The sequence below is a fragment of the Clostridioides sp. ES-S-0190-01 genome (assembly GCF_020658275.1).
Classification (GTDB): domain Bacteria; phylum Bacillota; class Clostridia; order Peptostreptococcales; family Peptostreptococcaceae; genus Clostridioides.
The window spans coordinates 346,028-461,370 of the sequence record NZ_JACVWA010000027.1 but is presented as its reverse complement, the minus strand read 5'-3'; the positions used below and the strand labels follow the sequence as shown (position 1 = coordinate 461,370).

Annotated in this window: 103 protein-coding genes and 1 riboswitch (2 of these 104 running past the window's edge); of the genes, 24 read left to right on the top strand and 79 right to left on the bottom strand. The window is 28.2% G+C overall.

All coding sequences use genetic code 11. From position 1 onward, the window contains the following. The 3 genes from IC214_RS12075 to IC214_RS12065 form a co-directional block, all read left to right on the top strand. On the top strand, positions 1–952 hold the 3' portion of the coding sequence (locus IC214_RS12075; protein WP_227432662.1) for a carbon starvation protein A. The gene continues 506 nt to the left of window position 1, outside the view; 952 of the gene's 1,458 nt are visible here — the last part of the coding sequence; the start codon falls outside the window, past its left edge; it ends in the stop codon at positions 950–952. A 225-nt stretch (positions 953–1,177) separates the two neighbouring features. Beyond that, positions 1,178–1,606, top strand: a complete 429-nt coding sequence (locus IC214_RS12070; RefSeq protein ID WP_227432661.1) for a hypothetical protein — start codon at positions 1,178–1,180, stop codon at positions 1,604–1,606. Positions 1,607–1,667: 61 nt separating this feature from the next. Further along, positions 1,668–1,976: a DUF1540 domain-containing protein gene (locus tag IC214_RS12065; protein WP_021385244.1), complete on the top strand. Its 309-nt coding sequence runs from the start codon at positions 1,668–1,670 to the stop codon at positions 1,974–1,976. 142 nt (positions 1,977–2,118) lie between these two features. Here the strand turns inward: IC214_RS12065 and IC214_RS12060 are convergent, their stop codons facing one another. The 11 genes from IC214_RS12060 to IC214_RS12010 all read right to left on the bottom strand — a co-directional run bounded on the left by IC214_RS12060 (position 2,119) and on the right by IC214_RS12010 (position 16,180). Then, entirely contained in the window at positions 2,119–3,141 is a 1,023-nt protein-coding gene (locus IC214_RS12060; protein WP_227432660.1) for an AI-2E family transporter, read from the bottom strand. 170 nt (positions 3,142–3,311) lie between these two features. Further along, the gene (locus IC214_RS12055; protein ID WP_227432659.1) at positions 3,312–3,818 is read right to left on the bottom strand and encodes an NUDIX hydrolase; all 507 of its coding nucleotides are present in this window, start codon (positions 3,816–3,818) and stop codon (positions 3,312–3,314) included. 60 nt (positions 3,819–3,878) lie between these two features. Next, positions 3,879–4,580 (bottom strand): YczE/YyaS/YitT family protein, encoded by a 702-nt coding sequence (locus tag IC214_RS12050; RefSeq protein WP_227835358.1) that lies wholly within the window; start codon positions 4,578–4,580, stop codon positions 3,879–3,881. A gap of 216 nt (positions 4,581–4,796) precedes the next feature. Continuing rightward, positions 4,797–5,867 carry a butyrate kinase gene (buk, locus tag IC214_RS12045; RefSeq protein ID WP_227432657.1) on the bottom strand — a complete coding sequence of 357 codons (1,071 nt, stop codon included), beginning with the start codon at positions 5,865–5,867 and terminating at the stop codon, positions 4,797–4,799. 53 nt (positions 5,868–5,920) lie between these two features. Beyond that, positions 5,921–6,496 (bottom strand): indolepyruvate oxidoreductase subunit beta, encoded by a 576-nt coding sequence (locus IC214_RS12040; RefSeq protein ID WP_227432656.1) that lies wholly within the window; start codon positions 6,494–6,496, stop codon positions 5,921–5,923. Between the two features lies 1 nt (position 6,497). Continuing rightward, positions 6,498–8,285, bottom strand: a complete 1,788-nt coding sequence (gene iorA, locus IC214_RS12035; RefSeq protein ID WP_227482819.1) for an indolepyruvate ferredoxin oxidoreductase subunit alpha — start codon at positions 8,283–8,285, stop codon at positions 6,498–6,500. Between the two features lie 60 nt (positions 8,286–8,345). After that, positions 8,346–9,605 (bottom strand): pyridoxal phosphate-dependent aminotransferase, encoded by a 1,260-nt coding sequence (locus tag IC214_RS12030; RefSeq protein ID WP_227482820.1) that lies wholly within the window; start codon positions 9,603–9,605, stop codon positions 8,346–8,348. A 260-nt stretch (positions 9,606–9,865) separates the two neighbouring features. Beyond that, positions 9,866–11,857, bottom strand: a complete 1,992-nt coding sequence (locus IC214_RS12025; RefSeq protein ID WP_255613170.1) for a sigma 54-interacting transcriptional regulator — start codon at positions 11,855–11,857, stop codon at positions 9,866–9,868. Positions 11,858–11,878: 21 nt separating this feature from the next. After that, positions 11,879–13,705 (bottom strand): diguanylate cyclase, encoded by a 1,827-nt coding sequence (locus IC214_RS12020; protein ID WP_413926664.1) that lies wholly within the window; start codon positions 13,703–13,705, stop codon positions 11,879–11,881. A gap of 83 nt (positions 13,706–13,788) precedes the next feature. Then, positions 13,789–15,630: a GGDEF domain-containing protein gene (locus IC214_RS12015; RefSeq protein WP_227860517.1), complete on the bottom strand. Its 1,842-nt coding sequence runs from the start codon at positions 15,628–15,630 to the stop codon at positions 13,789–13,791. A 130-nt stretch (positions 15,631–15,760) separates the two neighbouring features. Beyond that, a complete protein-coding gene (locus tag IC214_RS12010; protein WP_227835353.1) occupies positions 15,761–16,180 on the bottom strand; it encodes a DUF3785 domain-containing protein in 420 nt (139 codons plus the stop codon). A gap of 325 nt (positions 16,181–16,505) precedes the next feature. On the opposite strand from IC214_RS12010, the gene IC214_RS12005 reads away from it, so the two are divergent. Beyond that, positions 16,506–16,688, top strand: a complete 183-nt coding sequence (locus IC214_RS12005; protein WP_021385205.1) for a hypothetical protein — start codon at positions 16,506–16,508, stop codon at positions 16,686–16,688. 332 nt (positions 16,689–17,020) lie between these two features. After that, entirely contained in the window at positions 17,021–18,037 is a 1,017-nt protein-coding gene (locus IC214_RS12000) for an alpha-hydroxy-acid oxidizing protein (RefSeq protein WP_227866689.1), read from the top strand. A 208-nt stretch (positions 18,038–18,245) separates the two neighbouring features. Here the strand turns inward: IC214_RS12000 and IC214_RS11995 are convergent, their stop codons facing one another. The 3 genes from IC214_RS11995 to IC214_RS11985 form a co-directional block, all read right to left on the bottom strand. Then, positions 18,246–18,839, bottom strand: a complete 594-nt coding sequence (locus tag IC214_RS11995; RefSeq protein WP_227860519.1) for a peptidoglycan-binding domain-containing protein — start codon at positions 18,837–18,839, stop codon at positions 18,246–18,248. A gap of 64 nt (positions 18,840–18,903) precedes the next feature. Continuing rightward, positions 18,904–19,923, bottom strand: a complete 1,020-nt coding sequence (locus IC214_RS11990) for a M56 family metallopeptidase (protein WP_227862681.1) — start codon at positions 19,921–19,923, stop codon at positions 18,904–18,906. Beyond that, a complete protein-coding gene (locus tag IC214_RS11985) occupies positions 19,916–20,290 on the bottom strand; it encodes a BlaI/MecI/CopY family transcriptional regulator (RefSeq protein WP_255612849.1) in 375 nt (124 codons plus the stop codon). The genes IC214_RS11990 and IC214_RS11985 overlap by 8 nt, the downstream gene beginning before the upstream one ends. A gap of 716 nt (positions 20,291–21,006) precedes the next feature. Next, positions 21,007–21,103: riboswitch (cyclic di-GMP riboswitch) on the top strand. 48 nt (positions 21,104–21,151) lie between these two features. On the opposite strand from IC214_RS11985, the gene IC214_RS11980 reads away from it, so the two are divergent. The 8 genes from IC214_RS11980 to IC214_RS11945 all read left to right on the top strand — a co-directional run bounded on the left by IC214_RS11980 (position 21,152) and on the right by IC214_RS11945 (position 25,268). Beyond that, positions 21,152–21,328: a hypothetical protein gene (locus IC214_RS11980; protein WP_227824151.1), complete on the top strand. Its 177-nt coding sequence runs from the start codon at positions 21,152–21,154 to the stop codon at positions 21,326–21,328. Between the two features lie 550 nt (positions 21,329–21,878). Further along, a complete protein-coding gene (locus IC214_RS11975) occupies positions 21,879–23,201 on the top strand; it encodes a sensor histidine kinase (RefSeq protein ID WP_227824153.1) in 1,323 nt (440 codons plus the stop codon). Positions 23,202–23,243: 42 nt separating this feature from the next. Next, on the top strand, positions 23,244–23,831 hold the full coding sequence (locus tag IC214_RS11970) for an accessory gene regulator ArgB-like protein (protein WP_227835348.1): 588 nt from the start codon (positions 23,244–23,246) through the stop codon (positions 23,829–23,831). Between the two features lie 12 nt (positions 23,832–23,843). Beyond that, a complete protein-coding gene (locus IC214_RS11965; protein ID WP_227835347.1) occupies positions 23,844–23,978 on the top strand; it encodes a cyclic lactone autoinducer peptide in 135 nt (44 codons plus the stop codon). 100 nt (positions 23,979–24,078) lie between these two features. After that, positions 24,079–24,405, top strand: coding sequence for a helix-turn-helix domain-containing protein (locus IC214_RS11960; protein ID WP_227862680.1), 327 nt, complete (start codon positions 24,079–24,081; stop codon positions 24,403–24,405). Positions 24,406–24,547: 142 nt separating this feature from the next. After that, positions 24,548–24,658, top strand: a complete 111-nt coding sequence (locus IC214_RS21185) for an IS3 family transposase (protein WP_227835493.1) — start codon at positions 24,548–24,550, stop codon at positions 24,656–24,658. 154 nt (positions 24,659–24,812) lie between these two features. After that, the gene (locus tag IC214_RS11950) at positions 24,813–24,998 is read left to right on the top strand and encodes a hypothetical protein (RefSeq protein ID WP_227860521.1); all 186 of its coding nucleotides are present in this window, start codon (positions 24,813–24,815) and stop codon (positions 24,996–24,998) included. A gap of 36 nt (positions 24,999–25,034) precedes the next feature. Further along, complete coding sequence (locus IC214_RS11945; protein WP_255613168.1) at positions 25,035–25,268, top strand: IS3 family transposase; 234 nt, start codon at positions 25,035–25,037, stop codon at positions 25,266–25,268. Positions 25,269–25,380: 112 nt separating this feature from the next. Here IC214_RS11945 and IC214_RS11940 read toward each other — a convergent pair whose 3' ends face one another. Together IC214_RS11940 and IC214_RS11935 are read right to left on the bottom strand one after the other, a co-directional pair. Further along, complete coding sequence (locus tag IC214_RS11940) at positions 25,381–25,776, bottom strand: hypothetical protein (RefSeq protein WP_227851524.1); 396 nt, start codon at positions 25,774–25,776, stop codon at positions 25,381–25,383. 775 nt (positions 25,777–26,551) lie between these two features. Continuing rightward, entirely contained in the window at positions 26,552–27,925 is a 1,374-nt protein-coding gene (locus IC214_RS11935) for a cell wall-binding repeat-containing protein (protein WP_227851523.1), read from the bottom strand. A 222-nt stretch (positions 27,926–28,147) separates the two neighbouring features. Here IC214_RS11935 and IC214_RS11930 point away from each other — a divergent pair, with 222 nt between their 5' ends. Next, positions 28,148–28,924 carry a site-specific integrase gene (locus tag IC214_RS11930; protein ID WP_227862679.1) on the top strand — a complete coding sequence of 259 codons (777 nt, stop codon included), beginning with the start codon at positions 28,148–28,150 and terminating at the stop codon, positions 28,922–28,924. A 104-nt stretch (positions 28,925–29,028) separates the two neighbouring features. On the opposite strand, the gene IC214_RS11925 is transcribed toward IC214_RS11930, so the two are convergent. From IC214_RS11925 to IC214_RS11900, 6 genes are all read right to left on the bottom strand, one after another. Further along, entirely contained in the window at positions 29,029–30,039 is a 1,011-nt protein-coding gene (locus IC214_RS11925; protein ID WP_227862678.1) for a biosynthetic peptidoglycan transglycosylase, read from the bottom strand. A 127-nt stretch (positions 30,040–30,166) separates the two neighbouring features. Continuing rightward, complete coding sequence (locus IC214_RS11920; protein WP_227432643.1) at positions 30,167–30,673, bottom strand: PolC-type DNA polymerase III; 507 nt, start codon at positions 30,671–30,673, stop codon at positions 30,167–30,169. A 158-nt stretch (positions 30,674–30,831) separates the two neighbouring features. Then, positions 30,832–31,503 carry an MORN repeat-containing protein gene (locus tag IC214_RS11915; RefSeq protein ID WP_227835345.1) on the bottom strand — a complete coding sequence of 224 codons (672 nt, stop codon included), beginning with the start codon at positions 31,501–31,503 and terminating at the stop codon, positions 30,832–30,834. A gap of 332 nt (positions 31,504–31,835) precedes the next feature. Beyond that, positions 31,836–32,342: a flavin reductase gene (locus IC214_RS11910; RefSeq protein WP_227824161.1), complete on the bottom strand. Its 507-nt coding sequence runs from the start codon at positions 32,340–32,342 to the stop codon at positions 31,836–31,838. A 357-nt stretch (positions 32,343–32,699) separates the two neighbouring features. Next, positions 32,700–33,737, bottom strand: a complete 1,038-nt coding sequence (locus tag IC214_RS11905; RefSeq protein WP_227851521.1) for a 3'-5' exonuclease — start codon at positions 33,735–33,737, stop codon at positions 32,700–32,702. A 37-nt stretch (positions 33,738–33,774) separates the two neighbouring features. Continuing rightward, a complete protein-coding gene (locus tag IC214_RS11900; protein ID WP_227432639.1) occupies positions 33,775–34,635 on the bottom strand; it encodes a tRNA 2-thiocytidine biosynthesis TtcA family protein in 861 nt (286 codons plus the stop codon). A gap of 267 nt (positions 34,636–34,902) precedes the next feature. On the opposite strand from IC214_RS11900, the gene IC214_RS11895 reads away from it, so the two are divergent. Genes IC214_RS11895 through IC214_RS11885 form a run of 3 tightly spaced genes read left to right on the top strand, consistent with a single transcriptional unit; the run spans position 34,903 to position 35,979 of the window. Continuing rightward, positions 34,903–35,112, top strand: a complete 210-nt coding sequence (locus tag IC214_RS11895) for a spore coat associated protein CotJA (RefSeq protein WP_227432638.1) — start codon at positions 34,903–34,905, stop codon at positions 35,110–35,112. Beyond that, a complete protein-coding gene (locus IC214_RS11890) occupies positions 35,112–35,378 on the top strand; it encodes a spore coat protein CotJB (protein ID WP_021385274.1) in 267 nt (88 codons plus the stop codon). The genes IC214_RS11895 and IC214_RS11890 overlap by 1 nt, the downstream gene beginning before the upstream one ends. 28 nt (positions 35,379–35,406) lie before the next feature. Next, on the top strand, positions 35,407–35,979 hold the full coding sequence (locus tag IC214_RS11885) for a manganese catalase family protein (protein ID WP_227432637.1): 573 nt from the start codon (positions 35,407–35,409) through the stop codon (positions 35,977–35,979). 264 nt (positions 35,980–36,243) lie between these two features. On the opposite strand, the gene IC214_RS11880 is transcribed toward IC214_RS11885, so the two are convergent. After that, the gene (locus IC214_RS11880) at positions 36,244–37,434 is read right to left on the bottom strand and encodes a C40 family peptidase (protein ID WP_227482824.1); all 1,191 of its coding nucleotides are present in this window, start codon (positions 37,432–37,434) and stop codon (positions 36,244–36,246) included. Positions 37,435–37,694: 260 nt separating this feature from the next. Further along, positions 37,695–38,126, bottom strand: coding sequence for a dUTP diphosphatase (dut, locus tag IC214_RS11875; RefSeq protein ID WP_227432635.1), 432 nt, complete (start codon positions 38,124–38,126; stop codon positions 37,695–37,697). Between the two features lie 112 nt (positions 38,127–38,238). Here dut and IC214_RS11870 point away from each other — a divergent pair, with 112 nt between their 5' ends. After that, on the top strand, positions 38,239–40,479 hold the full coding sequence (locus IC214_RS11870; protein WP_227851520.1) for a type IA DNA topoisomerase: 2,241 nt from the start codon (positions 38,239–38,241) through the stop codon (positions 40,477–40,479). Between the two features lie 114 nt (positions 40,480–40,593). Here the strand turns inward: IC214_RS11870 and IC214_RS11865 are convergent, their stop codons facing one another. Beyond that, positions 40,594–41,079 carry a MarR family winged helix-turn-helix transcriptional regulator gene (locus IC214_RS11865; RefSeq protein ID WP_227432633.1) on the bottom strand — a complete coding sequence of 162 codons (486 nt, stop codon included), beginning with the start codon at positions 41,077–41,079 and terminating at the stop codon, positions 40,594–40,596. Between the two features lie 250 nt (positions 41,080–41,329). On the opposite strand from IC214_RS11865, the gene IC214_RS11860 reads away from it, so the two are divergent. Genes IC214_RS11860 through IC214_RS11850 form a run of 3 tightly spaced genes read left to right on the top strand, consistent with a single transcriptional unit; the run spans position 41,330 to position 47,028 of the window. Next, positions 41,330–42,553 carry an efflux RND transporter periplasmic adaptor subunit gene (locus IC214_RS11860; protein ID WP_227432632.1) on the top strand — a complete coding sequence of 408 codons (1,224 nt, stop codon included), beginning with the start codon at positions 41,330–41,332 and terminating at the stop codon, positions 42,551–42,553. 4 nt (positions 42,554–42,557) lie between these two features. Beyond that, entirely contained in the window at positions 42,558–45,689 is a 3,132-nt protein-coding gene (locus IC214_RS11855) for an efflux RND transporter permease subunit (RefSeq protein WP_227432631.1), read from the top strand. A gap of 22 nt (positions 45,690–45,711) precedes the next feature. After that, the gene (locus tag IC214_RS11850) at positions 45,712–47,028 is read left to right on the top strand and encodes a TolC family protein (protein WP_227866688.1); all 1,317 of its coding nucleotides are present in this window, start codon (positions 45,712–45,714) and stop codon (positions 47,026–47,028) included. Positions 47,029–47,193: 165 nt separating this feature from the next. Here IC214_RS11850 and IC214_RS11845 read toward each other — a convergent pair whose 3' ends face one another. From IC214_RS11845 to IC214_RS11720, 27 genes are all read right to left on the bottom strand, one after another. Then, the gene (locus IC214_RS11845) at positions 47,194–47,439 is read right to left on the bottom strand and encodes a hypothetical protein (RefSeq protein WP_227432629.1); all 246 of its coding nucleotides are present in this window, start codon (positions 47,437–47,439) and stop codon (positions 47,194–47,196) included. 228 nt (positions 47,440–47,667) lie between these two features. After that, positions 47,668–50,295, bottom strand: coding sequence for a pyruvate, phosphate dikinase (gene ppdK, locus IC214_RS11840; RefSeq protein WP_227432628.1), 2,628 nt, complete (start codon positions 50,293–50,295; stop codon positions 47,668–47,670). Positions 50,296–50,358: 63 nt separating this feature from the next. Continuing rightward, positions 50,359–51,201: a pyruvate, water dikinase regulatory protein gene (locus IC214_RS11835; RefSeq protein WP_227432627.1), complete on the bottom strand. Its 843-nt coding sequence runs from the start codon at positions 51,199–51,201 to the stop codon at positions 50,359–50,361. A gap of 6 nt (positions 51,202–51,207) precedes the next feature. Further along, positions 51,208–51,846: a helix-turn-helix transcriptional regulator gene (locus IC214_RS11830; protein WP_227432626.1), complete on the bottom strand. Its 639-nt coding sequence runs from the start codon at positions 51,844–51,846 to the stop codon at positions 51,208–51,210. Between the two features lie 456 nt (positions 51,847–52,302). Then, entirely contained in the window at positions 52,303–53,595 is a 1,293-nt protein-coding gene (locus tag IC214_RS11825; protein WP_227432625.1) for an NAD(P)H-dependent oxidoreductase, read from the bottom strand. Positions 53,596–53,632: 37 nt separating this feature from the next. Further along, complete coding sequence (locus IC214_RS11820) at positions 53,633–53,989, bottom strand: PTS glucitol/sorbitol transporter subunit IIA (RefSeq protein WP_227432624.1); 357 nt, start codon at positions 53,987–53,989, stop codon at positions 53,633–53,635. Between the two features lie 28 nt (positions 53,990–54,017). Further along, a complete protein-coding gene (locus IC214_RS11815) occupies positions 54,018–54,377 on the bottom strand; it encodes a transcriptional regulator GutM (RefSeq protein WP_227432623.1) in 360 nt (119 codons plus the stop codon). A gap of 50 nt (positions 54,378–54,427) precedes the next feature. Beyond that, entirely contained in the window at positions 54,428–56,401 is a 1,974-nt protein-coding gene (locus IC214_RS11810; protein WP_227482827.1) for a BglG family transcription antiterminator, read from the bottom strand. Positions 56,402–56,621: 220 nt separating this feature from the next. Continuing rightward, positions 56,622–57,635: a PTS glucitol/sorbitol transporter subunit IIB gene (locus IC214_RS11805; protein ID WP_227482828.1), complete on the bottom strand. Its 1,014-nt coding sequence runs from the start codon at positions 57,633–57,635 to the stop codon at positions 56,622–56,624. Between the two features lie 12 nt (positions 57,636–57,647). Continuing rightward, positions 57,648–58,193 carry a PTS glucitol/sorbitol transporter subunit IIC gene (locus IC214_RS11800; protein ID WP_227432620.1) on the bottom strand — a complete coding sequence of 182 codons (546 nt, stop codon included), beginning with the start codon at positions 58,191–58,193 and terminating at the stop codon, positions 57,648–57,650. A gap of 379 nt (positions 58,194–58,572) precedes the next feature. Continuing rightward, complete coding sequence (locus tag IC214_RS21180; protein ID WP_413926663.1) at positions 58,573–58,803, bottom strand: GyrI-like domain-containing protein; 231 nt, start codon at positions 58,801–58,803, stop codon at positions 58,573–58,575. Between the two features lie 3 nt (positions 58,804–58,806). Next, complete coding sequence (locus IC214_RS11795) at positions 58,807–59,442, bottom strand: helix-turn-helix domain-containing protein (protein ID WP_413926661.1); 636 nt, start codon at positions 59,440–59,442, stop codon at positions 58,807–58,809. Between the two features lie 157 nt (positions 59,443–59,599). After that, entirely contained in the window at positions 59,600–60,718 is a 1,119-nt protein-coding gene (locus tag IC214_RS11790) for a C45 family peptidase (protein WP_227866687.1), read from the bottom strand. Positions 60,719–60,947: 229 nt separating this feature from the next. Continuing rightward, positions 60,948–61,502 carry a flavin reductase family protein gene (locus IC214_RS11785; RefSeq protein WP_227835340.1) on the bottom strand — a complete coding sequence of 185 codons (555 nt, stop codon included), beginning with the start codon at positions 61,500–61,502 and terminating at the stop codon, positions 60,948–60,950. A 65-nt stretch (positions 61,503–61,567) separates the two neighbouring features. Further along, the gene (locus IC214_RS11780) at positions 61,568–61,975 is read right to left on the bottom strand and encodes a MerR family transcriptional regulator (RefSeq protein WP_227835775.1); all 408 of its coding nucleotides are present in this window, start codon (positions 61,973–61,975) and stop codon (positions 61,568–61,570) included. A gap of 247 nt (positions 61,976–62,222) precedes the next feature. Continuing rightward, positions 62,223–63,641: a TIGR00366 family protein gene (locus tag IC214_RS11775; protein WP_227830743.1), complete on the bottom strand. Its 1,419-nt coding sequence runs from the start codon at positions 63,639–63,641 to the stop codon at positions 62,223–62,225. Between the two features lie 23 nt (positions 63,642–63,664). After that, positions 63,665–64,804, bottom strand: a complete 1,140-nt coding sequence (locus IC214_RS11770) for a M20 family metallopeptidase (RefSeq protein WP_227866686.1) — start codon at positions 64,802–64,804, stop codon at positions 63,665–63,667. Between the two features lie 371 nt (positions 64,805–65,175). Then, a complete protein-coding gene (locus tag IC214_RS11765) occupies positions 65,176–66,639 on the bottom strand; it encodes an alanine/glycine:cation symporter family protein (RefSeq protein WP_227432613.1) in 1,464 nt (487 codons plus the stop codon). Between the two features lie 641 nt (positions 66,640–67,280). Next, positions 67,281–68,543, bottom strand: coding sequence for an MFS transporter (locus IC214_RS11760; RefSeq protein WP_227432612.1), 1,263 nt, complete (start codon positions 68,541–68,543; stop codon positions 67,281–67,283). Positions 68,544–68,566: 23 nt separating this feature from the next. Next, positions 68,567–69,775, bottom strand: coding sequence for a PLP-dependent aminotransferase family protein (locus IC214_RS11755; RefSeq protein WP_227866685.1), 1,209 nt, complete (start codon positions 69,773–69,775; stop codon positions 68,567–68,569). A 28-nt stretch (positions 69,776–69,803) separates the two neighbouring features. Beyond that, the gene (locus tag IC214_RS11750; protein ID WP_227845619.1) at positions 69,804–70,697 is read right to left on the bottom strand and encodes a bifunctional enoyl-CoA hydratase/phosphate acetyltransferase; all 894 of its coding nucleotides are present in this window, start codon (positions 70,695–70,697) and stop codon (positions 69,804–69,806) included. Positions 70,698–70,714: 17 nt separating this feature from the next. Further along, entirely contained in the window at positions 70,715–71,773 is a 1,059-nt protein-coding gene (buk, locus tag IC214_RS11745; RefSeq protein WP_227482834.1) for a butyrate kinase, read from the bottom strand. A 159-nt stretch (positions 71,774–71,932) separates the two neighbouring features. Beyond that, positions 71,933–72,472, bottom strand: coding sequence for a 2-oxoacid:acceptor oxidoreductase family protein (locus IC214_RS11740; RefSeq protein ID WP_227432608.1), 540 nt, complete (start codon positions 72,470–72,472; stop codon positions 71,933–71,935). A gap of 12 nt (positions 72,473–72,484) precedes the next feature. Next, positions 72,485–73,204, bottom strand: coding sequence for a thiamine pyrophosphate-dependent enzyme (locus IC214_RS11735; RefSeq protein ID WP_227432607.1), 720 nt, complete (start codon positions 73,202–73,204; stop codon positions 72,485–72,487). Positions 73,205–73,206: 2 nt separating this feature from the next. Further along, complete coding sequence (vorB, locus tag IC214_RS11730) at positions 73,207–74,283, bottom strand: 3-methyl-2-oxobutanoate dehydrogenase subunit VorB (RefSeq protein WP_227432606.1); 1,077 nt, start codon at positions 74,281–74,283, stop codon at positions 73,207–73,209. Between the two features lie 29 nt (positions 74,284–74,312). Continuing rightward, positions 74,313–74,510, bottom strand: coding sequence for a 4Fe-4S dicluster domain-containing protein (locus tag IC214_RS11725; RefSeq protein ID WP_227432605.1), 198 nt, complete (start codon positions 74,508–74,510; stop codon positions 74,313–74,315). Positions 74,511–74,803: 293 nt separating this feature from the next. Next, on the bottom strand, positions 74,804–75,571 hold the full coding sequence (locus tag IC214_RS11720) for an IclR family transcriptional regulator (protein WP_227432604.1): 768 nt from the start codon (positions 75,569–75,571) through the stop codon (positions 74,804–74,806). A gap of 277 nt (positions 75,572–75,848) precedes the next feature. Here IC214_RS11720 and IC214_RS11715 point away from each other — a divergent pair, with 277 nt between their 5' ends. After that, positions 75,849–77,396 carry a nitrite/sulfite reductase gene (locus IC214_RS11715; protein ID WP_227866684.1) on the top strand — a complete coding sequence of 516 codons (1,548 nt, stop codon included), beginning with the start codon at positions 75,849–75,851 and terminating at the stop codon, positions 77,394–77,396. A 74-nt stretch (positions 77,397–77,470) separates the two neighbouring features. On the opposite strand, the gene glyS is transcribed toward IC214_RS11715, so the two are convergent. The 21 genes from glyS to prmA form a co-directional block, all read right to left on the bottom strand. Continuing rightward, positions 77,471–79,537 (bottom strand): glycine--tRNA ligase subunit beta, encoded by a 2,067-nt coding sequence (gene glyS / locus IC214_RS11710; protein WP_227835337.1) that lies wholly within the window; start codon positions 79,535–79,537, stop codon positions 77,471–77,473. Then, complete coding sequence (glyQ, locus tag IC214_RS11705; RefSeq protein WP_227432601.1) at positions 79,537–80,415, bottom strand: glycine--tRNA ligase subunit alpha; 879 nt, start codon at positions 80,413–80,415, stop codon at positions 79,537–79,539. Before glyQ ends, glyS begins: the two co-directional genes overlap by 1 nt. Before the next feature lie 159 nt (positions 80,416–80,574). After that, the gene (locus IC214_RS11700; protein ID WP_227432600.1) at positions 80,575–81,174 is read right to left on the bottom strand and encodes a DUF4342 domain-containing protein; all 600 of its coding nucleotides are present in this window, start codon (positions 81,172–81,174) and stop codon (positions 80,575–80,577) included. Continuing rightward, positions 81,167–81,940, bottom strand: coding sequence for a DNA repair protein RecO (gene recO / locus IC214_RS11695; RefSeq protein ID WP_227432599.1), 774 nt, complete (start codon positions 81,938–81,940; stop codon positions 81,167–81,169). The genes IC214_RS11700 and recO overlap by 8 nt, the downstream gene beginning before the upstream one ends. Next, positions 81,906–82,061 (bottom strand): YqzL family protein, encoded by a 156-nt coding sequence (locus tag IC214_RS11690; protein WP_227432598.1) that lies wholly within the window; start codon positions 82,059–82,061, stop codon positions 81,906–81,908. The genes recO and IC214_RS11690 overlap by 35 nt, the downstream gene beginning before the upstream one ends. A gap of 72 nt (positions 82,062–82,133) precedes the next feature. Next, positions 82,134–83,513 (bottom strand): magnesium transporter, encoded by a 1,380-nt coding sequence (gene mgtE, locus IC214_RS11685; RefSeq protein WP_227432597.1) that lies wholly within the window; start codon positions 83,511–83,513, stop codon positions 82,134–82,136. 11 nt (positions 83,514–83,524) lie between these two features. Further along, positions 83,525–84,418: a GTPase Era gene (era, locus tag IC214_RS11680; protein ID WP_227432596.1), complete on the bottom strand. Its 894-nt coding sequence runs from the start codon at positions 84,416–84,418 to the stop codon at positions 83,525–83,527. A gap of 64 nt (positions 84,419–84,482) precedes the next feature. Then, complete coding sequence (locus tag IC214_RS11675; RefSeq protein WP_227432595.1) at positions 84,483–84,884, bottom strand: cytidine deaminase; 402 nt, start codon at positions 84,882–84,884, stop codon at positions 84,483–84,485. 119 nt (positions 84,885–85,003) lie between these two features. Continuing rightward, positions 85,004–85,723, bottom strand: a complete 720-nt coding sequence (locus tag IC214_RS11670) for a diacylglycerol kinase (RefSeq protein ID WP_227432594.1) — start codon at positions 85,721–85,723, stop codon at positions 85,004–85,006. 5 nt (positions 85,724–85,728) lie between these two features. Further along, positions 85,729–86,190, bottom strand: coding sequence for an rRNA maturation RNase YbeY (ybeY, locus tag IC214_RS11665; protein WP_227432593.1), 462 nt, complete (start codon positions 86,188–86,190; stop codon positions 85,729–85,731). Between the two features lie 56 nt (positions 86,191–86,246). Next, on the bottom strand, positions 86,247–87,263 hold the full coding sequence (locus tag IC214_RS11660; RefSeq protein WP_227482837.1) for a PhoH family protein: 1,017 nt from the start codon (positions 87,261–87,263) through the stop codon (positions 86,247–86,249). A gap of 37 nt (positions 87,264–87,300) precedes the next feature. After that, positions 87,301–88,644, bottom strand: coding sequence for a sporulation protein YqfD (gene yqfD / locus IC214_RS11655; RefSeq protein ID WP_227432591.1), 1,344 nt, complete (start codon positions 88,642–88,644; stop codon positions 87,301–87,303). A 12-nt stretch (positions 88,645–88,656) separates the two neighbouring features. Continuing rightward, a complete protein-coding gene (locus tag IC214_RS11650) occupies positions 88,657–88,893 on the bottom strand; it encodes a YabP/YqfC family sporulation protein (RefSeq protein ID WP_227432590.1) in 237 nt (78 codons plus the stop codon). A 215-nt stretch (positions 88,894–89,108) separates the two neighbouring features. Next, positions 89,109–89,672 carry a ribosome hibernation-promoting factor, HPF/YfiA family gene (gene hpf, locus IC214_RS11645; RefSeq protein WP_227432589.1) on the bottom strand — a complete coding sequence of 188 codons (564 nt, stop codon included), beginning with the start codon at positions 89,670–89,672 and terminating at the stop codon, positions 89,109–89,111. Positions 89,673–89,864: 192 nt separating this feature from the next. Continuing rightward, positions 89,865–90,362: a TspO/MBR family protein gene (locus IC214_RS11640; RefSeq protein WP_227432588.1), complete on the bottom strand. Its 498-nt coding sequence runs from the start codon at positions 90,360–90,362 to the stop codon at positions 89,865–89,867. Positions 90,363–90,472: 110 nt separating this feature from the next. Further along, a complete protein-coding gene (locus IC214_RS11635; RefSeq protein WP_227432587.1) occupies positions 90,473–90,916 on the bottom strand; it encodes a GatB/YqeY domain-containing protein in 444 nt (147 codons plus the stop codon). 29 nt (positions 90,917–90,945) lie between these two features. Beyond that, positions 90,946–91,125: a 30S ribosomal protein S21 gene (gene rpsU, locus IC214_RS11630; protein WP_003416618.1), complete on the bottom strand. Its 180-nt coding sequence runs from the start codon at positions 91,123–91,125 to the stop codon at positions 90,946–90,948. 162 nt (positions 91,126–91,287) lie between these two features. After that, the gene (locus tag IC214_RS11625; protein WP_227432586.1) at positions 91,288–91,638 is read right to left on the bottom strand and encodes a histidine triad nucleotide-binding protein; all 351 of its coding nucleotides are present in this window, start codon (positions 91,636–91,638) and stop codon (positions 91,288–91,290) included. 43 nt (positions 91,639–91,681) lie between these two features. Continuing rightward, on the bottom strand, positions 91,682–92,980 hold the full coding sequence (gene mtaB, locus IC214_RS11620) for a tRNA (N(6)-L-threonylcarbamoyladenosine(37)-C(2))-methylthiotransferase MtaB (protein ID WP_227824174.1): 1,299 nt from the start codon (positions 92,978–92,980) through the stop codon (positions 91,682–91,684). A gap of 4 nt (positions 92,981–92,984) precedes the next feature. Next, on the bottom strand, positions 92,985–93,740 hold the full coding sequence (locus tag IC214_RS11615; protein ID WP_227866683.1) for a 16S rRNA (uracil(1498)-N(3))-methyltransferase: 756 nt from the start codon (positions 93,738–93,740) through the stop codon (positions 92,985–92,987). Positions 93,741–93,758: 18 nt separating this feature from the next. Continuing rightward, positions 93,759–94,706 carry a 50S ribosomal protein L11 methyltransferase gene (gene prmA / locus IC214_RS11610; protein ID WP_227432583.1) on the bottom strand — a complete coding sequence of 316 codons (948 nt, stop codon included), beginning with the start codon at positions 94,704–94,706 and terminating at the stop codon, positions 93,759–93,761. A 338-nt stretch (positions 94,707–95,044) separates the two neighbouring features. On the opposite strand from prmA, the gene IC214_RS11605 reads away from it, so the two are divergent. Together IC214_RS11605 and IC214_RS11600 are read left to right on the top strand one after the other, a co-directional pair. Continuing rightward, the gene (locus IC214_RS11605) at positions 95,045–96,154 is read left to right on the top strand and encodes a sn-glycerol-3-phosphate ABC transporter ATP-binding protein UgpC (protein WP_227866682.1); all 1,110 of its coding nucleotides are present in this window, start codon (positions 95,045–95,047) and stop codon (positions 96,152–96,154) included. A 29-nt stretch (positions 96,155–96,183) separates the two neighbouring features. Continuing rightward, positions 96,184–96,951, top strand: a complete 768-nt coding sequence (locus tag IC214_RS11600) for a helix-turn-helix domain-containing protein (protein ID WP_227866681.1) — start codon at positions 96,184–96,186, stop codon at positions 96,949–96,951. Between the two features lie 182 nt (positions 96,952–97,133). Here IC214_RS11600 and IC214_RS11595 read toward each other — a convergent pair whose 3' ends face one another. From IC214_RS11595 to IC214_RS11570, 6 genes are all read right to left on the bottom strand, one after another. Next, positions 97,134–98,507, bottom strand: a complete 1,374-nt coding sequence (locus IC214_RS11595) for an MFS transporter (protein ID WP_227482842.1) — start codon at positions 98,505–98,507, stop codon at positions 97,134–97,136. A gap of 34 nt (positions 98,508–98,541) precedes the next feature. Beyond that, positions 98,542–99,477: an ROK family protein gene (locus tag IC214_RS11590; RefSeq protein WP_227835334.1), complete on the bottom strand. Its 936-nt coding sequence runs from the start codon at positions 99,475–99,477 to the stop codon at positions 98,542–98,544. 909 nt (positions 99,478–100,386) lie between these two features. Next, on the bottom strand, positions 100,387–102,240 hold the full coding sequence (locus tag IC214_RS11585; protein ID WP_227866680.1) for a hypothetical protein: 1,854 nt from the start codon (positions 102,238–102,240) through the stop codon (positions 100,387–100,389). Between the two features lie 21 nt (positions 102,241–102,261). Beyond that, positions 102,262–103,839 carry a cysteine desulfurase family protein gene (locus IC214_RS11580; RefSeq protein WP_227824180.1) on the bottom strand — a complete coding sequence of 526 codons (1,578 nt, stop codon included), beginning with the start codon at positions 103,837–103,839 and terminating at the stop codon, positions 102,262–102,264. A gap of 69 nt (positions 103,840–103,908) precedes the next feature. Beyond that, complete coding sequence (locus tag IC214_RS11575; RefSeq protein WP_227866679.1) at positions 103,909–112,203, bottom strand: neuraminidase-like domain-containing protein; 8,295 nt, start codon at positions 112,201–112,203, stop codon at positions 103,909–103,911. Between the two features lie 24 nt (positions 112,204–112,227). Then, positions 112,228–115,343, bottom strand: the final stretch of a protein-coding gene (locus IC214_RS11570) for a SpvB/TcaC N-terminal domain-containing protein (protein WP_227866678.1). It continues 4,318 nt past the right edge of the window; 3,116 of the gene's 7,434 nt are visible here — the last part of the coding sequence; its start codon lies off the right edge, out of view; its stop codon occupies positions 112,228–112,230.

The following is a 115,343-nucleotide window of genomic DNA, read 5'->3' as shown; positions in this document are numbered from 1 at the left end:
TGGAATCATCTTTGTATATTATTTATGTGCAACACTATTTCCAATTGATAAAATAATAGGAAAAATATATCCAATATTTGGAGCCATTCTACTTTTATCTGCTGCTGGTGTTGGAATTGGAATATTTACACAGGGTTATGACTTAGCCAATTTAAGCCTAGCAAATTGGAAAGGTATCCATCCTAATGGAATTCCTCTTATCCCTACATTCTTTGTTACAGTTGCTTGTGGTATTGTTTCTGGATTCCACTCAACTCAAGCTACTCTTATAGCAAGATCAGTTTCAAATGAAAAAGAAGGTAGAAGCACTTTTTATAATATGATGATTTTGGAAGGTTTAATTGCCATGATTTGGGCGGCAGCTGCTATGGGTATTTACAATAAAGGAATACCTAGTGAATTAATAGGTTCTCCTGATGTAATAGGTTTAGTTGCTAGAGACTTACTTGGTTCTGTTGGTGGTATTATAGCTATAATAGGTGTTATTGTTTTACCAATAACTTCTGGAGATACAGCTTTAAGATCTTTAAGATTAATGCTTGCAGATTATTTCCATTATGACCAAAAAGAAAAGAAACATCGTGTTATATTATCAATCTGTATATTTATTCCTGTTATAGCCATCCTTATATTTGCAAAACTTAGCACTTCTGGATTTAATATATTATGGAGATATTTCTCTTGGAGTAACCAAACTATTGCTATATTCGCCTTTGCTATGATTACAGTTTATCTTATAATAAAAGAAAAAAATTATATCATAAGCTTAATCCCAGGTATGTTTTATTCTTTTGTAATTTCTAGTTATATATTCAATGCTCAAATTGGATTTAACTTAAGTATAAATATATCATATATTTTAGCTACCATTTTTACTGTTTTGTATGCTGTTTTAACTGTATACTATGGCAGAAAACTAAAAAGCAAAACGGATACAAATCTAGCTAGCTAAATATAAATATTATTAGATTTTTATTAAAACTTTTAATTTTAAATAACTCAATAAAAAGAGGCTGTCTCAAAATAGAGATTAGCCTCTTTCTTATTAAATACATTAATAAATAAACAGCCACCTTTTATTGGAATATTTATCCTATATATTTAATATAAATAAATAAAAGATTTAAAATAATCTACATTGTTTATATACTCAAAATAATTTTTTGGAGGAATACTTATGAATAATAAATTACATGAACTAGAAAAAAATTTACCAGAAACATCTTGTTCTTTTTGTACACACCTTTCATTGAAGGGGCCTAGCCTAGATTACAGATATGATATTAAATGTGTTATTTCAGATACCAAACCTGATTTTAGAGGATGTTGTGAATATTTTGAGCCAGAATATACAGACTTAAATACAGGAGATTTAGACAATCTATACATAAACTTTCTTGAGACATGCCTTAAGGTAAACTATAATGATTATATTAATTCTATGTACTGGAAGTTGTTTAGAGAAAGAACTTTACTAGAGAACAACTTTAAATGTTCTATATGTGGTTCAACTGAAAATATTGATGTGTATCATATTAATAAAAATTTAGGAAGAGAAACTTCTGAAGATATAATTGTTAAATGTAAGAAATGTAATTGTAAATAAGTGTATAAAATTCAAATAACTTCACATAATAAGTTTAAATAAAAAACTTAGGAGGTTATTTATGAAAAATAATAATTTAAATTGTGATGCTACTAACTGTGCTTATAATACTAGTGGATATTGTTATGCTGGTAGCATAAAAGTAGATGGAATGCAAGCAACTACTACAGGAAATACTTACTGTGCTTCTTTTGAAGACAAATATACATCTGGTATAACTAGTCGTTCTAATGACACTAACCAAGTTGATACAGATAATATTCATTGTGAAGCTGTAAAATGTAAATACAACAAGAATGAACTTTGCAAGGCTGAAAAAGTTCATATAAACTCAGGAAATGCAAGCTGTGAAACTTTTGAAATGAAATAATTTCATTGATACTTAACTATTTAGTATTTATAAAAAATAAAATGGAACCTATAAAACAGATACCTTTTAAAAGATATCTATTATAGGTTCTTTTTTACAATTAAAGCATTATGTATTAGGAAGTAAATGTAATTATAAGTTATCATCTTGAACTAAATTTTACACCAAATATATCCATAAGAAACATAAATATTGGAACTCCAATTAATAATCCCCATACACCTAAATAATGCTCTCCTACAAGTAAAATAATGAAAACAAAACAAACTGGAAGTTTTGTTCTATTTGACATCAACTTAGGATTTAATATATATGTTTCCACTGCATGCACTATACAAATCATGGCCAAAACGCCAAATACTTTTGCTATTCCTCCTATATTAAGGGCTATTACTGTTAATGGAATTAGAGACACTATAACTCCAGCTACTGGAATAAGACCCAAAACAAAAATCATAAGCCCTAAAGCCCATATTTGAGGAAAACCCATAAATCCTAAAAAAATCATAGAAACAATAGAATTTATAAATGCAATCATTACTTGTACTTTCATTACATCACCAAAATTTTTCACAAAACTTTTTCCAAAAAATACAAGAGAATTATAGATGAAAGAAATTTTACTTTCTGCAAGTTTATTTCCAAATTTTTTAATATCATTTTTTTCAAGTAAAAGCAGTAAACTAAGTAAAAAAGCTAGTAATATATTTATCCCAAAACTTCCAACTTTAGTTGCTGCTGATGCTATTAACAATCCTGCCTGTGAAATATATTTATTAAAATCCAACTTTGAAACAATAGGATAAATCTTTGGCCCTAAAGATTGAGCAAATTGATTTACATCAAAATTACTTAAAATCCTGCTTAACTCTGTAAGTTGAACTATAATTATTGGCACAACTGCATAACTAATTAGTACTAATAATATAGCAAATAACGAATATAATACTATAATTATTAATGAATCAGGAACATAGAAAGAAAATAATTTCCTAATTCTTTTTCTTATGGAAACTAATAAATTATAAAAAACAAAAGTCATTATAAATGTTAAAAGCACCATATTTAACATATACCAAAATGTAATTAAAATAATCACTACCACAGATATAGAAACAATCTTATATTTTGAACTATCGGGTGTCAATTCTTTATTATTCTCCACAGCGTAATCCTCCCCAGATTTTTACTACTTAACAATCAAACTTATTACTCTAATTCTAAAATCTAATTAGGAGAACATTAAAAATAATGCATTAATTCTTCCTAATACAACATTAAATTTTAGAGAAGATAATTTTAGATAATACATACTTATATCTAATTCTGCCTACATTATATATTTAAATCATTATTATCTATATCAGATAGTAAATCATATATCTCTGGATATTCAAAAAATAAGCCCTTTTTTAATAATTGTCTTATTTCACCTGTACTTACCCATTTTATATCACTTACTTCTTCTTTTTGTAAAATTGCATTTGATACATCATACTCTTTTTTAACTAAATATACATCCCATAAAGTATCTCCATGAATCATACTTCTAAAAATCTTTATCTCATCTTTGGATATATCAATTCCTATTTCTTCCTTAGCCTCACGAATTGCACCATCTAAACTTTCTTCTCCAGAAACAATACATCCAGTTGTCATCCCCCATATATTTGGCAGTGTCTTTTTATTTTCAGACCTTTTCTGAATTAAAACCTGAAAATTACTATTTACAATCCACACTTCAACTGCTAAATGATAATATCCTTCTTCAATAGAATTATCTCGCTCTATAACATTTCCTGTTTTAATTCCATCAGCATTATACAAATCCCATAATTCCACTTTCAAATCTCCTTACTTTCCTTATAAAGTTAACTAAAATATAGATACATTTTAGTATAATTAATTTTGTTCATTTTTTATTACAATGCTTGATTTACATTTATGTTCATCATTTTTCTTTTCTTTCCACTCTTTTATATCATCTATAATGAATCTATGTTTAAGAGATTTTGTATCAAATTTAAACATTCTAAACACTATTTGTAATACATACCCTAAACCTAAAGCACTTACAAGTGTACCAATTCCTACAGAACCACCTAATAACCAACCAGCAACGAGTGCTAATATTTCAAGAACTGTTCTAACAAGACGTACAGACCTATTAGTTTTTTTCTGAAGAGCAATCATAAGACCATCTCTTGGCCCACTTCCAAGGCAAACTCCTAAATACAAAAAACTAGCTATAGCAGCTAAGATGATTCCTATAACAACCATTAATACTCCTATATAAGTATTACTTGCATGAGGTATCACACCTGAAAATATTACTAAATCAATGAAAATTCCTATAAATGTCATATTTAGCAATGTACCCCATCCTATATTTTCACCAAAAACTGCATCCAATATAACGATTATAACACCTACCAATATGGACGCCTGACCTATAGTTATACCTAATTTTATAGATAAACCTTGATGAAGCACATCCCAAGGCATAAGACCAACATGTGCATTAACCATAAGCACAGAAGAAATTGCAAATATAAAAAAACCTGAAAACAACCTTATCATACTTTTTAAATTAATTTTTCCCATTAAAAATCACTCCTCATAATAATAATAACAATAAATACCAATAAAATATATATATAAGTACAAAGTTTTACAAAATTTTTCATCATTTTAATATAGAATTTCAATCATAAAAAAAGTGGCAATCCATATTTTACACGTCTTCACCTATATTCTAAGCTTTAGTGTAAAAATAGATATACCACTTTTCTAATATTTAAACATTTTTAGTTAATTTAATTAATTTTCACTATAAATTCTAGCTTCTTCTTCTCCATTTAGCACTCTAAGAGTTCCAAAAGCAAGTGATTCTAACTCATTTTCTCCTGCCATAATTTCTACTGGCGCTATAAATTCAACTCTCTTTTTAACCATTGAAGTAAACATTTCAGAATATGCAATTCCACCTGTTATAATTATAGCATCAACTTTTCCATCTACTACAGTTGCTAATTCTCCAATTCCTTTTGCCAATTGATATGCCATTGCCTCATAAATAATTTTGGCTTCTTCATTTCCTTCTGCTATCATCTTTTCAACTTCTCTAGCATCTACAGTATTTAAATATGAAACTATACCACCTTTACCTCTTATCTTTTTAGTCATTTCTCTTTCTGAGCATTGACCTGAATAACAAGCAGCTACTAATTTTGTAGCAGGAACTCTTCCTGATCTTTCTGGTGAAAATGGCCCTTCATCATCAGATAACATATCAACCATTCTTCCTTTTTCATGAAGATAAATACTTACTCCTCCACCAATATGAGCTACTATTAAGTTTAAACTCTTGTAATCTTTACCTCTATCTTTAGCATATTTTAAAGCCATTGCTCTAGTATTTAGTGCATGCCCTGCACTTGATCTATCCATTCCACAAAGCCCAGATACTCTTGCTATATCTATAAGTTCGTCTACTGCAACAGAATCATAGATATATGAATTTATTCCAAGTGGTTCTGATATTGCATGTGCAACAACTGCTCCTAAATTTGAAGCATGCTCAAGTACTGGTCTATGTTTAAGTACATCAATCATTTCTTCATTTACTAAATATGCCCCTGATTTTACTGGTGGTAAAACTCCACCTCTTCCAACTATTGCACTAAGAGATTTTAAATCTATATTGTTTTCTTCAAGAATACTTAAAACTGCCTCTTTACGCATTTCAAATTGGTCTTGAATTGTATTATATTTTGCAATCTCCTCTGCTGGATGGTCTATCGTCTTCACAAAAATTTGTTCTTCTCCATCATATACTCCTATTTTTGTAGAAGTAGAACCTGGATTTATGGCTAATATTCTATAAGTCATACTTTTCTTCCTTTCGCATTAATTTCTATAGTTTATCTTATATATATTATAAACTATTTGCCAACCATTTCCATACCTTCATGGAAAGCTTTTATATTTAACTCGACAAATTTTGGTTTAACATTTTCACTTATAATTTTTTCCCAGTCAATAGACTCTAGTTCCATAGATTTAACTAGACATCCTAATAAAATAACATTCATTATCTTTGCATTTCCTAATTCTTCAGCTTTATCTGCTGCATTTATCACTTTTGCATTTAATCTATTTAATTCTGCATCTATATCATTTTCTTGATATTCAGCTCCTCCGATTAAAACAGTCATAGAGTCTATTCTATGATTATTTACTAAAGCTTTTCCTTCTGGCTTTAGATAATTAAACCATCTTAAAGCCTCCATCTTTTCAAAAGATACTAAAATGTCTGCTCCTCCAATTTCTATAACTGGAGAATGAACACAATCTCCATATCTAACTTGTGAAGAAACTGAACCTCCTCTTTGGCTCATACCATGTATCTCACTCATTTTTACATCATATCCAGCTTCCATCAATCCCATAGTTAATAATTTACTAGCAAGTATAGTTCCTTGACCTCCTACACCTACCAAAAGTATACTCTTAGTCATATTATTTTTCCTCCTTAACTATTGCTTGTTTTGGACAAACTTGTGAACATACTCCACATCCTACACACTGATTTCTATCTATATTTGATAATTTATTTTCTTTATCAAATGATAGTGCTGGACATCCAGTTTTTAAGCATAATTTACATCCTATACACTTATCATGGTCAACCTTACACTTAGTTTTAAATGGATTATTAAACTCTTCTATATCTTCTTTAGAGAATTTTTTAAGTACACATGGCCATCTTGTGATTATTACAGATGGTTCATCTTCTATAGCCAAAGCCCAATCTAATGCTTCATTTACTTCTTTTAGATTATTAGGGTCTATAACTCTTACATGTTCTATTCCACAAGCTTTGACTAATCCTTCTATGTCAACATCTTTAGTTTTATCACCTTGTAAAGTATATCCTGAACCTGGATTTTCTTGATGTCCTGTCATTCCAGTTATTCTATTGTCTAATATTACTGATATAGAATTACCTCTATTGTAAACTACATCTAAAAGACCATTTATTCCTGTATGGAAGAAAGTTGAATCTCCAAGTACACCTACTAATCTCTTTTCATTTCCTTCTTTCATGTTAAGAACTTTTTGAGCACCATGTGCAGTTCCAAAGGCAGAACCCATACAAACAACATAATCTATTCCATTATATGGAGGAGCAAATCCAAGAGTATAACATCCTATATCTCCACCAACTATTAAATTTTTTCTCTTTCCAAGTTCATAGAAGAATCCTCTATGTGGACATCCTGCACAGAAACTTGGTGGTCTTGGTGTTACTAATTCAGTTTTATATTCTATAGTGTCATTTGTTTTTCCAAATATAGCTTTTCTTAAAACATCTGGTGTCATTTCTCCATATGGAGGTATTACATCTTTTCCAATACAATCTATTCCATACGCTTTTATTTGTTCTTCTATAAATGGGTCGTTTTCTTCTATTACATATATTTTATCTACTTTGTCTGCAAATTCTTTTATTTTTTCATAAGGTAATGGATTTGTAAATCCTAACTTCATATATGATGCATTTTTTTCAAATACTTCTTTAGCAAAATTACAACACATACCTGAAGCTATAACACCTATTTTTGTATCATTTATTTCATAGTAGTTTAATTCAGTTTCATTTGAGAATTTTTTAAGAGTTTCCATTCTCTCTTCAACAACGCCTCTTCTTATTTGAGCATTTGCTGGAACAGTAACCATTTTTTTAGCATTTTTCACATACTCTTTAATTTCAACTTCTTCTCTATCATAACACTCTACTAAACCTTTTGAGTGACAGAGTCTTGTTGTAACTCTATATAAAACTGGTGTATCATATTTTTCACTTACTTCAAAAGCTTCTTTTATCATATCTTTAGCTTCTTGGCTAGTTGATGGTTCAAATAAAGGTATCTTTGCAAACTTTGCATACATTCTATTGTCTTGTTCATTTTGAGATGAATGCATTCCCGGTTCATCTGCAGTAATAAGTACCATACCACCATTTACGCCTGTATATGCATAAGTAAATATTGGATCCGCTGCAACATTTACACCAACATGTTTCATAGAAGCCATAGTTCTTGCTCCTGCAATTGAACCCCCTATAGCAGCCTCAAGTGCTACCTTTTCGTTTGGAGCCCATTCTGCAACTATTGCATCTTTATATGTTGCTAAATTTTCTAGTATTTCTGTACTTGGAGTACCTGGATATGCAGATGCATATTTAACACCAGCCTCATAGGCTCCACGTGCAATTGCCTCATTACCTGTCATCAATTGTTTCATATAAAATTCCCTCCATCTACAATTATTAAATTCATAGTCCACCCAATTTGTTCAATGAAATTAATTATTTATTTTTACTTCTAAACTTTCAAGTGCTTCTTTTATAATACTTGGTGCTTTCTTACATTTTTCTTCTGAAACTGCACAAACTGCAAATCTTAATCCCATCTTCAATGGAATTGCAAATACATTGTGTTTAGTTAATTCTTCACATACTTCTCTTGGATTATCACATGGTATACTTACAAAGAAACCTGCTATATATGGAAGAATTTCTAATCCTACTCTTTCAGCTTCTTTTACAAATACATCTGCTCTTCTAGTCAGCATTTTTTTGTATACTTCTTTTTCCTCCTCATATTCTTTGAATTTTTTAGGGTCATTTACAATATTAGATAGAACTGCCATAGCACTTCTATTGCAATTTGACCAGTTTGCTCTACATGAATGAACACATGAATAATGGAACTCTTCTGCTACATCTTCACTTGAAGATATACAAATTATAGCTCCCATTCTCATTCCATAAGCTGTAAATCCTTTTGACATACTAAAACCAACTAATATAAGAACGTTTTCAGGCAAGTTGGAAAATTTCTTAAAGAATTTTCTACATACATCATCATCACCTGCAAAGTCAATATATGCTGAATCTACGAAAAATATTATCTTTTTGTCTTTATCTTGTGCAACTTCTTTTGATAAGTCTAATATTTTATCCCACTCATCATCTGCAACACTATATCCTGTTGGATTGTGAGCTGGTGTATTTATAATTGTAAAAACTCTTCCTTGTTTTTCTGCTATATTCACAAAATTTTCTTTGAATGAATCAAAATTAAATTTTCTATTTTCATCAAACAATTGGTAGTTTACTACTTTTCTATTAGCTTCTTCAGCTATACTAACATATGGACTCCAAAACCAATCAGATGTTAAAACTTCGTCACCTTCATTTGTATAATTCCATACAGCTAGTTTTATTGCACCACTTCCTCCTGGTGAAGCTAATACTCTTATATGTCCTTCTGGTAAGTAATCTCTAAAAAATACTTTTTTAACTGCTTCTAAGTAGTCTGGCTGACCTTCAAGGGCTGCATATGCACCTATATCACAGTTATCTAATGCTTTATATTCATCATATACAGTTTTCATTGTTATTAATTTTCCTGAGTCATCCATTAGAGCGCCTATTGTTGCATTTATTACATTATCCATACCTAAAGCTTTTTCTGCTGCTTGAGCTCTTCCAGATAAGCTAAATATAACATCATTTTCTTTTGGCCACATTGCATGCTTACCAACCATACTTTGACTCATACCATCACCCCTAAAATTGTATTTACTCTCACATTTATATTAAGCAATTAGCATGCCAACAAATTTAACTTTATGTAAAACTACTTTTGTTTAGAATTCTGATTTTTTTCACTACTAAAATTAAGTGTTTAAGTTATTTTTCTTACAAATCTATGTGCTTGTCTGAAAAAATAAAATTCTACAAAAAAATAATGTTAATTTTTCTTAACATTCGTTTTGAAAAATTAACATCACTTCAAAATAATTTATATGTAATTATGTCAAATATTTTTATTATACTTTTTCCATAGAGATGTTCTACTTATTCCAAGAACTTGTGCAACTTCATTTTTGGAAAGCCCCTGAGCAAAAAGCATGCTTATTATTTTTTCTTCAACATACTTATTTACTTCTTTTATATCTATACTTACCTTACCATCATTTATCTTACTTATATCTATGACTTTATCTGTAGTTTCCATACTTGCTGTTGTTTCAACATTAAATTCTTCTACATTAGAACTAGGTACTACTTCTTTAGCCTTAAAGTTTTGCTCTTTTCTTAATTTAATTTTCCCTGTCACAACATACTTTTGAGCTATTGTTTTTAGCTCTCTAACATTTCCAGGCCAACTATAATTATATAGCGCATTTATCTCATCCTTAGTTAGAGCAAAATTTTCATCTATACTGTTTATTCCATGTAAACCATCATCCTTTAAAACTTCATTTACAAAATTATTAAACAATGGTATTATATCTTCTCTTCTATCTCTTAAAGGAGGGATATTTATCTCTAAACTACTTAATCTATAAAATAAGTCAGCTCTAAATGTACCCATAACTATTTTTTCTGTTAAAGATTCATTGGTAGCTGCTATGATTCTAATATCCAAAGGTATTATGTAGTCAGAGCCAATTCTCATTATTTGTCGCTCCTCTATTACTCTTAATAGTTTTGTCTGAATATTAAATGAGACACTGTTTATTTCATCAAGAAAAAGAGTTCCTCCATGAGCAAGTTCAAATAACCCTCTTTTTCCACCTTTCCTAGCACCTGTAAATGCACCTTCTTCATATCCAAAAAGCTCACTTTCAAGTAAATTTTCTGCTATAGTAGCACAGTTTATAGCCACAAAAGGCCTGTCTTTTCTTTTGCTTATATTATGTATACTATGGGCTATAATTTCTTTACCAGACCCACTTTCTCCATAAAGTAGTGTTGTGTAATCACTTTTCCCAATTTTTTTAGCTTCTTCAATAAATTCCTTTGTTAATTTATCTTTAAATAAAAAATCATCAAAAGTATATCTAGCATATAGACCTTTTTGATTTAAATCAAACCTTATTTTTCTTTCTAAATTTTGTAGCTTAGTTATATCTTGTATTATTCCTAAAACTCCATAAGTGCTATCATCTACTTTTATTAATGTTGTTCTAGTATTAACAATCAAGTTGTTTATATTTCTTATCTTCCTATCTTCTACATCATCTTTCTCATGTAGACAATCTAATAGCCATCCCATTTTTGGAAATATATCTAGAATATATTTATTAAGCGCGCATTTTCTTTCTACTTTAAGCATGTTTTTTGCACTTTCATTGTACAAAATTATACTTCCATTACTATCTATAGCAATTACTCCATCTTTTATACCATCTAATATATTTCTTAATACTTCATTATTAAATTTTTCCTCGCCTAATGTATCTAATAATTTCTTACAATACTCAACAGCTTCTCTTATAGATTCGTCACTGGCAGTTGCAAATACACTATCAATACCATATTGTCTCGCAAAAGAACACGCTAGACCTCCACCAACTATTACAACTTCATCTTTTTGGTCTATATACTTTACAACCTTACTTCTTATTTCGTATTTAGATTCAAACCATTCTTCAGTTATTTCAGTACTTATGACATTTCTCCAACCAACATAATCAAAAGAAACTTCATTATCTCCAAGTATTAATACTACTTTTTTAGAATATCGCTTTGCCATTTCTATTGCTCTTAGAAGGTCGGTTGATTTCATATTCATGGGTATTACAGGTACACTTACTGTGTCTATTACTAAACTATAACCTCCTCCTCTACCGATTATAGCTTGAGCACCTTTCTCAACAAGTATACGTCCTTGATTTTCCATTAAATCAAGATTAAGTATGTCGATTATTATAGTTCCATTTTCTACATCTTCTCTATATAATTCTTCTATTCTTTCTTTTAATTCAATATCAGAGGCTATAATTCCTATCTTCTTTTGCAATAAAATCACCTCAATTTTAAATTATAGTATATACTGATTTCTACCTGCTTTTTTTGATTTATATAGGTTTTTGTCTGCATCTTCAATTAATATCTCGACATCTTTTCTACTACGACATCTTTTTATACTTACTCCAGCACTTATAGTCACATAGTTTTCTACTTTAGAGTATATATGTTCAATTCCTTCAAATTCAAGAAGTTTAAAAATTCTTTTAATATATATTTCTATCTTATCAATCTCTTCAACATTTATTGATTTTATAGAATCTACTAGTATTAAGATTTCCTCTCCTCCATATCTAATTATGTGTTCAGTAATATCTATAAATACATTTTTTATAATGTCAGTTACTTTAATTATAACTTTATCTCCTGCTGGATGACCATAGTTATCATTATAGCTTTTAAAATAATCTATATCAATCAATATTGCCATCATATTTTTATCTCTATCTTCATTGAATAAATTCAATTGTTGTTCTAAGTATCTTCTATTATATAGTCGAGTTAGTCCATCAGTTAGAATATCATTTTCCAATTTCTTATTATTATCTACAAGTAATCTTAAACTTTCTTGTTTTTGTCTTAATTCATATTGTTTATGAATACCTTGTGATGTTTTATAAGAATTGTTTTTTTCCCACTTATCTGAATACCAATCCATACTTTTATAATATTCAATCGCTAGTTTGAACTCTTTTTTCAATTCATATCCTTTTGCTATTAGGCCATAAAATATCGACAGTTTTTTAGGATTTAATGAACTTTTTTTAACTAAGTTTAAACCTTTCAAATAATATCTTATTCCTTCATCTACATTGTTAAATTTTATATATAAATCTCCATATAACTTATAAATATAATCTAATTTAGAATTATATATAAAAACATCTCCAAAACTTTTATATATGTTTTTTGATAAAATCAAATATGCATTTACTCTTTCAAAATTACAAGTATCTTTCTTTAACTCTATTTCGGCTGAATATAAAAATATGAATGAGTACAAATAATCTTTATATACGCCTTCAACAACATCCATCAGTTCTATAGTTTTTTCTAAAACAACTTCTGCTTCTTTATTCATATCTTCTTTTAAATATGCCCATATAAGGTCTATTTTTATTGCTACTCTTTCAGTTAAACATACTGAATTATTATTATGTGCAACATCTAGTGCATTTTTTATATACTTTATGGCTTCTCTGTTATTCCCACTTTCTAAATAACAGAGGCTTATTATACATTTGCAAAAAGCTTCTATAGAATATAGATTATTTTCCTGGGCTAATCTTAGACATTCAATCAAATACTCCATACTTTTTATAAAGTTGTTAAATAAGTATAGATATACCCTACCAAATATATAATTTGCTCTACTTACAAGAACTTTATTTTTTAATTTTTTAAAAAAAGATACTTCCTCTACTAAGAGTACTACTTCAGATTTAGTTTTATATAGTGCACTTATTTCTACACATAAACTCATATTAAACAAAACCAATAATTCATTCAAACGTTGTTGTTTTATAATTTTTTTGGCTAAAAAATAAAAATGATTTGCTTTATCGTATTTTTTTATAGAAATAGCAGATAGAGTAAGATAAATATAAATCTTAGATATTATATCTGCATCATCTTTTAGTGATAATTGTTTAATATCTTTTAGTGAAACTATCAAATAATTATACGATGCTTCTCTATCTTTTTTTACATAGTTTATTAGACTAATTAAATATAAAATATAGACTCTATCTTTAGCATCTATTTTTGTATTTAAAAGGTCTTTGTGATAATCCAAGATGTAGTTTAAATCGGTCAAATTCAGATAGAACTTAGTCAACATATCATATTCTATCTTTTTTATATTTCTCTTTAAATCTTCTATTAAACTCCCTTTCAAGTAAATCACCAATCCTATTTCAAGAGTTAAAAATTCTTAAAATCATAATAATGCAAACATCTATTTCTTCCAGTTTGTTTTGCTTTGTATAAGGCTTTATCCGCATTTTCAATTATTTCACTTATATCTATACTACTATTTTTACAAGTATCAATACCAATACTAATCGTCAAATCATCATTTAAGAATTTTTTTACAACCTTACATAACTTTTTTCCAAATACTTTGCTTTTTCTATAATCTTTGCATATAGACAATATTAAAAATTCCTCTCCTCCATACCTTATAACAGACATGTCCTCTTTTAAATATTTTTTTATTATCATAGTTATATTTTTAAGAGCAATATCTCCATTATAATGACCATGAGTGTCATTGTATTCCTTAAAATAATCTACATCTATCATAAATGCAGAACTGTACTCACTAATCTCTTGTTTTTCTAAGAAATTATTTAAATATGCTCTATTATAAGCATTTGTCAAAGGGTCGATGTATTTTTTCTTATCTAAATCGAGTTTTATTTTTTTCATATTATTTATTTCTTTTTCGATATGTTCATGTCTATAATTTAAGGAGTCTATATAATTTCTATTCCTAGCTTTCATATACATCTGTTTTAACTCATAGTACATTTTAAAGTATCTCATACTCATTTCATAATCTTGTATCTTCTCAAAACACATGTGTATAGTTTTATATGCTTCTTTCACATAATTATAATTTTTAGCTTCTTTAGCCTTTTCAAGAAGTTTTTTACTTGTAATCAAGGACTTTTCATAATCTTCAAATATATAATATATATTAATCTGATGATAAATCACTTCTAAATCATATATTATATACTCTTCTACATTATTTATGTTATTTAATAAACTTTTAGCCCGATTTAAATAACAAGTTGATTTCTCAAATGATTTTTCATTACTTTCTGCATAGTACATAGCTAGATTTATACATAAGTCTAATTTTTCTACTTCTTTTAAATCTTGATTCTTAAATTTTTCCAAATATACTTCAGATTTTGCTAAATTATTTATAGCACCTGAATAGTCTTTAGTTTTTATTAATAATTTAGTTATGTTATTTGATGCTCTATACTTTTGAATTATATTTACGTTTGTATATTTCTTATTCTTTATTACTTCATTAAAGTATCCTCTTGCTCCTTCATAATTTTCAAAGGAACATTCACATTCCCCTAGCTTTATATCGCATAGTGAGCATACTTCTATATCTTTTGATAACTCTGCATATTTTCTTGCTTTTAAGAAATTCATTTTAGCAATTAATGCATCATCTAAAAACAAAAAATATATCTTACCAATTATAAAAAAATATATTTTTTTACAATTAAAATCATTAGTTTCTTTTACTTTTATATATAAGTCTTCTATTTCCTTAATTATTATAGAAGAATCAATACATTTACTTGCTTTAATATAAATCAATTGAGATTCAAAGATAATTTCTTCCACTAAAAAATTGCTCCCCTTACAAATAAGATTAAATTTATCTATATATAGATCTGCTCTATTTACATCTTCATTCTTTAAACTTAAAATGGCTATTTGTGAATAAAATCGTGCTAAAAACACATAATCTTTAGGTAAGTATTGTTCAATATATTTACAGGAAATCAAAATATACTTTTTCATTTTTTCACTAAATCCTTGAATACCATACAGTAAAGCTAGCAAAAAATTTAATTTTAATAACATTAAACTACTTTGTTCAGTTTTGTAGGAATTAATTGAATTGTTAATTTCATCAATTCTTTTTTCAAAAAAGTTATCATTATTTAATAGTTTTTCATTCAAGGTCAGCTTAAACATTGAATCTAAAATTATACTATCTATATCTTCCAAATATTTATTATATATTGTAACCCACCTCCGACTTTCATTATCTCACAAATTTAGTAATTTTCCATACTATTTTTAAAAAAAGTCGGTGTCTTAATTTAGAAATTTCTCCTAAATTAAGACATAAATTACACTAAACTATACAATTTTCTATTTGAATTATATAATCTTGACAATTTTCGCAAATTATCACACTTACAATGTAACTATTATCAACTTTATTTGCTCTTGATAATTTATTAAAAGACATCCCTTTATAATCACTAGATATATTACTTATTACATATTTTCCATCCTTACTAAAAATATAAAAATGATATTCTAAAAACGGAAAGAATTTTTTCTTTTCTTTTACACCCTCCAAGCATAATGGGCATGCTTCTTGATAGTATTCTATATCAAAATCAACATCTTCTGATTCATTAAGTATCTCAATTATTTTTGGAATGCTTATTCCTTGAATTGGACTTTCCTCATCATTTATTAAAGCACTGCAATTATCTTCTTTTAATAAATATTCCTTGTCTTCATATATAAACTTGTACAAACTCATATTATATCCTCCTAATAATTATTAATCTCCCAAGTTATTCTACCACTTAAACATTCTTAATAAAAGTAATTGTTATATAATTTTATAATATTTCTTATTAAGTAAGTTATATACATATATTGTATACATATAATTTACTTAATTATCTTAAAACCCAACTTTACGTTTTGAACATCCAGTTTTTCAAAACCTATTGTCAAAATTCACTTTACCTATTAATATAAGTATATGAATACAGAGATTGAATATAGATGTAACACACTTAACTATTTTATAAGATACGATTTAGTATCAAATTTTATATATTGTATAGGGGGAGATACAGATGTATAAAGATAAAAGTGATGAATGTATACACTTAATGACTGCATATATTGATAGCATAAGTGGATATTATTCATTTATAGACACACAATTAGATGACTTTATGGTGAGGTATGGTGAAAACATTGTTGATTCAAATTTACATAGCATAATGATGTTGCTTTGTAAATGGGGATTAGCCTAACATTTCGAGCAACTTTTTTGTATATTGTATTCTATATTATTTATTCATTGATAAAAAAGAAATTGACATAAATTTAAAGGCTATATATAGATTAAAAAAATCTATATATGGCCTTTTTGAATTTTAATAAATATCCTATATATATACTATATCAACAAAAACAATTTAAGTTTATTTATCTAATATGCTATAATTTACTTACCTACAATAATAAAAATATCTAATATGTATTACTCAGTTTAACTAATCACAATATCATCTCTTCATTTACAATTAAGATATTTTCAATATAGTAATACTCAATTTTAATATAATGAAAAGGAGAATTTGATATGAACTATAATGAATTATTAGAATCTGCTAGAGATAACTTTAATGGAAAGTGTAAAGTCTGTAAGATTTGTAATGGATTAGCTTGTGCTGGAAATGTTCCTGGCATGGGAGGAAAAGGAAGTGGCTCTTCTTTTATAGAAAATAGAAGAAGCTTGGAAAGAGTAAAAATAAATATGAGAGTAATACATAATGTTTCAAATCCAGATACTACTATCGAGTTATTTGGTAAAAAAATGAGTGCTCCTATATTTGCTGCCCCTGTGTCAGGTACTATGTTAAATATGGGTGGTAAGATTTCTGAAAAAGAATACATAGAACCTGTTGTTAGAGGTTGCTCTAACTCTGGAATCTATGCCATGGTTGGCGATACCAATGTAGATACTTTTTTATTGGATAATTTAGACGTTTTAAAAGATAATGATGGAGATGGAATTGTATTTATAAAGCCTTGGAAAAATTCAAAAATAATAGAAAAAATTAGATTATCTGAAGAGGCTGGTGCTTTTGCGGTTGGTGTAGACCTTGATGCTTGTGGATTAATTAATAATCAGCTTCAAGAAAATCCTTTTTCACCTAAGACAGTTGAAGAGATTAGAGAATTGGTTGAAGCGACTAGATTGCCTTTTATAATAAAAGGGATTATGACTGTGGAGGATGCTTTGATGGCTGTAGAATCTGGAGCTAGTGCTATTGTTGTTTCAAATCATGGTGGACGAGTTCTTGATTATACTCCTGGTACTTGTGAGGTGCTTCCAGATATAGCTAAGGCTGTAAAAGGAAAGATAACTATACTTGCTGATGGTGGTGTTAGAACTGGTGTTGATGTGGTTAAGATGTTAGGTTTGGGTGCTGATGCTGTTTTGATGGGAAGACCTTTTGTTACTGCTTCTTTTGGTGGAGGTCTTGATGGTGTTGAGTTTTTTATAGATAAGGTTAGGAATGAGTTATGTGAGACTATGATTTTGACTGGTTGTCAAGAGGTTAAGGATATTGATGGTATGGTTATATGGAAGTGATATTTCAATAAATAAAATTCCAACTAGCTATTAGTGGTAATAATTTTGTTAGTATCTACAATGCTAGAAAATATAGTAAAATTTTTTATATTTATCTTATGTATTCATATACTTCTATAGAGTTTATTTTTCATTTAATAAGAAACTTCCTAATTAATATAATTTAATTCTATATTAATTAGGAAATTTTAATAAAATTTAATATTTACTATAGACGTACTCCAAATGCACTCCAAGTTGATTTTCCAACTATGCCATCAGCAGATATTCCAAATTCTCTTTGACAAGTTTTAACAGCATTATATGTATCATTTCCAAATGCACTATCTGTTTTTACAGGGTGATTTCTAATACCTACTAAAAGTTGTGTTAGATGTACTGGATTACCACTTGTTGTGTGTCCATAACCAACTGTTTTTTCAGTTGAAACAGTATATGATTTTTTTCCAGTTACTCTAAAACTAGACACATAGTAATCAAGCACATACTCTCCATAAACATATCCATACGTACTTCTTGTAATAAGATAAGTACTCGCAAGTTGCTCAGGAATAAATATGTCATCATCAGCCTTAGGAGTAATATTTAATTCTCTACATGTTTCTTCATATTCTTCTTTTACTTTTTGAGGTGCATTTTCATATGTAAAATCATAACCTCTAATTGTAGCACTCGCTACAGGTTCACCTAACTCTTCATAATTTACATTATTTTCATCAACAGGGCTAGCAAACGAAATACTGCTAAAAGCAAGTACTAATATACTTGTAATAACTAAAGTTTTTTTTAATCTTTTTAACATAAAACCTCCTTAATTGATATATTTTTATTAAATATTTATAAAAATCTTATTTTAAAGATTTTTATTACTCATAATCATATCCTATTCCTCTTGTAAATCCTCTACTTGCTTTATCTGGCAAATTTGAAAACACATTTGAATTAATAAAATCAATTGACTCAAATTTTAAAAAGGTAGAAGCAGAAAGCAAACATAAGATCACTATTAAAAAAATACCTTTTTTAGTTTTTCTATCAATTATACTATCTAACCTTCTCTCAAGATTCGTCTTATTAAATTCTGTAGTTAAAATCCCATTCTGATAATTTTTACTTAGCTTGATTGACTTTATAAGTGCTAATGCATATTCTTTCTTCTCTTTTAAAGAAGAATCAGACAAAACACTTTCATCACAACATAATTCACAATCGATATTTACTCTATTACTCATTATATAAACAAGTGGATTAAACCAATATATTATTTTCACAGACAGTACTAAAAACTTTATTAAAATATCTTTGTTTTTAAAGTGCATCAATTCATGTCTTAAAATCCAATTTAACTCATCCTTACTATAAGGATAATCTGGTAAGAATATGTACGATTTAAACAATCCCATACCTGCTGGACTTATCAGTTCATCAGAGCCTCTTAATTCAACTTTCTTTTTTATATTTAACTCTTTCAATAAATCTTTATACATGCAGTTAACATCATCATCTTCTATATCATAAGACACATCAACAACAAAATTTTTAAATTTTGTATACTTTATAAAAGTGTAAACTACAATAACTATAGTTACAAATATCCATAAACAAGCTAAATACAGCATAATATTGTCATTTATTGGATTATAAATATTAGAAATATTATTATGAAATGAATTTCCTCTATATGTCTTTGAATCATGTATTATTGTATAGTTAAACAAAAAAAGCAACATTCTAAAGACTATTACTAACCAAATATAATAATTGAACTTTTTACTAAAATTCTTAAATAAATATCTTTTCAAAAATAATAATAGACAAATACCAAGACTACATACAATAGTTGTCTGTATAAGATTTTCAAAAACTTGTATCATATAACTATTCATCCTTTAAATTATCAAAGTAATTTTCTAGAAAATCCAGCTTATTTTTATCTATAGCTTCATCCTCATGTAAAGCTGAAATTAAACTTACCAAAGAATCATTATGTATATTACTTAGGAAATCCTTTGTCTCAAAGTTTAAGTATTCCTGTTGCTTAACCACTATTGTGTAATGTGTATATCTATCTATTTTTTGAGCATATAAGAATTCTTTTTTTACTAGTCTTGATAAAAGTGTCAGTGTTGTAGTTTGTTTCCATCCATATTCTTGCTCCATTGCTTCAATAACATCTTTTGATGTCACTGTAGCATCTACTCTCCAAATAAATTTCATTACTTTCAGTTCTGCTTGTGGTATTTTTTTTATCATGATTTACACCTCCCCCAAAACTCTTTCTAACATAATTCTACAACAAGAGAATTTTTTAGTCAAATACTTTATGAAAAAATTGTGAATTTTTACATTTTATGTTAATTTTCTAATCTTTTTTAAAATATTATAAGTTAGATTTAATAATATAATTCATTAAATTTTTTATTATATTATTAATAACGACAATATATTAATATTTTTTATCTTGAGTAGTATCTAATTATGAATATTCTTTTTTACACATAAAGAACATTATAATACTTTTTGGGGAAATAAACTAGACTAATCTTTAAATCACTTTTGATATTAAATTTTTATGTATATTTTTTAAAAAGCTTTTGTTTCAAAGCTAAAATACTTTCTTTGTTTTATTACCACACTATAGTGTAAGTCAATTTATGCATAAATAAATTCTATCTCAATAGAGTCTTATATGCAAGAGAATTAAAGCAAACCTTTTCATCCATTTTTTACCATATAAGCTTTTTAAAATTCTTCTTTTTTCATATCCTATCATTTCCTAAAGCTTTTTCTAGCCTAAATTAATAATAGGCACTTTTTAACACACAACCATATAGAAGTATTTCCATATAATTTATCCATTCATTTTATTTTTTTGAGCAAAATTTATTTCACAATTTAAAATATTTTTTATTTTCTCATAATAACATTGAATAATGGATTATATTCTAGTATTATATAGGTGTAGAATAAAACTAAATCGGCAAAACTAGAGAAATTTAGTGACGCAAAGCTATAGGGACTAAGACTTATAAAGTATCTTATGAGTTATGTCAGCCAGTTGCCAAAAAGATATTTTCTTTTTGTTTTTATGAAAGTTTTTTAGGGGGATGTAAAATGTTTATGGAGAAAATAGATACGTGTACACATGTATTAGCTGCTTATATTAGTAGTTCACATGATTATTGTAATTTTATAGATACACAGTTAGATGATTTTATGCTAGAATACGGAGAAAATGTAGTAGAATCATATTTATACCAAGTGATGTTCTTAATAAATAAGTACAATTAGATAGATTTTATTTTCTAGAAAATCCTTTTTAGTTTTATCTACTTTTAAATAGTCTTACAATAAATGATACAAATTTAATTCAAATATATTTATTTTTTATAAAATTCGATATAATGAAGATGTAAAATAACATCAAAAACAAAAAAAGAAACTACAATAATTTTTAATATAAAAACACTTCTCTAAACTTATTTTATCATAAAGTCTTATTCAGAATATATTCATACGACAAAAATCATTCGACAAAGTAAAAAAATATACACTAAAAGCACTCCTATAAAAATAGCACTTTTAGTGTATGTTAATGTATATATCTAATACAATTATAACTTGTCTTATGTTTTAGTATGATAATTTTTGTTCGTTTTATTATTACAATATGTATTATAGTTTTACTCATTTAGATTAATAATCACAAATATATATAATATTTAGCGACTTTATCCAATGATAATTTATTTTATGATATAATTATTATAAAATTTCAAATCATTTTCGTATTGTTAAATTAAATTTATTCAAAATTACTTAAGTTATGGAGAGTTTTATTATGTTAGATATGTTTATAACAATTATTTCTTCTGTTATAGAAATTTGGGTGTGCAAAAAAGTGTTTGATTACACAAGTAAAGTAAAAACTAGTTTAATAAATTTATATTTTTTAATTTCAACCTTTATTATTATTTCTACTTTCTATACTAATGTTGGTGCTGATAATAGAATATTAATATGCATTTTTGTAATGTTTATTTTTTATAAATTAAATTATGAGGTTAATATATCCAAATGTTTAATAGTTTTGTTTTCTTACTGGGCAATATTGGTGTGCATAAATGCATTAAGTATGATAGTGATAGTTTCAATAAATAATTTGAGTTCTATGAATATTTTATTAAATGATAATTTTTATAGATATGAAACTATAGTTTTAGGAAATATAGTTCTTATTGCTCTATTGTACATTTATAAATTCATATCTAACGATTTGCAAGTGACTAAAAGAGAAATTTATATGTGCATACCAATAGTAGCAAATATGATATCATTTTTTATATTTTATAAATATATCTTAAAACTTCTAGATATTTCTTCTACTACCAGATTAGATATCTTAATTATGGTACTATTATTAACATTTTCTAATATAGCATTGATTTCTAGCCTAGTTAAAATATTAAAAAGTAATAAAAAATATATTGAATTAACTAAACTACAGGAAAAAATAAATGCTGAAAATAAATATTATAGTAATATAAAAAAATATTACATTAAAACAAAAGAACTAAACCATGATATGAAAAATCATCTTATTTGTATTAAGGAAATGAATAAAAAGAATATTGATACTAGTAATTACATAAATAACATAGAAAAAAAGCTTGATGAATATAGTACCGTATTTGATACAGGAAATATTACTTTAAACATTATATTATCAGAAAAAAAAGAACTTTGTATAGAAAAAGGAATTGATTTTAGAATTAATATAAACTTTAGTGATTGTAATTTTATTAAAGAAGAAGATATATGTTCTATATTTGCAAATGCATTAGATAACGCAATCGAAGCTTGTGAAAAGATTAAAAATGGTGATAAAAAAATCAAATTGCAGGGAATGATAGTAAATAGATTCTTTGTAATAAAAATTACTAATACAAAATCAAATGATATTTTATTGAAAAAGAATACTTTTTTAACTACAAAAGAAGATAAAGAATTTCATGGATTAGGAATAAAAAGTATAAAAAATTCTTTAGAAAAATATGGTGGTGCAATTTCTATAAATTTCTCTGAAAATTTATTTTATTTAAATATGATGATACCAATTGGAAAATCACAAAAAGATTCAAATATTGCATATGAGAATAGTTGATATCCATAATTCATTAATAAAATTATTTAAGGAGAAAGTTAAATGATAAAATCTTGTGCTGATAAAATAGCTTTTTTGTTTGTTTTAAATCAAGTAATAGAAAAAGACGATTTAGAAATCTGTTCATATGGGTTAGAGATTTTACTATCTTCTATAATAAATACTTTAGCTTCATTAATGATAGGTTTGGTATTAGGTAAATTGATTTATTCTATAGTATTCTTAATATCTTTTTGCATAATAAGACAATTTTCAGGTGGCTATCATGCAAATAGCAATAAAAACTGTATCCTAATTTTCAATAGTATTTTTTTTATCTCTATGGTTTTGGGAATAATTTTAAACAATTCTAATCCTATTCCATTATTTTTAGTGATATTGTCTAGTTTTAACTTTATAGGCATTTTTATTTTTGCTCCAGTATGCCATGCTAACAATCCACTGAATGAAATAAAATATAAAAAAAATAAGTTAATGTCAAGAATTATATCTATAACTTTATTCTTGACTATTCTTCTAGGATGCAGATACTTATCTATTTACAATTATGTTGTATACACTTTTTTAGCTTTATTTTGGATAAATTTATTGCTAATTATTCAAATCATTATAAATAAAAAAATAATATAAGGAGATGTTAACATGAAAAAAATTCTATATCATTTTATGAAAGTATGTGGTGTATTAGCTATGTTTGTAGCATTTTTATCTGCAAACACAACTTCTCTGTGGCATGTATATCAACCAAAAACACCAGAAAAACTAAAAAAATTCTAAAAATCACTAAAAAGAAGGTAGCAGCTATCTTGAACAGCACCCTATTTAGTAGACACAGTAAACAAGATACTGTAAAATTCTACTAAATGGGGTGATTTTTTTGATTAAAAAATGTAATGTAAGAAAAACATATAGTGTTGAATATAAATTATTAGCAATTAAAAGACACATAGAAGATGGCGTGTCATATAGAAGATTAGCTGAAGAATTTAAAATTCATGAGCAAATGATAATTAAATGGTGTAAGAAATATAGAGAACTTGGAATAGACACTCTTGAAGAACAGCGAGGATCTTGTAAAGGATCTTCAAAAGGAAGACGTAGAACTAAAGAGCTTTCAAAAGATGATGAAATACTTAAACTTAAAGCAGAAAATGAATATTTAAAAAAGTTGTTAAATTTAGAAAGATTGTTATACACACAGTAGATAAATATCGTATTATACATAGCATGAGAAGTAATTATACGGTAAGTTTTTTATGTTCAATTATAGACGTCTCTAGAAGTGGATATTATAAATGGATGTTGAAGCAAAAATCTCCCAATAGGGATTATGATTTAAAAAAAAGATTATTGACATATATAATAAATCTAAAAAAGTATATGGATATAGGCGTATTAAAGCTACGCTTTTTAAGAATTATAAAATAAAAGTAAATCATAAAAAATTATTAGATTGATGAAGTCTTTAGATATAAAATCTTTAATTCGTAGAAAAAGATTTAAATACTTTAGCCAAAAAATATAATATTTGATAAAGTAGAGCCTAATATATTAAATAGAGAATTTAAGTGTGATAAACCTAATACAAAATGGGTCACAAATATAACATATTTGTACTATGGAAAATCTCTTCAGAGAATTTATTTATCTGCTATAAAAGATTTATACAATAATGAACTCATTTCATATGAAATGAGTTCTACTTTAGATGTTAAATTTATACTAGATACAGTTACTAAGGCTATAAATAACCTTTCTGATTCAGATAAGAAGTCACTATTAATTCATAGTGATTAAGGGTTTCACTACACTTGCTGGGATTATAAAAATATCTTGAAAATAAATAATATTACTCAAAGTATGTCTAGAAGAGGAAATTGTTATGATAATGCCTATATGGAAAATTTCTTTGGTCATCTTAAAAGTGAAGAGATCTACTTAAATTCGTATACTTCAAGAGATGATCTAGAAACTGCTGTTCATAGCTATATACGTTGGTATAACTATGATAGATTACAATCTAAATTAAATAGCAACACACCTATAGAATATAAGCGTGCTGCTTAAAAATAACTATCTTATTAAAAACTGTCTACTAAGTAGGGTTCAGTTCAACTACTCTTCTATCCACTTAGTTAATATGAAGCATATTAATATTATTTTTTTAGAATACATTAAATCAACAAAATGACTTTAATATATTTATTAGATATTTTTCGCTCTCAATGCTTAAAGCTTTCAAATATACACAATAAGAGTTTTCATTCGTAAAAATTTCGATAATATTATCTTGTTTATTTACACTTACTATATCTTTAAATTTGATATGATTTTTAGTATTTTTACCTCTAAAAATATATTTATCATCAATCAAAATATCATCATCTGTAATTGAAATATAAAGTTTATTTTTATACTTTATTAAAAACTTATATGTTTGTTCAATATAAAAACCTGCAAGAAATAAGAATAGAAAAGTTACTTTGAATGCACATATTATTGAAAATATTATTACAAGAATACTTATAATATATATTTGTTTAAAATAACCTCTATCAAGATAATTTATCAGCATTGAAAACCACTGCTATTATTATCTTATTTACATTTCACTTAGTTAATGTAAAAGCTCAAAATAAATTCAAAAAATATTACTTATAACTTAGTATTTACAATCCTTACAGTATTTATTTTCAAAATATCAGTCACTGCACATTTATATATTTATTATATCATAGTTTCTATAATCAGAATTTTAGTTCGCTGATTAAATTACTCATAGAAAACAAATTTTTTAACATTATTAATAATTTATTTTTAAATTTTAATTGTAGGAAACATAGTAGTTTAAACTACTATGCTATCTACTTAGTTAATATAAAACGCAGGATGATTGTCGTATTTTTATAACAATAAATACAAATTTACATACCACATAGTTAATATAAAACCCCAAAATAGATTGAGCACTTTCAAAACTTTAAGTCACATAATCCTTTTAAAATTGCAGTGAGCGAGTAATAGTGTTTTTTGACACTTCACAAAAAACCTATACAGTACAGTAAATTCAACGACTGCGGACAAACCATCAAAAAAAACGAACACTGCAAAATCTCTATATATTTATTGTACCATAAAAGAAGTTCTATTAAATACAAGAATTACATAATAAATTAGATTAAATATATTCAAACAAAAAGAACTTGTGCGAACAATCTTTTTGTTTGAATTCTTGAATTAAATTGTAACAAGTTAATTTATTCCATCTACGCCATTATAAAAAGTCCTCTTCTATGATGGCACAAATAATATTGACATCCTCAACATCTATTAATTTGTATACCAAATAGTTATTTATATTCAAAATAATCTTCTCCATCTTGGTTATAAAATAATATTCTACTTGCCAATCCTTGTTCATATTTATAGTTTTCTTTATCACCTACATAAGAAAATGTCAATGACATACTTCTTGATGGGTCTAATGAAATTATATCTAAATAAATAGTACATTTTTCTCCTGGTTTTAATACACTAAAACTATTAAAATCCATTTTTATTTTAGCATATTGCTCCATATATAATGTTGAATTAGCTTCTCCATAAACCTTTAATTTTGTTATATCTAAATTTTGTGTACTTGTATTTTCTACATTTATAGGAACAGTTGGGTCTTTATATTCTTCAGTATAATATTCAAGGTTTTCATCGTAACATTCAAGATAGCTTCCTTTATCTTTCCAAATTATATGATTCGAATCAAAATCAATCTTTAATCCACATATTATATTCTTATTTGAGGCTGGAAGGCTAATGTTATTAATTGTATTTTCACACTCTAACATAATTTTATCACTTAGATTTCCTATCCCTGTTACTTTTGTAGCGTTTTTAAGCATATCTTTATTACTTCCAATATCAACTAACGCTATTGGAGTATTTTGAGCTATTGTAGAACCAACAAGCGCATACACTAAATCGGTTCCACTTGCTATGTAAAATTCTTTTGTCCCATTATAGAACTTATTTACTATCTTCTTATTAGTATCATATCTATCTACTCCACCCAATCTAGTTGAATTAGTATCATTTACTAAGTTATCACTCATTGATGAAGTACCACCTATCGCATAACTTTCTATTCCAGTAGTATTAAATGGTACACTTTTCCCATCAGTCAATACTATGGGTGCTTTATCTCTAACAGCCACAGAAGCAATACTCATAGCATCTGGTTCACCTTTGAAAGCATTAGTTAATATTACCTCACTTACTTTATCAATAGAATTTATTTCTTTTGCTACATTGTAACTTGTCTTAATCCTATTGCTTCCTTGAAGTCTTTTAGTCTCTATTCCTTTATCTTTTAGAAAGGTTTCTGTTGCCTTATCAATAGAACTTTCTCCACCAATTATATACACCTTGTTAGCTTTCTCTACTCTCTTAAGAGTTGCATTTGGTATGTTATTCTTTTTAGTTAAAAGAATTGGCGCATTTGTAGCTCCTGCAAGTCCACTTGCACTTAGACCATCAGCCATAGTACTATCTGCATTTACAAGTATTGCAGTAGTATAACTTTGTTTATCTGCAATAATCCCAGCAGTTTCATATTTATCTGCTCCTTGAATTTTATCAATTTTATCAAGTGCATTTGCAGATACAGGACAACCAGCAACAAACATTGACATAGCTAACCCTAATGATAATAATTTCTTTGATTTCAAAATATCTCCCCCTTTTTTCATGTCTCTCAATCAAATTGTATAACAAACATATATTATATGTTGTCGAAAGTACAAACTATTTCTACTCAATTAACGACATTAAATAACATTAGAATAAATTATTTTCTTATAATCTTATTCTTTATAATATATATAATTATTATAATATAATTGAAGTATTTTACTTTAACCATATTATTTAATTTTGAGAGGAAAAACTTTATGAAAGGTGGCGTAAGAAAACGTGGTAAGAAATGGTACTGTTACTTTAAATTAGCCATTGTAGAAGGAAAAAGAAAGAAAATAGAGCGTGTAGGTGGAGATACTAAAAAAGAGGCTCAGCCAGCTCTTAGAATAGCTTTAAATGAATATGAAGATTGTGGAAATGTTTTTGACGAGAATAATATTAGCGTATCCGATTTTTTAGATTTTTGGTACAAAGAATATGTAATGCTTAATTGTAAATTTCAGACTCAAAATAATTATAAACGTGCAATAGAAAATCATATAAAACCAAATTTAGGAAAGTACCGATTAAAACTTATAACACCCATGATTATTCAAAAATTTTTGAACGATAAATCTAAAGAAAATTATTCTAGTGGCACTATAAGAGTAATCAAGGGTGTTTTAAATAATTCTTTTAAGATGGCTGTCCATCCATACAGATTTATAAAGGAAAATCCTATGCTTTATGTCAAAATTCCTAGGTACTTTGATTCAGATTGGGTTTGTACCAAAAAAAATGGTTCTCAAATAACATTACATAACTTAAAAAACATGTCACGAACTATAAATAGAGAATTAGGAATAGATTTTAATTTTCATAGCTTAAGACATACCCATGCCACTATGCTTCTTGAAGCAGGAGCAAATATAAAAGATATACAAAAAAGACTAGGTCATAATAAAATTGCCACTACTATGGACACTTATTCTCATGTAACTGATAAAATGAAGACTGAAACAGTGAATATTTTTGAAGGAATTATAAAGTAATTTGCCACCAGATTGTAATTATGGTGGCAAATGGGTGGCAAATCACCTATTTTGTTACATTTTTAGTTATTCAAGACCTTGAAAACGCTACATTCTTTATATTTTTAATCAATTTCTGACTTAAATGGAGTGTCATCAGCTTTTGCTATTCTGTATTCTTTATCAGTTATATAACCAAGTTCATGCATTTTATACAACACAGTCAACTGTCTCTTCTTAGCCTCTCCATGGTCAATATACCTCGCAGGATTATTGGTCATACCCGCAAGCATAGCACACTCAGCTAGGTTTAACTCTCCAACTTTTTTACCAAAATACACTTCAGCTCCTTTTGCAGCTCCATATGCATTTTTTCCTAGGTACATATTATTTAGATACGCTTCAAGGATTTCATCTTTACTCATAATCTTATTCATCTGCTTTGCATTATACATATCCCTTATTTTTCTCTTCATAGTTTTATCATCACTTGTAAGCAGATTTTTTGAAACTTGCATGTCTATAGTACTTCCACCTTGTGTTGTGTCTGTAAACACATTATTAAGTACTGACCTAGCTAAGGAAATAACATCTACTCCTTTATGCCTATAAAATCTCTCATCTTCTATTGAAACTATAGCCTGTTTTAAGTCCTTTGGCATTTGTTTTATACTGACAACCTCACTACTTATATATTTAGACTTAATTAATTTTTTAGTGACTTCAGGTGAACCTTTTATAGCTGAAACTGTAAAAATTGCACCTGCCACTGAAAATATAATAAGTGCCACTAACATAACAGATAATAATGCTCTAGCTATTTTAATTCTCTTTTGCTTTCTTCTTTTTTTGCTTTTTAATTTTCTATCTCTTTGCTTGTACTCAACTCTTCGTCTATCTCTCTGACTATAATCTGTATTTAAAGGTCTTACATTATCTCTTGTAAAACTATCTCTTTTTATAATATTTTGTGAATCTACCTTTTCACTCATTCTTTTACTAGAGGCTGTCTGAGAATTTTTATTTTTTTTACTTGTTGAAGTATAAGAATGTTTAGATTTTTTATTACTATCTTTATTATTACTAACTTTTTTACGTCTTATTTTATTATTATCATCATCATTGTAATAACCCATTTTAGTCTCCCTTCTTTATATAAGGTACATTATACATTGTTCCACAAAATAAATCAAAGAACAAAATTGTAAGTTTAAGGGTCAATTTTATAAAGGATATTTTCACTAATTTTCTCTATATTTGCGATTAATATTCATCTTTTATTTTTAAAAATAGCTTTGCAGTTGCTAAAGTGTCACTATCAGCTCTATGAGCATTTATATTCTCTATATTGTAATAAGCACAAGCTGTTTCAAGCTTCTTATTTTTTCCTTTATAACTTTTACATTTTTTTAATAATTCTAGTGTACATATATAATTATTTATTGGCTCTAAATCCAACTTTCTAAGATAGTAATTTAAAAACTTTAAATCAAATTTTGCATTATGTGCAATTATAGTTCTATCACCTATGTATTTTCTAAATCTAGGTAAAACCAACTCTAAAGACTCCTCTTTTTCTACCATTTCATTACTTATGTGTGTCAATTCTGTTATAAATGAAGAAATTATACCCTTAGGTTTTATTAACCTTGAATAGTTTTTTACAATTTCGTCATTTTTTATTTCTGTTACACCTATCTCTATTATTTCACAACCTTTATATGGATCTAATCCTGTAGTTTCTAAATCTACAACTACATATTCTCTCATATCTCTTCTCCTTATTATCAAATGGATATATTTATATTCTATATTTATGCAATATACTAATCAATACTTAATTTTATATGATATATGAAATTTTTACAAATTTTACTAAATATACAGCAGATATTCCATTATAAATAAAGATTATTTTACTATAATAATTAAATTTTTATCTTATTATCATTTAATCTATTTTGATAAACATTATTATTTAATTTTTTATTGCTTAATTCTTTAAAATCTAAACTTTTACATTGTTCATCATTTTCCCATATTCCTGCCTGCTTATTTCCATCACTTTTATATAATACACCTTTGCCATTTTTCTTATTATCTAAGAAATAACCTTTATATATATCATTATTTGGATAAGTTAATTTTCCTAGACCATTTTTAAAACCATCTTTAAATTCCCCTGTATATATTGAACCATCTTTATAAGTATATTTACCTATTCCATGCATCTTATCATCTTTCCATAACCCTTCATACCTTTCCTTACTTGAAAAAATATATGTTCCAAATCCATTTTTCTTCCCATCAATAAACTCACCTTTATATAAGTCTCCATTATCATATTTGAATACTTTTTCTCCCTTTAATTTCTTATCAATATTCTTATTTTTATCGCTATTTCTATCTTGTGTATATGTTTTTTCTCTCCTTGTCTCAATTAAATCTCTATCATAACGAAAACCTTTTTTTGACTTATTTTTTATACTAGTTTTTTTCTTATTAATAAAAACTCTAGCTAATTGAATAAATATAAATGCAGATGATAAACATATAAACACACATACTATTGTTCTAAAATAACTAGTTATATTTTCCATAAAAATCACCCTTTTACTATAAAAATTTATTTAAAATACCTAATATAATATATATTTTTATTAGTTGGCATTTATACTTTTAGGACTATATATTAAGTAAATCTCATTTTAAAAGAATCTCTCTTAAAATAAACTAAGTACAATAAACACAGATAATTAATAGATACGTATGAAATATCCTTGAATACTTCATATAAATATTTTTATACAAAGAAATAAAAAAGATGAACCCCAGAAAACAGAGTTCATCTTTTAATAAAAAAATATCTATTTAATAGTAATTAAAAGAAAATACCTATTTACTATTAAATAGATTTTTTAATTTATTTTATCTATTCTTTTATAAGAACTTTTACAACTTCTGATATATACATAGTATGATAATCTTTCTTTGGATACCACTTTTCATCATTTTCTTTAGCATCAAAGTTTTCTGGTGGCATTGTATCATGATATAATTTTTTACAAACCATAATCATATTAGCTTCTTCAAAGGCTACTGTATCATCTATAAAATATGGTGTAAGTCCTGCTTTTTCTACTTTATTTGTATCTCTACCAGAAATAGTACCACAAATATTTAAAGCTTCTCTGTATTTTTCATCAAAAAATGCAATTGTAAATGTGTCATTATTATCTACAAACTCTTTTGTATATCTCTGTGGTCTTATGTAAGTTGTTACAACATTTTTACTCCAATACACTCCAACACCACCCCAGCTTGCAGTCATTGTGTTAAATTTATCTGAGTTTCCTGCTGTTATAAGTAACCACTCTTTACCAATTTTAGTGAATGGATTAAACTGTAGTTCTTCAATTTTTACTTCTTTAAATCCCATAACATCATCCTACCCTTCATCTTTTAATAAATAAGTCATTTGTTAAAAATTTAAATATATGCACTTTTATAATACAGCTTTCAAGATTATTTTCCATATTCATGTAAATTATAATACAACAAATCAATTACTTTCGCAAGAAGTAGTTTTTATATTTTTTAATCATAAAATGTCAATAAAATATATAATACATTTATTAAATTTAGAATACTATAATATTAAAAATGTAGAAAGCATATATACTTTCTACACTTATTACTATTTTATATATTTTTATAGTAGTTTAGTTCCATTTAAATCTAGTTTTGTTCAAAAACTATCATAATCACCAAATTTTGTTCTATTAATTGTAACTTTTTATACTTTATTAATAACATTTAAGTTATTATTCTTATCAATATATATTTTCTCACTATCTAAATCTTCATCAAACATCTTTATTATATTTTCTATTTCGTTTTTGTATTCATCTTCATGTACTCTATAAAGCATTAAATCTTCTAATAAATCTTTTATATCAAAATACACATCTTCTAATAAATAAAAATATCCATCTTCTATATTCTTTAATTTATCTATAGTATCCAATTTTTTATCTATATCTTTTATAACTTCTATGTTTTGTATGTTTATATTTATAATTGTCAATAAGTACATTCTCACAGTTTTTATTATCTCAATAGAAAAATCTACAATATCATAATTTCCTTCTTTTTTATAAAGTGATTCTTTAAATTTATCAAAACAATCATTTAAATCTGGATTTATGTTATTAAATGGAGGTCTTATTATATCTAGCATTATTAAAAGATTTTGTATATCTACATTATTTGTAATTGCCTCATCCAAAATAAATAAATTATATGCATCATTTAATGGGTCATGTGCATCTCCACTAAACTCTAAGTTAGCAAATTCAAGTAAATTTTTTAGTGATATATAGTTCATACATTTTATACCACACTCTATATATTTCTCTTTTATATCCACAAATAACTCTCTAATGTTGTTTACGAACCTTGGATGATTGTTTTTTTTAGAACTTCTCATATCAGTGTTATTGAAACATGTTAAATCTAAATTACCAAAAGTATATATTCCTTCAACCTCAGAAAATATGCCTAACCACTTTTTAAACTTTCTCATGACCTCTTCATAGCTTGGTGCATACTTTAATTCTTCTGAAGATATATGAGTCAACTCTTGTATATGAGGATACAACTGGGCATTACTTACTGGCTTTATTAAAGATTTAAACTTATCAATATTTTTTGTCTTTTCATCATACATAACTGCTCCAATTGCAATTATATCTGAATTTAATATATCTCTCTTTGATTTAGAATTTGGCATATTCATCTCAAAATCTATATATACTCTCTTCAATATAAACACCCTTTCCAATTGTTTATAGTGATTCTTTTAATTACTTTTATTCATAATTTTCTAAGAAAGAATGTTTCTCCCCATCTTTTTGCCACCCTAGTACCGAATCAAGATTTACGTTTTCTGCTGCTTTAAATATGGATTTTTCTACATTTTTAAAATTTGGCTCTAAACTTTTTATTAAATCTTTTATTTCATATCTTTTATTTCCAGTTTTTTTAGCAGCAACCATGCACGCACAATTTAAAGGCCATATACCACTATTTTGGATAAATCTTATAATGTGTTCTTCTCTTATATAGTAAAGTGGTCTTATAATTTTTATTCCTTCAAAATTAGTAGAATTAAGCTTAGGAAGCATAGTTTTAAAATTTCCTGCACACAACAAATTAAGCATAGTTGTTTCTATTACATCATCATAATGATGACCTAATGCAAGTTTATTACACCCTAATTCTTCTGCCTTTGAATATAATGCTCCTCTTCTCATTCTTGCACACATATAACATGGATAATCTTTTGCAATTTCATCAGCTATTTCAAATATTCTTGAATCAAATAAATGTATTGGAATATTTAAATACTCACAATTATCTATAAGTAATTGCCTTATATTTGCATGATATCCAGGGTCCATAGCAATAAATTCAACATCAAAATTAACTTGTCCATGTCTCTTTAATTCTTGAAACATTTTAGCCATAAGAATACTATCTTTTCCTCCAGATATTGCTACAGCTATTTTATCCCCTTCTTCAACTAGTTTATAATCTCTTATTGCCTTTATAAACTTAGACCATAAATGTTTTCTATATTTTTTTATAATACTTTTTTCTATATCCCTTAGTGAAAGTCTTTCCTCAAAAGGAACTATAATTTCACAGCCTTTTCCTGATAGCTCACTCATTTAATCACCTCGTATATTTATGTTAATAATATTTTACAAAAAAGTCTACCTACTTCTATAAAATACTATAGTTTTACTTTAATTTTAATAAATACTTTATAGTTTACAATAACACATAAACTTATAATAACATAAATAAAGCCTTTCTTTTATTATCTTTTTTATTTTTCTCATTTAATATTTTATTATGAGTAACGATTTTTAAATGTATGAATATTATACACTAGATAGACTTACCTATCTATTTACAACAAGGAGGTTTTCATCTTGGAAAATAAAACTAGAGATATTAAAAAAAATTGTGGTTCATCTTTGGCTAGACCATATATTAATAATCAAATTTTCACAGAAATGTACTGCCTTTCTGATGCATTAAAATTTGGAACTATATTTCCAGAACTAAATTTATTAGAATCTGAAATGTACAACAAAGAATTATATGCTAAGCCAAAAAAATTAAGAGGAGGTAGAAGATAATGAAAGATTCATCTAGAGCTGAACTTATGAGAAAAATTCAGGAAACATCTTTTGCATGTGTTGATATGAACTTATATTTAGACACTCATCCTGATGATAAAAATGCTATCAACACTTACAATTCATTATGTAACCAATTTGCACAGGCTAGATACGCTTACGAAAATAAATATGGTCCTTTAACTAACTTTGGGTATGCTCCAAGTAGATGCCCTTGGCAATGGGCTGAGCAACCTTGGCCTTGGGACAGAGAATTTAATTATTAGACATCAAGTATTGGAGGATTGAAAATTCATGTGGATATATCAAAAAACTTTACAACACCCAGTTAATATAAAAACTTGTGACCCAAGAATGGCTAAGTTTCTTATAACTCAATTTGGCGGACCAAATGGAGAGCTTGCTGCATCTTTAAGATATTTAAGTCAAAGATATACAATGCCTACTGGTAATATGCGTGCACTTTTAACAGATATTGGTACAGAAGAACTAGCTCACGTTGAGCTTATATGTACTATGGTTTATCAGTTAACTTCTGATGTAAGCCCAGAAGAATTAAAAGCTGCTGGTCTTGGCTCAAACTATGCACAAAATGGATATGGAATTTATCCAACAGATTCAAATGGGGTTCCATTTGATGTAAGACCTATCGCAGTTATGTCAAATCCTGTAACTGATTTACATGAAGATATGGCTGCTGAACAAAAAGCACTTGCAACATATTATCAACTTATAAACTTAACAGATGATGTTGATGTTATAAACGTACTAAAATTCTTAGGTCAAAGAGAAATAATTCACTATCAAAGATTTGGTGAAGCTTTAATGGATGCTTATGAATTAGAGGAATGTCAAAAAATATTCTAAAATTCTTCTTTATATATAAAACTACAATTATTTACTAATTTACTAACTTACTTTTTCGCTTAAATTAGCTTAAAAATATAAAAAACTATAAAGAACTGTCCATTTTCTATACGCAGATAGAATAAATAAACAACAAAAAGCAGGTACTGAATCAACAGTAATAATAGATAGTAATCTACAATACTATTGACACCATACCTGCTTTTATTTTATAAGCAATAAAGAAATATCTATTTATAAAGTTTTATCATTAAGTTTAAATGATTATAAAACTCTTCTTGCATTTACATATCTACTTGAATAGTAACTACTATTTATATTAGATATTGTTACCTTTTTTGATGAACCTGAAGATGCGTGTATCATCTCTCCATTTCCCATATATATTCCAACATGACTTACAGAGCCATTATTTGAACCTTGTGTATCAAAGAATATTAAATCTCCGCTTCTAAGGTCTCCTCTATTTACATATGCTCCATACTTACTTTGGTCTCTAGATACTCTTGGTATACTAACTCCAGCAGATTTTTTCATAACGTATTGTGTGAATCCAGAACAGTCAAAACTATTTGGACCTTCTGCTCCCCATACATATGGTTTTCCAAGTAGTGTCTTTGCAAAGCCTATTACACTATCAGCTCCCTGACTTGGAGAATTAGTTGAATCGGATGGAGTTGAAGTATCAACAGAACCTTTTTCTGCAAGATATTGACTTGATACATATCCTGTTTGGTCATCATGATTTACTTTTGTCCATCCACCATCTTCTGAGATACTTCCAACTTCAGTACCATAACTTAACGTAGCCACTTTAGAGTGTCCTGTTCCTGGTCCTGTTCTAAGGTTTAATGATTTTGCTGTTACAACTTTTGTATCCTTTACAATATCACTTGAACTGCTTCCATCATTTCCATTTGCAGAATCACTTAAGTTAGTTCCTAAGTATTTACTTGAAACATAACCGACTCTACCATTAGAACTTATTTTTGACCATCCATTTGACTCAGATATGTATCCAACTTCAGTACCATATCCCAAAGTAGATATTTTAGAACTTCCTGTACTTGGACCTGTTCTAAAGTTTAATCCCTTTGCTGTAACAACTTTTGTTGATTTTACTGAAGCATCATTACTTTCATTACTATTTCCTAGGCTATTTATTGATAAATATTTTTCATGCACATAACCTGTATTCCCATTATATTTAACTTTTACCCAAGAACCATCTTTTCCTATGTACTCAACTTTATCACCTTTGTAGAACTTTCCTATAGATGCATTATTTGTACCTGGTCCTTTTCTAAAATTTACTGCATTCCCTGTTATTGTTCTACTTTCTACAGTTGAACTTTCTATTTCAGACTCATTAGCATATGCTAAATTCCCCATTGTAGGCATTATTATCGCTGTGGCCATTATACTGGCTGCTACTCTCTTTTGATTAAAATTCATAACTTTCCACTCATCTCCTCTTTTCTAGTAGATTTATTTTTTATTTCTAACATAAAAGAAATAATTGACACTATTTTTAAATATCAATTATTTCTTTTATATTAATATTATTACAAATTTGTAACTATTTGTCTATAGTAATAATTCTATACCATAAATTACCATAAATATTTTTTAATCATAGAGAGGTTAAAACTCAGTTATATAGCCAAACTATATCTTATTAAACAATTTTATATTTTTTAACTTTTTTGTAACTTTTATAACCCTGTTGAACCAAATCCACCTTTTCCTCTTTCGGAATCACTTAATTCTTTAACTTCTTCTATATTAATCTCATATATAGGTTTTACTACCATTTGAGCAATCTTCATATGTTTTTCAACTTTAAAATCATTTTTTCCATGATTTATTAATATGATTTTAAGCTCTCCTCTATATCCCTCATCAATAGTTCCTGGTGTATTTAACACAGTAATTGAATGTTTTAAAGCAAGTCCACTTCTAGGTCTTACTTGCGCTTCTGTCATAACAGGAAGTTCTATACATATTCCAGTTTTAATAAGTTTAGTCTCTCCAGAAGGTATTACAACCTCCTCTATAGAATACAAATCCATACCAGCATCACCTTTGTGAGCAAAATTAGGTATTATAGCGTCGTCATTTAATTTTTTTACTTTTAAATTGTACATTTTTTATCTCCTTTCAATTTCCTATAAATATTATAACTTAAATTTCAGCCTCTTGAAGTTTTTTATTTTTTTGTGGTAATATAATTATTAGTGTTTTAAAGGAGGATTTTTTATGAAACTTGTACTTGCTGAGAAACCATCTGTTGCAAAAACTATAGCATCGTTTTTAGGTGCAAAGACTAGACAAGATGGTTACTTTGAAGGAAATGACTATATAATTACTTATGCAGTTGGACACTTAGTATCATTATATGATATGAAAGATTATGATAAAGATAAGTATTCTGGCTCTTGGAAAATGAATAACTTTCCATTTGTGCCTGAAAATAAGTTTAAATTCAAAATTGATAGTTCTAAAACCAAACAATTCAATACTGTAAAAAAACTTTTAAACAGAAAAGATGTGGAATATGTAATAAATGCCACTGATAATGACAGAGAGGGAGAACTTATAGCATTTTTAATATTTTTACTTGCAAAAAATAAGAAACCAGTAAAAAGAATTTTGGTAAATGAATGGACTCCAGAAGACATTACGAGAGGTATAAAAAACTTAAAAGATGAAGATGAAATGAGAAATCTTCAAGCTGCTGGATATACAAGACTTATTACTGATTGGTTAATTGGAATAAACTTCACTTCCGTTGCTACATTAAAATATGGAAATGGGAAATTATTAAATATAGGTAGAGTAATTCTTCCAACAGTCAAATTAGTCTATGATAGGGATATGGAAATACTGAATTTTGTTCCCAAAACTTATTATGAAGTAGAAGGTCATTTTAAAGCTGAAAATGGTGAATATAAAGGTAAATATATTAAAGGTAAAGAAAGTAAATTTGACACACTTGAAGATGCAAATAAAGTCATAGCTTCAATTACATCTCAAACTGGTAAAATACTAGATAAAAAAGTTACTATGTCAAAAGAGTATGCACCAAAACTTTTTAGTTTAACATCACTTCAAGGATATATAACTTCTAAGTACTCTAATTTTACCTCTGATAAAGTTTTAAATGTATGTCAATCTCTTTATGAGGGTAATGGTAAAGGTGGGTATATAACTTATCCAAGAACCGATTCTATTTTTTTAGAAGAAAGTTTAACTTCAAAGGCTTCTCAAACTTTAGAAAAATTAAAAGTCGGTCTTGAATATGAAAATAAAATTAAATTCTCCAAAACAAAAAGGGTCTTTGATTCATCCAAAGTAGATTCACATAGTGCTATAATTCCTACTTACATAATACCAAAAAATTTATCTAAAGATGAACAATTGGTTTATGATGCTATAAAAGATAGATTTGTAGCAAACTTTATGCCTCCTGCTGAATATGAGAATACAGAAATTAAGACTAAAGTAGATGATTGCACTTTTTTAACAAAAGGAAAAGTACTTAAATCAAAGGGATACCTTGAGGTGTATAATAAGGAAGAAAAAAACGATTTACTTCCATTTGTAAACAAGGATGATATTGTTGATGTCTTAGAGATAAAGCCATTAACCAAACAAACAACACCACCTAAATCATATACTGAAGATACACTTTTAAAAGCTATGAAAAATTGTGGTAAAAATGTACCTGAAGAAGACACAACTGTACTTTCAGGGTATTCAATAGGAACATCAGCCACACGTGCTGATGTACTAAAAAAAATAAGTCAAGTGGGCTATGTAAAGAAAAAAGGCAAATCTTACTTTATAACAGACCTTGGAAAAAATTTAGTTGAAATTTTTCCTGTTAAGGACTTATTTGATGTAGATTACACTGGTAAACTTGAAAAAAGTTTAAGTGATATTCAAAAAGGTAAATACACTAGAAAAGAATATCTTACTCATATTATTAGTTTTATATATCAAAATGTTAATATTATAAAACAGGATGCTTCAAAAAATATAAATACAGAGGCTTATACTTTTGATTCAAAAACTAAAAAATTTACTAAGGTAAAAGCAAAGGATTCAAAAAATAGTTCCAAAAAAAGTTTAACTGATTCTGAAAAGGAAATTGCTGTATCAAAAGATACAGATATCAAAAAAGAAAATAAAACCAATAATGAAAATACGTCTCTTGGTAAATGTCCTATTTGTCAAGGTGATGTTCTTGAGTTTGATAAAGGATTTGCTTGTAAAAATCATAAAGAGTGTAAGTTCGTTATTTGGAAAAATGACAAATACCTAAGCCTCTACAAAAAGAAAGTTAATAAAACTATGGTCAAAAATATTTTAAAAAAAGGTGAGACAAAAGTAAAATCTTTAACTTCTAAAAATGGAAACAAGTTTGATGCTACATTAAAATATAATAAAAATCCAGATACTGGCTACTTCAACTGGAAAATAGAATTTGAGAATTAAATAATATTCATAAAAGCAGAAATAGCAGTAGTATAATATTAAATATATTATACTACTGCTATTTCTGCTTTGTGTAAAAATTTAACTTTATATAATAACTTCTCATATGTACATTTAAACTAATTTTTTTACTATTTCTGATAGTTTAAGTGTATGTTCATCTAATAAAGTTAGTTCCTCATCAGAAAGATTTGATAGTTTCTTTACTATAGACTCTTTAAGAATAGATTGTACAATATCAAATAATTCAAATGCTTTATCTGTCAATTCAACTCTAAGAACTCTTCTGTCTTTTGGGTCAGGAAATTTATTTACTAAATTATGCTCTACCAATCTATCAATAATTGGTGTCATATTTGATTTTAGTATTCCTAAATTAGAAGCTATTTGAGAAATTGATGATGAATTTGATGTCATAAGATAAAGAATTACCTTTGCATGTGATGGAGCCATTGGACACTCTCCAAAATACTCTTTCATCATATCTGAGTTGTTTTGAAATTTTTTTAACAAATCGTTTTCTTTGAATATATTATTTTGAAGTACAAATAAAAAGTCTAAAAAAGAGTCTGCTATTTTAAGTATATTATCGTTATCCATATTTGTAACATCCCTTCAATAAATACTGTAATAAAATATTCATTACTTATTATAGTATAAATTATAAACTATTAATAAATTTAAAACAAGAAAAAGTTATTGACTCATAATAATTATAAATTTATAATCAAATTAGAGAATTATAAAATGCCAAAAAAGGGAAGTTTTTTAATTAGCCTAAAACTAAACTTAAATTATAAGACACTTTAAATTCTACAACAAGCTAGTGTAAAATATAATAGGAGGAGATATGAAAAGATATTTAGTAGTTTTTTTAATGTGTAGTTCACTGTTCTTAGTTGGATGTGGAAAAACAGATGAACCTGAACCAGAAAAACCTATAGCAGTCTCTGTTCAAAAGGCAGTAGGTGGAGAAATAGAAAATACAAATGCTTTCTCAGGAACTACAAAAGTTAAAGATGAGACATCAGTTACTGCTCAAACTGCTGGCACAGTTCAAGAAGTTTATGTGAAACTTGGCCAAAATGTAAGAAAAGGTGATGATTTATTGAGTATAACTAGTGAAGATTTAGAAAACAGTGTAAAACAGTCTAAAGCATCACTAGATTTAGCAAAAGCAAGTTATGCAAGTGCTACTGGGGGTGCATTAGAAGCTCAAGTGAATCAAGCAAAAACAGCTCTTGATAGCGCAAAACTTCAATATGATGAATCCCAAAGAAATTATGACAATAACAAGGTTCTTTATGAGCAGGAAGTAATTAGTTTAGACCAATTTAAAAAAATAGAAGTTGCTTTAGAACAATCAAAACAACAACTAGATTCTGCACAAAGAGCATACAATACAGCAACTTCAAAAAGTATACCTCAAGCTAAATCACTTGCTAAAAAACAACTTGACCAAGCTCAAGTATCATATAACTTAGCAATGAGTAACTTAGATAAGCTGACATTAAAAGCTCCAGTGGATGGAACAATCACAGCCAAAAACTTTGACTCAAAAGAGATGATAACACAATCACAACCAGCTTTTGTGATTTCTAATCCTAATATATTAGAAGTAGGCTTAAATGTAGCAGAAGCAGATATAGCTAAATTTAAAAAGGATGGTAATGTAGATGTTGTTATTGAAGACCAAAGAGTTTTAGGAAAGATAGATTATGTTCCTTCAGTAGTTGACCCTCAGACATCTTTATATCCTGTTAAAATACTTGTTACTAATACTAACAACAAATTTAAAGCAGGAATGTCTGCACAAGTAAACTTAAGCGTTGAAAAAGAAAATGGAGCTGTTACAGTACCTAAAAAAGCAATATTTGAAGAAAATGGAAAAAAATATGTATACATAGCAACTAAAGATAACATAGCAAAGAAAACATTAGTTCAAACTGGAATTGTAACAGAGGATAAAATAGCAATCAAAAGTGGTGTAAGTGAAAAAGATACAGTGGTTATTGGGGGGATAAGTCTTATTTCTGATGGAACTAAGATATTTCCTGTAGAAAAGGAGAAATAGTATTATGAATTTAACACATACTTCCGTTAAGCGTCCTCTCACAATCATAATGGTCTTCTTAGTATTAATAGTTTTTGGTGGTATTGGATATAAAAAAATGTCAATAAATCTAATGCCTGATATAGAAATACCTGTTGTAATGGTTATGACTACTTGGACAGGTGCAGGTCCTCAAGACGTTGACGAACAAGTTAGCCAAAAAGTTGATGAAAGTTTATCATCTGTTTCAAATGTAAGCTCAACTATATCAAGTTCACAAGAAAGTGTTTCTATGGTCGTAGCTCAATTTGAATTTGGAACCAACCTAGATGAAATAATGAACGATGTTAGATCTAAAGTAGATGCATTACAAACTAGTTTACCAGATGATGCAGCTAAGCCAACAGTACTAAAATTAGATATGAATGCACAAGCTATAGGTCAGCTTGTTATATCTGGTGGAAATAATAATGCACAAGCACTAAGAAAATACGCTGAAGATGTAATTCAGCCTAAAATAGAATCTATAGATGGTACTACATCAGCAGACATTAAAGGTGGAGAAAAAGCTCAAGTTAATGTAATAGCTGACCCATCAGTTCTTTCAAATTATGGAGTTAGTTTATCAACTATAAAAGGTATTTTATCATCTAGTAATAAAACATTCCCTTATGGTTCAATTACTCAAGGTGAAGATAAGATAGTCTTAAGATCAATTGATAAATTAGAATCTTTGGATGATATAAAACAGATTCAAATTCCTGTAAAAGGAGGAAACACTGTTAACTTAGATACTCTTTGTAGTGTAGATTATGGATTTGCAGACAAAGATAGTATTTATAGATACAATGGAAAAAGCAGTTTAGTAATAGATATTTCTAAGCAACAAGATGCAAATACTGTAAAAGTTATGCAAGATGCATATAAATATGTAGATGAATTGAATAAAGAAAATCCACAATTTAAAATTAAAATTGCCAATGATACAAGTGCTTACATAAGCGAATCAATAAACAGCGTAATGAGCAATTTACTTATAAGTGCAGTTATTGCATTTGTAGTAATATTTGCTTTCTTAAAAAGTGTAAGAGCTTCATTAGTTGTTGCAGTGGCAATACCAATTTCTATAATAGGAGCAATAGCTGTTCTCTATTTTACAGGCGAAAGTTTAAACCTTATCACTGCAAGTTCATTGGTAATTTCAGTTGGTATGGTCGTTGATAATGCTACAGTTGTAATTGAAAACATATTTAAATACAGGAAAAGTGGTCGTTTGAGCATTGATGATTGTGCTATTGAAGGTACAAGAACTGTCACCAATGCAATACTAGCATCAACATTGACTACTATAGCTATATTCTTACCTATTATGTTTACAGAAGGTATAGCCAAAATAACATTTGGGGCTTTAGGTAAAACACTTATAGCTTCTCTAGCCTTCTCTTTTATAGGTGCAATTACTCTTGTTCCTAGTGTATTTGCAAAACTAAGTAGAGGTAAAAGTAGTGAAAAAATGAAAGAAAAAGATAGCCCTATATTTGATAAGGTAAGTGAAGGATATAAAAGATTACTAAGTGTATGCTTGAGACATCAGAAATTAGTAGTAATATCAAGTTTACTTATATTTGTAGCTTCTCTATTCGGAATGAGCTTTATAGGTATGGACTTTATGCCTGCAGCAGATAAAGGAGAATTGGCTATTTCTATAGAACTTCCAAAGGGTCTTAGCTTAGAAGCTAATGATTATTATGTTTCTATGACAGAGAAAAAAGTTTCAGATATTCCAGAAATCAAGACATTGATAACAAGTTTGACATCAGACTCAAATAATAATAGTGCAAGTATAGCAATTGAATTGGAATCTCAAAAAAATAGAAAAAGAACTACCGATGAAATAGAAAAAGAAATAATTGATAGAGTTGCTACTGTTCCAGATTGTAAAATAAATGTAAGTCAAAATAGTAGTGTTATGGGTGGAACTTCAGGAGCAGACTTCACATTAGAGATGAAGGGGCCTGATTTGGATGTATTAAAGATATTAGGAAAAGAAGTTGAAAAAGAATTCAGTTCTATAAAAGGATTTAGAAATGTAGAGACTTCCCTTACAGATACAACACAAGAAGCTCAATTTACAATAGACAAACATAGAGCGCAAGAATACGGTGTAAATACAGCAGAAATTGCAGGATTATTGCGTACTGCAATAAATGGTGATTCAGTTACTACTGCTACTATTGATGACTACAAAGTCGATGTAAATCTAAAGTTTAAAGCAGATAGTATTGATAATCTAGAAGATATAAAACAGTTAAAAGTAAATTCTACAACTGGAAATGAAGTACCTCTTGGAGCTTTCTCGGATATAAAAATGGTAGATGGTTTACAGTCCATATCAAGAACTGATGGTGATTTTTCTGTAAATATAACTGCAACACTTGATAATTTAGATGCTGGTACAGCTACAAAATTAGCATTAGAAAAAACTAATAAGATGCTAATCCCTAAAGACTACTCTATTGGTGTTGGTGGAGAAACAGAAATGATGAATGAATCTATGGCCAGTCTTGGATTCTCAATGGTTATAGCCATAGCACTTGTTTATATGGTAATGGTAGCTCAATTTGAATCATTTAGTAAACCATTTATAATAATGTTCTGTGTGCCATTTGCATTTGTTGGAGTTGTACTTTCTCTTTTGGTAACTGGTCAAAGTTTAAGTACTGTAGGTATGTTAGGGATAATCTTACTTATCGGTATCGTTGTTAACAACGGTATAGTTCTTATTGACTACATAGAACAACTTAGAAAAGCAAATAGTAGTAATGATTTAATTGGATTGGTTTCAATTGGTTGTGCTGCGAGACTAAGACCCGTTTTAATGACAACTGCAACAACAATTCTAGGTATGTTACCAACAGCATTATCTCTTGGTGAAGGTGGAGAAACAATGCAACCACTAGCCGTAGTTATAATGGGTGGTCTTACTGTATCTACACTAATAACACTAGTACTTATCCCTACTATATATTTAATATTTGATAAGTGGGAAAATAAGTTTTCAGATAGGATGCCTAAAATATTTGGTAAAATAACAGATAAAATAGGAGATATAAAAGGAAAAATATTTAAGAAACCAAAATTAAAAGCTAAAATTTAAATATAAATGGAGGGCGATTGTATTGAAGAAAAAAGTTAGTAAAATAATTGCAATTGGATGTGGTGTTGGTATAATAACAGCTAATTTAATGCCAGCCTATGCAAATGATAATACTTCTTCTATAAATGAAGTTGATAATGCTACCTTAAGTGACTCGACTAAAAGAACAGCTGAAAAAGAATTTTTAACTGCTAGAGATGCTGTCAGTGCAGCAATTAAAAATAGTGAAAAATTAAAAATGAAATCAGAAGAAATAAAAATGTTAAAAGAAAAACTAGAAGTACAGGATGAATTTGATAGATATTCTGAAGGTAATAATTCATTTCCATACGACCAAATTGGACTTCTTAAAAATCAAAGCGAACAGGCCAAATATTTTATGGAAGACCAAATAGCAAATGATATTACTAATAAGTATAATGATTTAGTATCAAGAGAAAATGAGTTAGATAAAATAAAAAATAATCTTGAGATAAAAACTAAAGAAATTAAAGATATGAAACTAAAAAAGGATTTAGGTCTAGTGACATCATTAGAAACTGAGTCAGCTGAGCTTGAACTTCAGACGCTACAAAATACTCAAAAATCTAAACTTCAAGAACTAAAAAACAATCAAGATTATTTTAAGTTGTTGACTAATATAAATTTAGACAACTATCAATTAGATAAAGAATACCGTTTTGAGTCTTTTAGAGTAGGTGGTTCAGTTGATTCATACATGGAAGGTAAGGTTAATGAATACTTAAAGTATGACCAATTGATTTTAGAACGTACAGAAGAAAGTTTTAATGATGACGATGAAAATAAGGCAGATTTACCAGATAGACCTAATCTTACAAGACCAGTTGCTCCTACAAAACCAGAACAAGGTAGTTTAACTGATGACCAATATAAAGTTCTTCTAGATAAGTACAAGAAAGATTATGAACAATACAAAAATGCAGTTGAAGCATACAATCTTGAAAGAAAAACTTATGCTGCTGGGCTTACTACATATGCAAATTACCTTCAAAGAAAATATGAAACTGAAAATGGCTTAGTTACACTAGAAGATAGTAAAAAAGCTCTAAAAAAAGGCTTGATTGATAGCTATGCACAATTACTTGATTTAGAAGATACAATTGGAACAACTAAAAAACAGCTTGAATTATCGGAAAAACAATTAAAAAATACTAAGCTAAGATATGACTTAGGATTGATTACTCTAACTGACTATAAAAAACAAGTAGTAAGCAATGAAGATGCTAAAAATAGCTACGATACACTTATTGTAAACTATAATTCATTAAAAAATGGTATAGAAAAGCCATGGATACTTAGTGATGGAGGCAAAAAATAATACTGTTGTATAAAAACATTTATTTACTAAAATAAATTTGCTCAATAAAATAGAAAAAGAGTTGGCTTATTATTAGTTCAACTCTTTTTCTATTTACTAAAATATTATTGATTCTAAGAACACATATATTCTTTACTACAAAATAAAGTCTAAAGCTTAATTTAATTACTTTTTATCAAATGTTTCATCTATTTTACATCTGACCATATTAACAAATTCTGAAATATTATATCCTTTCAGCTTACATCCACATTTAGGACAATAGTCCAACTTCCTAGATACCAATGCTCTACAGCTAGGTTCTGGGCATCTCATTTTAAGACTCTCTTCTACTACTTTAAATCCACATCGTGGGCATATACTACCTGGACGTGATGATACTTCTTTTCCACATTTAGGACACTTTGTCAACTTTATCCCCTCCAGTAAACTCAATTTAATTATTAGTTGAAATTTCTCTCTTACAATAATGTATGCAACATAATTAAATACGTTTCACCTACTATAATATAAATTAGTTTTTTTATAATAATATAAAATAAAAATCCCCTATACTCAATTTACAAATACTCTATTTGATACATTGATGTATAGGAGATATAATATTTTAGTTTAATTACATGTATTTATAATATATTACTATCTAGGGTTTTTTATAGATGCTTGAGCTGCTGCAAGTCTAGCAATTGGCACTCTAAATGGTGAACAAGATACATAGTTAAGTCCTACATTATAACAGAACTCTACTGAAGATGGTTCTCCACCATGTTCTCCACATATTCCTAGTTTTAATTCTGGTTTAACTTCTCTACCTAATTTAACTCCCATCTTAACTAACTTACCAACACCATTTTGGTCTAGTACTTGGAATGGGTCTTTTTCTAATATTTCTTCATCTACATATTGACCTAAGAATTTACCAGCATCATCTCTTGAATATCCAAATGCCATTTGAGTTAAGTCATTAGTGCCAAAACTGAAGAAGTCTGCTTCTTGTGCTATTTCATCAGCTGTTAAACAAGCTCTAGGTATTTCTATCATAGTACCTACAGTATAAGGAACTTCTACTCCTTCTTCTTTGATTATAGCATCAACAGTTTCTACTATCATTTTTCTTATTATCTTTAACTCATTTACTTCTCCAATTAATGGAACCATTATTTCTGGAGATACCTTAACACCTGCTCTTATTGCTTCTATAGCACCTTGTATTATTGCCTTAGATTGCATTACACATATTTCAGGATAAGTTATTGCAAGTCTACATCCTCTGTGGCCAAGCATTGGGTTAAATTCATCTAAATCAACTATTCTCTTCTTAATATCACTTACTTTTATTCCCATAGTTTTTGAAAGTTCTTCTATAGTTTCATCATCATGAGGTAAGAATTCATGTAGTGGTGGATCTAGTAATCTTATATTAACTGGCTTTCCATCCATAACTTTGAATAACTCTACAAAATCTTCTCTTTGCATTGGTAATATTTTTTCAAGAGCTTTTTCTCTTTGCTCTACTGTATTAGACAATATCATTTCTCTAACTGCTGGTAATCTGTCTTCATCAAAGAACATATGCTCAGTTCTACATAAACCTATACCTTCAGCACCAAATTCTATAGCTGCACGAGCATCTCTAGGATTATCTGCGTTAGTTCTAACCATCATACATTTATGCTTATCTACCCATTGCATTAATTTTTCAAAATTTCCAGTTAAAGAAACTTCTGTTTTCTTAACATCTCCTAAGTAAACATTTCCTGTAGAACCATCTATAGAAATGTACTCTCCTTCTTTTATAACTATATCATCAAGAGCTCTTACTTCTTTATTAAACTCATCAACTTTTATTTCTCCACATCCAGCAACACAACATTTACCCATACCTCTAGCAACAACTGCTGCATGTGATGTCATTCCACCTCTAGCTGTAAGAATTCCTTCAGCCTTAACCATACCTTCTATATCTTCTGGAGATGTTTCTAGTCTAACTAAAACTACTTTTTCTCCCTTTTCATTTGCTTTTACTACATCATCAGCATTGAAGTAAACTCTACCACTTGCTGCACCTGGTGATGCTGGTAAACCTTTTGCTATAACTTTAGCTTCTTTTAAAGCTTTATCTTCAAATTTTGGATGTAATAACTGGTCTAATTGATTAGGCTCAATTCTCATTATAGCTTCTTTTTCATCTATTATTCCAGCTTCAACTAAATCAACTACTACATTTATTGCTGCTGCTGCTGTTCTTTTACCATTTCTAGTTTGTAATATATATAATCTTTCATTTTCTATAGTAAACTCTATATCTTGCATATCTTTATAGTGACCTTCAAGTATATGAGTAATTTTTACGAATTCATCAAATACAGCTGGCATTACTTCAGCAAGAGTTGATATATTTTGAGGAGTTCTTATACCTGCAACAACATCTTCACCTTGAGCATTCATTAAGAATTCACCAAATAATTTATTTTCTCCTGTAGCTGGATTTCTAGTAAATGCAACACCTGTACCACTAGTTTCTCCCATATTACCAAATACCATTGATTGAATGTTTACTGCTGTTCCTAAATTATGAGCTATATCATTTAATCTACGGTATACGATTGCACGAGGGTTATTCCATGATCTAAACACTGCCTCTATAGCAAGCATTAATTGCTCTTTTGGGTCTTGTGGAAAATCACTTTTTATTTCTTTTTTGTATATTGCTTTAAATTCTTTTACTATTTCTTTTAAGTCATCAGTTGTAAGTTCTGTATCAACTGTGTATCCTTTTGCTTCTTTTACTCTATCTAGTACATTTTCAAATTTGTATTTTGGCACTTCCATAGCAACATCAGAAAACATTTGTATGAATCTTCTGTAACTATCATATGCAAATCTTTCATTTTGTGTAGCTTCTGCTAGACCAATAACACTATTGTCATTAAGACCTAAGTTAAGTATTGTATCCATCATTCCTGGCATAGAGAATACTGCACCAGAACGAACTGATACTAGTAGTGGATTTTTATTGCATCCTAATGTCTTGTTTAAATCTTTTTCTAAAGTAGCTAGATGTGCTTCTATTTCTTTTATTATTTCTGCTCTTATACTTTCATTATTAACATAGTAGTCATTACATGCCTCTGTTGTTATAGTGAACCCAGGAGGGACAGGTAAGCCTATCTTAGTCATTTCTGCTAAATTGGCACCTTTACCTCCTAGTAAAGATTTCATGTCTTTGCTTCCTTCACCAAAACTATAAACATACTTAGTTTCCATTGTTAAATCCCCCATTAATCTTTTTTATTTTAATTTATATCATTTTTATTATTAAACATTTTATTAAATTTCTATTTCTTTATATATTTTTAGACCATTTTCCTTCATTATGTCTAAAATTATACCTGCAGTTTCTTCAATTGCTTTATTTGAAACATTTATTACTGGGCATCCAATTTTCTTCATTATTTCTTCTGAATAGTCTAATTCTTGAAGTATTCTTTCTAAGTTAGCATAATTAGCTTTACTAGATAGCCCTAAAGCTTTTAATCTTTGAGTTCTTATTTCATTCAACTTTTCAGGTGAATTAGTAAGACCTATTATCTTCTTAGTTTCTATTTCAAATACTTCTTTAGGAATTGGTATTTCTGGAACTAATGGTACATTAGCTACTTTTATATTTTTATTAGCTAAATACATACTTAAAGGAGTTTTAGATGTTCTTGATATTCCCACTAAAATTATGTCTGCTTGAAGAACTCCTCTAGGGTCCTTTCCATCATCATATTTTACTGCAAATTCTATAGCCTCAACTCTCTTAAAGTAAGATTCATCTAATTTTCTGATTATACCAGCTTCTCTTTTTGGTTTTCTTCCAGTTCTTTTACTTATTTCCCTTAATATATCTGTCATCAAATCTATACAACTAAGACCTTCTCTTTCGCAATATCTTTCAACAATACTGCATAGCTCTTCATCAACTAATGTATATACAATCAAAGCGTTTTCAGCTTTTGCATTTTCTAGTGTTTCAAGTAATACTCCCTTATTAATCATATATGGAAATCTTTTTATTTCATAAGTTTCATTTACATAAAATTGTGACATACATGCTTTTGCAACTTGTTGTGCAGTCTCCCCTACTGAGTCTGATACTGCATATATAATTAGGTTTTTCACCAGCATACCTCCTTAATTGTCAACTATTTCTAAAAATAGCTTAGTTATGTTGGTTTTTGATATTCTCCCAACAACTCTCATATGGTTTTTGTCTTCTTCTTTATATTCAACAATTGGAATCGAATCTACTTCATGTTCTATTATTTTTTTTGAAGCCAATAAAACACTTGCTCCCTTAGTCAAAGTAACTACATTTGGAGTTCTTGTCATTATCATACCTATTGGCATCTTATTTATATCAGAACCTCCTATAGTTGCTTTTAATAAGTCCTTTCTAGAAACAACTCCACATAATTCTTCATTTTCATCTATAATAACTATACTCCCTACATCAGATAAAAACATAGTGACTATTACATCATATATACTTTCGTCTTTCTTAGCTAGTACAGGCATGCTCATTATATCTTCTACTGTTTTTTCTTTTATACTTTTACCAATTAAATTAATTTCACTAACTCCTGAATAAAAATATCCAACTTTTGGTCTTGCGTCTAGTATTCCTGTCATTGTTAATATAGCTAAATCAGATCTAAGTGTAGCACGAGTCACATTCAAGCTGGAGGCAATACTTTCACTCGTTATTGGTTCATTTTCCTTAACTATATCTATTATTTTTAGTTGTCTTTCATTAAGCTGAATAATAATCACCTTCTTTCATTGTGCTATACTTTTTATCTTTTCGTATCTTATATAGTATATTATATAACTATATATACCATTCTGTAAACAGATTTTTTATTGAATACGATATATTTTTTACCAAGTTCTTTTGCTTAAAGATATTTATTGTATATTAATGGGGGATATTTCTTTAATTAATAGAACTATATTAGTATTACAGTTAATATTATAATACATAATTGGCTATTTTAATTCATTTTATATTAAAATTTTTAATTATATTATCTTAAATATGAATATAAAATTGCAGAATTAATTTAAATTAAACCTACTAGTAAGATTTTTAACTGTAAACAAACTATAAAATAAGATTTATCAAAACACTCTCTCAAAAAATATAAAAAAATTTAAAAGGGCTGATTTTAAAATAACCATCAACCCTCTTTTAAATAACATCTATATTATATTATTATACAATAAATTTTATCCAAATATTTTTTCTTGTAATTGTCTTAAATGATATAAAGTAGTATCTTTTTCTATCTCTACCATATCATATGTTATAACTTCACCCTTTTTAATATCTTTAATAACTTTAGTCTTTTTACTGATTAAACCAATAGGTACAGCATTCATTTCTTTTGCAACATCATATTTTTCTATAGTGCCATAGCATGTATATGCACCATATCCATCCATATACTCACCTTTTTTCAAGTCTTTCTTAGCTATAGTCATAACTTCTGCAACTAATCCAGCTTTAGGCACTATTGTAGCCTTATGCTCTAAAACTGCCATTGCTGCTGATAAAGGAGTTTCTAAACTGCATAAATGATATGGTCTATATAATATGTAATTAGGTCCATCACCCATACTTAAGTATTTTAATTCATCATTAACTGCTTTTAATTTATGAGCAACTACAACGAAAACACCAGGTGCTATACCATTTACAAAATCAACTACACCATAATTATCTAATACTCCACCCTCGCTTTTTAATGCATATTTCTTAGGTACTTCATTAACTGTAGCTTCAATACCATGCCCACCTCTTACATCAGGTACAAATCCAGTTGCATTACACATTAAAGCCATTTCTACCATTGTTTTAGTACCTTCTTTAAAAGAAGCTATCATATGAGGTGAAGCTCCTTTTCTTTCTGCTTCTTCTTTTACAGTATCAGGATTACAGTCTAAATCTAGTTTATTGTTTTTACCTTTACCTACTACTCTAACTTCAAATCCCATTGCATCTGCAAAATCAAATAGACCCATTACTGCCCCTGGTTCATCTCCTGCAGAACCTGTAAATATTACTCCTGCGTCATCTGCTAATTTTTTAAGTATTGGACCAACAACACAATCAGTTTCAGCGTTTAACATTACTATATGTTTTTTATTTAAAATAGCATTTAGTGCTATTTCTGCACCAATTGCAATACCTCCTGTTGCATCTATAACTACATCTATTGACTTTGTTTTGCAAGCCACAAGAAAGTCATTACATGTTAATACTTTTCCTTCTTGTAATTTTAATTCTGCATCTGTTTCATTTGTTACATTATCTATGATTTCTTCTTCTATACCTGCATCAGTAAATGCTTTACGAGCTAATTCTAGATTTATATCTACAACAATAGATGCTTCCATTCCTTTCATATTTGCCATTTGACTTACCATTCCATTACCCATATGACCAGCACCTATAAGAGCTACTTTTATTTTTTTACCTTCTTCTTCTAGCTTTGCAAGTTTTCTGTTTAAATCTAACATATCAATTCCTCCTGTTATAATAATTTTATTTTTCAAATTAATAAATAGTTATTAAATCTCCAATCTTTATATCTGGTTTTCCAATTTCTACATGTATTTCTCCAGGTAAATTTACTTTATCTTCTCCATCAAATTTAATTGTACAGTGACCAATTTCTCTAAGAGTATTTTGAGCAATATCACCAACTGAAACTATACAATAATCTCGATTTCCTATTGTAAGTGTATCCCCTATTTCAACATTACTTTTTAATGTTGATATTGAATGAATTACAGATATATCTTTCAAATCTTCATCATTAATAGTTTCATCGTATATAATAAGACAGTTGCTTTCATTTATTAATTCTTCAACTAAACTGCCTATCCCACTTATCTTAACTTCATACTTCATGATATCCCTCCTGATAATTTATATTAGATTAATTAAAAGAAACATTTATTTTTTCTTTTATAAATTTTATAGCTTGTACAATACTTTCTTCATCTTTAAATTTTTGCTCTGCACTATATATGTCCAATCCTTTTATATCTTCAATCTCTTTAAACTTAGCCATCACTGTGCGACCTTTTAAAATTTCTCCACACTTTATAAATCCCTCTGAATCTGAAGATATAATAGCTATACTTCCTTTAGAAAAATAACTTTTCTTTTTTCCTGTAGACACTATATCGCCCATTTTTTTAGCTTTATTTAAGGCTTTGAAATATAGTTTATTCTGATTCATTACAAACAAAGTATTTAAAACATAAACAACAAATAAAATTATAAGTAGTTTCATATTTACACACCTTTCATAAATTAATTTGTTTTTTTAGTCCTATACAAAACTTATATAATATTCTCGATCAATACTTTTTTAAATTCTACAAAGCTTCTACATTTACTTATCTTATTTGTTAATTTTACATTTTGTCCTATCTTTAAAACTTCTTCATAAATCTTTACCAATAAATCTGAATCCACCTTATCCTCACATGGAAACATTGTCATAAGTATTATTTTTATACTTCTATTTGCATAAAATATTGGCTCTTCTAAAACCCCAACTGCCATTAAAAATTTATCTGACTTTTCATTTACAGCATGAGGAAATAATAAACCTTTATCAAAAACTGTAGGAGATTTTTCTTCTCTTTTGATTATATTTTTTCTAAAATTATCATCAATACATCCCAAATCCATAAGATTGTCCATCATTTTTTCTAATGAATCAAGTATCGTTTTTTCATTTAATATCATAAATTTATTTTCATTTAACAAATTATTTATTAGTAAATTTGGAGAATCAGTAGTATCTATGTTGCCTTCTCTTAAACATAATACGGTCTTTAATTGTTCCCTCAATTTATTTTCATCAAATATTGTATTGATTTTTAATACTATTGTATTTATATTTGATGTATCTAAATCAATAGTTGTAAAAACTATATCGTATTCATCTAAATTAATGTTTCTCAAATTAAAACTTGAAAGAGTATCAATTTTAGGATTATTTCCTATCAATTTTTCAACTCTTATTTTTAATAGTTTTGCTGTTCCAAGACCTGTCCCACATATAATTGCTATTTTCTTAATTGAATAAAATCTACTACTATTTCTTTCTAAGTATCCACTAAAATGAATTGCTATATAACCAATTTCATCCTCAGAAACTTCTAGATTATATTTTTTCTCTATTACTTTTCCTGCTATTTGTGCCAGCTTAAATGGAAGTATATAGTTTTGTTTGATTTCTTCTAACAATACATTTTTTAATTTTATATTAAATAATAGCCTGTTCAGTGTAAAACTAAGATGATATCCAAGTCCTACCCTTAACTCATCCTCATTTATAAAAATACCCATATCAACATATATCTGATTGAATATGCTTTCCATTAAATCATCAATATTTTTATTTATTCTACTACTATTTAAAGCACATTCTGATGCTGGTGCATTTCCACTTACTAATGGTATAGTTAAATAAATAATTTCTTCATCATTTAAAATATATTCAAATTTTTCTGATAAAATATTCTTTATTTCCCCAGCAATAAGATACTCATCATATGACTTAAGTAAATCAAATTTTACATCATACTCTTTTACTATCTTCTGTTCTTTTACTCTATACATCAAAACTACTATGTAATTAAAAACTTCTCTGAGCATTTCATCTGTAACATAAAAATTATTATTTTTAAATAAAGTCAATAATTCTTCTTCTAAACTTGCAATTTCTTCTTTTTTGATACATTTAAAGTACTTAGAATTATTTAAATCTTTTCTTGAATCTTTATACAACTGATTTAATATAAGTAACCTAATATCAAGTTCACTACCATGTAATTTCATTCCTGTATTTTGCTTTTTTACTAAATTCAAATTATAAGAATTTAATACCTTTTCTACATATTGAAAGTCATTTACTAGTGTAGTTCTTCCTATACACATCTCATCTGCTAGACTATCCAGTGTAATAAATCCATCTAGTTCTATCAAATAATTTAGTATAAACTCTGCCCTCTCTTCCTTTGAATTTAATGAAAATACACTTTTTTTATTCACATCAATAATCTTATTGAGTATTTGCTTATCTTTTATCTCTAGTTTATAGCCTTGACCTTTTATATATTTTATTATTGCTATGTTACTTCCTAAATCTTTATTCAATTGCTTTATATATGTTCTGACACTTCTGGTTGTAACATTCAATTCGTCTGCTATTGAATCAATACTTACAAACTCTTTTTTACTACACATAATCAATATCTTGAATATTTTACGGTCAATAGAAGGAATTTTCTCAGTTACATTCATTTTGCATCTCCTCCTTGATTTCATTCTAGTACAAACTTGAAACCAAATTAATACATAAAATTTCACTTTGCTAGAGGAAAATTTAGTATTAATCCAAATCAATAATCACTCTTAATTAATACTACAAAAGCTAGTCTTTCATTAACTAAAATTTTGACTAGCTTAAGTTTACATTTACAATTTTATTAATTAAGTTTAAATCTCATAACAACATAAAATACTATCTTAATGCAAATATTGCAACGCCATACGCAATAATTACAGATATTGGCCCAGTTATTAAACGAGAGTAAAATAATGCTGGTACTCCATATTCCACGGTTTCTGGTTCTGCTTCTCCTAAACTTAATCCTACTGGGACAAAGTCACAGCCAGCTTGCCCATTTATTGCAAATAAAGCAGGAAGTGCTAAATATGCTGGTATTGCACCAAGACCAATTTGTGTTCCTACAAGAGTACCTACTACCTGTGCTATAACTGCTCCAGGACCTAATATAGGTGATAAAAATGGAAGTGTACAAATTATTGATATAACTAACAAACCACCAATGTTTCCTGCAAGTGGTGATATTACCTTTGCAATCCAATCACCTAACCCAGATGCCAAAATAATTCCCATAAGCATACTTACAAATGCCATAAATGGTATTACATTATTCATTATCATTTGGATAGTATCTCTACCCGCATCATAAAACTTTGATACTACTTGTCCTGCTCCTTGCCCAATAGAAAGTATTATGTTTTTCTTCGCATATTCTTCTTGAGCTTTTGATTTTACTTCATTATAATTATCAGGCTTTCTAATAGAACTTTGACTTTCATTTTTATTTTCTTGAGATTTTTTTTGTGTTTCTTCACCATCTAAAATACTTATGCAATTAATATTAACATCTGATACATAGTATTCTTCAGTTATAAATTTTGCTAAAGGCCCTGTTTTTCCCACTGGATTTACATTAATTGTAGGTATTTTCTTCTTTGGATAAACCCCACACCTTGCTGTTCCACCACAATCAATAATAACTACTGCCACCTCTTCATCAGGAATCCCAGTTTTAAATCCATCTATAACCTCACAATCCAATAATTCTTTTATTTTTAATGTCACTTCATGAATACCACCAGCAGTCATTGACAATATTTTATTTCTAGTTGCTTCTTTTTTTATGTATAAAGGTCCTCCCCAACCAGAAGTTCCCTTTTCTATCTTTAATACTCTATTTGCATCCATTTTAAACCCCTCCTAAGCCTTATTTGTTGCTTTATTTTTTCTTGTTAAAAATGCGTACATTTTTTCTGTTACTACACCTCTTATAAAAATCACAATTAGACCAACTATAAAATACCATAATGCTAATGTAGTTGTTTCCTTACCTAATGTAGTTAAACCTGCTGAAATACCTAGCCATACAAAAAGTTCTCCTGCATTTGCATGTGGGAAAAGTCCTGTAATTGGATGTACAAATGAAACAGCTGCATCATAAAATCCTGCTTTATGTTCCTCTTTTAGAAATCTACCAAATGTATAACACATAGGATTTCCTAAGAAAAATACTGACACTAATGGAAGCAAAGTATATCTTGTAAAAGCATTTCTTCCAAGTTTAGAAGCCCATTTATTTACTCTTTCTTCACCAACTATTTTAATCAATGAGTTAATAGCTACCATTAAAACAATTAATGTTGGAAGAGTCCCTGATATAAGACCTACAAATTGTTCTCCTCCCTTTTGAAATAAACCAATAAACCACTCTGCACCTTTACTTAGACCTGTAATAACGTTTTCCATAAGATTATAACCTCCCTATAATTTCTTTAAATTTTTAATTTTATTGACTAGCTTTAATTCTACAAATTGCATCCTTTTTCTGTAAGATATACTATTATTATAAATGTTTTTCTTTGATTAATATCATTTTAATATAATATTTTTGATAAATTAATACATCTTTTTTCAACTTTGCAAAGGAAAAAGTTGTACTAATTAGAATTTTCAGAAATATACAAATTTTATTGTGACTATATTTTAAATTTTTCTTAGAAATTTAAGAACTTGTTTTTATTTATTTTATTATCGAAATTGTCGATAGCTACTATAAATAAAAAAATAGATGCTCTTTTCTGAGCATCTATTTTCTATTTCAACTTATTTTTAGTTTTATCTACAGTTATTTTATAGGTATACAAATATCAATCTGTGAATCTACATTATCAGGTCCTAAAAATCTTTCATCATATATCTCGAAATCATCTCTTATATCAATTTTTTCCTTTGTGCTTAAGAACCAAGTTCCCCATATATATTCATAAGTTTTATCTAGCTTGTCCAAGCTACCAGTATGAGTGAATACAGCGTATTTTCCTCCATCAATATTTTTTGAAACAAATAAACTTGGTATATTTTAATAGCTACTAACTTCAAGCCCTATTATTTCGTTAAATTCCATAGTTTCACTAAGTAGATGTATTTGTGGAGTTGCTTCACAAATTCCAAATGCTCTGTTTGATGGCAAAGTGTTTGGCACCATATTGTATACTTCTCTAAATTTTTCCCACAAACTAGGTAATGACTCATCTTCTAGTGTTACTTTTTCTTTTATACCAATTACTTTTATTGAATCTATCTCTTTTATAACTGGTTTGATTGTTACATTTTCAACTAAATGTTTCATAAAATCTAATTCTAGTTTTTTCTTCTTTCCAACAAATACATCTATTCTATTTTTTCTATATTCTATGGGACTGACCTTGTATATAGATTTAAATGCTCTACTAAATGCTTCTGAAGATTCAAAACCACTATCAATTGCTATATCTAGTACCTTTTTATCACTGTATAAAAGTTCTTTAGAACTATTAACTAATCTTCTTTTTTTTATATAACTTCCTACACTCTCACCAAACATAGATTTAAATAAACGTGTTAAATGATAATAAGAATATCCAGATTCTTTTGCTACATCATTTACACTTATATCTTCTTTTAAGTTATTTTCAATATATATTATAGCTTTTTCAAAATACTTTAAGTAATCCAAGGTTATACCCCTATTCTCTTTAATATTCTCAAGTATTATAATATTTTAAGTAACACTATTTTGTTTACTATACTAAAATATCATAAACAATGCAACATTATGTAGCACTTTCATTTTATTTTGTATATATAACTACATAGGATAATCAGAGTATTTCTTATTCAATTAATTTAAAAAAATCTGATGGTGATTTCTCTATATTTATATTTACAAGTTGTGTTGTATACTTAAAGTTATCATTTAAATAGTAACTATTCCAACCATTGTCTTCCAATCCACCCCATAAAATATTAAATTTTCCCATAGTTAGGTCCATAACTATACTTTTTAAAGTTCCAAAAAAATCATTATAATAATTACAAGATAGACCTTGTGGATATTTTGAAGTCAATAAATTAATTAAATCTTTCTCTCCAATCTTTTTAGAACTTTCTATATACTCTTTAATTAATTTATATCTATGAATAGAATTGCTCATTGATTGTGGTTCTAGTTTATGAAGTTCCTCAATATGGACATGATTTGTAGAATGCAAAAATGATTCCCTTTCACTTTCTGCCTTATTTATTCTATTTATGTCTTTTCTTCCATCTAAAGTTTCTACAAGTGCAATATTTCCAGACTTATCTGCAATCAATAAATTAATATTATATGCTATTGGCATGTCTTCTATATATACCAATGCTTCCTCTACATCCTTACAGTTTTCCAACAAATATCTAATAACAGCCCAAAATTGTAAACCTACAACAGCTGGCTTTCTCAGTCCCTCTGAATTACCTACAGGTAAACCACAAGATGACTGACTCACACCTAAACCACATTCATTCATTCCCTCAGTTCTACCAAACTGCATTACTGTAGTCCCAATATGTGCGTATTTACCAGCTACCTTAGTTTTGCATAATACAAAATCCTCCATCTTGTGTGAAAAGTCAAAATTACGTGCAAATAGTACATGACCATTTTCAGTTAATTCTGGTGCTAATGCAACTTGACTACAACCTGGTCTAAGATATGTCATAGTATAGTATAAAATTTGATTCTGATTTACATGAATAGCATCAGCAAAACCTTGTAATTCTTCATTAAGCCCTGGACAATATTTATCAAATAACTCCACCATATGATTTTCTTCTTCTTTAGTTAAAGCATTAGATTTATTAATTTGTTCACCTATCAACTCTGGTATATTTACAATTGATTTTCCTAACTCATACCCTATTTCATAATTTGTACCACATAATTCGAAAGTTCTTACTTTTAAAGTCTCCATATTGTTTCCTCCTACATATATCTTGTATTTAATTTTATCATCAGAGCTATAACCTTTCATGATATTTTTTGCTATGATAAGTTAACAAATCTAAAAGGTCTAATAAGTACCAGATTTATATAGGATTATTTAAGTTTCTATATCATTTAAATCATATGATGTTTTTTTAATACTAGGCATAATACCTTTTTGTATTTCTTGTTGGGCTTGTTTTACTAGTGCATTATAATCATTCCCCTTCATTCTTTCTAAGTGTCATACATTTAGCAAATGTATTTCCTGTTTTTAAATATGTATATCCAGGCATTTCAAATAAAATTGGTTTTAATTTATCATAATCGATTTTGCTTTCTTCATTTAAAATTTCTTCGGCTGCATATGTATGACTTATTTTTAAGATGAAATTTTCAAATCCATTTGTTTCATAAATATCATCCACATAACATTCCATGTTTAGTTTTGATTCTTTTATTAGTGGTGCACCTTCATCACCTATTTCGTATTCAAATACTTTTGATTTATCAATTTTACTTCCACTTACACAACCAACATAATCTGCTTTTGACAACATATACTCATCTACAATATTTACAGAAAGCACTTTGCTTTCTTTAATTCCTTTATTCGTATAATGTGATTTTGCTAAACTTACCATAATATGGTCATGTCCAATAATACCTAAATGTCCTACTAACATCCAGTTAGGTCTTTCATTAATTACTACTCCAACTACTACTAATGGTGTAGGATATAATCCTATTACAGAACCTAAATCTTTTTTCATATATAATTACCTCTTTTATTTTATTTTTTATATTGTATTCCCTTAACTCAACGTAAGGTCAAGCATTATTTTTTATATTCATGCTTTTCTTTCCACTCCTTAACCATTTTTTGTGTTACAGGGTCACACAGGTTATAGTAATTTTCAATTTTATACTCAACAACATCTAAACATTCTTGAAGTTTACTAATCTGTGTAGTCAAATCTTCCTTTACTTCCACCAATATTTCTCTACGTACTTCCTTTGTATCATCATCAGAGCATGCAAGTCGTACATATTCAATAATAGCTTCTAAAGAAGCACCTGCTTTTTTAAACTTCATCACAAACTCAATCCAATGAATAGCACGTTCATCATAATCACGAATTCTAGATTTATTTTTAGGAATAGGTGGAATCAAACCAATCCTTTCATAATAACGCAAATTATCGACTGATATTCCAGTACGTTTTGAGGCTTCTTTAATTGTCATAAGCATCACACTCCTTATAATTATCTTTTTTTAATATACAACCTTAAGTTAACTTCAGGTCAAGTCTTTTTAAAAACTTTTTTTATAAATTAAAAAAGTAAATCAAAAAGGTGAACTATATAAAGTTCACCTTTTATTTTAGAGACTATACTTAAATGTAATTTATTATATTATAAATTTTATAATTTAATATGTTCAATCCCAATATATTTTATTTTAAAATTATATAAATGTATTTTTTAACACTTTAAAAAGGACCTAAATTAATCTGTACTGCAATCATCAAAAATATAAATCCTAAAGCTAATTCCATAAGTATTATCTTTGATGCAAATTTAAACCATCTTGTATAAGGGATATGAGCAATAGATATTCCAGCCATAAGAACGCCTAGCGTTGGTACTATTCCATTTGCAAATCCATCACCCATTTGGTAAGCTAAAACTGCAACTTGCCTAGGTATTCCAATAACATCTGCAAGTGGAGCCATAAGTGGCATAGTTACCATAGCTTGACCTGTACCTGAAGGTATAAAGAAATTGATTACAGATTGCATAATCATCATTGCTCCTCCACTAAAAATCCTAGGAACATAATTTAACACTAATGACAATCCATGAACTATTGAATCTAAAATTACTCCTTGTTCTAATATAACTACTATACTAGATGCAAATCCTATCAAAATAGCTGGATAGACCATCTCTTGCATCCCTTTTACAAATCCAGAGGCAATTTTATTTGGATTCATGCCATAGACTATTCCACATAAAATTCCTAGAGCAAAGAAATAAGCTGATAAATCCGACATTCCTAAAGAAAATTTTACAATCAATATCATCAGAACCAGTATTCCTCCAAAGAATGTAACTAATACTCTAATATTTCCAGAAGATAACTTATCCCCGACAGAAGACTCATCAATTTGCCAGTGACTATAATCAATGTCTGACACTAAACTTTTACTTGGGTCTTTTTTTATCTTTTTACAATAAAAAATTATATATGTAGAAAGTAAAATCATTGTACAAATCCAAAATATCCATCTAAACCACATACCTGAAAAAAGTGGTAAACCTGAAATACCTTGTGCTAATCCTACTGTAAAAGGATTAATAGTAGCTGAACCATAACCTGATGCAAGCCCTAACAATAAAATTCCTGAAGCAACTAATGCATCATATCCCAAAGCAATACATAAGGTCATCAATATAGGTAAGAATGCAATACATTCTTCATACATTCCTACAACTCCACCAGCTAGTCCAAAAGTCAATACTAGACACGTAATTATAATCTCACCTTTTTTGCTTCCTTTACTTTTGGAGATAACTCTACCAATTAGGGCATCTAGTGAGCCAGTAGAATTTACTACACCAAATGCACCTCCAATAATAAGTACAAAAAAAACTGTTACAGAATTTTTTCCAAGCCCGCTTGGTATAGCTCTGAATACATCCATTATACTGACAGGATGTTGTTCTCCATATGTAAAACTTCCAGCTTGCACAATCATATTTCCAGTATTTAAATCTTCAACTCTATTATATGTTCCAGAAGGAACAATGTAGGTCATTATGGCTGCAAATATAATTAAACCTATCATCAAAACATATGCATCCGGGAATGCTAATTTTTTCTTTTTGATTTTACTCTTATTAGTCATAGCCTAATCCCCTTTGTTAGAATTTACTCTTCTTTCATTTTTTTTAGTAATTCTGGTTCTTCAAATAAACGTAATCCTGTCAAAGCTAATACTTTTATTCCATCAATTACTCTATCTTTTGCATATGGCTTTATAGCTGCTTCTAAAAATTCTTTTGTATGTAGTTCTTCACCATTTTCAGAGAATTTTATCAAAGGATGTATACATGGCATAATTTGACTAAGATTTCCCATGTCTGTCGAACCTAATAATACCTGCTCATCGTCATCATATATACCAAATTCCTCCATAATGTTTGTAAAGATACCTGTTAAAACCTTGTTTGCATTTAAGCCTTGGCAAGTTGGCTCAAAATGGTAAAATTCAAGTTCACAGCCAGTAGCTATTGCAGCTCCTCTAGCACAATTTTTTACTTTTTCAACCACCTCGTCAAAGTAGTCTTGCTCTTTTGCTCGTATTTCTAGTCTTACTTTCCCCATGTCAGGTATTACATTTGCAGCAGTTCCTGCTTCTAGTATGATACCATGTATTCTAGTTCCATCTACCAATTGTTGTCTCAATGCATTTACATTATTATATAATAACACTACTGCATCCAAAGCATTTATTCCATTATATGGCTTAGCTCCTGCGTGGGATGCTTTCCCAGTAAATATAAAATCTAATCCTCCTATTGCTATAATTTCTGGAGTTACACAAGTCTTTGAGTTTGGGTGTATCATCATTGCAGCATCATAACCATCAAATACACCATGTTCTATCAAGTAAGGTTTTCCATCCCCAGTTTCTTCAGCTGGTGTCCCAATTATACTTACCTCTCCTTTGTAAGTATCTAGTATACTTGCAAGAGTTATTCCAGCTCCAACTCCCATGGAAGCTATCAAATGATGGCCACATGCATGACCATTACCTGGAAGAGCATCGTATTCTGCTATAAATGCTATTCTTGGACCATCGCTATTTTTCTTTGTTGCTTTAAAAGCTGTTGCCATACCTGCCAAATTTTCCTCAACCTCAAAACCTTCTTCTCTTAGAAATTTTGATATTTTTTTAGCAGATTTATACTCTTGTAGGGCAATTTCTGGTTCATCATACAAAGATTGACATAGCTCCAAAATTTTTTCTTTCTTTAAATCCGCAACTTGTATTATTTTTTCCTTCATATCAATCTTACCTCCCATTAAAATTAATTTATATATTTATTCATATAAGATAAAACAAACTTATATTTATTACATTAAAACCATTTCTACACTTATAGTAAAACCTAGTGACTTATTCAACAGTACAAATTTTTCTATCCATTATTTTATCTATTAAAATAAATAATCTTACTATATATACTAACCTTTAAAATAACAGTTTTGAATATAAATATGTATTTCTACATGTATAAACCAAATAACTAATAAGTAAAAATATAAACATATGCATTAAAAATTTATAATTTATTATATTGAGTTTACATAACTTTAATATCTATTTTGAAAGTCCAATTAAAACGTCTATATAAAATACTATAAAAATCATTAATTCAATTTAACTTCTGCTCGTTCTCTTTTAAGCATCTATTTTCCCAAAATTCAGCATTTTTTATATCCAATTCAACAGGATTAAAATTTCTATCAGCTCTTTTTATTCCTAATTTTTTCTGTCTTAGGTAATCATAATATGCTTTTATAGCTGGCCTTTGAAGTGTAAAGATAGCAATTAAGTTTATATATGTTAAAACGCCTATACATATATCACCTAATGCCCAACTTGTAAGTGGTTCTATAAAACAACACATTGCTGCACATATTATAAGCATAAATCTACAGACATTTATTATATGCTTTTCATGTTTTTGTGCTTTAATTCTAGTTACCAAATAAGATACATTGGTCTCCATCATATATGAGAATGCTAATAATGTTGTGAAGGTAAATAATAATAAAACTATTGCTATAAAAATATCACCTAGTTGAGGATGTAATGTATTTATTGCACTCTGCACATATTGTGGACCTGGCTCTACACCTGGTAATACAGTTAAAACTCCTGTAACATTGTATTTTCCTGTTATTATAATCATAATACCTGTAGCCATACATATTAATAATGTATCCACATAAACAGAGAAAGCTTGAACTAATCCTTGTTTAGCTGGATGACTTACTTCTGCTGCTGCTGCACCATAAGTTCCAGAACCTTCACCTGCTTCATTTGAATATATACCTCTTTTAACTCCCCAGGATATTGCTGCACCTAACATTCCTCCAAACATTGAACCAAATCCGAATGCAGATTTAAACATAGTTATAATAGCTCCTGGAACTAAATTTATATTTACTATGATTATCACTATTGTCATGATAAGATATGCTCCACCCATTATAGGTACTACCTTTTCAGCAAATAAACCAATTCTTTTAATTCCTCCAAAAATTATTATTCCTAATGCAATAGAAGATGTAACTGCAATTGTCATTCTTGAAAATCCAAATGCTTGATTCATTGCTAAGTATAGAGTATTTGATTGCGTCCCAGGCATGAAAAATGTATAACTTATGATTGCAACTACTGAAAATAAAATTGAACATCTTTTCCATCCAAGACCTTTTTCAAAGTAATACGGAGGACCACCTCTGTACTGACCATCATGTTCATCTTTGTATATTTGAGCTAGAGTAGATTCTACAAATGCAGTCGCCGAGCCTAAGGTAGCCATTATACACATCCATACTAATGCTCCTGGTCCTCCCATTGCTATTGCTACAGCCACACCAGCTATATTGCCAGTTCCAATTCTTCCAGCCATTGATGTAGCAAATCCTTGAAATGATGATATACCAACCTGAGAACTATCTCCTTCAAGTAAAAGGGTAAACATTTCTTTTATGTCTTTTATTTGGAAAAATTTTAATTTCAATGAAAAATACAATCCTATGCATAAGCACATTGCAACTAATACAGGTGACCAAACAATTCCATTAATGGTGTTAACTAAATCGGTCACTCAACTCACCACCATTCATTTTAATTTATAGACAATAATTTAAACAGCTATGTACTAATATTTTGTATAAACTTTATTTAACTCAACATATCTTATAGACTCATTTTTTATTTTATTTACCTTATTTCTATCTTTTAATATGTAAACTCCAACAATTATTACCAAAATTAAGAATATCAATTGATACATGAACATAAGTGTATAAATTTTTTAACGATATGTGCTTGACAGACAATCAAACAATATAAATTGAAATACATATAAGGAAAAGCCCAATACTACTACATAAATAGTACACTATTAATATGTAGCTAGATAATATATAGTTAGATTTCATAATTTTCTTATTCATCATTAGATATAAAATTGAGTGCAAATATCATCTATTACTAAAATCCATGTAAAATTTATATTAAACAAACTTATGTAAATATACAAATAGGTGATAATTGCTACTCAATCTTATACTTTTAGGGGTAACTTTATGCTAAAACTATACTAAAAACACTTGATAACATTTTAATTTTTTCACACTTTATTCATCAAATATAACTATAAGTTTTAATTTAGTATTACTTTTTATACAGTATTTATGTCAGTAGATTATACTGAAAAAAATACTCTCTTATTAAATGAAACTTTTAAGCTTTTAACTTCTCTAATCTTTTCTTTTTAACTTTTAATATATATAAACAAGATAATATTCCTATTACTAAAATAGCTATTTGGAATATAAATGTATATGTGTACCCTTTATTACCATAAGTATCTATCCAATGTCCTATTAATGCAAATTGGAATACATCTGGTGAAAAGCCTAAAGCTGCTGCTATACCTATAGTAGTAGCTGAATATTTAACTGGCACATTTACTTCCTCTTGAACTGCATAGTATATACCTTTTCCCATATAACCTAATATACCTACTACAAATGTTAATGCTATAAATAAAGTCATTGGCGTTGATGAAGGCAATACTAAGAATAAAACTATTACTACTATACCAAGTACATATATTGGTAAAAGCACTTTAGTAGGTGATTTTACTTTGTCTGCACAGTACCCTCCAAATGGAGCACCAAATAATTTTAATCCATGTTGTCTTATTATAGCCAATGCTCCAGATAGTGCAACTGAACCTCCAAGTACTGATGTTATATAAGGTGTAAAGTAAGACATTGTAACTGTAAATGAATATACACAGAATATACTTATACCTACTAACCAAGTATTTGGTGATTTTAAAACTACCATAAAGTCACTAGCAGCCATTTTTTCACTTTTACCTTCTTCTTTTTCTTCACTAATATCTACATCTTTAATTACAAACCATAATACTGGACACATTACTATAGATAATATTCCTAAAGATATCATTACCCATCTCATACCTAAAACAGGAGTTGAAAATAATGTATAAATATATAAGAATATAGCTCCCATTACTACTCCAGAAACTCCAACCATAGCTTCATTAAATCCATAAACTTTACCTTGATTTTCTTTTCCTATAACTCTAAGTATCTTTACCATAGAAGGGTAGTTCATAACTAATGATGTAATTGCACAACCTACCCAAGTTATGACAGCAAATGTATAGTTCATGTTAAATGCAAATAAAAATGATACTATTCCATTAAGAAATACAGAGCCTAAAATTATCTTTCTATAATCAAATCTATCTGCTAACCATCCTCCTATAGGAGCTCCAAATATATTACCTAATCCATAAATTGTAAGTAGAAAACCTAGTTGAGTATTTGAACACTGTAATGCTTTTAAAATTGGATCATACAATGTGTATTGGATAAATGGTATAATATAAACTAATTCCCAACATATAGCTATAATAACAAGTTGAATCATTAACTTTCCAAACTTTATCCCGTTCCCTTTTTCTCCCATAATTAAGCCCTCACTTTTAATATTTATTCACAAGCATAATTGAGTTCTTTTTTTATAACTTCTGCAAGCATTTTAATCCCTTCAACTATTTGCTCTTCTGACATTGTTGTATAATTAAGTCTCATAGTATTTTTTGGACCATTATTTGCAAAGAATGATTCTCCAGAAACATAGGCAACTCCAGCATCAATAGCTTTATCTAGTAAATTATCTACATTTATACTTTCAGGAAGTTCAACCCATATAAACATACCTCCATCTGGTTCTGTATATTTTGCTTCTTCTGGAAAATATTTTTTCATAGTTTCTAACATCAAGAAACATCTTTTTTTATACTCAGCTCTTATTTTTTCTACATGTTCATTTAAATTATACTTCTTTAAGTATTCTATTACCTGTACTTGAGAAAATTGATTTGATTGTAAATCGATACCTTGCTTTAAAAGTTCTGCTTTATCTATAATATCTATATTCCCACACATCCAAGCAACTCTAAATCCTGGACATAACACTTTTGAAAATGACCCTAGATATAGTACTTTATCTTTAGTATCAAGTGATTTAAATGTAGGTAGTGGTTCTTGTGTAAATCTTATTTCTCCATAAGGATTATCTTCTATTACTATGACATCATACTTGTTTACAACTTCCATAAAATCTTTTCTTCTTTGTAAAGACCATGTTTTTCCTGTAGGATTTTGGAATGTTGGTATTACATATATAACCTTTATGTTTGAATTTTCAGATAATAATTTATCTAAATCTTCTGTTACCATTCCTTCTTCATCTGTATCTACTCCTAAAAAATCACATTCATAAGGTCTAAATGCATTTATTGCACCTAAGTAACTTGGATTTTCTGTAACTACTATATCTCCTTTTTCTAATAAAATCATAGCACTAAGAGCTATACCTTGTTGTGAACCAGTAGTTATTATAATATTTTCTGGTTTTGTTTCAATATTTTCTTCTTCTTTCATTCTCTTAGCTATTATTTCTAACAACTCATCTTCACCTTTAGTAGGTCCATAAGCTAAAGCAAATTTTCCTCTTTCATCAAGTACTTGCTTAGTTACTTCACTTATTTCTTTTATTGGAAATAAGTTTGGGTCAGGAAGTCCTGCTGCAAAAGATATAACAGTTCCACCACTTGCCACTTTTTGAGCTATCTTCTTTTGAGAGTCTCTTATAGCTGAAGCCTTTACCATATCCATTCTTTTTGCATATTTCATAATAATTCATCCCCTTTTAAATAATTTCTTATTGTGATGCTAAGCAGGCTAGTGCTATTGAATTTATTTTAATTTCGGCTGTATCAGAGCGTGAACCTAAAATTATTGGATTTGTCGCCCCCAAAACAATCCCTGCCCACTTAGCTTTATTGAATCTAAGCCATGACTTTCCTAATATGTTTCCTGCCTCTATATTTGGAAATACAAGTAAGTCAACATCGCCAGCAATATTACTTTCGATACCTTTATGCTTTGCTGCATATACATCAAATGCAACATCAAAGGCTATTGGACCTTCTACTATACAATTTGGTATTTCTCCTAATTTTACCATCTCTACAAGTGAATTAGCATCTACTGTAGATTGTATTTTGGGGTCTACCATTTCATTTGCAGTAAGTATCGCAGTTTTAGGATTTTCCATACCTATACTCTTCATAGTAAGAAGTGAATTTATCAATATATCTTTTTTCTGATTTAAATTTGGAGATACATTTATACCACTATCTGTACAATAAAGAAGTTTGTGGTATTGAGGTAATTCATATACTGCAAGTAAACTTAAAAGTCTTCCTGTTCTAAGACCAAACTCTTTATTTAATATAGCTCTCATATAAACACTTGTATTTACTAACCCCTTCATAAGAACTTTAGCATCCTTATTTTTAACTACTTCTACAGCTTTTTTAACTGATTCATCAGGATTTTGACACCCTATTATTTCATATCCCTTTAGTCCAATCTCTTTTGATATATTTTCTATTTTATCTTTATTGCCTACGAGAATTGGTTTTATAAGATTTAAATCTGTTGCTGATTTTACAGCTTTTAACACTTCTTCATCTTCTGCAACAGCAACACTTACAATAACAGGTTCAAGCTTTTTAGCTTCTTCTAATAAATTATTAAAATCTTTTAACATATTTTTTCTCCTAAATATTAATAAGTTTTTGCCATTTCTTCTCCATTAAGTACTCTAAGAGCTCCAAGAGCAAGTGCTTCCATTTCCATCTCACCTGCCACTATCTCTACTGGTGCTAAATATGAAACTTTTTCCATTATTCCTTTAATCACCATTTCCGAATGCGATATTCCCCCTGTTAAAATAATTCTATCTATATCTCCAGAAAGTGATGCTCCATACATAGAAATTTCTTTAGCTGTTTGATAGATGAATGCATCCATTATAAGTTTAGCTTTTTCATCACCATCTTTAATTCTATTTTCAATTTCTATCATATCTTTTGTTCCTAAATAATCGTACATACCCCCAATTGAGCTTACTTTTGCAACCATTTCATCGTGAGTATATTTTCCTGAGTAGCATAATTCTATAAGAGGGTATGCAAGTAATCCTCCACTTCTTTCTGGCGAAAATGGACCATCAGACCTTCCACCACTTCCATCTATCATTTTTCCTTTTTTATGTGCTACAATTGATATTCCAGAACCTAGATGAGCTACAATAAAGTTATAATCTTCATATTTTCCACCTAGTTTTTGTGCTATTTTTCTTGATACAGCCTTATGATTTAGTGCATGCAGCCAGCTAGCTTTTTCTATATCTGATATACCTGTAATCCTTGATACATCATCAAATTCATCTACAGAAACTGGGTCTACTACAAATGATTGAACTCCTATTTCATCTGCTATAGTCTTAGCTAACAAGGCACCTAAGTTTGATGCATGTTCTCCATTTATTTCATTTCTCATGTCCTCAATCATTTCTTTACTTACAATATAGGTACCACCTTTTATAGCCTTCATAAGTCCACCACGACCCACTACTGCATCAAAAGAATTTATATCATGATTTTCACTACTTAAAACATCCACTATTAATTGCTTTCTATAATCATATTCATCAAATACCTTGGAAAATTTTTTTAAATCTTCTCTTGTATGAGTTATATTTTTTTTCAAAACTTCATCTTTATCTTGAAATACAGAAATCTTTGTAGATGTACCACCAGGATTAATTACTAAAATTTTCACTTCAACGCCTCCTCGGTTTCATACTATAGAACGTCGTTCTGTTAATTTCTTAAAAATTTTTGTCGTCCTATTACTCAGAACGACGTTCTATATTTTATTAATTAAATACTAACACATAAAAATGAGTATTTCAATAATAATTTTAAATATTTAAAATATTCACTCATAGTCATATCCAGCTTCAAATGCTTCTACATTTTTGGCATTAAACTTTCCTTTACCTTGATTTTCAAAGTATTCACACATACCACTTTCAAATTCTTCTTTTGTGAATAAATCTAAATTCTTCACCATAGCACCTAACATACAAATATTAGCAGATTTTTCATTACCTAAATTTTGAGCTATTTCAGTAACAGGTACTTTTATAACATTAATATCTTCTCTATATTTTCTATCCTTATTTACTAGTGATTCATTGACAAACATATAACCATTTGCTTTCATTAAACTCTCATACTTATCTACTGATACACTATTCATTCCCAATAAGATATCTGGATTTTTTACACAAGGATTTGCAATTTTTTCATCACTTACAACAACATTACAATTTGCACTTCCTCCTCTCATCTCATTTCCATAAGATGGGAACCATGTAATCTTCTTTTCTGCCTTATATGCAACATACATTATAATTTTTCCTGCTGTAAGAACTCCCTGTCCTCCAAAACCAGCACATATAATTTCATTTAACATATTATTTCCTCCCTAATCAATAAATTCTCCAAGTGGATACTTTGGAACAAGTTCGTTTTCTATTCTCTTCATAGCATCTACTGGCTTTAATCCCCAGTTTGTTGGACATGGTACAAGTATTTCTATTAAGCAAAAGCCCTTTTTATCTTTTTGTTTTTCAAGTGCTTTTTTGATATATCTTTTTGTTGTATTTATTTCTTTAGGGTTAGTTATTGTTCCTCTTGCCAAATATGCTATATCTAAATTTCCCATAACTTTTACAACATCAAATGTTGAGCCATGGTCTTCATATGTTCTACCTGCTGGAGTAGAAGCTGTATGTTGACCTTGTACAGTAGTTGGAGCCATTTGACCACCTGTCATTGCAAACATATTATTATTCATAACTAAAAATATTACATTATCATTTCTAGTAGCAGCTGACATAGTTTCTCCAAGCCCTATTGCATAAGCTCCACCATCTCCAGCTATTGTAAATATATATTTATCTGGTCTAACTCTTTTCATAGCTGCCATAGCTGCACCCATTTTACCATGAGGAGGAACAACAACATCTACATTCATACTAAATTGAAACATATGATTACATCCTATATCTGAGCATATAATCGTATCTTGACATATATTCATTTCTGTTAATACTTCTCCAATAATTCTATCGACTATAGAGTGTCCACAGCCTCCACAGAACATATTTTCACACATCATTATTGCTGGTGCTTTTTTAGCCATAATTAAAATACCTCCTCTTGCTTAGCTTTTCCATCTATAATCTCTTGAGCAAAATCTATTAATTGATTTACTTCTGCCATATATTGAGCTGTTGCTACTGAATATACTGGGAATCTATTATTACATGCTATAATTACATCTTCCTTCATTTGTGCCATCATATTCATTTCAACTGTTACAAGCCCTTTTAATGAATCTTTTAATTTTTTAAAAGCTTTTCTTGGGTAAGGCCACAATGTTTTTGGTCTTATTAATCCAAGTTTTATACCTCTTGCTCTTGCATCTCTAACTGCGCCTTCTGCTATTCTTGAAGAAATTCCATATGCAACAAATACCACATCTGCATCTTCTATCTCTATTTCTTCCCATCTTTGTTCATTTTCTTGAACTTTTCTCATTTTTTCTATATAACCTTTTTGCCATGTATCTTGGTCCTCAAAATATGTTATATCAGTTATTACTTTATTTTTTTCTCCAACAGGAGTTCCTTTTGCTGCCCATGGAGCTTTATCCTTATCATATTCTTTCATTGGTGGTGCTATACAAGGTTCTACCATTTGACCTATTGTAGCATCAGAAAGTATAAGTACTGGATGCATATATTTTTCAGCTAATTCAAAAGACTCATATGCCATATCCATATTTTCTTGAACACTATTAGGTGCTAATACAATTAAATGATAATCTCCATTTCCTCCACCTTTTACAGCTTGCCAGTAATTATCTTGACCAGCTCCTATAAATCCATCTCCTATACCATATCTCTGTACACATGCTACAACTGCTGGTAAACCAGCTGATACCCAATATGCAATTCCTTCTTGTTTTAATGAAAATCCAGGTCCAGATGAAGATGTCATAGCTCTTGCTCCAAGTGCACTTGCCCCCATAACCATATTTACGCTGGCTATTTCAGATTCACCTTGAATAAATACTCCTCCAACCTCTTTTTGTCTCCAAGCCATCATTTCTAATATTTCTGATTGTGGTGTTATTGGATAACCTGCATAAAATCTACATCCACCACGTATAGCTCCTTCTGCTAAGGCTTCATTTCCCTTAATTAATAAACTTTGCATACGTTTTCTCCCTTCCAATAAAAAGTTATTTATAATATCTCAAATACTAAATCAGGACACATTGTATAACAAGCGCCACATTGAACACACTTTTCTTCATCGACTTTGACTGTTACAAAGCCTTTTTTATTTGTGTAATCAGAAAGACTTATTGCTTCTTTTTTGCAAGCTTCAATACAAAGATAACACCCCTTACATCTTTCAACACTCAACTTGACTTTTTCCATTTTTCAAATCTCCCCTCTTATGTAGTAATTTTTTTACCTAATTTTAAATATATAATATTCATGTGGGTTTATTATATATATATTTTATTATTGTTCTATTCTTTAGAACACTGTTCTGTTTTGTATTGCTTAATTAAAAGATATCACATTCGCTTATATATTTCAATAATTTTTTCAATTTTAAAAATATTTAATTTTTATATTCAATAAAAAAGAGACCCTATCTAAACTGGTATTTACAAATAACAATTTAAATTTAGTCTCTTTTTATTATTCAAATTTATTTCTTAAAATTATCTAAAAAGTTCAGATATGCTCTTTGCAGTTTCTATAACCCTTTTAATTTTATATTCAAAGTCTCCTTCTCGCATCCTTATAGTAGGACCTGATAGACTTATTGCTGCTATAGCTTTATTGTTTTTATCCAAAATAGGTGCTCCAATACAAGTTAAACCATGTTCTAGTTCTTGGTCATCTAGAGCATATCCTTGCTCTTTTATTTTTGCCAAAAAAATCATCATATCATCCCAATTATCAATTGTATGTTCTGTATATTTGTGTATTGGAGTTTTTCTGTATTTTTCAAAATCTATAGAATCATTAAATGCCATAAGACATTTTCCAACCGCTGAACAATAACATTCGCTACTAGAACCAACTGATGGATTTACTGAGAGTAATTGATTTGAACCATATTCTTTATGTATTATGATGCTTCTTGGAGAATCTTGAGCTCTTTCTTCTAGTATAGACACATTCACTACTTCGTTAAATTCTTGATTTAATTTTTTCGTATATGGTTTTACTATTTCAGTCAATGACATCTGTTCTCCCACAACCATACCTATTGCGTATAAATTTATTCCCAACCAATACTTACCATTCTCAGTGTTTTGTATAACAAAACCTTTGTTTTCAAGAGTTACTAAAGTTCTATGTATAGTACTCTTATATACTCCCATAATCTTACTTATTTCAGTTATTCCCATTTCTCTCTTTTCATGATATAATAGCAAAATTATGTCTAGGGCTCTATCTAATGCATTTATTATTTCTCCCATATACAAGTACTCCTCCTGCGAATATTAAGCGTTTATTCAACACTATACTAAATATTATATATTAAAATTACAAAATTATCTATTTATCTTAATTATATTTTATAAAACAAAAATATTATACTTATTTAACAAAATAAAGAGTCCTACTAAGTATATGTTCCTTATTTTGACTTTTAATAGTACTCTACTGTTATATTTTTACCAACTCTAGATAATAATATATATATAATTATACAGCATATTTATTTTTATACAAGTCTAATAATGAGGTGAAATAATGGATAATTTAAAAGAGACATTGTTAAATGAACTAGATAATTTTAAAGAATATTCTTTAAAATTATTAAATGGAGAAATAAATAAAATGCAATACAAAGGATTTTCTGGTGGATATGGAGTTTATGCTCAAAGAGACAAAAAATCATTTATGATAAGACTTCGAGTATCTGCTGGGGTATTGTCGAAATCTCAGCTTAAAAAAATTTACCAAATGGCTACCAAACATAAGCTAGATAAGATACACTTAACAACTAGACAAGCTATACAATTACATGACTTGTCTATAGACTCTATAGTTGATATTATGGAAGAGGGAATAAAAAATGATATCTTCACTAGAGGCAGTGGTGGTAACTATCCTAGAAATGTAGGCTTATCTCCATTATCAGGAGTTGACCCTGACGAAGCTTTTGATGTTACCCCTTATGCAGTTGCTACTGATAAATATTTTATCAAAAATGCTACTACATATCACTTACCTAGGAAACTAAAAGTTTCCTATTCTAATTGTTACACAGATTCTGCCCATTGTAGTATACAAGACTTAGGATTTGTAGCTACTCTAAAAAATGGCAAACCATATTTTAGAGTTTTCTTAGGTGGAGGTTTAGGTAAACAACCTAAAGTTGCTTTAGAACTTGATGAAGTTATAAAACCTAAAGATGCATTATATTGTGTAGAAGGAATGATTAAATTCTTTATGGCTTATGGTAATTATGAAAATAAAAACAAAGCTAGGGTTAGATATATGGTTGAAACGCTTGGAGAAAATATGTTTTTAGAAAAATTTAAAGAATACTATAAATTAGAAAAAGAAAAAGGTAATCTTGAACTTAATGTTGAACAAATCGACTATTCTAAACCTGGAATTAAGATAGATTTACATGACTCTAGATTAATACATCAAAAACAATCTGGCTTATATACTGTATATATACATCCAATTGGAGGTCTATTATCTAATAAAGATTTAAAACTTTTACTTCAAGGGTTAGATAATATTAAAAATCCTATGATTAGATTAGGTATGACAGAAGGCTTGTACATTCTAAATTTAGATGGAAATGAGGCAAAAAGGATAATAGAAATAAGCAAGACTATTAGTTGTAACTCTCAATTAGAACAGAGTATCTCCTGCATAGGTGTTCCTATTTGTCAGATGGGTATACAAAATAGCCAAAAAATGTTACATGAGATAATAGATTATTTTAGATTACAAAACAATGAAGAAGTTTTAAGTAAAGCTCCTAAACTGTATATTTCAGGATGTCTAAATTCATGTGGTGTTCACCAAATTGGTAGCATAGGATTATGTGGTAAAAAGAAAAATGTCAATGGAGTATCTACTGATGCATTTGAATTATTTGTTGGAGGTAGTTTTGAAATAGGCAAGACTAGACTAGGAAAATCTCTAGGAGATTTTAAGGCTAGTGACATTCCTAAAATGCTTTATGAAATAGCTGAGGTTTCATCAGAAAATTTTTATGAATGGATAAATTCAAATGATGATTTATTAAATAAAATAATTGATAAGTATAAAATATGACTTAACATAAATGATTATAAAAAATGAGATAGCTTATAACTATCTCATTTTTTACAATCGTTTATGTTTTTATACTATTTATAAACTATTTTAGATAAATCACAAATTTCTAACATAGTATCATATATTTGTTTAAGTAGACCAAGTCTGTTATTTTTAATTGCTTCATCATTATCCATAACCATAACTGAATCAAATAGGTTATCAACTACAGGTCTTAAAGATGCAAACTCATCTAAAGCAGTACCGTATTTCTTATCTTTTAATAATTCTTTTACTCTTACTTTTACTTGCTTAAATTCATTATAAAGCTTAATTTCAGCATCTTCTTTTAATAGACTTTCATCAACCTTATCACATTCTGCTTTCTGAGCCAAAGTAGAAACTCTATTAAATGCAGTAAGCATTTCCACTAATTCATCTTTTTCTAGCCAATTATTAAGCTCTAAAGCTCTCATATGCATATCAGAAATATCATTTATATCAGAACTTAAAACAGCATCAACAACATCATATCTTATACCTAAATCTTTAAATAGATTTTTTACTCTTTCATTAAAGAAGTTCATTATTTGTTCAACAACATCTTCTTTATTAAAATCTAAGTTAGAATAATTATCTAAAGCATGTTCAATAAGTACTTTTAAGTCTACAGCTACTTTTCTATCCATAAGTATACTAAGTATACCTAAAGCTTGTCTTCTTAAAGCATATGGGTCTTGAGAACCTGTTGGTTGTATTCCTATAGCAAAAAATCCTGCTATTGAATCTAATTTATCAGCTATTGATAAAGCTACCCCTGCATTAGTTTTAGGAAGAATATCTCCTGCAAATCTTGGTAAATAATGTTCAAAAATAGCTTCACTTACAACATCATTTTCTCCTCCAACCTTCGCATATTCTTTTCCCATAAAACCTTGTAATTCATCAAATTCTCCTACCATTCCAGTAACTAAATCTGCTTTAGATAATTTAGCAGCTCTCATAGTGTCTGCCTTTTCATCTGCTAACCCTAAACTATCAAGTATATCAGCGCTTAGTTTTTCAAGTCTTAAAGTTTTGTCATAAATAGTACCCAATTTTACTTGGAAAACAACAGTTTTTAATTTTTCTATGTAGCTTTCTAAGTTTCTCTTAGTATCTTCTCTATAGAAAAATAAAGCATCAGCAAGTCTTGCTTCTAAAACTTTTTCATTTCCAGCTTTAACATTATCTATTCTGTAAGAATCTCCATTTCTAACAGCTATAAAGTTAGGTAACAGTTTTCCTTCTTTAAGAACTGGGAAATATCTTTGATGTTGTTTCATAGGAGTTATGACAACTTCTTTTGGTAGTTTTATATAATCTGTATTAAATTCGCCATAAAAAGCAGTTGGATATTCAACTAAGTAAGTTACTTCTTCAAGTAAATCTTCATCAAACTCAACTTCGCCACCTAAAGAATTGGCTACTTCTATACATTGTTTTCTTATAATTTCTTTTCTCTTATTTTGGTCTAAAACTATATAATTTTTCTCTAATTTTTCAAAATATTCTTCTATAGAATTAACTTCTATTGTACTTTCTCCTAAGAATCTATGCCCTTTTGTTACATTAGAAGATATTATTCCTTCTAAATCAAATTCTAATACCTTATCATTTAACAATGTAACTATCCATCTTATAGGTCTTGCAAATTTTAGGTTTTTTCCTCCCCAACGCATAGCTTTTGGAAATACTACAGATTTTATAGTTTCTGGTAATATCTCTTTTAACACTTCTGAAGTGTCTTTCCCAGCTTGCTTTATAGTAGCAAAAATATATTCATCTTTTCCAACTTGTTTAAAATATATATCAGATTCGCTTAATCCTTTACTTTTTATAAATCCTAAAGCTGGTTTTGTGAAATTATTGTCTTCATCAACAGCAATCTTCTTAGCTGGACCTTTTATTTCTTCTTCTAAATCACTTTGCTTATCACTTAAACCTTCAACTACTAAAGTCAATCTTCTTGGTGTTCCATAGGCATCTATTTTATTAAAAGATATTCTATTTTCCTCAAATAATTTATTAAGATTGTTTTTTAATTGTTCTAGTGTACTACCCATAAATCTTGATGGCATTTCTTCAACACCGATTTCAAATAAAAGATAATTTTTCATTATTTGTCACCGTCCTTTAAAAGAGGGAATCCCATTTCTTCTCTTTGTTTTACAAAAGTTTCTGCAACAGTTTTTGCCATATTTCTAACTCTACCTATAAATGAAGCTCTTTGACTAACACCTATTGCTCCTCTTGCATCCAATGTATTAAATGCATGAGAACATTTTAATACATAATCATATGAAGGTATTACAAGACCACTTTCCATAAGTCTTAATGCTTCTTTTTCATATATATCAAACAGATTAAACAACATATCTGCATCACATAATTCAAACGCATACACTGAATTTTCATACTCAGCTTTATTAAACACTTCGCCATAAGTTATTTTATCATTCCATTTTAAATCATAAACACTATCAACTTCTTGAATGTACATAGCTAATCTTTCTAACCCATATGTAATTTCTCCTGTCTCAAGCTCACATTCAATATTACCTACTTGTTGGAAGTATGTAAATTGAGTTATTTCCATACCATCTAACCAAACTTCCCATCCAAGTCCCCAAGCACCAACTGTGGCAGCTTCCCAGTTGTCTTCAACAAATCTTATGTCATGTTCACTTGGGTCAATTCCAATTTCTTTTAAGCTCTCTAAATACAATTCTTGTATATTATCTGGAGATGGCTTTAGTATAACTTGGAATTGATGATGTTGATATAATCTGTTTGGGTTTTCACCATATCTTCCATCTGCTGGTCTTCTTGAAGGCTCTACATAGCATACTTGCCAAGGCTCAGGTCCTAATGATCTTAAAAAAGTATTAGGATTCATAGTTCCAGCACCTTTTTCAACATCGTAAGGTTGCATCATGATACAACCTTGCTTTGACCAGTATTTTTGCAATGCCAGTATCATTTCTTGAAAATTCATAAAAATCCCTCCTATAACAATAAAGCCTCTCGTCTACACGAAAGGCTATTTTAATAGTTCTTCTACAACTTTTAGAATATCAAATTCTATAAAATTTGTCAATGTTAGTGATAATTCTTATAATTATCTTCTTTTCATTTTTTAAAAGTCACTTTATATCTATTTATTTTCGTCTTCGTTTTCATTATTCTTTTCAGATTCTTCTTTCATTAGATCAGCAGTTACATCTTTATCATCTTCTTTTTTATCAACTACTACATCTTTTACATCTTTGGCTGCATTAGTTATCATATTCTTCAAAACATGAAGTTTTTCTTCATTTAATTCACCTAAGTCTACAACTTCACCATCTTCTTCATTTTGAACTTTTATACGATATTTACTTATAACAGCAGCTGATAAACCAACTAGAGTAGCTAATGGTACAAAAGCTAATCCAACAACTCCTACTGTTAAAGGAATATTCATCATAGTTTTTCCATCTTTTTCAACTATTACTCTTACAACACTACTTTTTTTAAGAAGTTCTTTTAATTGATATTTTATATTTTCTCCATCTTTACCAAATACTTCTTCCATAGTTTCTTTAGCAGATTTAGCTTTACAATTACAAGTATTCTTTTTATTTTCTAAATATATTACTGCCTCAATTACATCTCCATTACATTCCACTAATGCTTCTTTTGCTTCTGCATAAGTTGCTCCTGGAACTCTTTCAAAGACTGAATCAACCATTTCAATAGTTATATTACTACTCATTATTATCCACTCCCTTATTGTTTTTTACACTTTGCAATACGTGTAATGATTTTAGATTAATATTATCAACATAAACTTTCAAATATTTTTCTAGTATATTTTCGAGTTCATGTGTTATATATTTTGATACTTTAGCTTTGCTACATGTTAAAATATCATTCCTTAATACATATTCCATGAGACTAACAGTTGTTAAATCCAGTTTTATATTATTATCAAAAAGTGTATTACACTTACTACATAGTATACCACCTTCATAAACATTAAACATAGAATTTTGCAAAATTTTACTTCCGCAATTAATACATTTATTTACTATTGGTTTAAATCCTATATAGTCCAAGAACTTTAACTCAAATGCAGCTGTTACAAATCTATTATCTGTATTTTCTTGTGTATATAAATACAGCGTCTGTGCAAGTAATATAAATAACCTATTATTAGTCTGATTTTCAAGTATAGAATTTTCAACTAATTTTGTAATATATGTAGCATAAGAAAATGCCTCTATATCGTAGGATATATTATAAAAACTCTTTATGATTTCACTTTGAGTAACCTTGTACATATTTCCTTGTTTTTTTAAAGTAAAATTGCTATAAGAAAATAACTGTGATGATGAAAGTAAAGAGCTCTTATTTTTTTTAGCTCCTTTTGCTATTGCAGATACTTTTCCAAGCTTTCTCGTAAACAGAGTAAGTATTATATCACTTTCCTTGTACCTTATAGCTTTAAGTACTATCCCCTGGGTGTTCAGGATTATCATCGTCTTCTTTTTTCTCCCTTACTTCTTCGACTTCTTCACTTAGGTTTTTGCAATCACAGAAGTATAGATATGCATCTATACTGCCTGTTTTTTTAAAAACTTCCCAACTGATATTGTTCATTTTTAAAAAACCCCCTTCTTACATTTATACTTATATTTTTAGTAAGAAGAGGATAAATCATACATAAAGTTATTAAACAATTTTTGACAATAACGCTGTCGTTATTATAAAATAAACTGCTATACCAGTTATATCAAGAGCTGTAGATATAATTGGTGATGAAACTGTAGATGGATCTGCATCCATCTTTTTTAATAAAACAGGCATAAATGCACCTATTGTTGCACCCAAAACCATATTTATAAATAATGATATTGAAACAATTAATACAATGTCTAATTTTTTCATAACAAAGTAAATTACAATACCTGTTATTATACTACACAAAAGACCTGTAATAATTCCTACAATACCTTCTCTTACTACATTGCTAAAATTCAAATCTTTATTAGACAGTGTTATTACTGTAACAGAAGATGATTGTGTTCCAATATTACCACCCATACCTATTACTACAGGTATAAAAAATACCAGTGGAGCATATATAGGGTTCATTATATAATCTAAATTAGAAAGTATTAGAGAAGCCAATAGACCTCCAATTAATGTAATAATTAACCATGGCAGTCTACCTCTAAGAGCTGATATTGTCTGCTCTTTCAATGTAGGATTTTCCTTTTCAGCAACTTCTCTTTCATGCTCTGAACTTCCTGCAAATTTATACATATCTTCAGTTGCTTCTTCTTCCATAACATCTATTATATCATCTACTGTTATTATCCCTTTTAACTTTTCTTGTCTATCTACTACTGGAATTGCTATTAAATTGTATTTCGATACTAACCTAACCGCTTCTTCTCTATCTTCATCTACATAAACAGAAATTATATTTTCACTCATTAAATCTTCTACTATATTTGCATCTCTCGCTATTATTAGCTCTCTTAAAGATAATACTCCAACTAGCTTTTCTTCATCATCAACTACATATATATAATAAATAGTCTCAGCTTCATCAGCTTCTTCTCTCATATGTTCTATTGCCTCAAGAGCTGTCATATCTTTATTTATAGAAATATATCCAGTGGTCATTGTTCCACCTGCAGAGTCTTCATCATAGAATAATAATTCTTTTACATAGTCAGCGTTTTCTTGATTTAAAAGATTTATTATATGTTCTCTTTCTTCTTCTTCAAGTTCACTAAGTTTATCTGCCATGTCTCCAAGAGACATAAGTTCAAGTATGTTTTTTGCATGTTCTACATCTAACTTAGATAAAATACTAATAAAAAACTCTACACTACCTTCTTCTAATATAGAAGATGCCATATCTAGAGGAAGTACTTCAAACAGTTGAATTTTCATGTCTTCCTCTAAATTTTCCATTATATCGAATATATCAATTATATGATATTCCTCTATTAATTCTCTTAACTCCAATACTTTATTATTATCAATTAATGATTTTACTTCATATAATAAATCTTGGGAAGCATCCAGTTTCCTATCCATATAACCCACCTTTATTTATCATTATATCCAAAATTATTTATATAATTTTGTAAATTTCTCCAATTTTCTTTAACCTTAACCCATAACTGGAGATTTATTTGTGAACCTAAAAGTAATTCTATATCTTGTCTTGCTGATTTACCTATTCCTTTTAGTTTCCTACCATTCTTTCCTATTATTATTCCCTTATGTGAATCTCTTTCACAATATATTACAGCAGATACATCTACTATTTCTTTATCATTTCTTGCTTTCATTTTTTCAATTTCAACAGCTACACCATGAGGTATTTCATCATTAAGATAATGAAGAACTTTTTCTCTTATAAGTTCTGCTATTAATACTCTCTCTGGTTGATCTGTAATCATATAATCTGGAAAATACTTTGGTCCTTCTTCTAAGTAATTTTGTATAACTTTTATTAGAGTATCTGTATTTTTTCCTTTTAACGCTGATATTGGTACTATCTCTTTGAAAATACCTTCTCTATCATACATTTTTATTATATCAAATAATTCATCTTTTTGACCTAGTTGGTCTATTTTATTTACAACTAGAATTATTGGTGTCTTAACAGATTTTAAATCCTCTATTATTTTTCTGTCTCCAGGACCTATTTTTTTAGAATCATCAACTACAAATAATATTAAATCTACATTTTTAAAAGCTTCTGTTGCTGCCTTTACCATGAATTCACCTAATTTATTTTTAGGTTTGTGAATACCTGGTGTATCTAAAAATACTATTTGAGTTTCTTCATCTGTATAGACTGCTTGTATTGTATTTCTTGTAGTCTGAGGTTTATCACTCATTATAGCTATCTTTTCCCCTACTACATTATTCATTAAAGTAGATTTCCCTACATTTGGTCTACCTACTATACTGACAAATCCTGATTTGAACATTAACTGTCTCCTAACTTTTATCTTCTTGTATTTAATTGCTTTAAATTTATTTTAGTTTTTTAATTTATTTTAAATCATTTCCAGAGAAATAGTTTGGTAGCAAATCTTTTATATCATGCTCAAACACCTCTCCTTTAGTATATCCTGTTATTATTTTTATATCAGAACCAAACTCTATAATTACTTGTCTACATATTCCACAAGGATATGTTTGTTCATTATTTTCTGAGTTATCACTTGCTATTGCTATTTTATATATATCCTTATCACCTTCTGATATAGCTTTAAAAATAGCTGTTCTTTCTGCGCAATTTGTTCCACCTAATGATGCACATTCTATATTACATCCAGTATAAACTTTTCCACTCTTAGTCAAAAGAGCTGCACCCACTCTAAAACTTGAGTAAGGAGCATAAGAATGTTGTCTAGCATCTTCTGCCAACTTTAACAATTCTATGTTGTCCACAACATCTCCTCCTGTATACACTTATTAGAATTTATTTTTATTTAATACTCTACATTATATCATAAAAATTTAATTGTAACAGATTTGTTTCATTGTTAAATATTTTATGTACATTCATTTTAATTATAAAACATTCCAAGCTGAAATACTAATACTGCTATTAACACGCCTAACAAAGCTCCTGCTATGGTTTCCCAGAATGTATGTATTTTTCCCTCAATCCTACTTTGAGCAACCAATACAGCCATTATATATGCAAGAGTAGATGCAACTACTCTTTCTGTCATAAGTGTAATTGCAGTTGCTATAGCAAATGCTAGAGCAGCATGACCACTTGGCATACCTCCTTTTAAAGGTGTCCCTGTCGAAGTCAATGCTTTTACTACTACTACAGCTATAAGAACCAACAATATGCATATCAAGGTTATATGCAATTCTGATTCTCTTATCTTGTAAATTAACATTCCAGATATATCTGTCAATTTATCATAAAATAAAATATATCCAACTACTACTGAGTTTAATGCTGCTACTAGTACACCACCTGCTGCAACATCTTTTGCTATTTTAGCAAGTACATGATATTCATCAGTTACCAGGTCTACTGCTTTTTCTATAGCTGTATTAAACATCTCAGCAACTACAACTAAACATATAGACATCAGTAACATTATCATTTCCAATTTTGAAAAGTTAAAAAATAAACTTATTATAAGCACAGCAACTGAGCCTAAGTAATGTATTTTCATATTCCTTTCAAATTTAAATGTATATAATATTCCTTCTATAGCTGCATTAAAAGCTTTAATTATACCTTGACGAGTTTTTCCTGTTTTCATAAGAATTACTCCCTTGTTATGTTTAACTTATTTAATATGTATTCTTCTTTTTCTCTCATTTCTTTTGTATTTTCATCTGTATCATGGTCATACCCTAAAAGATGAAACATACTATGACATATTAAAAAACATACTTCTCTTTCAAAGCTATGATTATATTCTATGCTTTGCTCTAAAGCTCTTTCAAGAGATACTACTATATCTCCTAAAGATTCTTCTTCCAATTCAACATCTTCAAAATCATCACTTAAAAGAGGAAATGATAAAACATCAGTTGGTCTATCAACTCCTCTATATTCTCTATTTAATTCATGAATCTCTTTATTATCTACAAAAGAAAGACTCACTTCATAATTATCATCATATCCTTCATAATCCAAACACTCTAAAATTATATCTTTTATTTTTTCTATTAGTTCTTCATTTACTTCTAATTTATCTTGTCTATCATCTAATATCAAATCCATTAATTACACCTACTTTTTATTCATTAATAATGCTATACATCTATATTACTACACTTTTACTTTCTTTTGAAAGTCTTTTCCTGTATTTTCATTTTTTTGCGCTCTTCTTTTTTAAATTCTTCTTTTTTATCATGCTTCTCATAAGCTCTTATTATTCTCTGTACTAACTCATGTCTTACAACGTCTCTGTCTGTTAACATTATAGAGCCTATCCCTTGAACGCCCTTAAGAATCTCTGTAGCTTGTATAAGACCACTTTTTTTATTTTGTGGCAAATCTGTTTGTGTTATATCACCTGTAACTACAGCCTTAGAACCAAATCCTAATCTAGTTAAAAACATTTTCATTTGCTCAGAAGTTGTATTTTGAGCTTCATCTAATATTATAAAAGAATTATCAAGAGTTCTACCTCTCATAAATGCAAGTGGTGCAACTTCTATAGTACCTCTTTCTAAATATTTATTAAACTTATCAGCACCCAACATTTCAAATAACGCATCATATAATGGTCTTAAATATGGGTCTACTTTATCTTTTAAATCTCCTGGTAAAAATCCTAAACTTTCTCCAGCTTCCACTGCTGGTCTTGTAAGTATAATTCTACTAACTTCATCTCTTTTAAAAGCTTTCACTGCCATAGCCACAGCAAGATAAGTCTTTCCTGTTCCAGCAGGACCAACACCAAAAGTTATATCATTATTTTCTATAAGCTTTATATACTCTTTTTGCCCTAAAGTTTTAGGTTGAACAGCTTTACCTCTTTGAGTTATAACAATTGTACCTTCAAGTTCTTTTATCTTTTGCTCACTACCTTCAAGTAAAAGAGATAATGAATAAGAAATGCTTTGTTTATCTAAATGCTTACCATTTGATACAGTTTGATGCAATTCATTCATAAGTTTTAATGCAGAATCTACATTTTTTTCTTCTCCTATTAAAATTATATTGCCTTCTCTAAGTATTACATCTATATTTAAAGTTTTCTCTATCAATTTTACATTTTCATCAAAGTTGCCAAATAACTCTCTTTCAAAATTGCCATCTGCTATTGTAAATTTTTTTTGTATTATCAATTGAATTAATCCTCCTCAAGTTTTAGGTTAAATTTTATTAATTGTTGTTACTATTATTATTTTGACTATTGTTACTATTTTGATTACTATTATTTCCATCAGAATTATTTTGGTCGTTATTATCTTTATTATCCTCATTAAACTCATTTCTTATATCATTTATTGGTCTTTTTTGTGGATTAGAAGGAACTTCCTCTTCTCCCTCTTTTGGTTTACTATCTTCCTTTATAAATCTTTCTGCCTCTGCTTTACTAAGAGGATAAATTTTAGCGATATTTTCACTAGTTTGAACTGTTATTAAATATTCTAACATATTTTTATTAACCTTATAGCTATGTTTTACATCTATTATTCTAGCCGAAGCTGGTATTATGTATTCTAATTCTTTTAAAGCTTTTTCAGATAATTCTTTTTTCAACTCTTCTTTGTTCTTTTTCACTTCAACTTTTTTGGTTTCATAAAAAGTACTCGTCTTTATTTTTATAGGGAAAGTATAATCTCCCATTGAAAGTCTTTTTTCTTTATTTTCAACAACATAATTTTTATATTTTATATTTTTTCTAATTGTAAATTCTTTATCATAAAAACTTATTGTGTGTACCTTTTTCTTTTCTCCAGTTTTTTTATTTACAGTATCTACATAGCTTGCCTTTTTAGTAGATTCATAAAAAGTACTTGCCCATACTTCGGGTATTGATTTTGTATTAGCACCATTTAGTAAAACAGCGCCCTTTTGGACTATATCTCCAGATTTAACAACAGACTTACCACTTCTAGGGATTACCTTTTCTATTATACCATTTTTTAAAGCAATTACATTACAATAATTTGATTGGTCTGTAGATTTTAAGGATTCAGCCTTTTTTGTAACAGTAACAAATATATTGGTTCCTTTTACATTAATAGATAAATATGCGACATCATTAAATTTTGACATCATATGGTCCCTAACTTCTTTTCTGTCAATACTCTTTTTGTATACTCCTGGTCTTACTCCAACTTTATAAAGTTCACTTCTAAGAGTTTCTTTTTTTATACCTTCTGGAGATTGTATATATACATCCGTTACAAATTGTGATGTTGACATCAATAAAAGTAAAGAAACAATAGCACAAATCCACATACCTTTGTGCTTATAAATTCTTTTAATAATAAAAGGAACTCCTGTTTTTTGTTTTACCTTAATATCAAACTTACTTCCTCTATAAATATTCTTAAATTCTTTTATATCTTGTCTATTTATATTAAACTCGATTTTAGTATTTTTTATTCTAGTTACATTGTAAACATTTATTCCATTTCTTATAAGATGATTTAAAAATTGTTCAAGCCCTACTCCTTCCACAACTATAACATAGTATCCCCTTATAAAACTTATCAAGTGTATCTCCTCCTAATCAACATACTCCACATTGTATATAATTCCCTTTATACCTATCTCACTGTCAGTAATATACTTAAGCGAAAGTTTATCCCCAGATATTTTAATTGTTTTTACCTTAGTCTTTATTTTTATTAAATCAACTTCATATTCTAGTATTGATAGATAATTTTCTATACTCATAAAAGTATTACTTGTAACAGTAACAACTGGTTGATTTACTTGTAAATCAGTGGATATTTCTAACATAAGCATTACCCCCTTAATTAATTTTATGCTTAAAATAGGTATTTATGCACTTTATTGATACTATCATGGAGTAGTTTTAAATTTTTTTAGACAGTAAATACCTAATATTTAATATATTATTTAAACAAGAAAAAGGTAATCATATTGATAAAAATCAACATGATTACCTTTTTACTTTTTTGTATATAAAATATAAAAAGTATACAATTTTTTTATTAGTCTTGCTCTATTAAACCATATCCACCTGCTTTACGCTTATATACTATATTTATTTCAAAGTTATCTTGATTTCTAAACATATAGAAGTTGTGTCCTACCAACTCCATTTGAAGAATTGCCTCTTCTGAACTCATAGGTTTTACATTAAATTTCTTTCTTCTCTCTATAACTATATTTTCATCTTCCTCATCATCATAGTCATAATCATTAAATTCGCTACTATTATCTATAAAGTCAATATTTTCAAATCTTATGCTTTTATTATTTTGAACTTTGTCTTTAACCTTAGTCTTATACTTTACAACTTGTCTACTTAATTTGTCACAAACAATGTCAATTGCTGCATATAAATCTTCTTCTACGTCTTCTGCCCTTATTATTTGACCATTAATAGGAATTATTGTAACCTCCACTTTCTGTCTATCCTTTTTCGCACTTACTGTTACTTTCACTTCTGATTCAGGATCAAGGTATTTTTCTAACCTACTTAATTTTCCATCTACGTATCCTTTTATTCCGTCAGTTAATTTCATTTGTCTTCCAGATACTATTATTTGCATAAAAACCTCTCCCTTCGAGCCTTTCCAATTCTAATACTTTAATATGTTAATCTTTAAATATATTTTTGATACATTTATTATATTTAAATTAATATAATTGTATATGAAAATGATTATTTTTAATAGTCTATTCATTTTTTATTTGATATGATATTATTAAAAGTACGGGGTAATTTACAAAACCTTTACATTCTATTTATTAATAAACCATATAAAATAATTCAAAAATCCAGCATAAACCAGCCATATCAAATAAACCAAATTTATATATCCAGCTCTCTTATCTATTTTAGAAAATTTTAAAATAACTATTATAGAAACCATAATCATTATTATTATGTCTATTAAAGCTGTAAATCTAAGTCCAAATCCAAAAAATAGTATACTCCAGACAAAATTTAATGCAAGTTGTAATCCATAATAAAACACTGCATCTCTTACTTTAGGCAAGTTGTAACCTTTTTTTAATATTAGGTATGAAGATATACCCATCAATATGTACAATATAGTCCAAACAATAGGGAAGATAAAAGCTGGTGGTGCAAAGCTTGGTTTTGTAAGTTGTAGATAGTACGTTGAAATATCTGTTCCACTAATCAACATGGTCAAAATACTACTTAAATAACCTATTATTAATGGTATTGATATGTTTATCAAAAAATTTCTAATTTCCTTTACCGATATAATCAAATTTTTCCCCTTCTTTCAAAATTTTCTTTGATTATAGATATGCTCAGATATGACTTGTTATTCTCAAAAATTATAAAAAGCCTAGAGATTTCTCTCTAGGCTATATCAATCTATTGTAAGTTTTGTTTTACCAACTTATTTATAAGTTTTCCGTCAGCTCTACCCTTAACTTTTGGTTGAATAACTGACATTATTTTTCCCATATCCTTCATAGATGTTGCCCCTACTTCAGATATAGTACATTTTACAATTTCTTCTAACTCTTCTTCGCTTAATTGTTGAGGTAGGTACTCTTTTAAAACTTCAATTTCAGCTTCTGTTTCTTTTACTAAGTCTTCTCTTCCAGCTTTTTCAAATTCAACTAATGCATCTCTACGTTGCTTTAATTGTTTTGCTATTACATCGATAATTCCATCTTCATCAAGTTCAGTTCTATTATCAACTTCATACTGCTTTATAGAAGCTCTTATTAAAGTTACTACAGATTTTCTCACTGTATCTTTGTTTTTCATCGAAGATTTCAAATCCTCTTGTAACTTTTGCTTAAGGGACATCCCCTTCACCTCTTTATTCTTATTTACTACTATTTTTTAGCGTTTTTTCTTCTTGCTGCTTCAGCTTTTTTCTTACGCTTAACGCTTGGCTTATCATAGTGCTCTCTTTTTCTTACTTCTGACATGATGCCAGACATTGCACATTGACGCTTAAATCTTCTTAAAGCGCTGTCTAATGTTTCATTTTCTCTAACTCTTACTTCTGACATTTCTTTTTCCCTCCCTCCAATAGCGCAATTATGCTGGGACTGTAACTATGTTCTTTTTGCATAATATGCATTACAACCTAACACTTTGTTTATTATAAACTAAATTTTTACTTTTATCAAGTATTTTTATCAAGAAGGAACTCAATTTTTCAATAATTTAGTTTAGTTTTGTTCTGCTTCGTAATTAGGAAGCTTTTTACCTGCTAAAATATGATAGTGCAAATGCTTAACTTCTTGCCCTCCATCGCTTCCACAATTATTTATGATTCTGAATCCAGTTTGGTCAAAACCTTTCTCTTTAGCTATTTTATTAATAACAACATGAATATGTGACACAATATCCATTTCTATATCAGGAATATCAATTACACTATCATAATGTTTTTTAGGTACAACTAATATATGATATGGAGCAACTGGGTTCAAATCATTAAATGCCAATACTCTTTCATCTTCATAAACTTTAGTTGAAGGTATTTCTCCGTTCGCTATTTTACAAAATATACAATCCATTTCCTTCCACCTCCTATCTTATAAATATTATAATTTCTACATGTTATAGCAAAATTCCTTCTACATATTCATTTTTTACATCATTTATTTTTACTTTTAATATCTGACCTTGTATGTTTTTGTCACTTTCAACAACAACTCTTATATAATTTGAAGTCAGTCCTTCAAACTTATTGCCCTCTATATTTTGTTCAAATAAGACTTCTAATTCACTACCAATAAATTTAGTTGCAAATTTACTAAAGTTTTCTTTACTTAAATTTAAAAGTTGTTCACTTCTAAAGTGTTTCATTTGAGGGTCAATTTGATTTTCCATAGTTGCAGCTGGAGTTCCTTTTCTTGGCGAATATTTAAAAATATGCATTTGTGAAAGCTCTATATCTTTTAAGAAATTGTATGTTTGTTTAAATTCCTCATTAGTTTCTCCTGGAAAACCTACTATTACATCTGTAGTTATTGCTACATTTGGTATTTTATCTCTTAATCTATCCACAATAGTCTTATACTCTTCAGTTGTATATCTTCTATTCATTCTTTTTAGAGTTTCATCACATCCACTTTGAAGAGATAGATGATAATGAGGACAAACCTTCTCCATCTTTAAAACTTCATTCACAAATTCATCAGTAAACAAAATCGGTTCAACAGAGCTAAGTCTAATTCTTTCTATTGCATCTATTTCATTTATTTGTTTTATTACATCAAGAAGTTTAATATCCTTATCTTTTAAATCTTTTCCATAAGAGGCTACATGTATTCCTGTTAATACCACCTCTTTATAGCCATTTTTAGCCAATTTTTTCACTTCATCAACTATACTATCAATATCCCTACTTCTAACACGTCCTCGGGCATAAGGAATGATACAGTAGGTACAAAATCTGTCGCATCCATCTTGAATTTTCATAAATGCTCTAGTCTTTCCATTGGTTTGACTAATTTCTATTTCTTCAAATGCTTTTACCTTCATTATATCATCAACTGTGCTAACTTTTTTACTTGCATCTATCCTTCTAATCTCTTCAACAATCTTCCTTCTATCATTTGTACCCATGACTAGGTTTACTTCTTCTATATCCAAAATTTCTTCTGGCGATACTTGTGAATAACATCCCACAACGGCTATTATTGCATCTGGATTTTTCTTTTTAACTCGTCTTATATATTGACGAGATTTTCTATCACTCATATGAGTTACGGTACATGTATTTATAACATAAACGTCTGCATATTCTTCACTATTAACTTGTTCATATCCATCTTTTTCAAATAGTTCTAGCATAGCTTCAGTTTCGTATTGATTGACTTTACACCCAAGTGTATAAAAAGCTACTTTTTTCAATTTATTATTCTCCTCCTAAATCACTCAGCTCATACAAAGCTATTGTTGATGCTACAACAGAAGCTGTCTCAGTTCTCAATATTCTAGGTCCTAATGATACAGTACTGCAATTATCTTTTTGAACTTGCTCTATTTCTTCCTCAGCAAAACCACCCTCTGGACCTACAAAAATTCCAACTCTATCTATATTAGAATCACAATTTTTAAGTGCCTGTTTTATTGAGACAGTTCTTTCGTTCTCATAAGGACAAATATTTACATCATTTTTTTTCATATCTTCTAAAGCTTCTTTAAAACTTAAAACACCTCTTAAATTTGGAATTTTACCTCTTTTACTTTGCTTTGCGGCTTCATAAATTATTCTTTCCCAACGTTCAAATTTTTTATCTTCTTTTTTATCATCAACTTTAGCAACACTTCTCTTAGTTTGAACTAATATTATTTCATCTACACCAACTTCAGTTAGTTTTTGAAGTATCATCTCCATCTTTGGAGCTTTTGGAAGACCTTGATATAATTTTACCTTAAGTTTAGATTCTCTATTTATATCAACTTCTTCTAAAATTTTTAAATTAACCATATTTTTTTCTATATTTGTTATCTCGCAAATATACTCATTATTATCTTTATCACATATCTCAAGTTTTTCTCCTAGTTTACACCTTAAAACTTTTGAAATATGTTTTACATCTTCACCTTCTATAATGCAGGCTTTGTCTTGTAAATTTATATTATTTTTTTCAATAAAGAATCTATCCATTATATTCCACCCAGCCTTTTACTTTTTAAGTTTAGAAACTATCGCTGACCATTCACCTAGTTTTTGAACCTCAACTATTTCAAATCCATTTTCGATTAAGCTTTCTTTAACTTCCTCTACTTTGTCCAAAATTATACCTGAAGATATAAATATAGCATCTTCTTTCATAAAATTTTGTACATCTTTTGCAAGTATTTTTATTATATCAGCGATTATATTTGCAACTACAACATCAGCTTTATCTTTTATTACATCTGTTAAATTCCCATGCATTACAGATACATTCTCTTCAACTTTATTTTCAAGCACATTTTCTTTTGCAACTTTCACTGCAACTTCGTCTAAATCTACAGCTACAACCTCTTTTGCCCCTAATTTAGCTGCTGCTATTGCAAGAATTCCGCTACCACAACCAATATCAAATACTTTAGAATCTTTATTTACATATTTCTCTAATTCTCTAATACACATACTAGTAGTCTCATGTGTTCCTGTACCAAAAGCCATACCAGGGTCAAGCTCTATTATCAAATCCCCTTCTTGCATATCGTAATCTTCCCATGTAGGTTTTACTACTACCTTTTGACCTACTTTTGTTGGTTTATAGTATGCTTTCCATGCATTTGCCCAATCAGCTTCATTTACTTGGTCTAATGACACACTTCCTTCACCTATATCTATACCAAAATCTCTTAGTCCTAAAACTTTTTGCTTTATTATTTCGACAAATTCCATCACATTTTTTTCTTCTGACACATAAGTCTTTATCAGTACACCATCTTCTTCATTCTTTTTAAATACTTCTTCTTCTACATAATCCCAATCTAATTCATTTTTCTTTTGAAATAAGAAATCTTTTGGGTCTTCTATTACAGCCCCTCCAGCACCTTGTTCATATAGTATATTTGTTATTGGCTCAACTGCCTCTGTTGTTGTTTTTATAGTTACTTCTATCCAATTATTCATAAGTTTACCTCTCTTTTCTATATTAATTTTCCTATTTTTCCATAACTTTTATTATATCACAAATATCATACTTTTTTGTTTTATAAATTTTTTATTAGTTTATATCTACATTATAGTTAATTTACTTAATTTATAATAAATTGTCTAACTTATTTTTAGCACTTTATTTGATTATGCTTTTCCCTTAATACATTTTAAATAGTTCACATTATATTTATTATATACAAATTAGCAAGATATACATTTTAAACAAAAATTTTTGGTTATTTTATATGTTTCCTACAATAAAATCATCTGATATTATATAATTAAATTTTAAATTATTAAGGAGAATTACAATGTCAGAAGTAATATTAAAAGATATATCAAAACTTTATTCTAATGGATTTAATGCAGTAAAAAATATAAATATAGATATTAAAGATAAGGAATTTATAGTTTTAGTGGGACCATCTGGTTGTGGTAAATCGACAACACTTAGAATGATTGCTGGTCTTGAAGAAATATCTTCTGGAGAATTATATATAGGAGATAAACTTGTCAATGATATAGAACCAAAAGATAGAGACATAGCAATGGTTTTTCAAAATTATGCTTTATATCCTCACTTATCTGTTTATGAAAACATGGCATTTGCACTTAAACTTAGAAAAATGCCAAAAGATGAAATAGATAAAAAAGTTAAAGAAGCCGCTAAAATATTGGATTTAGTCCCTCTTTTAGATAAAAAACCTAAAACATTATCTGGTGGACAAAGACAAAGAGTTGCTCTAGGACGTGCAATAGTTAGAAATCCTAAGGTATTCTTAATGGATGAACCTTTATCTAACTTGGACGCAAAACTTAGAACTGCCATGAGAACAGAAATAACTAAGTTACATCAACAGCTTGGAACTACATTCATCTATGTAACACATGACCAAGTTGAAGCTATGACTATGGCTGACAGAATAGTAGTAATGAAAGACGGAGTGGTACAACAGATTGCAACTCCACAAGATGTATACGACTATCCAGCTAATGTGTTTGTTGCAGGATTTATTGGAGCTCCACAGATGAACTTTATTAATGTTACATTAATAGAAGAGAATGAAGAAATATATGCTAAAAACGAATACATTAAGATAAAATTAAATAGAGAAAAACACTATGATTTAATAAAGGACAACTATATTAAAAAAGAAGTTATTATGGGTATTAGACCAGAAGATATACATATAGGAGATAATTTTGTTAAATCTAATCAAGATACTTGCTTTAAATCAACAGTTGAAATAAAAGAGCTTATGGGGGCAGAGACCTATGCTCATTTAAAATTAGATGTAAATACAATAACAATTCGATTTGACAGCAAAAATAGAGTTGATGTTGGTGATAATTTAACTCTTTCAGTTGATAATAATAGAGTACACTTATTTGACAAAGAAACTGACTTAGCTATAAGATAATAGTATAATCTTATTTCTAAGGAGACTTTATGGAAGACTTGAAAAGTTTTTTTGAAAAACAACTCAATAAAAAAATAAATATTTACCCTTATAAAAATCAAAGTTTAGATGCCAATAGTCATTTAGTTACTTTTAATGATACTGTTTATGTTATTGATTTTTTAGATGAAAATAACTTAGATAATCTAAATGGTCACTTTTATTTAATTTATCAGCCACATATAGATTTTGAGTATCTAAAAGGTATTTTTTATAACTTATATGATGATATAAATACAATTCAACATAGTAGTTTTTTTGTAGTAAACTCTAAGTATAACTTAGACATTAATGTAACTACACAAAATATAATTGAAACTGAAACTTATCAAAGTACTTATATTTTCTATCTTGGTGAGTTAGATAACAAATCTGATTTTAATTTTAGATTGCAGTTATGCTCTAATTTACTATCTTATATTGTAAAAGATAATGCTAAGGATAAATTTTTAAATTTATTTGACCTTATTAGGTATAAAACTTTAGACTTAATTAGCAAAGACGATGTACTTAATAGACTGATAGACTTCAATAAGATAAAATCTATTGATGAAGAACTTCTATCTACAGGAATAAAATTTATAAATAATGACTTAAACATCTCTAAAACATCTAGTGATATGTTTTTACATAGAAATACACTGGTATATAGGTTGGAAAAAATTAATGAAATACTCAACCTTGATTTAAAAAACTTTGAAAATGCAATGATTTTTTATCTAAGTGTAAAATCTTATTTTCTATATAAAAAAAATTAACTGCTAAATCAAGCAGAAATGCTAACTCACATTTCTGCTTGATTTTAAGTTAAAATACTATATACTTTATCAAATGTTATTTATCAAATATTCTCTCCTTTAAACTTGTAAATATTTGATAAGATATCCTTTTTTATAAATAATATCTTTAATCTTATTGAATCTATTATTTCTTTAATACATTATTTCGCTTGCTTTAATTGTTTTGTAAAAACAAAGTTTAGCAAAAAACTTATTGTACCTAAAATCACCATAACATATCCTAAAATTTTAAATTGACTTGATGTTATAGTTGCTTCAAACACCATTCCAAGTAGTACAGTAGCAAAAATTGAACCTAAATAACGACTAGTTTGAAATAGACCAGAGGCTGTACCTATGCTCTCAGGAGGACTTTCTTTAAACATTGAAGATTGTAATGCTACATTACCAACTCCATAACTAACACCTGCTAATGATAAAATTATCCCCTTACCTATTACTGGTATTTGAATAAAGATTAATGAAAGAAGTATTGCACTAATCAACATAAAAATTGATGACACTATAAGAGGTACTCTAGTTCCAGATTTGTCTATCCATTTTCCAGTCAATGGAGATATGAAAATTCCTATACCAGACATGAACAACATAAATAGACCAGTTGACCTAGCACTGTAATGTAGTGCATCTTGAAAATAACTTGGAAGACCAAAAAATAAGATATAATTGAAGAAGTTTAATATAATAAACTGTAAATATACCTTTGATAACTTAGGATTACTCATAAAAAGTTTAATATCTATAAAGGGTAATCTCGTTCTCAGTTCATGCCAAATAAAAATGCACATCAAAATTAATCCTAATACAAATTGCTCTAAATTAAAAGACTCCTTAACTGATAATAAGAATAGTAATATAAAAATCATTGCAATTGAAAATAAAACTATACCAACAACATCTAATCTTGATAAAACATTCTTAAAAGTCTCTTTTATACTTTTTTTCTTTTTTATTTCTTTTGGAAATAAAAAATATCCTAGACAAATGGCAACCATAACAATTGGTATATTTACAAGAAATATAGCATGCCATCCACCTAAATCAAGCAATACTCCGCCTAAAGTTGGACCTAATCCTGCTGTAGTTGAAGCAAAAATAGTTAAAACTGCTAATGCAGAAGATTGTCTTTCCTTTATATTATTTTGTATAAGAGCAACTCCAGATGGATACAATGTACTTGTTCCAATAGCTTGAATTACTCTTATAAAAATCAATATAAAGAATGATTGAGTAAATGGTACCATAAATGCTGAAAAACTTACGAGTATTAAACCACTTAAAAATAAAACTTTTCTACCTATTAAATCTCCAATCTTTCCTGAAACTGGCTGTGCAATAGCACTAGCTAAATAAAAGGCTGAAACCATCCAAGACACAGTTGTAAAACTAATATTAAAATCGTTTTGTATACTATGTAATGCAAGTGAAATCATAGATGAATTAAGAGGATTCAGCATAGTTCCTGAGCCTATAGCCACTAAAAAAAGAGTTCTTTTAGCATTTATCTTACTCATATATCATGCCCCCAATATTTTTGATTCATTTATCTTATAAAAAAGCTGCTCCTATAATTCCTGCATCTGAACCTAGGGTTGCACATACAATTTTTGCTATATCTTCTTTTTTGTATAAAACAAACTTTCTTACCAATTCTTCAATCCCATCAAGTATTATATCACTTGCTTTAGAAACTCCTCCACCAATTGATATAACTTCTGGGTCTAATGTATTTATTGTATTTGCAAATGTTTTTGCTAAATAAGTTTTAAATCTAGTTATTACTTCAATTGCAACTGTGTCGTTTTCTCTATGTGCATCAAACACCATCTTTGCATTTATTTTTTTTAAATCTCCTTCTGCTAAATCTAAAATCATACTTTTTCTACCTTCTTGTATAAGTTTTTGAGAATATTTTATAATGGCAGTTGCTGAACAAAAAGTTTCCACACAACCATTATTTCCACAATTGCAATCAAAATAGTTTTCTCCTATTACTTGATGCCCTATTTCTGAGCCTAATCCATGGGCTCCAGAAAAAACTTTTTGATTAATTACTATTCCTCCACCTACTCCAGTTCCTAAAGTATATAAAACTCCAACATCTGCACCTTTCATACTTCCAAACTTTGATTCTCCAAGTGCTGCTACTGTTGCATCATTTTCTCCATGAATTTCAACATTTGGAAACCTTCTTTTTAGTTCATTCTCAAAACTTTCTCCATCCCATTTTAAGTTTACACAAGTTACTAAGCCTTTTTTATTTATAAACCCAGGTACTCCAAATCCAATAGACTTTATCTCTTTCATCTTTAGATTGTTTTCTTCTAACAATTTATCAATCATTATTTTTATATCATCTAGTATTCCTTCAAATCCCTTTTCAACCACAGTTTTACATTCTGTTCTAAAAAGTATCTTTCCTTGATTATCAACCACACCTGCTTGTATGCCTGTTCCTCCAATGTCTACACCTATATAATACATCTTTCTCACCTTTCTCTTTTAAATTTTATTAATATATATATATTATCATGTCTATATTATATTAAAATGTAAAACCATGCAAATCTTTAATAATATCTTTAATACAAAACAAAAACACCTTCCCATAGTATATTTTCACTATGAGAAGATGTCTATTTTTATAAATTATTTCAATTTATTAGATGTCAAAACAAACTATATTTAAATCAATTATTTTAAACTTTTATCTCGACTTATTTTTTCGTACTAAACAATATTTTTGCAACTATATATCAACCAAATCTTAAATATATTTTTTACAAACATAAATTAGTTTTCCATAACATAATAAGTTGCTTTTATTATTCACCAATCTATACTAAAAATCTTATACACATAATATATATATTTCTTTACATATACATATATTTGACTAAATACATATTTCTTTACATACATATCTAGCCTATTACCTAACCATACATACATATTTCTTTACATATGCACATATCGAAAGCACTTTTTCACGTAAATTTTTCTAACTAAATTATAAGCAAATATGCAATTTGTAAAAGTTTTAATTCTTACAAATAACTTTAAAACTTAGATGCTTTGGCTATACAATATGACTATTTTACTACCAAAATTTTAAGTCTAGGCAATTCCAATAATTATCCCAGCTTTTGAGTTTTTCCAGTACTTAATATAGCACTAAAAACATCTAACTTTATTTCATAGATTATAATTGAGTTTTCTTCATCATTTGGCTGTGCCACATCCGTTCCCACTGGAATCACCCCTTTCTCTTATTTGATTATATTATAGCATATTAGATATGTAGGGACAAGCATTTTTTCAGAAAATTATTTATATTCAGTTTTATTTTTTGTCTATCTTATAGCATGTTAATGTAATTAATATTTATACAATTTACTCTTTACATATATAAACAATAGAAGAATATTTTGAATCTAAGTCAGTCTTATATATAGATTTTAGATTTTTAACACTTATAGTATACTCTTTTCCAGATTCAAATTTAGCCTTTATATTCACTATAAAATCTCTTTTAGAATCTACTATAATATCTTCTACTTGAACTACTGGGTCTATCAAGTAGTTCAATCCATCTTCTGCTAATACCTTATCAAGTGTCATATTAAAAGTAAGAGAAATTCCATCATTATTATTATCAACTGCTTCAAGTTTTAATTTTGGCTTTTCTACACCACCTGCACAAACTGGTAAACTTCCTCCTTGTATACCAGAAGCCATTGCGCTCAATCTACATTTTATAGATGGTTCTTCACAAACATTATATTCATTTCCTGTAGCATTTTCATCTGATATTAATCTACATAAATCTCCCAATTGCTCATATCCTCTAAGAGTTAAAGTCATCCATTGGTCACCAAACCATATTTTTCTACTTACAACACCAAACGAATAATAATCTGATGGTCCTGTCCCTGACATTTTGTCACTATTTTGTGGTACTCCTCCATAGAAACGACCTATCCCATGACCAATTGCCATAGCAAGACCCTCAACATCTAAGTTTTCCATTCTAACTAATCCACCAGATACTAGGACAGTCTTTACTCCATATTCTTCAAATGCATATACATTTGGTTCTATTCTATCCCATTCTAAATGTATATTTATATCTGGATAAAATCCTTTAAATAGTTTTATTAAATATTGGATTGCATTTAAGCCCAATGTCATATGTATTGGAAATTGTGTGCCATTTTGGAATATATCATTTGCTTGTTCTCTTGTAAATAGGGTATGTGCAGATGTTATAGTTCCTTTATATCCAAATTTATATGGTGAGAATTTTTTATTAATGGCCACCTCTGTGTTGTCCTCTTTATGGAAAAGTAACACACCTCTTTCTTTCACAAGATGTTTACATGCTTTCATATGTTCTTCACTTCCTATAATAGGTAATTCATTGTAGTTTTCCACTTTTAGATTATCCTCTAAATCTTCAAAGTGAAGTTGAAGTGTATAATCCCCACAAACTACTCCACCTGCAATAACTAAATGTTTGTCAGCACTTCCCTCAAAATTAATATCAGTTGTTATATGATGAACTCCACCAGTATAATGACCTAAACTTGCAGTTAAAACAGGTACTTCATTTCCATCTTTGTCAATTAACATGTCTCCAGGTTTCAATTTACCTGCCACAGTAAATTTTCCATTAGCAAGTAAAAATACGTGGTCTGCAGTTACGATTAATTCGCTCTTACCATTTTTTATTTTCTTTTCTAACTCATCTGAACTTTCTTCATCTAAAGAACGATATACAATGTATACCATTGATGGTTGTTCTCCACTTTCTGTCCCTGTACTAAATTGTACTTTTACAGGCTCCCATGCAAGATTTATTTTTTCTCCAGCCTTTTTTATAGAACCTCCCAATACCTCATCACCATTTTTAATATTTTGTACTTCTACTTCTCCATCTGGTATTGCAATGAAAGTACCATCTGCAAAGCATGAACAGCAGCAACAACAATCTTCTAAATTCCAGTCTTTATTCTCCATACGTTTAGCTATACAGTCATCAATTAAATGTTCTGTAGAAGATGGAAGTGTTTCTCCTGTCTTACTATTCCTACACATTACCACATGTACTGCTTGATATATTCCTTGGTCTCCACATGAATCATGATATGCCTTTGAAGTAGAAAAATCCATACAATGCATTTCTAAACAAGCCTTTAACTTTTTTTGCTCCAAACGTCTTTTACATTCATTATAATCATAGCCCATAGTAAAACACTCCTCATTATTTTAATTTTCTAATAATATTTCTCTTGCCACTTCTTCGTTGTTCGATTTTAATATATAAATAATTTGTTTAAGATATTTAAATAGATACTCTAAGTCTTCTTTACTTGTATTAAGACCAAAACTAAAACGTATTGAAGCATAGTGTTTTGTGGTTGCTCCTATTGCTTCAAGTACATGAGAAGTTTTTATCCTTTTTGAACTGCATGCAGACCCAGGAGAAACACTTATACCTATATTATTTAAACTTCTTATAATCGCATGACTATCAAGAAGCGGAAAGCCTATATTTAAATTATTTGGAAGTCGATTTTCAAGAGACCCATTCACAATATAATCTGGTTCAATTTTTTCAATCTCTTCTAAGAAAAACTTTCGTAATTCTAAAAGTCTATTTGATTCATCATTCATTTCATTGTAAGCAAGTTTAGTTGCCATTCCTAAAGCCATTATATAACCTACATTTTCTGTACCAGCTCTAAGTCCATATTCTTGTCCTCCACCATGTATTATTGGAACTAAGCTTAATCCATTTTCTACATATATTCCACCAATGCCTTTTGGAGCATATATTTTATGTCCTGAAAATGTAAGAAGTGAAATTCCCCACTCCTTAGGTTTTAAAGGTATTTTACCAAAAGCTTGTATTGCATCCACCATGAAAGGTATATTATAACCTCTACATATATCTCCTATCTCCTTAATAGGATTTATTGTACCTATTTCATTATTTGCAGCCATTACTGATACAAGTATTGTATTTTCCTTTATAGAATTTTTTATATCTTCTGGTGATATCCTTCCCAATTTATCTACATCTATATAGGTTACCAAAAATCCAAGTGTTTCAAGATATTCCATAGTTCTAAGTACTGATGGATGCTCAATCTTAGTGGTTATAATATGACCTTTTTTATCCAAATACTTAAACGCTATCCCTTTTATGGCCAAATTATTTGATTCAGAACCTGAGCCTGTAAGATATATTTCCTCTGTATCAACCATTAAACAGTCTGCTATTGTCTTTCTGGAACTATTTATAATATCGAAAGTATAATGTCCTTGTACTGTTGAACTACTTGGATTAGCATAGCCATAAACCCCATCATAATAATCTTTAAGTAATTTAACTATCTCATCACGAATATAAGTTGTTCCATTTGAATCTAAGTACACTTCTCTAAAATCATTTGCTTTAATTTCAGCACATGGTTTACATGATTTAGCTTCAGGATTTTTTTTCTTTTCTTCCTCTATATAAGAACCATACTTATCTTCATAATCTTTTTTATTATCTTCATATACAAAACTTATTTTAGATTCTTTAATTATGTTATCAAGTTTAGAAAATAATGTGCTATCTAAAAATTCTTTTTCAACTTCTTCATCTGTATAATCTAAAGCTGGATTCTTTATAAGATGTTCAAGAAAACTTTGAACATTTCTACATGTATGCAGATTATGTGCATATGTACTATCTTTTGCAATACTTAATAAAACCTGACTTGATATATTATCTTTTAACCCAAATAAATTTCTAAATTCTACACAATAGCTTTGTATATTTTTAATAATATCCATTTGTATTTGCCTTCTTTCTAATATGATTTAAAAAACATAATACTGACTAGATTTACCAATTTAATCAACTTAAAAAATTTTACTTTCATAGTCCAAAACCATTTCTATTCCATATAATTTCTTACCATCAATATGATTATTTTCTTTAAGAAGCTTCTTTAAATCCTTATCTTTTTTCATTTTTTCTAAATCTATCTTTATACTCCATTTGCCTTTAATATCATTCATATTTAAATTGATATTATTTACCATTCCAATATCTTTATTTAAATTGATTACAGTCTCTTTCATACCTAAATTTTCAATTGTTATGAAGTCTGATTTTATTGGTAAAACAATATCTTTTAATATATCTAACTTCATATATATAGCTTTAACATTAACTTCTCTAAAGAAACTAAGTTGGGATAATGAAATGTCAAAATTAAAACTCTGTAGTTCTTGATTATCACATTCATTTATAAACATATTCCATTCTGTAGAAAATATCTGTTGTAAAGGAAAATAAAGTCCGCCTACATATGGATAACTTTTAGATAACAATTCTATAACCTTTTCTTTTAAATTTGAATCCTCAAGAGCTGTATATTTTACATTGATTATTACATCTGATATACTATCAAAATTAAACCTATTCGTTTCTTTTAACATCTCAAGTTCCCAGCTAGAAACAACTCCTGTACCTTCAAATGGTAAGTATCTCTCATCATTAAAATTAAGCAAGAACATTCCACTATCATCAATACCTTTTGATATGGCAATTTTTTGATTAGGCAACCAATTTTCTCTAATACCTTCTTTTGGTTTATTTCCAATTTTATTACCCAACAGGTAAGTTACAACTTCCAATAAAGGTTTTGTAACAACACTATTGTTTTTCTGAACTAATGTAGCTTTAATATTTTGAAATGGACCAACCACTGCTGGCACAGATATAGATATACTCTTAATTTTTCGTAAATAATGTCCAGGGAAATCATAATCAAACATTTTTTCAGTCAATTCAAAACTACATTTTCCAAATGATTTGAGATTTAATAATGCTTCAGGACTAATCATTGCCAAAGATATAGTTTTTTCTACTTCTAGACCCCTCTTATTTTTATTATAATAGGATGCCTCCATCTGACTTAATGCTAATTGAAGTCCTTCACCTGCCAAGAGTCCCTTTCTCATACTATCCCAATTGTTAAAATTTATAAATTTATCATCGCAACCAAATTCAAGTTGATAAGCTTTCTCAGCTACATGAGCCATATTTAATCCTATTTGGTACATTTGCCAATATATTAAACTTATTCTACCTACCATCCAAGAATATAAATCTACATTATTAAATTTATTTTTTAGAATATTATAAACTTCATTACCCTGTAAAATTGTTTTCTTATGTATTTCAAGCTCTTGTTTTGCGCTTTGGACTTTTATTTTAAGAGTCTCAATCTGTTTCTTAATATTCTCAATTTCATAATTAGCTAATTCTTTGTTAAGTGTCCAATCTTCTTCTCTTCTATTATATCCAGCCATTGTTAAAGAGCGTTGTGCTTCATAATTTGAGATAGATGCCCCTATTTCTGCTGCACCTGCCATTCCTTCTAATACAGCTCCTAACTGCTGTCCTCCATACGTCATGGCAAAAGGAGAACCTACTTGTGGAACTGCATATCCAATGCTTGAAGATGTTTTAAATATATTTGCATAAACTTGGAAAAATAAAGCTACTCCCATTGCATCTAAATTTGTTTGTTCTTCTTCTGAAAGACCATCTTTTATTGAATTCTCATAATATGTTTTCTTATGTTCTGCACTCTTAAGGGATTGATCCATTGACTTAATAGTTTCATTTATCTCTTCTATTTGCTTCTCTTTTGTTACTGTAACCATATTTAAAATATTGTTTTCTTGTATTGAATGAAGCACTGCCATACTTTCTGCATCGTTTTTTTCAATTGTATTTAATAAACTTGTTCCAAGTTGACATATATGCCCTGCAAATTCCTTTGCTTTTTCAATTAGAAATGAAAAACGATAATTAGAAAGTTCTATATCTAGTGATTCTGCTAATGAATTTACATTATTGATTGAACTTGCAACCCTAGAAAGTAATTCTGGTGAAATTGGTGGTTGATATAACTCCAATAATCTCTTTTCACCTTTAATATTCATTGAATGTCTAATCTTATTTAATCTATCATCCACTATATCCCAAAGTTTTATAAGTTCCTCATTTTCTGGTATTCCAAAATAAACATCTATATTATTAAACCCTAAATCAACTTGTATATCTGAATTTATATTAGATATATGATTTTCAAGGTCTATCAGAAATTGAGGTATACCACCTGGACAATCTTTATATTTTGTCTGTATAGACTTAAATGTTTCTACATTTTTTTTGTCATGTCTACCTAAATTAACTGGTCTTTCTCCCAATAAGCTTGATGCTAATATATAAAGCATCGTTGCAGAAGTTATAGATTCCCATGTATCTTGCATAAATTGTTTATCAGCCCACTCTATTATATTTTCTATATATTGAATCACAGTGTACTTTTCATATGCTCCCATTCTTAGTCTAGCAATAGCATGTGGGTTAAATGGGTCATTATTATAAACTTTCATTGCAGGATTACTGTCATCTAAAGTATCTATAAATTCATCTAAAACATGAGTACGAAATAGTTGGAAATTCCAATAACAACTTGATGGTGTAGCTAAAAGCTTATTCATCAATATATTTCTTACCATGATTATCATTTCATTATTTAAACTGCATTCTGTTAAAAAACTAAGTTCTGTATTTAATTTAAATTCTGGGTTTACTCTTCCATTAGCATCAATAATAGGATATGCTGGATTACCTATTTTTTTAGTATTTAAAACTGACAGTACATCTTCAGACATTTTATCAGTTATTATATGCTCAGTTTCTTTTGAAAAAGTATCTTTAACTATTTTTGTTTCTGGATTTGTTGGATTAAATACATATTGATACCATCTTTGCGCTTGAGCATAATTTTGATTATTTCTCAGATTATGAGCTAATAACATCGGTGCATGATAAAAAAGTTCCCAATAGTATTCACCATAAAGCCCATCAAAATCTACCTGTACACCATCAATTGCACTTGGATAGTTTATATAATCTTTGTTTGGTTCAAATCTATCAAAAGGTAAAACAGGAACAACTGGTATATTTTGAGAATTAGTACTAAGAAGCATATCAATTCCACCTATAAATATACGTTTTTGTAATATTTTTGTTGCACCTGTTGACAGTCTAGTTATATTAAATTTATATTTAGATAGGTCTGACATATTCTTATCTTCATATAAATTTTCATATTTAAGTGTTACTGGTACAGGTGAATGAACTAGTTTTTCATAAATATCATAAATCTGATTTACCTTAATAATACCTTTCTCTATTTGATTTTTTAGAATCAACTTAACATCTGGATATGTTAAATTATTTCCATCTGCTCTACCATGTGAATCTATAATTTTATAATACTCAAAAGTATTGTAAATAGTTTCTGATACACTCTTACTAATATCCTTATTTACAAAACTATATTTATTTACTATTGGAAAATTCATCAACATCCTATAGATAGATTTTTTTGTTGTGTCATCCAACTGAGCATTACTCAATATTATTTCTATTATGTTGTAATCTATATTCGAAACTTTAACTATATTATTTTCATCCAATAACCCATAATTTTTCAAAAGTTTTATACATTTTATTGATTTATCATAGTTAAGACCAAGTGATAAAAAAGAACTTACACTTGCTGGTGGTCTTGTAATTATTAGCCCATCTGATAACATGCTAAACCTTGGAACTGAAATTTTATCCTCTGGAGAAATCATAAATGTTTCATCTACATTGTCAAACACAAAAGAACCAACTTGGTTATATATAGGCATAACAGAAATATCCTTTTGATTTATATTATTAAATATATTTAAACCACCAACATGGCTAAACAATACTTTTTGTATATCTAAAAGTTGATTAGGACTAATTTCTTTTGATACAATCCTATTTATAAGCACTATTTCCAAATCTAATGTACTGAGATTTGATTTTAATATCTTACCATTATCATCAATTATCTTACTTGTTTTTAAATCATTAAAAATCTTACTTGATAAACTAAATTCAATTGTATCTGATGTAAAAGAATCTGACTCAACAAAGCTTTCCTCTATTTGATGCGATAAGTCTTTCATATCGGATAGATAATTATCATAAATTACACTTTGAGAATAAACAATCCCAAGCTTATTATTAAATTTATCTATAATAGGTTTATAAGGTATTTGATATTTATTTTGTGAGTATCTATCAACCAATAAAAATTCATTTTTTAATAATAGTGGTTCATTGTTCATATTCATATTAAATGAATATTGATGTTGAATAGGTAAGTAACCCGTATTATTTGCTAAAACCAATCTATTAAAACTTTCCCCTATTTCACTTAACTTGGATTCAAAACAATACTTATTTGTACCATCATCATTGATTTGCTTTATTTCAATTACCTTTCCAGATTGATTTGCAAATGGTCCATAAAGTATATTTATACGCTCAAAATCCTTTGATTTTTTATCAAACGCTTTAAAATTAGATGCATTAACGGAAAATGCATTTACTTTAAGCCAAGAAATACTATCCATTTCAAAAATATTTTTAAAAGGCAGTTGATTTTTTATTGAATCCTTGTCAGAGTAATCAGTATAATATACCAAATCTTCTGATAATATATTTTGAGGATTTACCCACTTCTGTTGAATATTTAAAAACGAATAGTACATATCCATTTTAAATGTTTTGCTATTATTAGATTTACTTACTGAGCCCACCACATCTATGGATGTACTTTGATTTTCTTTTAATTCCACCCAGAATATGAATAGTTTGTTAAATGCAAATACTGGAGTTATATAGTGTGAATTTATAGCTAAATCTATTTTTTTCCATTCAGTCCAAGGCATCCCCTCTTCTTGATAACAATAATAATATATATATGGTTGTTGACTTGTTCGTCCAAATAAAAATAAGGTACAAACATCTCCACGCATTGAATCTTTATATGTACAACGATATGAACTTGCTATAGTCAATTTTGATATATTTGAAAATTCTTCTATATAATCATTATAAATTGTCTCTATATATGCATCTGTTATTTCAGATTGAGATAATGCACTTTCTAACTTATTAAATATTTCTGACTTTGTATGTCTTATTGATGGTAATAAATAATTTTCTGGATACACAAAAATTTTTCTATTCGCTTCCCACATTCTATAATTCATAATCCAGGACCACCAAGATTCAGGTATATTTAGTGACTCTACTCCTTTTTCCATTTTTAATCTACATCTTTGAAGATAAAGTTGAGTAGCATTTAATGCTTCTACTATATAAGAAATCTGCGTAGAATCATCCATTTCTACATCAATTAATAAATACTTATAGACATCATTTGATGTTTTAATATCTACAAACTTTTTATTGAGAGTATACAAAGTGATACTAAGCAAAATATCTCGTTTAGAACCTTCTATAATTGCTTGTAATTTTGTATTTATCGATTTCCATTCTTCTATACTGTATGTCCCTTTTACTTTTTGTACTGCCATATTCGAAATGTCAACATATTTAGTCCAATTTTTTTCTTCATCCAAACCTGATAATGTAAGAATATTGTCTATAAATGCATTATCAGACTTTAATTTATTAACTATGTCAAAACAGCTTTTTAGTTTTTTTATCAAAATCACTAAATTTTGTTCTTTTGAAAATTGCTTCGATATTAACTCATCTATTTGAGATTTATTCCAATTAGTTGCTATTGACAGATATTTTGTACTATTTGTTTCTTTTTTTGCGCTTGATTCAATAAAATTAAGCATGTCATAATCTACATCATCAAAAGTATATAAATACTCATTAATCAAATAAAAATTCATAATATTATCTATAGAATACAACTTAAAATCATTTTGGAAACCATAATAGTTCGGATACTTAATAATACTTTCAACAAGCTTATAATCTGGTGCTATTTTAGTTACTAAGTTAATCCATCTTGAACAACATCTTAATACCTCTATAACATAAAACTTATATTTCTCAGGGTTAGAATAGTTTATAAATGCTTCTGTCCAATATTTTATACCCTCAGGTAAAACAATTGACTTTTTAAACACAATCACTAAATATTTTAATAACTCTTTTTCTGTACCTAGATAATCAGACATCATTTCTATAATTTCATTTTCTATATCTAAACTTGAATCTTTTTTTATGCTCATACATAATGACTTTAACCAATTATCAATACTATCTTCTTTGAATATTTGCTTTACATACTGACTTTCTTCTCCATTTATAAAATAGTTAAAGTTGTATACGTTGATTTTAGAATTTTCTATAAAACTTACAACATTTTTAATGCAATAAATATCATCAATAGAAAAAACCTTTTTAGTATCTAAGTGGCATAGCTTAAGCAATATTATATAGGTTTCAATTTTCATTTTAAATTTTCTTGCAAGTAATGAGTGTCTATATAAAGCTGATAAATTATCTACAGTTAATTCTATATCTGCATTTAAATCTATGTTTGCATTTTCTTTAAAAATTGTGATAGCTAAAAAATTTAAATCTTCAATTGACATAATTAAGCTACTGGAAAGCCATCTTGAAATTTTAATATTATTTTCATCAATTTTAGCAGGATTCCAAAGTTTTAAATTGTCTATATATAGAGGGTTTAGTTTATTGTTTTTAGGATGATATGTAGACTCAGTTTTTTTAGTTTTACAATTATTATATATGACATCAAAAGGTACTTTTGACTTTAATAAGTCATTGCCTTCTCCATATGTTTTTATTGGAGCAATAAGTGCACATAAATCTATTACATCAAGTTCCATATCGCTCGATAATTTTAATAAACGGGATATATCTGTAATAGTTTTTTTTGATATTTCTATATTTTTATCATAATAATGAATTGAGTTTATCATCCAGTCTAAATCCATAAAATTTAAAGAAGTTACTTTACTTAGTCTTATAAATCTATTTAATCTATCGAGAACATCATTATTGATGTTTTTAATTGAATTTGATAGATTATTATTTTTATTTTCCTTATTGTCATCAATATACAAATATTTTTTGTCTAAAAGACCTTGATTTATATAAAAATTATGTGCTATATTATTATCTTTTTCGTTCTGTGAAACATTTTGCATTAGTAATTCTTCAAGTTGATTATATTTTAATTGTGTTACTTTTAGTAATGTTTGTGTATTATTTAATTCTGCTAATTTAGCTTTATCACTCATACCATAATAGTTTGCTAATTGATTATCATCTTTAAAACTCTGTGTTAAAATATTATACTGTTTTAATGAAATACCTAACCTTTCTCTCTCAACTTCGTTTTGTTCTATATCCCAAGTTTCATATATGTCACTCAAATTTAAATTTTCTTGATTTAGATATACTCTTATCTGCTCCAAGTTTAAATTAAATGGGAGATTAAATGGATACACAGTTTTTGTAGCAAGAACCTCAAATATACTTGCGTCTTTTGTATTAAATAAAGTTTTAATACAATCATACAAACGTTCATTTACTATTTTTAGATATGGAACAAGATTATTTGCATTTTCACATGTAAGAGGTATCTCTTGTAAATCAGGCCTTCTATAATTTAAACTCAGGTCTTTATCAATAGTATGCTCATTTGGTTTAGTTATATATTTATCTATTATTCTCATTAAATCTACGAAATACGCAGCAGGTCCAAATATTGATTTACAATCTTCACAATCACAAAAATCTAAATTTCCGAACATCTCTTGGTAACTAGGTAATTTTTCAAAATATCTAATTGTATCATCACCTATTGTATTTACTTTGAGATTTCTAAAATATGGAGATGCAACTGTTGTTTTTATATTTACTAAGAGATTCATTACTTTATTCTGTATTGATATTGCATTTTTATAAATTTTCCTAGCAGTTTCTTTGCTTATTTCTAGTTTAGTTGAATATGTATTAACAAAATACTCTTCTTCCATACTTGCAATTTGTTGAGCTGATATTAAATCATTTTCAATCAACTTTGAATGTATACCTTCTGACGCATGCAATTGATGTAATCTTTTTTGTATCATAAGGTTTTTTAAAAACACTTCTTTATTAACTCCATCTAAATTTAATTTATCTAAAGTTTCTTTTTTATGTAACTCAATATCCGATAATTCAAAATCTGGATTATTACCATAAAAAACATTGAGTTGCTCTTTTTGTGTCAGCTTGTCCTTATCCATAGTATTCTCCTTTCTAAATTTATATTATACACTTAAAACTTTTTTTAACTTATAACCAACCTTACTAGCAACAAAGTTAAGAAATAATGGAGCTAATATTACAGAGGCAACATATCCTACTTTTTCAAGTGTACTTAAAATCTTTCCATACCCTTTAACAGTTTTACTTTCATACCAAGTGTTCCACCACTTACTATTACTTATCCATGGAGCTTCAACTTCTCTACCTTCTTTATAAAATTTTATGTTTTGCATAAAATTTGCATCATTACGTCGTTTATATATAAATCTAAGCTCTCTTTCTGTATAGCTTCTTTTTTCATGAGTATTGTAGCATATACTTCTTATATTCAATCCATCTAACACAAACCTTATAGTTTTTCCTGATGCAACAGTAAACAACATTCCTGCTTTACACCCAGATATGATTCTTCTTTTTATTGAAGAAGGGCTACTATCTCTAGGTAATTTACTTCCTAAAAAATTATGCTCTAGAAAAGCCATAAATCTAGATACAATAGGAGTTCTTATAGTCATCCCATTAATTGCTACTTTACCTTGACCATAAGTCTCACCTCTTTGCACTCCCAAAAACAAGTTATTCATATTGTCCACTACTATGGGTCCTACACCTAAACGGCTACGTCCATTAGCTGCTCTAACTTCATTCATATAAATATCTTTAGACCTTGATTCATGCAATCCGTAAAGTAAATCATCTCTTTCAAAGGTAAAATTATCACCTATATCCATTCCAAAATCATCACTATATCTAATAGGATTATTTATAGTAAATGTGTATAAATTTAAACCATTCACTTTACCAGCAGGGTCAGCTGAAACCCATCTCCCAATATGAGACGCATAATACCTTTCCCCATAATAATATAGTCCTGTCGATAAATCTCTCTCTTTTGCTGAATACCTGTATTCCTTTAGATTAACTTCTCTATCATCTTCTCCTAAAATCAGAGCTGTTCCACCATATGGATAGTATTCCTCATAAGTTATTAGTTCTGCATTTTCATTTATCTCTACACAATATGAGCCATTACTATTATCTAACTGATATTTAAAAAAGTACTTATTAGTATTTTTAGTCTCTCGTTGTCTTTCATCAATATTCCAGAAATAGATCATTGATATACATTTCTTATCATCCATTACCTTTATAGATTTTCTACTTAAAATTATAGTTTCATTTTTATTATTTATCCTCTTTATCTTTTTAATTTCAAAATTACCAATATAAAATTTTTCTTCTATCTCAAAAATATTTGTATTTATCTTTCTTTCACTAACTTTTCTTACACGTTGACCATTTGCATCATATATATAATAATCACTATCACATATTTCATCTTCTCTAGTTAAAGTATCTACATGAGATATATTATTTTTGTAATTCCAGCAAATTTGAGAAATAGTTTCTAAGTTTCTCATATTACCATTTTCATCAAAATTAGTTTCATAATATAATTCATCTTTATTTCCATACTTGATGCCACGAGAATGATTTGATTTTTTATCAATATCAATAGATTTAATCCATGTTAAACTATCTGATATATGCTTTATAGATACTAAATTTTCTGAATCATCATATCCGTACATCTCTCTATAATTTTCAATTTTTTCACTATCATTTATATGTAATGTTCCTAGTTTAATGTATTTTGAATTTCCAAAGCCACAACCTGATTTATCTGCAATAACACCTGAATGTTTCCTCCCAGTTGCATTAATTAATTGATACATAGCATCGTATGTGTACTCCATTACAGGACTTATTTGTTTTTTGCTTTTTAATATTGCTTCCAAAGAACTATCTATTATAGTCATAACATTTCCACATGGGTCAAATATATATTTTAACTCTTGAAATGTGCTCATCTCATTACCTTTATCTGCCTCATTTTTATTTATTGTCCTTATAGACTTAATTCCTCTCAACCTATAATCTATATCATCGTAAGTATACTGAGTAATTAAACCATTATTCATATAAATCTTAGTTCTTTGCTTATTTGCATTGTACTCTATATCTTTTATAAAATTGTATTCTTTGTTTTCTTCAGATAAAAATACATCTACACCATTTAATAGACCTAATTGATTATACTTGGCTTTATATATACTTAAATCTGGTGTAATTTCTATTTTTAATCTTTCAAGTGCATCATACTTATATTTAGTATGAAATACATCTTCTTCAAGCTGAACACTACTTATTTTATCCCAATTAATTTCATTCTTATAATCGGAAGCAAACTGTCTACTAACACTAATAGCCTTACCATTCAAATCATAAATATCTGAGATAGCTATACCTGCACTATCATAATGTTTATAAATTTTGCCTATTAGGTTCCTACTTTTCACCTTTTTAATATCTTGATTATAAAATTCTCCATAAACATACTTTTCTACAGTTTGATTTATGTTTAGACCACTTTCACATCTTCCATCAACATAAATTTCTTTAATTCTTTGTAGATTATCATAATATATTTTTTTATGAAAACCTCTTAAGTCCCATAAATGTGTAGGCTTATTATACATATTTAATAGGTTTAACTTTATACCTGCATCTGCACTTTCTACATAAATTTCATTACCTTTCATATCATAAAAATACTTAAAATTACAAAAATCTGTTTTTTCACTAATGTTTGAATAATACAATCTTGCATCTACACTACGCTTAATCTTACCAGTTACATCTATATCATTAAACGTTGTTAGACAACTCTTTTTCATAAAATCTATTAACTCATTACTGCAACTTTCATATTTCTCATCTATCTCTAATTTAAAATTACTACTATATGGTTGAAATTTTTCAGATACCCATCCACTTAAAATTTTGTTTTCTTGAATCTTGCTTGGTTTTATATATTCCTTACCCAAAAGCTCATTCCATATATCATCTACACTTATACCTCTTTTACAAGCTATCTCTTTAAATGAATCCTTATAAACTTCACCTAGGTTATCCCTTATAAATAGATATTGATTTCCCATATTATCAAATACTTTTTTTTCAGGGGTATTATAAAATTTACTAGCTTTTAAAAGTGCTTTTTTCTCATATTCTTGTTCTACAGTAGGATTTTCAGGATAATTATTTATATATTCAT

Bases quoted from the DNA above. Each gene is read 5' to 3' on its own strand.
- IC214_RS12070 (WP_227432661.1), top strand. From the start codon at position 1,178: ATGAATAATAAATTACATGAACTAGAAAAAAATTTACCAGAAACATCT.
- IC214_RS12065 (WP_021385244.1), top strand. From the start codon at position 1,668: ATGAAAAATAATAATTTAAATTGTGATGCTACTAACTGTGCTTATAAT.
- IC214_RS12050 (WP_227835358.1), bottom strand. From the start codon at position 4,580: ATGGGAAAAATTAATTTAAAAAGTATGATAAGGTTGTTTTCAGGTTTT.
- buk (WP_227432657.1), bottom strand. From the start codon at position 5,867: ATGACTTATAGAATATTAGCCATAAATCCAGGTTCTACTTCTACAAAA.
- IC214_RS12040 (WP_227432656.1), bottom strand. From the start codon at position 6,496: ATGACTAAGAGTATACTTTTGGTAGGTGTAGGAGGTCAAGGAACTATA.
- iorA (WP_227482819.1), bottom strand. From the start codon at position 8,285: ATGAAACAATTGATGACAGGTAATGAGGCAATTGCACGTGGAGCCTAT.
- IC214_RS12030 (WP_227482820.1), bottom strand. From the start codon at position 9,605: ATGAGTCAAAGTATGGTTGGTAAGCATGCAATGTGGCCAAAAGAAAAT.
- IC214_RS12020 (WP_413926664.1), bottom strand. From the start codon at position 13,705: ATGTTGACTAAGTTCTATCTGAATTTGACCGATTTAAACTACATCTTG.
- IC214_RS12010 (WP_227835353.1), bottom strand. From the start codon at position 16,180: ATGAGTTTGTACAAGTTTATATATGAAGACAAGGAATATTTATTAAAA.
- IC214_RS12005 (WP_021385205.1), top strand. From the start codon at position 16,506: ATGTATAAAGATAAAAGTGATGAATGTATACACTTAATGACTGCATAT.
- IC214_RS12000 (WP_227866689.1), top strand. From the start codon at position 17,021: ATGAACTATAATGAATTATTAGAATCTGCTAGAGATAACTTTAATGGA.
- IC214_RS11995 (WP_227860519.1), bottom strand. From the start codon at position 18,839: ATGTTAAAAAGATTAAAAAAAACTTTAGTTATTACAAGTATATTAGTA.
- IC214_RS11990 (WP_227862681.1), bottom strand. From the start codon at position 19,923: ATGAATAGTTATATGATACAAGTTTTTGAAAATCTTATACAGACAACT.
- IC214_RS11985 (WP_255612849.1), bottom strand. From the start codon at position 20,290: ATGATAAAAAAAATACCACAAGCAGAACTGAAAGTAATGAAATTTATT.
- IC214_RS11980 (WP_227824151.1), top strand. From the start codon at position 21,152: ATGTTTATGGAGAAAATAGATACGTGTACACATGTATTAGCTGCTTAT.
- IC214_RS11975 (WP_227824153.1), top strand. From the start codon at position 21,879: ATGTTAGATATGTTTATAACAATTATTTCTTCTGTTATAGAAATTTGG.
- IC214_RS11970 (WP_227835348.1), top strand. From the start codon at position 23,244: ATGATAAAATCTTGTGCTGATAAAATAGCTTTTTTGTTTGTTTTAAAT.
- IC214_RS11965 (WP_227835347.1), top strand. From the start codon at position 23,844: ATGAAAAAAATTCTATATCATTTTATGAAAGTATGTGGTGTATTAGCT.
- IC214_RS11940 (WP_227851524.1), bottom strand. From the start codon at position 25,776: ATGCTGATAAATTATCTTGATAGAGGTTATTTTAAACAAATATATATT.
- IC214_RS11930 (WP_227862679.1), top strand. From the start codon at position 28,148: ATGAAAGGTGGCGTAAGAAAACGTGGTAAGAAATGGTACTGTTACTTT.
- IC214_RS11925 (WP_227862678.1), bottom strand. From the start codon at position 30,039: ATGGGTTATTACAATGATGATGATAATAATAAAATAAGACGTAAAAAA.
- IC214_RS11920 (WP_227432643.1), bottom strand. From the start codon at position 30,673: ATGAGAGAATATGTAGTTGTAGATTTAGAAACTACAGGATTAGATCCA.
- IC214_RS11915 (WP_227835345.1), bottom strand. From the start codon at position 31,503: ATGGAAAATATAACTAGTTATTTTAGAACAATAGTATGTGTGTTTATA.
- IC214_RS11910 (WP_227824161.1), bottom strand. From the start codon at position 32,342: ATGGGATTTAAAGAAGTAAAAATTGAAGAACTACAGTTTAATCCATTC.
- IC214_RS11900 (WP_227432639.1), bottom strand. From the start codon at position 34,635: ATGAGTGAGCTATCAGGAAAAGGCTGTGAAATTATAGTTCCTTTTGAG.
- IC214_RS11890 (WP_021385274.1), top strand. From the start codon at position 35,112: ATGAAAGATTCATCTAGAGCTGAACTTATGAGAAAAATTCAGGAAACA.
- IC214_RS11885 (WP_227432637.1), top strand. From the start codon at position 35,407: ATGTGGATATATCAAAAAACTTTACAACACCCAGTTAATATAAAAACT.
- IC214_RS11880 (WP_227482824.1), bottom strand. From the start codon at position 37,434: ATGAATTTTAATCAAAAGAGAGTAGCAGCCAGTATAATGGCCACAGCG.
- dut (WP_227432635.1), bottom strand. From the start codon at position 38,126: ATGTACAATTTAAAAGTAAAAAAATTAAATGACGACGCTATAATACCT.
- IC214_RS11870 (WP_227851520.1), top strand. From the start codon at position 38,239: ATGAAACTTGTACTTGCTGAGAAACCATCTGTTGCAAAAACTATAGCA.
- IC214_RS11865 (WP_227432633.1), bottom strand. From the start codon at position 41,079: ATGGATAACGATAATATACTTAAAATAGCAGACTCTTTTTTAGACTTT.
- IC214_RS11860 (WP_227432632.1), top strand. From the start codon at position 41,330: ATGAAAAGATATTTAGTAGTTTTTTTAATGTGTAGTTCACTGTTCTTA.
- IC214_RS11855 (WP_227432631.1), top strand. From the start codon at position 42,558: ATGAATTTAACACATACTTCCGTTAAGCGTCCTCTCACAATCATAATG.
- ppdK (WP_227432628.1), bottom strand. From the start codon at position 50,295: ATGGAAACTAAGTATGTTTATAGTTTTGGTGAAGGAAGCAAAGACATG.
- IC214_RS11835 (WP_227432627.1), bottom strand. From the start codon at position 51,201: ATGCTGGTGAAAAACCTAATTATATATGCAGTATCAGACTCAGTAGGG.
- IC214_RS11825 (WP_227432625.1), bottom strand. From the start codon at position 53,595: ATGTTAGATTTAAACAGAAAACTTGCAAAGCTAGAAGAAGAAGGTAAA.
- IC214_RS11820 (WP_227432624.1), bottom strand. From the start codon at position 53,989: ATGAAGTATGAAGTTAAGATAAGTGGGATAGGCAGTTTAGTTGAAGAA.
- IC214_RS11815 (WP_227432623.1), bottom strand. From the start codon at position 54,377: ATGAAACTACTTATAATTTTATTTGTTGTTTATGTTTTAAATACTTTG.
- IC214_RS11810 (WP_227482827.1), bottom strand. From the start codon at position 56,401: ATGAATGTAACTGAGAAAATTCCTTCTATTGACCGTAAAATATTCAAG.
- IC214_RS11805 (WP_227482828.1), bottom strand. From the start codon at position 57,635: ATGGATGCAAATAGAGTATTAAAGATAGAAAAGGGAACTTCTGGTTGG.
- IC214_RS11800 (WP_227432620.1), bottom strand. From the start codon at position 58,193: ATGGAAAACGTTATTACAGGTCTAAGTAAAGGTGCAGAGTGGTTTATT.
- IC214_RS11790 (WP_227866687.1), bottom strand. From the start codon at position 60,718: ATGGAGACTTTAAAAGTAAGAACTTTCGAATTATGTGGTACAAATTAT.
- IC214_RS11785 (WP_227835340.1), bottom strand. From the start codon at position 61,502: ATGAAAAAAGATTTAGGTTCTGTAATAGGATTATATCCTACACCATTA.
- IC214_RS11780 (WP_227835775.1), bottom strand. From the start codon at position 61,975: ATGACAATTAAAGAAGCCTCAAAACGTACTGGAATATCAGTCGATAAT.
- IC214_RS11775 (WP_227830743.1), bottom strand. From the start codon at position 63,641: ATGACTAATAAGAGTAAAATCAAAAAGAAAAAATTAGCATTCCCGGAT.
- IC214_RS11770 (WP_227866686.1), bottom strand. From the start codon at position 64,804: ATGAAGGAAAAAATAATACAAGTTGCGGATTTAAAGAAAGAAAAAATT.
- IC214_RS11760 (WP_227432612.1), bottom strand. From the start codon at position 68,543: ATGGGAGAAAAAGGGAACGGGATAAAGTTTGGAAAGTTAATGATTCAA.
- IC214_RS11755 (WP_227866685.1), bottom strand. From the start codon at position 69,775: ATGAAATATGCAAAAAGAATGGATATGGTAAAGGCTTCAGCTATAAGA.
- IC214_RS11750 (WP_227845619.1), bottom strand. From the start codon at position 70,697: ATGTTAAAAGATTTTAATAATTTATTAGAAGAAGCTAAAAAGCTTGAA.
- IC214_RS11740 (WP_227432608.1), bottom strand. From the start codon at position 72,472: ATGTTAAATGAAATTATATGTGCTGGTTTTGGAGGACAGGGAGTTCTT.
- IC214_RS11735 (WP_227432607.1), bottom strand. From the start codon at position 73,204: ATGGCTAAAAAAGCACCAGCAATAATGATGTGTGAAAATATGTTCTGT.
- vorB (WP_227432606.1), bottom strand. From the start codon at position 74,283: ATGCAAAGTTTATTAATTAAGGGAAATGAAGCCTTAGCAGAAGGAGCT.
- IC214_RS11725 (WP_227432605.1), bottom strand. From the start codon at position 74,510: ATGGAAAAAGTCAAGTTGAGTGTTGAAAGATGTAAGGGGTGTTATCTT.
- IC214_RS11720 (WP_227432604.1), bottom strand. From the start codon at position 75,571: ATGGGAGAAATAATAAATGCATTAGATAGAGCCCTAGACATAATTTTG.
- IC214_RS11715 (WP_227866684.1), top strand. From the start codon at position 75,849: ATGGATAATTTAAAAGAGACATTGTTAAATGAACTAGATAATTTTAAA.
- glyS (WP_227835337.1), bottom strand. From the start codon at position 79,537: ATGAAAAATTATCTTTTATTTGAAATCGGTGTTGAAGAAATGCCATCA.
- glyQ (WP_227432601.1), bottom strand. From the start codon at position 80,415: ATGAATTTTCAAGAAATGATACTGGCATTGCAAAAATACTGGTCAAAG.
- IC214_RS11700 (WP_227432600.1), bottom strand. From the start codon at position 81,174: ATGAGTAGTAATATAACTATTGAAATGGTTGATTCAGTCTTTGAAAGA.
- recO (WP_227432599.1), bottom strand. From the start codon at position 81,940: ATGATAATCCTGAACACCCAGGGGATAGTACTTAAAGCTATAAGGTAC.
- IC214_RS11690 (WP_227432598.1), bottom strand. From the start codon at position 82,061: ATGAACAATATCAGTTGGGAAGTTTTTAAAAAAACAGGCAGTATAGAT.
- mgtE (WP_227432597.1), bottom strand. From the start codon at position 83,513: ATGGATAGGAAACTGGATGCTTCCCAAGATTTATTATATGAAGTAAAA.
- era (WP_227432596.1), bottom strand. From the start codon at position 84,418: ATGTTCAAATCAGGATTTGTCAGTATAGTAGGTAGACCAAATGTAGGG.
- IC214_RS11670 (WP_227432594.1), bottom strand. From the start codon at position 85,723: ATGAAAACAGGAAAAACTCGTCAAGGTATAATTAAAGCTTTTAATGCA.
- ybeY (WP_227432593.1), bottom strand. From the start codon at position 86,190: ATGGATTTGATATTAGATGATAGACAAGATAAATTAGAAGTAAATGAA.
- IC214_RS11650 (WP_227432590.1), bottom strand. From the start codon at position 88,893: ATGTTAGAAATATCCACTGATTTACAAGTAAATCAACCAGTTGTTACT.
- hpf (WP_227432589.1), bottom strand. From the start codon at position 89,672: ATGCAAATAATAGTATCTGGAAGACAAATGAAATTAACTGACGGAATA.
- IC214_RS11635 (WP_227432587.1), bottom strand. From the start codon at position 90,916: ATGTCCCTTAAGCAAAAGTTACAAGAGGATTTGAAATCTTCGATGAAA.
- rpsU (WP_003416618.1), bottom strand. From the start codon at position 91,125: ATGTCAGAAGTAAGAGTTAGAGAAAATGAAACATTAGACAGCGCTTTA.
- IC214_RS11625 (WP_227432586.1), bottom strand. From the start codon at position 91,638: ATGGATTGTATATTTTGTAAAATAGCGAACGGAGAAATACCTTCAACT.
- IC214_RS11615 (WP_227866683.1), bottom strand. From the start codon at position 93,740: ATGGATAGATTCTTTATTGAAAAAAATAATATAAATTTACAAGACAAA.
- prmA (WP_227432583.1), bottom strand. From the start codon at position 94,706: ATGAATAATTGGATAGAAGTAACTATAAAAACAACAACAGAGGCAGTT.
- IC214_RS11605 (WP_227866682.1), top strand. From the start codon at position 95,045: ATGTCAGAAGTAATATTAAAAGATATATCAAAACTTTATTCTAATGGA.
- IC214_RS11600 (WP_227866681.1), top strand. From the start codon at position 96,184: ATGGAAGACTTGAAAAGTTTTTTTGAAAAACAACTCAATAAAAAAATA.
- IC214_RS11595 (WP_227482842.1), bottom strand. From the start codon at position 98,507: ATGAGTAAGATAAATGCTAAAAGAACTCTTTTTTTAGTGGCTATAGGC.
- IC214_RS11590 (WP_227835334.1), bottom strand. From the start codon at position 99,477: ATGTATTATATAGGTGTAGACATTGGAGGAACAGGCATACAAGCAGGT.
- IC214_RS11585 (WP_227866680.1), bottom strand. From the start codon at position 102,240: ATGGGCTATGATTATAATGAATGTAAAAGACGTTTGGAGCAAAAAAAG.
- IC214_RS11580 (WP_227824180.1), bottom strand. From the start codon at position 103,839: ATGGATATTATTAAAAATATACAAAGCTATTGTGTAGAATTTAGAAAT.
- IC214_RS11575 (WP_227866679.1), bottom strand. From the start codon at position 112,203: ATGGATAAGGACAAGCTGACACAAAAAGAGCAACTCAATGTTTTTTAT.